The 112,383-nt window shown below is 59.6% G+C and carries 105 protein-coding genes, 4 tRNA genes, 3 pseudogenes and 1 riboswitch (1 of these 113 only partly in view); of the genes and pseudogenes, 37 read left to right on the forward strand and 75 right to left on the reverse strand.

The features are described from left to right. Positions 1-375: 375 nt before the first annotated feature. Positions 376-452 (reverse strand) — tRNA-Arg (locus tag TX24_RS26180). Positions 453-776: 324 nt separating this feature from the next. Between TX24_RS26180 and TX24_RS26185 the strand changes: the two genes are divergently transcribed. From TX24_RS26185 to TX24_RS26190, 3 genes are all read left to right on the forward strand, one after another. Next, a complete protein-coding gene (locus TX24_RS26185; RefSeq protein ID WP_014719587.1) occupies positions 777-1,004 on the forward strand; it encodes a hypothetical protein in 228 nt (75 codons plus the stop codon). An 11-nt stretch (positions 1,005-1,015) separates the two neighbouring features. Further along, positions 1,016-1,195: a PA3371 family protein gene (locus tag TX24_RS32665; protein ID WP_003193590.1), complete on the forward strand. Its 180-nt coding sequence runs from the start codon at positions 1,016-1,018 to the stop codon at positions 1,193-1,195. Between the two features lie 390 nt (positions 1,196-1,585). Further along, positions 1,586-1,912: an Arc family DNA-binding protein gene (locus TX24_RS26190; protein ID WP_003193592.1), complete on the forward strand. Its 327-nt coding sequence runs from the start codon at positions 1,586-1,588 to the stop codon at positions 1,910-1,912. 101 nt (positions 1,913-2,013) lie between these two features. Here the strand turns inward: TX24_RS26190 and mgtE are convergent, their stop codons facing one another. The 8 genes from mgtE to ltaE form a co-directional block, all read right to left on the reverse strand. After that, positions 2,014-3,456, reverse strand: coding sequence for a magnesium transporter (mgtE, locus tag TX24_RS26195; protein ID WP_003193593.1), 1,443 nt, complete (start codon positions 3,454-3,456; stop codon positions 2,014-2,016). 348 nt (positions 3,457-3,804) lie between these two features. Continuing rightward, a tRNA-Arg gene (locus TX24_RS26200) sits at positions 3,805-3,881 on the reverse strand. Between the two features lie 72 nt (positions 3,882-3,953). Further along, positions 3,954-4,030, reverse strand: a tRNA-Arg gene (locus tag TX24_RS26205). Between the two features lie 108 nt (positions 4,031-4,138). Beyond that, positions 4,139-4,229: transfer RNA gene (locus TX24_RS26210), tRNA-Ser, on the reverse strand. A gap of 62 nt (positions 4,230-4,291) precedes the next feature. Continuing rightward, positions 4,292-4,480, reverse strand: coding sequence for a carbon storage regulator CsrA (gene csrA / locus TX24_RS26215; protein WP_003175645.1), 189 nt, complete (start codon positions 4,478-4,480; stop codon positions 4,292-4,294). Positions 4,481-4,654: 174 nt separating this feature from the next. Beyond that, the gene (locus TX24_RS26220; protein WP_003193595.1) at positions 4,655-5,896 is read right to left on the reverse strand and encodes an aspartate kinase; all 1,242 of its coding nucleotides are present in this window, start codon (positions 5,894-5,896) and stop codon (positions 4,655-4,657) included. Between the two features lie 94 nt (positions 5,897-5,990). Beyond that, a complete protein-coding gene (gene alaS / locus TX24_RS26225) occupies positions 5,991-8,609 on the reverse strand; it encodes an alanine--tRNA ligase (RefSeq protein ID WP_003193596.1) in 2,619 nt (872 codons plus the stop codon). A 146-nt stretch (positions 8,610-8,755) separates the two neighbouring features. Next, on the reverse strand, positions 8,756-9,760 hold the full coding sequence (gene ltaE / locus TX24_RS26230) for a low-specificity L-threonine aldolase (protein ID WP_057711721.1): 1,005 nt from the start codon (positions 9,758-9,760) through the stop codon (positions 8,756-8,758). Between the two features lie 190 nt (positions 9,761-9,950). Beyond that, positions 9,951-10,120: riboswitch (FMN riboswitch) on the forward strand. Positions 10,121-10,217: 97 nt separating this feature from the next. Here ltaE and TX24_RS26235 point away from each other — a divergent pair. Continuing rightward, positions 10,218-10,727, forward strand: a complete 510-nt coding sequence (locus TX24_RS26235) for a 6,7-dimethyl-8-ribityllumazine synthase (protein ID WP_003193604.1) — start codon at positions 10,218-10,220, stop codon at positions 10,725-10,727. 116 nt (positions 10,728-10,843) lie between these two features. On the opposite strand, the gene astE is transcribed toward TX24_RS26235, so the two are convergent. The 7 genes from astE to TX24_RS26270 form a co-directional block, all read right to left on the reverse strand. After that, positions 10,844-11,848, reverse strand: a complete 1,005-nt coding sequence (gene astE, locus TX24_RS26240; RefSeq protein ID WP_003193606.1) for a succinylglutamate desuccinylase — start codon at positions 11,846-11,848, stop codon at positions 10,844-10,846. Positions 11,849-11,859: 11 nt separating this feature from the next. Continuing rightward, a complete protein-coding gene (locus TX24_RS26245; protein WP_003175651.1) occupies positions 11,860-12,147 on the reverse strand; it encodes a hypothetical protein in 288 nt (95 codons plus the stop codon). 26 nt (positions 12,148-12,173) lie between these two features. Beyond that, a complete protein-coding gene (gene astB, locus TX24_RS26250) occupies positions 12,174-13,520 on the reverse strand; it encodes an N-succinylarginine dihydrolase (protein WP_003193608.1) in 1,347 nt (448 codons plus the stop codon). Between the two features lie 189 nt (positions 13,521-13,709). Beyond that, on the reverse strand, positions 13,710-15,179 hold the full coding sequence (gene astD, locus TX24_RS26255; RefSeq protein WP_167348433.1) for a succinylglutamate-semialdehyde dehydrogenase: 1,470 nt from the start codon (positions 15,177-15,179) through the stop codon (positions 13,710-13,712). Then, entirely contained in the window at positions 15,176-16,201 is a 1,026-nt protein-coding gene (astA, locus tag TX24_RS26260) for an arginine N-succinyltransferase (protein WP_003193612.1), read from the reverse strand. The genes astD and astA overlap by 4 nt, the downstream gene beginning before the upstream one ends. A gap of 51 nt (positions 16,202-16,252) precedes the next feature. Then, positions 16,253-17,272 (reverse strand): arginine/ornithine succinyltransferase subunit alpha, encoded by a 1,020-nt coding sequence (gene aruF / locus TX24_RS26265; protein WP_003175655.1) that lies wholly within the window; start codon positions 17,270-17,272, stop codon positions 16,253-16,255. 212 nt (positions 17,273-17,484) lie between these two features. Next, the gene (locus TX24_RS26270; protein ID WP_034133577.1) at positions 17,485-18,705 is read right to left on the reverse strand and encodes an aspartate aminotransferase family protein; all 1,221 of its coding nucleotides are present in this window, start codon (positions 18,703-18,705) and stop codon (positions 17,485-17,487) included. A 301-nt stretch (positions 18,706-19,006) separates the two neighbouring features. On the opposite strand from TX24_RS26270, the gene TX24_RS26275 reads away from it, so the two are divergent. Next, a complete protein-coding gene (locus tag TX24_RS26275; protein WP_057711723.1) occupies positions 19,007-24,055 on the forward strand; it encodes a leucine-rich repeat domain-containing protein in 5,049 nt (1,682 codons plus the stop codon). A gap of 7 nt (positions 24,056-24,062) precedes the next feature. Here the strand turns inward: TX24_RS26275 and argR are convergent, their stop codons facing one another. The 7 genes from argR to acs all read right to left on the reverse strand — a co-directional run bounded on the left by argR (position 24,063) and on the right by acs (position 32,107). Next, positions 24,063-25,043: a transcriptional regulator ArgR gene (gene argR / locus TX24_RS26280; RefSeq protein WP_003193618.1), complete on the reverse strand. Its 981-nt coding sequence runs from the start codon at positions 25,041-25,043 to the stop codon at positions 24,063-24,065. Positions 25,044-25,288: 245 nt separating this feature from the next. Further along, positions 25,289-26,053, reverse strand: coding sequence for an ABC transporter ATP-binding protein (locus tag TX24_RS26285; RefSeq protein WP_003193620.1), 765 nt, complete (start codon positions 26,051-26,053; stop codon positions 25,289-25,291). Between the two features lie 27 nt (positions 26,054-26,080). Further along, entirely contained in the window at positions 26,081-27,193 is a 1,113-nt protein-coding gene (locus TX24_RS26290; RefSeq protein WP_057711726.1) for a succinylglutamate desuccinylase/aspartoacylase family protein, read from the reverse strand. A 1-nt stretch (position 27,194) separates the two neighbouring features. Beyond that, a complete protein-coding gene (locus TX24_RS26295) occupies positions 27,195-27,893 on the reverse strand; it encodes an ABC transporter permease (RefSeq protein WP_003193625.1) in 699 nt (232 codons plus the stop codon). Continuing rightward, positions 27,890-28,579 (reverse strand): ABC transporter permease, encoded by a 690-nt coding sequence (locus TX24_RS26300; RefSeq protein WP_003193627.1) that lies wholly within the window; start codon positions 28,577-28,579, stop codon positions 27,890-27,892. The genes TX24_RS26295 and TX24_RS26300 overlap by 4 nt, the downstream gene beginning before the upstream one ends. A gap of 91 nt (positions 28,580-28,670) precedes the next feature. Next, positions 28,671-29,456: an ABC transporter substrate-binding protein gene (locus tag TX24_RS26305; protein ID WP_003193630.1), complete on the reverse strand. Its 786-nt coding sequence runs from the start codon at positions 29,454-29,456 to the stop codon at positions 28,671-28,673. A gap of 695 nt (positions 29,457-30,151) precedes the next feature. Further along, on the reverse strand, positions 30,152-32,107 hold the full coding sequence (gene acs, locus TX24_RS26310; RefSeq protein WP_003193632.1) for an acetate--CoA ligase: 1,956 nt from the start codon (positions 32,105-32,107) through the stop codon (positions 30,152-30,154). Positions 32,108-32,504: 397 nt separating this feature from the next. Between acs and TX24_RS26315 the strand changes: the two genes are divergently transcribed. Further along, complete coding sequence (locus TX24_RS26315; RefSeq protein WP_003193635.1) at positions 32,505-32,774, forward strand: DUF2790 domain-containing protein; 270 nt, start codon at positions 32,505-32,507, stop codon at positions 32,772-32,774. Between the two features lie 137 nt (positions 32,775-32,911). Here the strand turns inward: TX24_RS26315 and TX24_RS26320 are convergent, their stop codons facing one another. Both TX24_RS26320 and vapB (TX24_RS26325) read right to left on the reverse strand, forming a co-directional pair. Beyond that, positions 32,912-33,325: a type II toxin-antitoxin system VapC family toxin gene (locus tag TX24_RS26320; RefSeq protein ID WP_057711728.1), complete on the reverse strand. Its 414-nt coding sequence runs from the start codon at positions 33,323-33,325 to the stop codon at positions 32,912-32,914. Next, positions 33,322-33,552: a type II toxin-antitoxin system VapB family antitoxin gene (gene vapB, locus TX24_RS26325; protein ID WP_003193638.1), complete on the reverse strand. Its 231-nt coding sequence runs from the start codon at positions 33,550-33,552 to the stop codon at positions 33,322-33,324. The genes TX24_RS26320 and vapB (TX24_RS26325) overlap by 4 nt, the downstream gene beginning before the upstream one ends. 479 nt (positions 33,553-34,031) lie before the next feature. On the opposite strand from vapB (TX24_RS26325), the gene TX24_RS26330 reads away from it, so the two are divergent. The 3 genes and pseudogenes from TX24_RS26330 (at position 34,032) to TX24_RS26335 (ending at position 36,242) form a co-directional block, all read left to right on the forward strand. After that, positions 34,032-35,282 carry a ribonucleotide-diphosphate reductase subunit beta gene (locus TX24_RS26330; RefSeq protein ID WP_032895630.1) on the forward strand — a complete coding sequence of 417 codons (1,251 nt, stop codon included), beginning with the start codon at positions 34,032-34,034 and terminating at the stop codon, positions 35,280-35,282. Between the two features lie 66 nt (positions 35,283-35,348). Then, positions 35,349-35,567: pseudogene (locus TX24_RS31410) on the forward strand (HNH endonuclease); the annotation flags it as partial. A gap of 27 nt (positions 35,568-35,594) precedes the next feature. Then, positions 35,595-36,242, forward strand: coding sequence for an HAD-IB family hydrolase (locus TX24_RS26335; protein WP_047711613.1), 648 nt, complete (start codon positions 35,595-35,597; stop codon positions 36,240-36,242). 132 nt (positions 36,243-36,374) lie between these two features. Here TX24_RS26335 and vapC read toward each other — a convergent pair whose 3' ends face one another. The 3 genes from vapC to TX24_RS26350 all read right to left on the reverse strand — a co-directional run bounded on the left by vapC (position 36,375) and on the right by TX24_RS26350 (position 38,285). Continuing rightward, a complete protein-coding gene (gene vapC / locus TX24_RS26340; protein ID WP_047711614.1) occupies positions 36,375-36,773 on the reverse strand; it encodes a type II toxin-antitoxin system tRNA(fMet)-specific endonuclease VapC in 399 nt (132 codons plus the stop codon). Further along, positions 36,773-37,003, reverse strand: a complete 231-nt coding sequence (vapB, locus tag TX24_RS26345; protein ID WP_034135537.1) for a type II toxin-antitoxin system VapB family antitoxin — start codon at positions 37,001-37,003, stop codon at positions 36,773-36,775. The genes vapC and vapB (TX24_RS26345) overlap by 1 nt, the downstream gene beginning before the upstream one ends. Positions 37,004-37,325: 322 nt before the next feature. After that, entirely contained in the window at positions 37,326-38,285 is a 960-nt protein-coding gene (locus TX24_RS26350) for a LysR family transcriptional regulator (RefSeq protein ID WP_057711730.1), read from the reverse strand. Between the two features lie 193 nt (positions 38,286-38,478). Here TX24_RS26350 and argH point away from each other — a divergent pair, with 193 nt between their 5' ends. The 7 genes from argH (at position 38,479) to TX24_RS26385 (ending at position 45,334) form a co-directional block, all read left to right on the forward strand. Next, positions 38,479-39,906 carry an argininosuccinate lyase gene (argH, locus tag TX24_RS26355; protein ID WP_057711732.1) on the forward strand — a complete coding sequence of 476 codons (1,428 nt, stop codon included), beginning with the start codon at positions 38,479-38,481 and terminating at the stop codon, positions 39,904-39,906. Positions 39,907-40,029: 123 nt separating this feature from the next. Then, positions 40,030-40,908, forward strand: a complete 879-nt coding sequence (locus TX24_RS26360) for an amino acid ABC transporter permease (RefSeq protein WP_057711734.1) — start codon at positions 40,030-40,032, stop codon at positions 40,906-40,908. Between the two features lie 24 nt (positions 40,909-40,932). Then, the gene (locus TX24_RS26365; protein ID WP_003193648.1) at positions 40,933-41,697 is read left to right on the forward strand and encodes an amino acid ABC transporter ATP-binding protein; all 765 of its coding nucleotides are present in this window, start codon (positions 40,933-40,935) and stop codon (positions 41,695-41,697) included. 25 nt (positions 41,698-41,722) lie between these two features. Next, entirely contained in the window at positions 41,723-42,544 is an 822-nt protein-coding gene (locus TX24_RS26370; protein ID WP_003193649.1) for an ABC transporter substrate-binding protein, read from the forward strand. Between the two features lie 168 nt (positions 42,545-42,712). Further along, a complete protein-coding gene (locus tag TX24_RS26375) occupies positions 42,713-43,882 on the forward strand; it encodes an MFS transporter (protein ID WP_003193651.1) in 1,170 nt (389 codons plus the stop codon). Between the two features lie 54 nt (positions 43,883-43,936). Further along, positions 43,937-44,887: a hypothetical protein gene (locus TX24_RS26380; protein WP_057711735.1), complete on the forward strand. Its 951-nt coding sequence runs from the start codon at positions 43,937-43,939 to the stop codon at positions 44,885-44,887. 90 nt (positions 44,888-44,977) lie between these two features. Further along, entirely contained in the window at positions 44,978-45,334 is a 357-nt protein-coding gene (locus tag TX24_RS26385; protein WP_003193655.1) for a helix-turn-helix transcriptional regulator, read from the forward strand. A 7-nt stretch (positions 45,335-45,341) separates the two neighbouring features. On the opposite strand, the gene TX24_RS26390 is transcribed toward TX24_RS26385, so the two are convergent. The 3 genes from TX24_RS26390 to TX24_RS26400 form a co-directional block, all read right to left on the reverse strand. After that, complete coding sequence (locus TX24_RS26390; RefSeq protein WP_034135657.1) at positions 45,342-46,787, reverse strand: amidase family protein; 1,446 nt, start codon at positions 46,785-46,787, stop codon at positions 45,342-45,344. Positions 46,788-47,021: 234 nt separating this feature from the next. Continuing rightward, on the reverse strand, positions 47,022-47,684 hold the full coding sequence (locus TX24_RS26395; RefSeq protein WP_244175935.1) for a hypothetical protein: 663 nt from the start codon (positions 47,682-47,684) through the stop codon (positions 47,022-47,024). 140 nt (positions 47,685-47,824) lie between these two features. Continuing rightward, positions 47,825-48,883, reverse strand: coding sequence for an MBL fold metallo-hydrolase (locus TX24_RS26400; RefSeq protein WP_057711737.1), 1,059 nt, complete (start codon positions 48,881-48,883; stop codon positions 47,825-47,827). A 122-nt stretch (positions 48,884-49,005) separates the two neighbouring features. On the opposite strand from TX24_RS26400, the gene TX24_RS26405 reads away from it, so the two are divergent. The 3 genes from TX24_RS26405 (at position 49,006) to TX24_RS26415 (ending at position 52,463) form a co-directional block, all read left to right on the forward strand. Next, the gene (locus TX24_RS26405; protein WP_003193662.1) at positions 49,006-49,635 is read left to right on the forward strand and encodes a TetR/AcrR family transcriptional regulator; all 630 of its coding nucleotides are present in this window, start codon (positions 49,006-49,008) and stop codon (positions 49,633-49,635) included. Positions 49,636-49,822: 187 nt separating this feature from the next. Then, positions 49,823-50,890 (forward strand): diguanylate cyclase, encoded by a 1,068-nt coding sequence (locus TX24_RS26410; protein ID WP_003193663.1) that lies wholly within the window; start codon positions 49,823-49,825, stop codon positions 50,888-50,890. Positions 50,891-51,143: 253 nt separating this feature from the next. Next, complete coding sequence (locus tag TX24_RS26415) at positions 51,144-52,463, forward strand: methyl-accepting chemotaxis protein (RefSeq protein ID WP_003193665.1); 1,320 nt, start codon at positions 51,144-51,146, stop codon at positions 52,461-52,463. Positions 52,464-52,488: 25 nt separating this feature from the next. On the opposite strand, the gene TX24_RS26420 is transcribed toward TX24_RS26415, so the two are convergent. Further along, positions 52,489-53,373 (reverse strand): LysR family transcriptional regulator, encoded by an 885-nt coding sequence (locus TX24_RS26420; protein WP_057711739.1) that lies wholly within the window; start codon positions 53,371-53,373, stop codon positions 52,489-52,491. 80 nt (positions 53,374-53,453) lie between these two features. Here TX24_RS26420 and TX24_RS26425 point away from each other — a divergent pair, with 80 nt between their 5' ends. Both TX24_RS26425 and TX24_RS26430 read left to right on the forward strand, forming a co-directional pair. After that, on the forward strand, positions 53,454-54,161 hold the full coding sequence (locus tag TX24_RS26425) for a CTP synthase C-terminal region-related (seleno)protein (protein ID WP_057711741.1): 708 nt from the start codon (positions 53,454-53,456) through the stop codon (positions 54,159-54,161). Continuing rightward, a complete protein-coding gene (locus TX24_RS26430) occupies positions 54,158-54,478 on the forward strand; it encodes an antibiotic biosynthesis monooxygenase family protein (protein ID WP_003193670.1) in 321 nt (106 codons plus the stop codon). Before TX24_RS26425 ends, TX24_RS26430 begins: the two co-directional genes overlap by 4 nt. A 564-nt stretch (positions 54,479-55,042) precedes the next feature. Here TX24_RS26430 and TX24_RS26435 read toward each other — a convergent pair. After that, on the reverse strand, positions 55,043-55,366 hold the full coding sequence (locus tag TX24_RS26435) for a DUF2025 family protein (RefSeq protein ID WP_057711743.1): 324 nt from the start codon (positions 55,364-55,366) through the stop codon (positions 55,043-55,045). Positions 55,367-55,598: 232 nt separating this feature from the next. On the opposite strand from TX24_RS26435, the gene TX24_RS26440 reads away from it, so the two are divergent. The 3 genes from TX24_RS26440 to TX24_RS26450 all read left to right on the forward strand — a co-directional run bounded on the left by TX24_RS26440 (position 55,599) and on the right by TX24_RS26450 (position 58,300). Beyond that, on the forward strand, positions 55,599-56,726 hold the full coding sequence (locus TX24_RS26440; protein WP_003193673.1) for a glycerophosphodiester phosphodiesterase: 1,128 nt from the start codon (positions 55,599-55,601) through the stop codon (positions 56,724-56,726). A gap of 94 nt (positions 56,727-56,820) precedes the next feature. Beyond that, the gene (locus TX24_RS26445) at positions 56,821-57,135 is read left to right on the forward strand and encodes a PepSY domain-containing protein (RefSeq protein ID WP_003193676.1); all 315 of its coding nucleotides are present in this window, start codon (positions 56,821-56,823) and stop codon (positions 57,133-57,135) included. Between the two features lie 145 nt (positions 57,136-57,280). Further along, on the forward strand, positions 57,281-58,300 hold the full coding sequence (locus TX24_RS26450; RefSeq protein ID WP_003193678.1) for a transporter: 1,020 nt from the start codon (positions 57,281-57,283) through the stop codon (positions 58,298-58,300). A gap of 118 nt (positions 58,301-58,418) precedes the next feature. On the opposite strand, the gene TX24_RS26455 is transcribed toward TX24_RS26450, so the two are convergent. From TX24_RS26455 to TX24_RS26465, 3 genes are read right to left on the reverse strand one after another with little or no spacing between them, the layout of a single operon-like run. Further along, entirely contained in the window at positions 58,419-59,393 is a 975-nt protein-coding gene (locus tag TX24_RS26455) for a 5-oxoprolinase subunit C family protein (protein WP_057711745.1), read from the reverse strand. Next, complete coding sequence (locus TX24_RS26460; RefSeq protein WP_057711755.1) at positions 59,390-60,268, reverse strand: 5-oxoprolinase subunit B family protein; 879 nt, start codon at positions 60,266-60,268, stop codon at positions 59,390-59,392. Before TX24_RS26460 ends, TX24_RS26455 begins: the two co-directional genes overlap by 4 nt. 56 nt (positions 60,269-60,324) lie before the next feature. Continuing rightward, on the reverse strand, positions 60,325-61,083 hold the full coding sequence (locus TX24_RS26465; protein ID WP_003193683.1) for a 5-oxoprolinase subunit PxpA: 759 nt from the start codon (positions 61,081-61,083) through the stop codon (positions 60,325-60,327). A gap of 249 nt (positions 61,084-61,332) precedes the next feature. On the opposite strand from TX24_RS26465, the gene TX24_RS26470 reads away from it, so the two are divergent. Beyond that, positions 61,333-62,250: a LysR family transcriptional regulator gene (locus TX24_RS26470; RefSeq protein ID WP_057711757.1), complete on the forward strand. Its 918-nt coding sequence runs from the start codon at positions 61,333-61,335 to the stop codon at positions 62,248-62,250. On the opposite strand, the gene TX24_RS26475 is transcribed toward TX24_RS26470, so the two are convergent. Beyond that, positions 62,247-63,143, reverse strand: coding sequence for a LysR family transcriptional regulator (locus tag TX24_RS26475; protein ID WP_034134336.1), 897 nt, complete (start codon positions 63,141-63,143; stop codon positions 62,247-62,249). The two genes, TX24_RS26470 and TX24_RS26475, sit on opposite strands and share 4 nt — an antisense overlap. A gap of 106 nt (positions 63,144-63,249) precedes the next feature. Between TX24_RS26475 and TX24_RS26480 the strand changes: the two genes are divergently transcribed. Further along, a complete protein-coding gene (locus TX24_RS26480) occupies positions 63,250-64,008 on the forward strand; it encodes an SDR family NAD(P)-dependent oxidoreductase (protein WP_057711758.1) in 759 nt (252 codons plus the stop codon). A gap of 79 nt (positions 64,009-64,087) precedes the next feature. Here TX24_RS26480 and TX24_RS26485 read toward each other — a convergent pair whose 3' ends face one another. Further along, positions 64,088-64,552, reverse strand: a complete 465-nt coding sequence (locus TX24_RS26485) for a multidrug/biocide efflux PACE transporter (protein WP_034134337.1) — start codon at positions 64,550-64,552, stop codon at positions 64,088-64,090. A gap of 88 nt (positions 64,553-64,640) precedes the next feature. Between TX24_RS26485 and TX24_RS26490 the strand changes: the two genes are divergently transcribed. After that, positions 64,641-65,495 carry a LysR family transcriptional regulator gene (locus TX24_RS26490; protein ID WP_057711759.1) on the forward strand — a complete coding sequence of 285 codons (855 nt, stop codon included), beginning with the start codon at positions 64,641-64,643 and terminating at the stop codon, positions 65,493-65,495. A 137-nt stretch (positions 65,496-65,632) separates the two neighbouring features. Here the strand turns inward: TX24_RS26490 and TX24_RS26495 are convergent. The 4 genes and pseudogenes from TX24_RS26495 to TX24_RS26510 form a co-directional block, all read right to left on the reverse strand. Beyond that, positions 65,633-66,856 (reverse strand): annotated as a pseudogene (locus tag TX24_RS26495) (RNA polymerase sigma factor). Continuing rightward, positions 66,853-67,329, reverse strand: a complete 477-nt coding sequence (locus TX24_RS26500) for an SRPBCC family protein (protein WP_034134338.1) — start codon at positions 67,327-67,329, stop codon at positions 66,853-66,855. Before TX24_RS26500 ends, TX24_RS26495 begins: the two are co-directional and overlap by 4 nt. Before the next feature lie 25 nt (positions 67,330-67,354). Then, positions 67,355-67,708 carry a YciI family protein gene (locus TX24_RS26505; RefSeq protein WP_003193695.1) on the reverse strand — a complete coding sequence of 118 codons (354 nt, stop codon included), beginning with the start codon at positions 67,706-67,708 and terminating at the stop codon, positions 67,355-67,357. 42 nt (positions 67,709-67,750) lie between these two features. Further along, entirely contained in the window at positions 67,751-68,170 is a 420-nt protein-coding gene (locus TX24_RS26510; RefSeq protein ID WP_003193697.1) for a YybH family protein, read from the reverse strand. Positions 68,171-68,315: 145 nt separating this feature from the next. On the opposite strand from TX24_RS26510, the gene TX24_RS26515 reads away from it, so the two are divergent. Then, positions 68,316-68,807: a GNAT family N-acetyltransferase gene (locus TX24_RS26515; RefSeq protein WP_003193698.1), complete on the forward strand. Its 492-nt coding sequence runs from the start codon at positions 68,316-68,318 to the stop codon at positions 68,805-68,807. Between the two features lie 66 nt (positions 68,808-68,873). On the opposite strand, the gene TX24_RS26520 is transcribed toward TX24_RS26515, so the two are convergent. Next, complete coding sequence (locus TX24_RS26520; RefSeq protein WP_003193700.1) at positions 68,874-69,356, reverse strand: GyrI-like domain-containing protein; 483 nt, start codon at positions 69,354-69,356, stop codon at positions 68,874-68,876. 195 nt (positions 69,357-69,551) lie between these two features. Between TX24_RS26520 and alaC the strand changes: the two genes are divergently transcribed. Next, positions 69,552-70,763, forward strand: a complete 1,212-nt coding sequence (alaC, locus tag TX24_RS26525) for an alanine transaminase (RefSeq protein ID WP_034134341.1) — start codon at positions 69,552-69,554, stop codon at positions 70,761-70,763. Between the two features lie 133 nt (positions 70,764-70,896). On the opposite strand, the gene TX24_RS26530 is transcribed toward alaC, so the two are convergent. Continuing rightward, complete coding sequence (locus TX24_RS26530) at positions 70,897-72,249, reverse strand: GntP family permease (RefSeq protein WP_003193703.1); 1,353 nt, start codon at positions 72,247-72,249, stop codon at positions 70,897-70,899. Positions 72,250-72,333: 84 nt separating this feature from the next. Then, positions 72,334-72,867, reverse strand: a complete 534-nt coding sequence (locus TX24_RS26535; protein WP_003193705.1) for a gluconokinase — start codon at positions 72,865-72,867, stop codon at positions 72,334-72,336. A 212-nt stretch (positions 72,868-73,079) separates the two neighbouring features. Between TX24_RS26535 and gntR the strand changes: the two genes are divergently transcribed. The 5 genes from gntR to TX24_RS26560 all read left to right on the forward strand — a co-directional run bounded on the left by gntR (position 73,080) and on the right by TX24_RS26560 (position 78,274). Then, the gene (gene gntR / locus TX24_RS26540) at positions 73,080-74,111 is read left to right on the forward strand and encodes an HTH-type transcriptional regulator GntR (protein WP_167348434.1); all 1,032 of its coding nucleotides are present in this window, start codon (positions 73,080-73,082) and stop codon (positions 74,109-74,111) included. Between the two features lie 485 nt (positions 74,112-74,596). Then, the gene (locus TX24_RS26545) at positions 74,597-74,836 is read left to right on the forward strand and encodes a DUF6124 family protein (RefSeq protein WP_003193708.1); all 240 of its coding nucleotides are present in this window, start codon (positions 74,597-74,599) and stop codon (positions 74,834-74,836) included. A 716-nt stretch (positions 74,837-75,552) separates the two neighbouring features. Continuing rightward, positions 75,553-76,185 (forward strand): glutathione S-transferase family protein, encoded by a 633-nt coding sequence (locus TX24_RS26550; RefSeq protein ID WP_003193711.1) that lies wholly within the window; start codon positions 75,553-75,555, stop codon positions 76,183-76,185. An 88-nt stretch (positions 76,186-76,273) separates the two neighbouring features. Further along, entirely contained in the window at positions 76,274-77,680 is a 1,407-nt protein-coding gene (locus TX24_RS26555; protein WP_057711761.1) for an MFS transporter, read from the forward strand. 132 nt (positions 77,681-77,812) lie between these two features. Beyond that, on the forward strand, positions 77,813-78,274 hold the full coding sequence (locus TX24_RS26560) for a hypothetical protein (protein ID WP_034134344.1): 462 nt from the start codon (positions 77,813-77,815) through the stop codon (positions 78,272-78,274). 99 nt (positions 78,275-78,373) lie between these two features. On the opposite strand, the gene TX24_RS26565 is transcribed toward TX24_RS26560, so the two are convergent. From TX24_RS26565 to TX24_RS26580, 4 genes and pseudogenes are all read right to left on the reverse strand, one after another. Then, a complete protein-coding gene (locus TX24_RS26565) occupies positions 78,374-79,327 on the reverse strand; it encodes an aliphatic sulfonate ABC transporter substrate-binding protein (protein ID WP_057711762.1) in 954 nt (317 codons plus the stop codon). Positions 79,328-79,437: 110 nt separating this feature from the next. Next, positions 79,438-79,959: a sigma-70 family RNA polymerase sigma factor gene (locus TX24_RS26570; protein WP_057711763.1), complete on the reverse strand. Its 522-nt coding sequence runs from the start codon at positions 79,957-79,959 to the stop codon at positions 79,438-79,440. 108 nt (positions 79,960-80,067) lie between these two features. Further along, on the reverse strand, positions 80,068-80,859 hold the full coding sequence (locus tag TX24_RS26575; RefSeq protein ID WP_057711764.1) for a phosphate/phosphite/phosphonate ABC transporter substrate-binding protein: 792 nt from the start codon (positions 80,857-80,859) through the stop codon (positions 80,068-80,070). Positions 80,860-80,868: 9 nt separating this feature from the next. Beyond that, a pseudogene (locus TX24_RS26580) lies at positions 80,869-81,797 on the reverse strand (fatty acid desaturase). 302 nt (positions 81,798-82,099) lie between these two features. Here TX24_RS26580 and TX24_RS26585 point away from each other — a divergent pair. Beyond that, positions 82,100-82,522 (forward strand): GNAT family N-acetyltransferase, encoded by a 423-nt coding sequence (locus TX24_RS26585; protein ID WP_057711765.1) that lies wholly within the window; start codon positions 82,100-82,102, stop codon positions 82,520-82,522. Positions 82,523-82,642: 120 nt separating this feature from the next. Here the strand turns inward: TX24_RS26585 and def are convergent, their stop codons facing one another. From def to TX24_RS26600, 3 genes are all read right to left on the reverse strand, one after another. Then, complete coding sequence (gene def / locus TX24_RS26590; protein WP_003193731.1) at positions 82,643-83,182, reverse strand: peptide deformylase; 540 nt, start codon at positions 83,180-83,182, stop codon at positions 82,643-82,645. Beyond that, complete coding sequence (locus tag TX24_RS26595; RefSeq protein ID WP_003193733.1) at positions 83,179-84,132, reverse strand: YihY/virulence factor BrkB family protein; 954 nt, start codon at positions 84,130-84,132, stop codon at positions 83,179-83,181. Before TX24_RS26595 ends, def begins: the two co-directional genes overlap by 4 nt. A 180-nt stretch (positions 84,133-84,312) precedes the next feature. After that, positions 84,313-84,498: a CsbD family protein gene (locus TX24_RS26600; protein ID WP_003193737.1), complete on the reverse strand. Its 186-nt coding sequence runs from the start codon at positions 84,496-84,498 to the stop codon at positions 84,313-84,315. Positions 84,499-84,699: 201 nt separating this feature from the next. Between TX24_RS26600 and TX24_RS26605 the strand changes: the two genes are divergently transcribed. Continuing rightward, complete coding sequence (locus tag TX24_RS26605) at positions 84,700-85,077, forward strand: hypothetical protein (RefSeq protein ID WP_003193739.1); 378 nt, start codon at positions 84,700-84,702, stop codon at positions 85,075-85,077. 402 nt (positions 85,078-85,479) lie between these two features. Here the strand turns inward: TX24_RS26605 and TX24_RS26610 are convergent, their stop codons facing one another. From TX24_RS26610 to TX24_RS26705, 20 genes are all read right to left on the reverse strand, one after another. Continuing rightward, the gene (locus tag TX24_RS26610) at positions 85,480-87,276 is read right to left on the reverse strand and encodes a UvrD-helicase domain-containing protein (protein WP_034071744.1); all 1,797 of its coding nucleotides are present in this window, start codon (positions 87,274-87,276) and stop codon (positions 85,480-85,482) included. A 2-nt stretch (positions 87,277-87,278) separates the two neighbouring features. Then, positions 87,279-89,417 carry an AAA family ATPase gene (locus TX24_RS26615; RefSeq protein ID WP_034071745.1) on the reverse strand — a complete coding sequence of 713 codons (2,139 nt, stop codon included), beginning with the start codon at positions 89,415-89,417 and terminating at the stop codon, positions 87,279-87,281. A 108-nt stretch (positions 89,418-89,525) separates the two neighbouring features. After that, positions 89,526-89,750, reverse strand: coding sequence for a DUF2274 domain-containing protein (locus TX24_RS26620; RefSeq protein WP_034071747.1), 225 nt, complete (start codon positions 89,748-89,750; stop codon positions 89,526-89,528). After that, on the reverse strand, positions 89,747-91,042 hold the full coding sequence (locus tag TX24_RS26625) for a TraB/TrbI/VirB10 family type IV secretion system protein (protein ID WP_034071748.1): 1,296 nt from the start codon (positions 91,040-91,042) through the stop codon (positions 89,747-89,749). Before TX24_RS26625 ends, TX24_RS26620 begins: the two co-directional genes overlap by 4 nt. 2 nt (positions 91,043-91,044) lie before the next feature. Next, on the reverse strand, positions 91,045-92,046 hold the full coding sequence (trbG, locus tag TX24_RS26630) for a P-type conjugative transfer protein TrbG (RefSeq protein WP_034071750.1): 1,002 nt from the start codon (positions 92,044-92,046) through the stop codon (positions 91,045-91,047). Continuing rightward, entirely contained in the window at positions 92,043-92,747 is a 705-nt protein-coding gene (gene trbF / locus TX24_RS26635; RefSeq protein ID WP_034071752.1) for a conjugal transfer protein TrbF, read from the reverse strand. Before trbF ends, trbG begins: the two co-directional genes overlap by 4 nt. Before the next feature lie 12 nt (positions 92,748-92,759). Then, complete coding sequence (gene trbL / locus TX24_RS26640; protein ID WP_034071754.1) at positions 92,760-94,151, reverse strand: P-type conjugative transfer protein TrbL; 1,392 nt, start codon at positions 94,149-94,151, stop codon at positions 92,760-92,762. A 12-nt stretch (positions 94,152-94,163) separates the two neighbouring features. Then, positions 94,164-94,907 carry a P-type conjugative transfer protein TrbJ gene (gene trbJ / locus TX24_RS26645; RefSeq protein WP_057711766.1) on the reverse strand — a complete coding sequence of 248 codons (744 nt, stop codon included), beginning with the start codon at positions 94,905-94,907 and terminating at the stop codon, positions 94,164-94,166. After that, the gene (gene trbE, locus TX24_RS26650; protein WP_034071758.1) at positions 94,904-97,357 is read right to left on the reverse strand and encodes a conjugal transfer protein TrbE; all 2,454 of its coding nucleotides are present in this window, start codon (positions 97,355-97,357) and stop codon (positions 94,904-94,906) included. Before trbE ends, trbJ begins: the two co-directional genes overlap by 4 nt. Before the next feature lie 10 nt (positions 97,358-97,367). Next, positions 97,368-97,640 (reverse strand): VirB3 family type IV secretion system protein, encoded by a 273-nt coding sequence (locus TX24_RS26655; RefSeq protein ID WP_034071760.1) that lies wholly within the window; start codon positions 97,638-97,640, stop codon positions 97,368-97,370. Continuing rightward, a complete protein-coding gene (locus TX24_RS26660) occupies positions 97,637-98,014 on the reverse strand; it encodes a TrbC/VirB2 family type IV secretion system protein (protein ID WP_034071761.1) in 378 nt (125 codons plus the stop codon). Before TX24_RS26660 ends, TX24_RS26655 begins: the two co-directional genes overlap by 4 nt. Beyond that, positions 98,011-99,057 (reverse strand): P-type conjugative transfer ATPase TrbB, encoded by a 1,047-nt coding sequence (gene trbB, locus TX24_RS26665; RefSeq protein ID WP_034071763.1) that lies wholly within the window; start codon positions 99,055-99,057, stop codon positions 98,011-98,013. The genes TX24_RS26660 and trbB overlap by 4 nt, the downstream gene beginning before the upstream one ends. Continuing rightward, entirely contained in the window at positions 99,054-99,518 is a 465-nt protein-coding gene (locus tag TX24_RS26670; RefSeq protein WP_034071765.1) for a CopG family transcriptional regulator, read from the reverse strand. Before TX24_RS26670 ends, trbB begins: the two co-directional genes overlap by 4 nt. Further along, positions 99,515-101,518, reverse strand: a complete 2,004-nt coding sequence (locus tag TX24_RS26675; protein WP_034071766.1) for a conjugal transfer protein TraG — start codon at positions 101,516-101,518, stop codon at positions 99,515-99,517. The genes TX24_RS26670 and TX24_RS26675 overlap by 4 nt, the downstream gene beginning before the upstream one ends. 233 nt (positions 101,519-101,751) lie before the next feature. After that, entirely contained in the window at positions 101,752-102,003 is a 252-nt protein-coding gene (locus TX24_RS26680; RefSeq protein WP_034071768.1) for an EexN family lipoprotein, read from the reverse strand. Next, entirely contained in the window at positions 102,000-102,944 is a 945-nt protein-coding gene (locus TX24_RS26685; RefSeq protein WP_034071770.1) for a LysR family transcriptional regulator, read from the reverse strand. Before TX24_RS26685 ends, TX24_RS26680 begins: the two co-directional genes overlap by 4 nt. Positions 102,945-103,192: 248 nt before the next feature. Further along, entirely contained in the window at positions 103,193-103,978 is a 786-nt protein-coding gene (locus TX24_RS26690) for an SDR family oxidoreductase (RefSeq protein ID WP_079382939.1), read from the reverse strand. 95 nt (positions 103,979-104,073) lie between these two features. Next, positions 104,074-105,126 (reverse strand): HlyD family secretion protein, encoded by a 1,053-nt coding sequence (locus tag TX24_RS26695; RefSeq protein ID WP_034071772.1) that lies wholly within the window; start codon positions 105,124-105,126, stop codon positions 104,074-104,076. Positions 105,127-105,150: 24 nt separating this feature from the next. Continuing rightward, a complete protein-coding gene (locus TX24_RS26700) occupies positions 105,151-106,746 on the reverse strand; it encodes an MFS transporter (RefSeq protein ID WP_034071775.1) in 1,596 nt (531 codons plus the stop codon). Further along, positions 106,743-108,236 carry an efflux transporter outer membrane subunit gene (locus TX24_RS26705; RefSeq protein WP_057711768.1) on the reverse strand — a complete coding sequence of 498 codons (1,494 nt, stop codon included), beginning with the start codon at positions 108,234-108,236 and terminating at the stop codon, positions 106,743-106,745. The genes TX24_RS26700 and TX24_RS26705 overlap by 4 nt, the downstream gene beginning before the upstream one ends. Before the next feature lie 213 nt (positions 108,237-108,449). On the opposite strand from TX24_RS26705, the gene TX24_RS26710 reads away from it, so the two are divergent. Continuing rightward, positions 108,450-109,079, forward strand: coding sequence for a TetR/AcrR family transcriptional regulator (locus tag TX24_RS26710; protein ID WP_034071777.1), 630 nt, complete (start codon positions 108,450-108,452; stop codon positions 109,077-109,079). A gap of 130 nt (positions 109,080-109,209) precedes the next feature. On the opposite strand, the gene TX24_RS26715 is transcribed toward TX24_RS26710, so the two are convergent. From TX24_RS26715 to TX24_RS26725, 3 genes are all read right to left on the reverse strand, one after another. After that, on the reverse strand, positions 109,210-111,156 hold the full coding sequence (locus tag TX24_RS26715; RefSeq protein ID WP_034071778.1) for a relaxase/mobilization nuclease and DUF3363 domain-containing protein: 1,947 nt from the start codon (positions 111,154-111,156) through the stop codon (positions 109,210-109,212). 481 nt (positions 111,157-111,637) lie between these two features. Continuing rightward, positions 111,638-112,177 carry a S26 family signal peptidase gene (locus tag TX24_RS26720; RefSeq protein WP_034071780.1) on the reverse strand — a complete coding sequence of 180 codons (540 nt, stop codon included), beginning with the start codon at positions 112,175-112,177 and terminating at the stop codon, positions 111,638-111,640. Continuing rightward, a protein-coding gene (locus TX24_RS26725) for a DUF2840 domain-containing protein (protein ID WP_052156427.1) crosses the window boundary here: on the reverse strand, positions 112,174-112,383 show its 3' end. Its footprint extends 333 nt past the window's final position; only the last 210 of its 543 coding nucleotides appear in the window; its start codon lies off the right edge, out of view; the stop codon is at positions 112,174-112,176. Before TX24_RS26725 ends, TX24_RS26720 begins: the two co-directional genes overlap by 4 nt.

Below are 112,383 nucleotides of genomic sequence, written 5' to 3' on the forward strand. Positions count from 1 at the left end.
AGGCGCGCATTCTACAGCAGCCTCATTTGCTGTCAAGTGGTTATTTTCAGAAGTTTTCGAAGATTTCTTCAACAACTTCAACCACTTGCGCTTGCGATCTCTCGTAAGCGGGAGGCGAATTCTACAGGGATCGCCATGAACGTCAACCCCCTTATCTTAAAAAAAGCGAAACACTTACTCGCCTATAAAAACCAGGGTACCCACCGCCTCTCTATATAGAAGGAGCGCACAACCTAGGGACGCGAATTATCCCCACCCACGCCAATGCATCTGGATCACAACCGAAAGAAGCGCGGCGGGATCCCGCACAAGCGAGGAACAAGGATGACTGTTGTTGAGACCGACAAATACCAGGAGGGGATAGCTTTACAGAGATGGTGTCCCAGGGCCGGTTCGAACGGCCAACCTTCCCCTTAGGAGGGGGATGCTCTATCCAATTGAGCTACTGGGACAAATGCCAAACGCTTACCCTGAAGGGCTTGCGACAGACGGCGTGCATCTTAACGGCCGAGGCTGGTTTTGTCATGTCGTCCGTTGGCATTTTGACTGTAGGCCAATCCTTGCGCGTACGTTCATAGCCTCATTCAGCATGCCACGACTTTCACCGTCATCGTGCAAATTGCACTGCACCAATATGCCATCATTGCAAACTGCAACCCTGCGCCCTCAAAAAACAAACTTAACTCGTTGTTTTTATTGGAATAATAGATTGGCACGACATCTGCAAAGTCATAAACACAAAACCAATCGTTCCAGGCACCGTGGAGACTATGATGATGAACAGCGCCCTTCTACTAGCACTGAACGCTGTGGCACTGGCTACGGTGGTGACGTTTCATTTTCAGCCGACCAGTACTGAAGACGGCGCGCAAATCAGCCAAGCCATTCCCCACCACCTGCAACAGCGCCCTCAGTTGGCACTGATGACTGCAAACCCCCAGTCTCCCATCCGCCTGACCCAAGATACACAATCAGCGCCAGCGGCCGAGCACTGGGTTTTCTGAGAACACTATTCATGTCGAAATCTGCCTGGTTGTTTCTGTGCCTGACGCTCCTATCTGTTGCGCTAGGCCTGGGAGCTACATCACAACAAACTCAAACCCTAGCCTTCGTCGCCAGCGCCGTGCTGGGCAGCCTACTGGTACTGACGCTCATCAAGGGTCGCCGAATCAAATTCGATCCGCTCCTGCGCTAATCCCCCCATCTCCCTCCCCTACCTTATGTCGCCTGGCACTCGTAAATAGGCGAACAGCTACTAACCTTCAGCTTGAGGGCAAAAGGCCATATCGCTGTAGGACAGGCGCCCTTCAACCCAGATGCCGTATAGGCTTGAGCGAAGATTGACGAGCTTCGCTGCAGTCACAGGATTTTTTCTAACCAGTCCGCAAAAACGCAAATCAGTACTGGCATAAAGCCTGTAGGCGGTTCAATATTTGTCACAGAATTGACGCCAATGAAATGTCAAATCTGAGGCATGATGCGGCCTCTTTGCAATTCGGGTTGAACTTTGGTCGTGAGCCTTGTCTTAACACTCATCTTGCGGCCAATTCCAGAAACCGCTCCCCTGAACTAACCGGTTAAATATATGCGCCCATTGAAACAGGCAATTTATTCCAGCCGTACGGCTGACAAATTCGTCGTACGTCTGCCAGACGGAATGCGGGAACGCATTGCCGAGGTGGCTCGCAATCATCACCGCAGCATGAACTCCGAAATCATCGCACGCCTGGAACAAAGCCTTATTCAGGAAGGTGCCTTGGGTGAAGAGTTGAGCATGCGCCTGGACAGCCCCGAGCTGTCACTGCACGAACGCGAACTGCTGCAGCGTTTTCGTCAGCTCTCCCACCGCCAGCAAAATGCTCTCGTCTCGCTTATCGCGCATGACGTGGAGGCGGCCGCAGAAGCCAATTGATTGACACCTGAAAGCCGAAGCCAGCCATGTGCTGGCTTTTTTTTGCCTGGAATTTGGGAATAAGAAGCAAAGCGAGGGCAGGTTTGCCCCCGCTGGAAGGGTCAGAGCAGAAAGATCGTTGCCAGGCCCAGGAAGATAAAGAAACCACCACTGTCAGTCATGGCCGTGATCATCACACTGGCACCCATGGCGGGATCGCGACCTAGACGCGCCAAGGTCATGGGAATCAATACCCCCATCAAGGCCGCCAGCAACAGGTTAAGGGTCATGGCCGCAGTCATTACCACGCCCAGGGACCAACTGCCGTAGAGCAAGTAGGCCACCACGCCAATCACGCCGCCCCACACCAATCCGTTGATGAGGCCAACAGCCAGCTCCTTGCGCAACAGCCGCGAGGAATTGGCCGTACTGACCTGGTCCAGCGCCATTGCGCGCACGATCATGGTGATGGTCTGGTTCCCGGAGTTCCCGCCAATGCCCGCCACAATCGGCATCAACGCCGCCAAGGCCACCAGCTTCTCGATGGAGCCTTCAAACAACCCGATCACGCGAGAAGCGATAAACGCGGTAATCAGATTAATAGCCAGCCAGGCCCAGCGGTTATGCAGTGAACGCCAGACCGACGCGAAAATATCTTCCTCTTCACGCAAACCCGCCATGTTGAGGACTTCGGTTTCACTTTCCTCACGGATCAAGTCGACGATTTCATCGATGGTCAGACGACCGATCAACTTGCCGTTCTTATCCACCACCGGAGCCGAGATCAAGTCGTAACGCTCGAACGCCTGGGCCGCGTCGTAGGCATCTTCGTCCGGATGGAAGCTCACGGTATCGCTGGCCATCAGGTCAGCAACTTTCTTCTCCGGATCATTGACCAGCAGGCGCTTGATCGGCAAAACGCCCTTGAGGATCCCCTCATAGTCGACCACAAACAATTTGTCGGTGTGGCCGGGCAATTCTTTTAGACGGCGCAGGTAACGCAACACCACTTCCAGGCTGACGTCTTCGCGAATGGTGACCATCTCGAAGTCCATCAGGGCGCCGACCTGATCCTCGTCGTACGACAGCGCGGAACGCACACGCTCACGCTGCTGCGTATCGAGCGCCTCCATCAACTCATGGACAACATCACGGGGCAGCTCAGGTGCCAGGTCAGCAAGCTCGTCCGCATCCATCTCCTTGGCGGCAGCCAGGAGCTCGTGGTCATCCATGTCGGCGATGAGCGTTTCACGCACCGAGTCCGATACTTCCAGCAGGATGTCACCGTCGCGATCAGCCTTGACCAACTGCCACAGGGTCAGTCGATCATCCAGCGGCAAGGCTTCAAGAATATAGGCGACGTCGGCGGAGTGCAGGTCATCGAGCTTGCGTTGCAACTCGACGAGGTTTTGCCGGTGAACCAGGTTTTCGACGCGGTCGTGGTTCGGACCTTCCTGGCGGTGCGTGAGGTCTTCGACCACGCGCTGGCGCTGCAGCAGCTCGATAACTTGAGCCAGACGATCCTGCAGGCTTTCTTGTGTTTTCTTTACTTCTACTTCGGTCATAGGCGAACTCCACTCCCAGCAGCGGGGCACGCCGGAAGGATCAATCAGTCAATTCATGATTGGTAAAACGGGGTACTGAGTAACTACTGGGTAAGTCCATGGAGGTATTCCACAAGCCCCGGCGGGGCTGACGGGCGCATGATACACCGCCCGGACGTTTTAAACGTTAAAAAACTGGAAAGAACAAGCGCTTGCACGCCAAAGCTCAGTATTGGCTGCATCTATGAACTGCGACGACGCAGGCGCAGGGGAAAACACATGAGGAGGGAGAAAAAGGAGAACGCCGGATAAAAGCTACACAAACCCCAGACGGCAAAAAGCCCGCACTAGGCGGGCTTTTTGTTTGTATGGTGCACTCGACAGGATTCGAACCTGTGACCGCTCGGTTCGTAGCCGAGTACTCTATCCAGCTGAGCTACGAGTGCAGATTGTGTTTTTAGACCAGATCACAACTGGTTGGAGCCAAGCTACCTGCATCGCTGCAACTAACTCTTAAATGGTGCACTCGACAGGATTCGAACCTGTGACCGCTCGGTTCGTAGCCGAGTACTCTATCCAGCTGAGCTACGAGTGCATTTGTTGCCGCGCATTATAGGCCGTTCAATCTCTATGTAAAGCTATTTTTTCGAGTATTTTCAACAACTTACCGAAAAAACCAGATTGCAACGTACTAAGCAAATAATGGCGGAGAACGGGGGATTCGAACCCCCGACACCCTTTTGAGGTGTACTCCCTTAGCAGGGGAGCGCCTTCGGCCACTCGGCCAGCTCTCCGCAACACGGGGCGTATATTAACCACGTTCCTCCCCGTTTGCAAACATAAAAAACGATAAAAATTAAAGGCTTGGTTCTTCGTCCTTCTCTTTCTTGATCCGCAGGTAGATTTCCTCGCGGTGGACCGCCACCTCTTTCGGAGCATTAACCCCAATACGTACTTGATTGCCTTTGACGCCGAGCACGGTCACGGTGATTTCGCCATCACCGATAATCAGGCTTTCTGCGCAACGACGAGTCAGAATCAGCATACCTTTCACCTCACGCATTTCAGTTCAGGAACAACAGTCTGCAAAAAAAAAGCATTCAACCTACAACCAAAAGGTCGTAGCCCTACTCGCTAAGTATTGTCGAGCCCATGCAAAAGACCATGTACCCCACAAAAAAATGAAAGGCGCGGTAAACCGCGCCTTCCTGGCAACGCATTACTCGCCCTGTCGGGCCGGAGCATCCAGCTCAAAAGCTGTGTGCAGCGCGCGTACAGCCAGTTCCAGGTACTTCTCTTCGAGCACTACCGAGACTTTGATTTCCGAGGTGGAAATCATCTGGATGTTGATACCCTCCTTGGCAAGGGCCCCGAACATACGGCTGGCAACCCCAGCATGGGAACGCATGCCCACCCCTACGATCGACACCTTGGCAATCTTGGTATCGCCGACCACTTCACGGGCGCCAATCTCGCTCGCCGTGTTCTGCAGGATTTTCAATGCCGCATCGTATTCGTTGCGGTGCACAGTGAAGGTGAAATCGGTGGTGTTATCGTGCGAAACGTTCTGCACGATCATGTCGACTTCAACATTCGCATCGCTGACAGGGCCCAGAATCTTGAAAGCCACGCCCGGGGTGTCTGGCACGCCACGGATCGTCAGCTTGGCTTCATCGCGATTGAAAGCGATGCCGGAAATGATCGGCTGTTCCATGGATTCCTCTTCATCAATAGTAATGAGGGTGCCCGGACCCTCCTTGAAGCTGTGCAATACGCGCAGCGGAACGTTGTACTTGCCGGCGAACTCCACCGCGCGAATCTGCAACACCTTGGAACCAAGGCTGGCCATTTCCAGCATTTCTTCAAAGGTGATCTTGTCCAGGCGCTGGGCCACTGGCACCACGCGTGGATCAGTGGTGTAGACGCCATCCACATCGGTATAGATCTGGCATTCGTCAGCCTTGAGCGCTGCCGCCAGGGCCACACCGGTGGTGTCCGAACCGCCACGACCGAGCGTGGTGATGTTGCCGTGTTCATCCACGCCCTGGAAACCCGCTACAACTACCACGCGCCCTGCTTTCAGATCAGTACGAATTTTCTGATCATCAATTTGCAGGATCCGCGCCTTGGTATGTGCGCTGTCTGTAAGGATGCGCACCTGGCTACCAGTGTAGGACACCGCTGGCACGCCACGCTTGTTCAGCGCCATGGCCAACAGCGCAATGGTCACCTGCTCGCCCGTGGAGACGATCACATCCAGCTCACGCGGCAGCGGCTGTTGATCACCACTGATGGCCTTGGCCAGATCGATCAGGCGATTAGTCTCGCCACTCATGGCCGACAGCACCACTACCAGGTCATCACCGGCATCGCGGAACTTCTTAACCTTGTCGGCGACCTGCTCGATTCTTTCGACAGAACCGACCGAGGTGCCTCCAAATTTCTGTACGATCAAAGCCATTTCCAAGCCGCCTCAGCCCGTAAAGGGGCGCCTAATATCAATCCACCCGCACTGAACAAGCCCGTGACTAGACCACGGGCCGGTTAACAGTGCCTTAAATACCTGCCTCGACAAATGGCACGGTCAAGGCCAGCGCCGCGTCCAGGGCTGCGGCATCGACACCACCGCCTTGCGCCATGTCCGGACGACCACCGCCCTTGCCGCCTACTGTCGCAGCGGCCTGTTTCATCAAATCACCGGCTTTGAGTTGGCCAGTCAGGTCCTTGGTTACACCAGCAACCAGAACGACCTTATCCTCATGGACACTGCCGAGCAGGATCACTGCGCGGCCGAGCTTGTTCTTCAACTGATCGACCAAGGCCAACAGCGCCTTGCCATCCTGGCCGTCCAGGCGCGCTGCCAGGACTTTTACGTCCTTGACGTCCACCGCCGCGGCCGACAGGTCATCGCCCGCAGCGCTGGCCGCCTTGGCCTGCAACTGCTCCAGCTGTTTCTCCAGCGCACGGTTGCGCTCCAGCACGGCGGACAGCTTGTCGATCAGGTTGTCGCGGCTGCCCTTGACCAGGCCGGCTGCTTCCTTGAGTTGTTCTTCGGCTGCATTGAGGTAAGCCAGGGCCGCAGCACCGGTCACCGCCTCAATACGACGCACGCCCGAGGCCACACCGCCTTCGCTGATGATCTTCAGCAGGCCGATATCGCCGGTGCGGTTGGCGTGGATGCCACCACACAGCTCTACCGAGAAGCTGCCGCCCATGCTCAGCACGCGGACTTCGTCGCCGTACTTCTCGCCAAACAGCGCCATGGCGCCTTTGTTCCTGGCGGTCTCGATATCGGTTTCTTCGGTTTCAACCGGGGTGTTCTTGCGAATCTCGGCGTTGACGATGTCTTCCAGAGCCTTGATCTGCTCAGGCTTGATCGCTTCAAAGTGGCTGAAGTCAAAACGCAGGCGCTGGCTGTCCACCAACGAACCTTTTTGCTGCACGTGCTCGCCCAGTACCTGGCGCAGCGCGGCATGCAGCAAGTGAGTCGCCGAGTGGTTCAACGCGGTGGCATGCCTTACGTCAGCGTCGACCTGGGTGTCTACCGGCGCACCCACGGTCAAGTTGCCCAGCACCAGCACACCGTGATGCAGGAAAGCCCCGCCGGTCTTGGTGGTGTCGCGCACATCAAAACGACCGGATGTCGAGCTCAGGAAACCGCAATCGCCAATCTGGCCACCCGACTCGGCATAGAACGGCGTCTGGTCCAGCACCACAACCGCCTCTTCACCTTCGCTCAACACGTCGACCGACTTGCCGTCTTTATAGATGGCGATGATCTTGGCCGAGCCCGCAGTGGCCTTGTAGCCGGTGAACTCGGTCGGTACGTCGACCTTGACCAGGGTGTTGTAGTCCAGGCCAAAGGAGCTGGCCGAACGTGCACGCACGCGCTGGGCTTCCATTTCACGCTCGAAACCGGCTTCGTCGACGGTCAACTCACGCTCGCGGGCGATGTCGGCGGTCAGGTCCATCGGGAAACCATAGGTGTCGTACAGCTTGAACACCACATCACCCGGCACCACGGTGCCTTTGAGCTCAGCCAGGTCCTGTTCCAGAATCTTCAGGCCGTGCTCCAGGGTCTTGGAGAATTGCTCTTCTTCAGCCTTGAGCACACGCTCGATGTTGCTTTGCTGTTGCTTGAGTTCCGGGAAGGCATCGCCCATCTCGGCAACCAGTGCGGCCACGATCTTGTAGAAGAAGCTGCCGGTAGCGCCCAGCTTGTTACCGTGGCGGCACGCGCGACGGATGATGCGACGCAGCACGTAGCCACGGCCTTCGTTGGACGGCAGCACGCCGTCGGCGATCAGGAAACCGCAGGAACGGATGTGGTCCGACACGACCTTGAGCGAAGACTGGCCTTCATTGGCACAGCCAATGGCCGCCGCCGAAGCGCTCAGCAGGTTGGTGAACAGGTCGATTTCGTAGTTGGAGTGAACGTGCTGCATCACCGCACTGATCCGCTCCAGGCCCATGCCGGTGTCCACCGACGGTGCCGGCAGCGGATGCAACACACCATCGGCGGTGCGGTTGAACTGCATGAACACGTTGTTCCAGATCTCGATGTAACGGTCGCCGTCTTCTTCTGGCGAGCCTGGCGGGCCACCCCAGATATCGTCGCCGTGATCGTAGAAAATCTCGGTGCACGGGCCGCAAGGGCCGGTATCGCCCATGGTCCAGAAGTTATCGGAGGCGTAAGGCGCACCTTTGTTGTCGCCGATACGGATCATGCGTTCGGCAGGTACACCGATTTGCTGGGTCCAGATGTCATACGCTTCATCGTCCGTCGCGTACACGGTGACCCAGAGTTTTTCCTTGGGCAGCTTCAGCACGCCGGTGAGGAAGGTCCAGGCGAACGTGATCGCGTCTTTCTTGAAATAGTCGCCGAAGCTGAAGTTACCCAGCATCTCGAAAAAGGTGTGGTGACGGGCGGTGTAGCCGACGTTTTCCAGGTCGCTGTTCTTGCCGCCGGCGCGTACGCACTTCTGGCTGCTGGTGGCGCGGGTGTAGGCGCGCTTTTCCTGGCCCAGGAAGCAGTCCTTGAACTGGTTCATCCCCGCGTTAGTGAACAGCAGGGTTGGGTCATTGCCTGGGATCAAGGAGCTGGAGGCTACACGGGTGTGACCTTGCTCTTCGAAGAAGCGAAGGAAGGCTTCACGGATTTCTGCGCTTTTCATTAGGTTCTTCCACGGAGGCTGCGGCCAAAGGCCAGTGCGCAACATCATCAGACGGAGCGACGGCAAAGGGCCGCATTATATCGGCCCTTTGCCGGTGGTACAGCGTGTTTATGTGATAGAAACAGTCAATTAGACGGCCTGCACTGTCATTTCTGCGAAAACGCGACGAATGTCTGCAGCACTTGCTCGATCTGCGCCCGGCTCACATCCAGATGGGTGACCATGCGCAAGCGCGGCGCGGCGCTCAACTTGACCCCACGCTCGGCCGCAAAGGCCTTCAGCGCCTGCGCCTGATCGCCTACCTGCACATACACCATATTGGTCTGCACCGGCTCGACGCTGTAGCCGGCCTTGCGTAACTCATCACCCAGCCATTGGGCGTTGGCATGGTCGTCAGCCAGGCGCTGCACTTGATGATCCAGCGCATACAGCCCCGCTGCCGCCAGGGAGCCGGCCTGGCGCATGCCGCCGCCGACCATCTTGCGCAAGCGCCGAGCCTTGGCGATCAGCGCCGTCGAGCCACACAGCACCGAGCCGACCGGCGCGCCGAGGCCCTTGGACAGGCACACCGACACCGAATCGAAATGCTGGGCGATTTCTCGCGCATCCACGCCCTGCTTGACCGCCGCGTTGTAGAGGCGCGCACCATCCAGGTGCAGGGCCAGGCCATGCTCGTGGGTAAATGCACGGGCCTTGGCCAGGTAATCCAGCGGCAGCACTTTGCCCTGCATGGTGTTTTCCAGCGCCAGCAGGCGTGTGCGGGCGAAGTGGAAGTCGTCGGGCTTGATGGCTTCAAGCACCTGGTTCAGATCAAGGGAGCCATCGGCTTGGACTTCCAGGGGCTGCGGCTGGATCGACCCCAGCACCGCCGCGCCGCCGCCTTCGTATTTGTAGGTGTGGGCCTGCTGGCCGACGATGTATTCCTCGCCGCGCTCACAGTGAGCCATCAACGCCAGCAGGTTGCTCATGGTGCCGGTGGGTACGAACAGCGCCGCGGCAAAGCCCAGGCGCTGGGCCAGTTCGGCCTCCAGGCGATTAACGCTGGGATCTTCGCCGTAAACATCATCGCCACTGACGGCGCTGGCCATCGCGTCGAGCATGCCGGGGGTGGGTTGGGTCACGGTGTCGCTGCGCAGGTCGATCACGGTCATCAAGGGGGCCTCTAACGGAATGGATAAGTCCTTTTGTGTGTGATTACTGCGGGCAAAGCCACGGAATATCAAGCCCCAATTACATTCATTCGAATACCAACCAAACAAACCGATATAAGTTATCGAGACGGCAACCGTGCAGTTTTTGAAAAACCATGTTAAAAACTCTGCGCCGCCAGGGTTCTGGCGGCAACGTTCTCAGGGCGGGGTGCAATTCCCCACCGGCGGTAATTGCACGCAATGTGCATAGCCCGCGAGCGCTTGGCGCCTCGAACTGCTCAGGCAGGACGGCGACAAGGTCAGCAGACCCGGTGTGATCCCGGGGCCGACGGTCATAGTCCGGATGAAGAGAGAACGGGATTGGCACCTAAGGGCCGCGCGCCTGTTTGCGCATGCGTACCCTTAAATCCCATTCGATTCATAACGCCCTGTTTTTTTCTTAAACAGGAGTCAGAACATGCAACCCACCGCAATCGACAGCAAAAGCAAAAACCATCACGGCGAGCGCGTCGCGTTTATCCAGGCCTGCTGGCACAAGGATATTGTCGACCAATCGCGCAAAGGCTTCCTCGCCGAAATGATCGCTCAGGGCTATCAGGAATCGGACATCGACTTCTTCGAAGTCGGCGGCGCCTTTGAAATGCCCCTGCACGCCAAGCTGCTGGCCAAGACCGGCCGCTACGCCGGCATCGTCGCTGCCGCGCTGGTGGTGGACGGTGGTATCTACCGCCACGAATTCGTCGCGCAATCGGTGGTCAGCGGCCTGATGCAAGTGCAGTTGGAGACTGAAGTGCCGGTGTTCTCGGTGTCCCTGACGCCGCATCACTTCCATGCCGGTAGCGAGCACACCACGTTCTTCTACGAGCACTTCGTGCACAAGGGCCAGGAAGCGGCGCGCACCTGCGCCGATACGCTGCACAAGGTGCGCGCGATCCGTCGTAGCGAGCCGCGTGCGGTAGCGGTCTAAATTCAGTGTGGGAGCTGGCTTGCCTGCGATGCAGACACCTGGGTGTATCAGTGATACCTAGGTGATGCTATCGCAGGCAAGCCAGCTCCCACATTGGACCGAGCCAGACTTGGCTCTCAGGCCAGGCCGGCATCCGTGGTGGGCACGATCAGTATCCCGGCGCGCAAGCCGTTCCTCACCTTAGGGTTGGGGAAGATAATGCGGGCGCCCTCCTCCTCGATCACCCAACGGGTCTTGGCCACGTCTTCGGCCAGCAGGTAGCCCTTTTCCAATTCTGAAAAGTTTTCCACATCTGCGGGCAGGTGCATCAGGAAGGCGTCGCTGTGCTTGATCACTTCCCGCGCAACGGCGAAGAGTTGCAGGCCGTCGAGGTTGCCGGTCTCAGGCTCGTTACCCTCGATGATCTGCTTCAGACGCGCTTCCAGGCGCGACACGTTTACACCGTCGTTCTGCCCGAACGGGCGCGCCTTGCCCAACTCCAGGGTGAACGCCTCGGCGCCGAGTTGCTCATAGGTAAACGCGGTGAAGGTAATCGAGGTTTTGTTCTGCAGCAGCACCGCCTGCATGCCGGCCGCGTTCAAGCGCTCCAGCTCACGGCGCGAATGCTGTCGGTCTTGCTTCCACGGGTACAACGCGAACTGCTCGATTTTCGAACCACGAATCGCGGTATGCAGGTCGTAATGCAGGCGCGAGCGGCCAGGCTGGCTGAAAAAGCTGCGGGCCAATTGCTCAAGCTCAGCGGCGCGCATCGCTTCGGGGCCGATGTTTTGTTCATGACGGCCGTTGAACAGCCGGTTGACGTCCAGTTCGAGGTAACGCTCACCGCGGCGCATGGCCTCGGTATTACCGAACAGGAACAGAATACGGGTGCGGGGCTTGATCTCCCCACGGGCGATGCCATGCAACAGACGGTCGAGCAGTTCGATCGGCGCGGTTTCGTTGCCATGGATGCCGGACGACAGCAGCAAGTCGCTGCCGTTGTCCAAAGCTTCAGGAGGACGCACTTCAAGCGCGCCTTCGCTGAGCCAGCGCATCTGCACGCCGTCGACAGTCAGTTGAATTTTTTGCGCCGGTTCACGACCGGCGAGGGTCAGTTCAAGCAGTTTGCCGAGGGCGAGCATAAGCAGCTTCCTTAGTGGTTGCAGCCTGGGCCGTGGACGTGATCGTCGTCGTCACCTTCAACGTCGGCCGGTTCCATTTCCAGTTGCAGGCTCATCAGGTTGGTGGCCAATGGGCGCATCAGCAGGTTGGCGTACTCGGCGTCGCCTTCTTCTACGTCCACGCCAATCAGCAGTTGGCCGCGGCCATCGTGCTGGATCCAGATCTCCTTGCCCTGCCAGACCACGGCGACGCGGGTGCAGGAGGTTTCCAGCTGGGTGCCGTCGGTGTCTTCAAGGATGAGTTTCAGGGTGTCGGTCATAAATAAAATATCTCAGCCGTGTGGCATTAATTGATCTGGAAAGGATAAACCGAGCCCAGTTTAAGGATTTGCGTCAGTTCATCCAGTGCCGTCCGGCACTCAAGCAGTAACTGCGGGTCAGCCAGGTCGGTTTCGCGCAGGCTGTCGCGGTAGTGCTTGCCCACCCACTGGGTCAGGGTTTCGTACAACGGCGCGGTCATGATAACCCCTGGGTTCACGGCCGCCAGCTCGGTTTCGTTCAACGCCACACGCAGGCGCAGGCACGCCGGCCCGCCGCCGTTCTGCATGCTTTGCTTGAGGTCGAAGACCTTGACTTCGCGGATCAACCCGCCGGCAGCGGTCAAACCTTGCAGGTACTGCCACACACGCTCATTGGCGCGGCACTCTTCCGGCACGATCAGCAGCATCGAACCGTCAGGACGAGTCAGTAACTGGCTGTTGAACAGGTAGGAACGCACCGCGTCCTCGACACTGACCAACGCGCGGGGCACACACACCGATTGGAAGTTGCCGCCCAACTTGCCCAGCTTGCCGTGCAGTTCGGCGAGCATCTGTTCGGTGTTGAGGAACGCATCCTCGTGATAGAACAGCACTTCACCGTTGCCCACCGCGATCACATCGTTGTGGAACACACCCGCATCGATCACCGCCGGGTTCTGCTGGGCGTAGACCACACCGTCATCCTTCAAGCCATGCAGGCGCGCAACGGCCTGGGAGGCTTCGAGGGTCTGGCGCGCCGGGTACTTCTGCGGGGCCGGGTAACGAGGGTCGAAAGCACTACGGCCGAACACGAAAAACTCGACGCCCGCCTCGCCGTACTCACGGCAGAAACGCGTGTGGTTGGCCGCGCCTTCATCGCCAAATTGCGCGACGGCCGGCAAGGCGGCGTGGTGAGCGAAGTGCTTGCCATCGGCGAACATCGCCCCCAGCACGCGGCTGGTGGTGGGGTGTTCGATGCTGCGGTGGTATTTGCAATTGAGGTTGGCGGCAGTGAAATGCACGCGGCCGTCTGCGGTGTCGGCGCTTGGGCTGACGGTGGCGGCGTTGGCTACCCACATGCTGGAAGCCGAGCAGCTCGCTACCAGCAACGGCATGGCCTGCTTGGCCGCCTGCTCGATCACCTGGGCGTCGGTGCCGCTGAAACCCAAGCTGCGCAAGGCGGCCACATCCGGGCGTTCCTGGGGCGCCAATACACCTTGCACAAAACCCATGTCCATCAGGGCTTTCATTTTCTGCAGGCCCTGCAACGCCGCTTCCTTCGGGTTGGAAGACTGCTGGCTGTTGCTTTGGGACGCGACGTTGCCGAAGGACAAACCGCCGTAGTTATGGGTCGGCCCCACTAGACCGTCAAAATTGACTTCACAGGATTTCATCGGCGAGGCTCCACGAACATCTGTTTTTATAGGCATCAACTGCAGGTCTATATCTGTTAACCCGACCCAGTGTGGGAGCTGGCTTGCCTGCGATGCAGTCGACTCGGTCTTTCAGCCAAACCGAGGTGATGCCATCGCAGCGATGCGGCGATCCGACAAGCCAGCTCCCACATTAGATCGGTGTCACCCTTACTTCAGCGTTATGCCGGGGGTCAGCGTGGCTGGCACGACCAAGCTCGGCGTCTCCAGCGACGCCACCGGGTACGCGCAATAATCCGCCGCGTAATAGGCACTGGCGCGATGATTACCCGACGCCCCGACACCACCGAACGGCGCGGTACTGGCGGCGCCGGTCAGCTGTTTGTTCCAGTTGACGATACCGGCGCGGCTTTCCAGCCAGAACTGCTGGTAACGCGCTTCGGAATCCGACAACAGGCCAGCGGCCAGGCCGTACTGGGTGTTGTTGGCCTCAGCGATGGCGCCGGCAAAATCCGCGTAGCGGATCACCTGCAGCAACGGGCCAAACAGCTCTTCGTCTTCACGTTCCGTCACAGCGGTTACGTCGATGATGCCAGGGGTCAGCAATGCCGCCTGAGCCTGAGGCTGGGTCATCTCCAGCAGCGCCACGGCGCCATTGGCCAACATCAGTTCCTGGGCTTGCATCAGGGATTTGGCCGCAGCAAGGGAGATCACCGAGCCCATGAACGGCGCCGGTTGCTGGTCGAAAGCACCCACTTCAATGCTCGCACTCACCGCCACCAGGCGCGCCAGCAAGGCATCGCCCCAGGCGCCTTCAGGCACCAGCAAGCGGCGGGCACAGGTGCAACGCTGGCCTGCCGAGATAAACGCCGACTGGATGATGGTGTACACCGCCGCATCCACGTCGGCGACTTCGTCCACGACCAGCGGGTTATTACCGCCCATTTCCAGGGCCAGGATCTTGTCCGGGCGCCCTGAGAATTGCTGGTGCAAGTGGTTGCCGGTGCGGCTGGAACCAGTGAAGAACAGGCCATCGATGCCTGGGTTGGCCGCCAGGGCGATGCCGGTTTCCCGCGCGCCTTGCAGCAGGTTCAGCACGCCCGCCGGCAACCCGGCTTCGACCCAGCACTGTACGGTCAGCTCGGCGACCTTGGGGGTCAGTTCGCTCGGCTTGAACAGCACGGTGTTACCCGCCAGCAACGCCGGGACGATGTGCCCATTGGGCAAGTGCCCAGGGAAATTGTAAGGGCCGAACACCGCCACCACACCGTGGGGTTTGTGGCGCAACACAGCGGTGGCGTCGCCCAGGGGGCCGCTCTTCTCGCCGGTACGTTCGCGGTAGCTTTGTACCGAGATCGCGATCTTGTTGGCCATGCTGGTAACTTCAGTGGCCGACTCCCACAGGGGCTTGCCGGTTTCTTCGCCAATGCAGCGGGCGATTTCATCGGCACGGCTTTTAAGCGTGGCGGCGAAGGTCTCCAGCACGCTGATGCGTTCTTCGAGCGGGCGCTTGGCCCACCCCGGGAATGCCTGGCGCGCAGCCTGCACGGCGGATTCGACCTGTTCGGCGCTGGCGCCATTGCCGGCCCACAGCACTTGCTGGGTCACCGGGTTGCGCGATTCAAACAGTTCACCCTGGCCAGCCAGCCAGCTACCTGCGATATACAGCGAATTCATTATTTCGACTCCCGAGCAGCAGACAACGCAACAGCACGCACTTGATCACCCACCACCAGTTGCAGGCGCTTGGCAGTCTGTGGATCGACCACCAGGGTGCCTGCCGCCAGCCGGGCCGGAGCGGCGGTGATACGGCATTCCTCGCGCTTGCGGTTATGGATCAGGAACGGCGTGGCATCGTCCCCCGGCGTGCCGATGGCCAACACCAGTGACTGGCTGTCGCGCACCGCACGGATCTTGCTGGTTTCACATTCCACCGCCGGGCCTGCGTCGAAAATATCCACATAGCCCTGGTAGCTGAAGCCTTCGCTCTTGAGCATGCTCAGGGCCGGCTCGGTGTCCGGGTGGACCTTGCCGATCACATTGCGCGCGTCTTCGGAGAGAAAGCAGCTGTACAGCGGAAACTTGGGCATCAGCTCAGCGATAAATGCCTTGTTGCCCACGCCGGTGAGGTAGTCGGCCTGGCTGAACTCCATCTTGAAGAAGTGCCGGCCCAGGCTTTCCCAAAACGGCGAACGCCCGGCGTCGTTGGACACCCCGCGCATTTCGGCAATGATCTTGTTGCCGAACAGTTGCGGGAACTCGGCGATAAACAACATGCGCGCCTTGGCCAGCATGCGACCGTTAAGGCCGTTGCGGTAATCGGCGTGGAGGAACAACGAGCACAATTCGGAATTACCGGTGAGGTCGTTAGCCAGGAACAGCGTCGGAATCTCACGGTAGATATTCAGTTCCTGGGACGCGCTGACGGTCAGCCCCACCCGGAAGTTGTACCACGGCTCGCGCAGGCCAACGGCGCCAGCGATGGCAGAAATTCCCACCACGCGGCCTTCGTCGTTTTCCAGCACGAACAGGTAGTCGGCATCGCCGCGCCCGGCTTCGCCGCGAAAGGTTTTTTCTGCCCAGCCCACCCGGTGGGTCAGGCGCTCTTCGTTGGCCGGCAAGGTGGTAAGGCCGGTGCCAGTGCTGCGCGCCAGATCAATCAGGGCCGGTAAATCGCTGCTGCGTACGGGACGAACGATCATGCTATCTCCTCGAACGGGCCGCTGTTGTCAGCCACCCGCGAAACTCTCTTTTTAAACCGCAACCAGGCGCACGCTGGCGCCTTCGCCAACACCCAGCGCTTCGGCGGCCGCCAGGTCCAGGGTCACCGGTTTGCCGGGCGCGTAGTCCAGCTCCAGCATCACCGCACGGTAATCCTGCAACTGCGCGTTGCTCACCAGGTACTGGCGGCCAACGCCCTTGACCATCTCACCGATCTTCACCGGCACTACGCGGCTCTGGGCGATCGAGCGAATGCCCGAGACCCGGGCGTGCAGCGTCGGGCCACCGTCGAAGATGTCGATGTAATGGTCAGTTTCGAAGCCTTCACGCATGAGGATGTCGAAGGTGATTTGCGCACGCGGGTGCACCTGGCCCATGGCCTCTTGCGCTTCGTCCGGCAGCAGCGGCACGTAGATCGGATAGTGCGGCATCAGCTCGGCGAGGAAGGTACGGCTTTTCAGCCCGCACAGGCGCTCGGCGGCGGCGTAGTTGAGGTCGAAGAAGTTGCGGCCGATGGCATCCCAGAACGGCGAGTCACCGTTCTCGTCGCTGTAGCCGACAATCTCGGTCACCACCGAGTCGGCAAAGCGCTCGGGATGGCTGGCAACAAAAAGCAGGCGGCCACGGGAATTGAGTTCCGACCACGGCGAACCGACCAGTTCCGGCACCACATAGAAGCTGGTGAGCAGGCTGTTGCCGGTAAGGTCGTGGCACTGGGAAAGCACATGGATCTTGTTGTGGATCTTCAGCTCGCGGGAGGCGTGCACGAAGGTTTCGTTACGAAAGCTATAGAACGGCTCGGAGTAACCGGCCGAGGCCACGATGGCCGAGCAGCCGGCGAGCTTGCCGGTCTCGGTGTCTTCCAGCACGAAGAAATAGCTCTCTTCACCGTTGAAACTCACCTCGGCGGCGAAGGACGCTTCGCTGGCCGCGATCTTGTCGCTCAGGCGTTCCACATCATCCGGCAAGGAGGTGACACCAATCGGGCTGTCCGCAGCCAGACGCTGTACCTCGCCCAGATCAGCCATTTGCGCGGGGCGCATCACCAGCATGGTGTCACTCCTTAACTCGAAAACTCACAGAGGAAAAAATGCCGGACACGGGCCCTGGATACACATCGGTCTCAATGTGTCAGCAGATCCATGTGGGAGCTGGCTTGCCTGCGATACAGGCAACTCGGTCTATCAACGGCACCGAGGTGATGCTATCGCAGGCAAGCCAGCTCCCACATTTGTTCAGGTCCGGCCAATAAAATGTGTCGCTATCAGGCTTGCGTCAACGTCTTCACAGCACGCTCAAAACGATCCAGGCCTTCGTTGATGTCCGCCTCTTCCACCACCAGGCTCGGTGCAAAACGCACCACGTCGGGGCCGGCTTGCAGGATCATCAAGTTCTCTTTCTCGGCCGCGTTGAACACGTCCTTGGCCTTGCCTTTGAACGCATCGCTCAACACGCAACCGATCAGCAGGCCCATGCCACGCACTTGGGTGAAGATGCCGTACTGCTTACCGATCTGCTCCAGGCGCGCCTTGAACAGGTCGTGCTTGGCATTCACACCCGCCAGCACTTCTGGGGTGTTGATCACGTCGATCACCGCTTCAGCTACCGCACACGCCAGCGGGTTGCCGCCGTAGGTGGTGCCGTGGGTGCCGACCACCAAGTGCTTGGCCAAGTCTTCACGGGTGAGCATCGCCGCAATCGGGAAGCCGCCGCCCAGGCTTTTGGCGCTGGTGAGGATGTCTGGCGTCACACCGTAATGCTGGTAGGCAAACAGGTGGCCGGTGCGGCCCATGCCGGTTTGCACTTCGTCGAATACCAGCAGCGCGTCGTGGGCGTCGCACAGCTCACGGGCGCCTTGCAGGTAAGCCAGCTCAGCCGGCAGTACACCGCCTTCGCCCTGGATAGGCTCCAGCACCACCGCGCAGGTCTTATCCGACACAGCGGCCTTCAGCGCAGCCAGGTCGTTATAAGGAACGTGGGTGATGCCGGTAATTTTAGGCCCGAAACCATCGGAGTACTTCGACTGGCCACCGACGTTGACGGTGAACAGGGTACGGCCATGGAAGCTGTTCAGCGCGGCGATGATCTCGTACTTCTCGCTGCCAAAACGGTCGAACGCCACGCGACGGGCCAGCTTGAAGGCGGCCTCGTTGGCTTCGGCGCCAGAGTTGCAGAAGAACACGCGCTCGGCAAAGGTGGCGTCGATCAGCTTGTGAGCCAGGCGCAGGGCCGGCTCATTGGTGAACACGTTGGAGACGTGCCACAGCGTGTTGGCCTGTTCGGTCAGTGCACCGACCAGCGCCGGGTGCGCGTGGCCCAATACGTTGACCGCGATGCCGCCGGCAAAGTCGATCAGCTCGCGACCGGCCTGGTCCCATACGCGCGAACCTGCGCCACGCACGGGGATAAAGGCAGCAGGTGCGTAGTTGGGCACCATCACTTGGTCGAAATCGGCGCGTTGCACCGGGGCTTGCTCAACGGACATCGGAGTCTCCTGAAGAGGAACGCCTGCCTGGAACTGGCAAGCGATGCAGGGATTGTAAGGACAGTTTTCAGCGCCACCTTGTCGCCAAGCGACAACTTCTTATAGCGCCAACCCCGGTTTTAGGCGGGTTTACGGCAATGCGACATATTGCGTCGCAATGGCGCAGTGTAAACGCTGCGCTCAGTGAGAGGCAGAGGCACGGCCCGCTGATTTTCGCCTAATGCCTTAACTATCTGCTGCCCGCGAACCCATCAGGCTTGCTGTGATGACAGTGACTCGCCCCCACTGAAGGATCAGCCCCGTGCCCACGCCCTACCCCACGACAATCAGCCAACGCCTCGCAGTCGCCGCCACCCAAGTACCTGCTGGGTTTCACACACGCCTGCCGGCCTGGCTGGCAAGCGCCTCGGATGACAAGCGCCAAGCCTTGAAGAATGCACCACTGGACATTGCCAACTGGCAGGCCGACGCCAGCCGCCAGCAACACGCGCCCCTCAAGCAGGCGGTGGAGCAGAGTTGGACCGCGCAAAGCAAAGTGGACACGGCACTGGCCGACCTCAAGACACCGCAAGCCTTCGCCGCACCGCTTTTGCAACAGGCGCTCAAGACCCGCTGGGGCGTGGACATCGATGTCAGCACCACCCATCTGCGCCTGTATGCGCCCCTGACGATCCCGCTGTTTCCCATAGAAACTGGCGGCGTCAAAGTCTGGACCGTGTCGTTGGTGGACGCCGCACTGCATAACTTCGACGCAGCAGAGAGCGAGAAAGCTGCCTTCACCGCAGACTCCAGCTTCATTACCCAACCCACCGCCACCGGGCAATTCGACACCCTGCCCTCAGTGAACAGCAAAGTCAGCATCCAGACCTTCGTCAGGCTGTGCCGTGAACTGGACATCGGTGCGCAATACCAGAACTACCTCAAGACATTTTTCGGCTTCAAAGATGCCAAACGCAAGGCTTCGCTGCGCAGCACTGTCATCGAGAGTCTCAAAGCCGAGGCCCAAACTGCCGTACACCTGGCGCGCCTGAAAAAGGACGGCAGCGAGCGGGTGTTACGCACGCTCCAGGCCCAACTCAAAGGCATCAGCGGCCTGACGCTCGACGGCAAGACGCTGCTCAGCCACGAGCTGAGCCTGATGGGCGCACCACTGGCCGGCATTGTGCTGTTCGCCGCAGACCTGGAACTGCACCACAGCGCAGTGCCCGTGGTGGCGTACATTCCCGGCGACCCACAGGCACCGCTCAAGTATTACCGCGATGGCATCGCATTCATTCAAGACCTGACCGGCAAATTGCGCGATGCCGATTACCAGGCATTCTTTAGCCGCTTTATAAGCCACGAGCACCGCGCCAATTTCTTTGCCAACCTGCATAACCGCTTGTCCCAGATTACCTGGCATCACCCCCTCCCCGGCGACCCCAGGCCGACCTGGCGCGCCGAACCTGTGGCCAATCCCAAGCTGCAGTTGCACGCGACGAAAATCACGGGCGAGCTGTACGAACACCTCTATGAAAGCAAACTCAACAGGCTGCTCAATGACGCGCACAACATTGCCGTGTCCACCGCCGACGCCGACAGTAAGGCACGCTGGCAACGTTGGGACATCGTGGCAAAAATCGGCAAAACCCTGCTCGAAATCGCCGCTTTCATCGCCACGCCGTTCATTCCCCCCCTCGGCCTGCTGATGCTCGGCTACACCGCCTATCAACTGCTCGACGACGTGTTCGAAGGCATCATTGATTGGGCCGAGGGCCTCAAGCGCCAAGCGTTCGGGCACCTGATGTCGATCCTGGAGCAAATGGTGCAATTGGGTATGTTCGCGGTCGGCGCACCGATTGCCGAAGGGCTGCTACGCCAGGCACTGCCTCGGGAAGTCTGGGCGTTTTTCGAGCGCCTGCATCCGGTCACCTCGGACGACGGCAAAACGCGCCTGTGGAACCCGGACCTGAGCCCCTACGCCCACGACCTTCAGTTGCCCGCCGCCTCACGCCCCAAAGCCGATGGATTGCATGCCTATGGGGACAAACAGATCCTACCCCTTGAAGGGCAACACTTTGCCGTCAAGCAACAAGCGGGCAACGCCGTGCTGGCGCACCCAAGCCACGTGAATGCCTACCAACCGCCCGTTATCGGCAATGGCAAAGGCGCCTGGATAACCCCACTGGATCACCCGCTGACATGGCATCGCAGCACCTTGTTGCGCAGACTCGGCGAGCCCGCCAACGCACTCAGCGAAACCGGCCTGGAACAGGCGCAACGCATCAGCAGCACAGACGATGGCGCCTTGCGCAAACTCTACATGGACCGCCAACCGCCACCGCCCTTGCTGGCCGACAGCCTCAAGCGCATCCATATCGACCAGCAACTTCAAGACTTCATCGACCAGATGAACAGCGACGACCCGCAGGTTTATTCAAAGGCCGACACGCAGACCCAACTCTGGCTGCTCAGCCAGACCGGCCTGTGGCCAGAATCCAAGACCCTGCGCTTTCTGAATGCCAAAGGCGAAACCGTATGGGAACACCCAGGCTGGGAAAATGCGGCGGTGGCGCAAATTCATGAAGCACAGATGAACAACGGCGACCTGCTCAAGACCCTGCTGGAAACCCTCGACGAGTCAGAGCGCAAGACTTTGCTGGAGGAAGACTTCGGCACCCCGATCACCCAACTGCATGTGCGTGCCGCCAAGCTGCGCAAACAGCTGGCACGCAGGGCCGAGGATAAACGCGCTTCGATGTTCGACGCGCGCTATCGAGGCCTGGAACTGACCACCGATGCACGCGTGCAAAAGGTCATCGACAGCACACCGGGCCTGCCCGTCAGCGCGGCCGAAGAAGTCCTGCTCAGTGCCAACGGCCAGGACCTGCTCGACATCGACCAGGGCACGCTGCCTTCGCACCTGGTCGAACGCGCACGCTGGGCGGCCCATCAGGTCAGAATCAGCCGGGCCTATGAAGGCCTGTACATGGCCGCGCTGGAGAGCGGCGACACCCATCGACTCGCCCTGCACTCCCTGGAAAAACTGCCGGGCTGGTCGCCACAGGTGCGCCTGGAAGTTCGCGACTTCAAGCGCGACGGCCACCTGCGCGACGCCATCGGCCCCGCCCAGGCGCCCATCCAACGCCTGCTGCTACGCACCATCGAAGGCGCTTACATTCCCGAAGACAGTACGGGCTCCCTGCTTGGCGAAACCGATTTCTACACCGCCGTGCTCCAGGCACTCCCCGATGCACAGCGCGACGCACTGGCTATGCAGATAGGCCAAGGCCCACACCTGAGAGAAACCTTGCGCCAACACACATTGGCACGTGACGAACTTGGCGTTCTGCTGGCCGAAGTTCCGCTGCTCAAACCGCCCTATGACCCGACATTCATGCGCCTGCCCGGCGGCATGGAAGGCTACGACGCCAACCCGGTCACCGCTGGCAGCAGCGATGATGCCTCGCTGGAGACTCGGTTGCATGAGCTGTACCCGCAACTGAGCACCGGCGAGTTGACGGCCGTACTCGCCGCCATGCATAACGATCCCGGCACGCCTTTGGGTACCCTTCGATTTCTGAAGAATGAGTTCTCACAACTGGAAACCAACCTGCGGACATGGCAGCAGAACGTGCCGCAGACCTTTGTGGGTACAGACCTGCCACTGAACCGCTCGCAGATTGCTGCAGAACAGCAAAATCGCTTTCTCTGGTCACAAAAACTGATCGGCGCCTGGCGCCACAACACCCCCATGGACCCCGCTTATGACAACGGTCACCTGCTGCAACTCAATCAGCCCATTTACGGCGAACTGCCAGCACTCGATACCCGCCTTGGGCACATCACCACCCTGGAATTCCAGGGCTACTTGACCACCCGCGGCACGCCGGGCTTCCTGGCACACTTCCCCGGATTGCGCCGACTGGCCATCAGCGACATTACCCTCAGCACACTGCCCGGGGAAATCAGTGCATTGACCCACCTTAACGCGCTGGCACTGCGCGGCTGCGCACTCAACCTGACCACCCCAACCCGTGCAGCCCTGGCCAACCTGACCGAACTGCATACCCTTGACCTGTCCAACAACCCGCTGGTGCTGGCGCCCAATTTCGAAAACATGGCCAACCTGCGGACACTCAACCTGAGCCACTGCAGTATTTCCGTCTTTCCCACAGGCCTGCTCAATCGGCCTCGGCTGGCCAACGCCAATCTCAGCCACAATAACCTGCGCAGGCTGCCAGAAGCCCTGTATTCGTTGCCCGCCAGCGCTGCCAAGGCCTACGATCTTTCCGGCAACCCGTTGACGCGCGCAACCCTGGAACGGATAAAAACCTACTGTCAGAGCACCGGGGAACATTTTGGCGTCCAAGCCAATCCAGAGGAGGTTCGCCTGGTCCAGGCGCTTTACCCGACCTACAACGCTCCCGAGGCCAATCAATTTATCTTCAGGCTGCCGGGCGGGCTGGATGATTCGATGGCAATTCTCGTGCGCCTCAAGGCCGACTACGAACGCTTGCAAGCCGACCTGCAGGAATGGGTCGTGGATGTGCCTGAACGCTACCCCTTCACGGACCTGCCCATGGACGAACAGGCTCGCGTACAGCAGCAACTTATCCGAGGGGAAGTCAGCGGCCTGCTGGAGCAAGGCTGGCGACGTGAAACCAGCCTGGATTTGAGCCATGACCCGCTGACACAATCTCATCAAATGGCGTTGGCGTCGCCGCTGTTGGGCGACCTGCCCAAACTGAATGTGGATTTCAAGCATATTTCCAAGCTGGACCTAAGGGCCCAGGAAACCACCTCGATACCCGACGGTTTTCTTGAACGCTTCCCCAATCTGGAAAGCCTGCTGATCCACCGCTATGCCCTGCAAGACATTCCCGCCGGCGTCTTCAAGCTGCCCAAGTTGACCACACTCAGCCTGACCCAATGCAATCTGCGCCTGACCGCCGACAGTGTCGCCGCCTTGAGCGACCTGCACACCCTGGAATACCTGGACCTGAGCGATAACCCGCTGGCGCTGACGCCCGACGTCAGCAAAATGTCCAGCCTGGAGACCCTGATGATGGAGAACGCAGGGCTTACCGAAGTGCCGCACGGGGTGTTCAATCTGACGTCACTCACCCAACTGAATCTGAGCGATAACCGCATCACCGAACTGCCTACGGATCTGCTTGAAGTGGACCCGGACTCAGCGGCTGGTTTTGACCTGAGCGACAACGCATTCTCACCTGCGGCGCTTGCTCTCCTGCGTCGCTATTACAACCGCATGGCAGTGGATTTCGATGTAGCCCAAGCTCGACAGCCCGCGCCAGACGACTCCGGCTCAAGCTCCCCGACTTCATCCGAAACAGACAACGAACCCTGAGCGCAGCTCAACCGCGCTCGGAGGGCACCGACGACAACTCGAACGGGCTGCTGCTGCGCCGCTGGTTACGGTCTTCGCGAGGGGTGGCGCCGAAGAAATTGCGGTAGGCGCTGGAGAAGTGCGGCCCCGAGGAGAAGCCGCACGACAAGCCGATCTGGATGATCGACTTGCTGGTTTGCATCAGCATCTGGCGCGCCTTGTTCAGGCGCAACTCCAGGTAGTACTGGCTGGGAACGCGGTTGAGGTATTGCTTGAAAATCCGTTCAAGCTGTCGTCGCGATACGCACACATGTTGGGCGATTTCGTCAGTGGTCAGCGGCTCTTCGATATTGGCCTCCATCAGCAAAACCGCCTGGGTCAGCTTCGGGTGGCTGGAACCCAGGCGGTTTTGCAACGGGATGCGCTGGCGCTCGCCGCCTTCACGGATGCGCTCCACCACCAGCTCTTCGGACACCGCACCGGCCAGCTCGGCGCCGTGATCACGGGCCAATACCGCCAACAGCAGGTCGAGTACCGACATGCCGCCGCAGGCGGTGAGCCGATCGCGGTCCCAGTCAAATAGATGGCTGGTGGCAATGACCTTGGGGAAACGCTCGGCGAAATCGTCCTGCCAGCGCCAGTGCACGGCGGCGCGGTAGCCATCGAGCAGGCCCAACTGGGCCAGCGGGTACACACCCGCCGACAAGCCGCCGATTACACACCCCGCCCGAACAAGCTGCTTGAGCGCGGAACTCAGTGGCGAAGCGATGACCGTCGGCGGTTCGTCGGCCAACAGGAACAGCTTCTGAAAGCCCTCCAGCTTACCGGCCCACGGCTCACCCGGCAGTTGCCAGGCACCTTCGATGGCGGGCTCTGCGAGCAAAAACGACAGCTCGTAGATCACATCCGGATGCACCCGCTGGGCAACGCGCAAGGCCTCCTCAGCCAGCGCAAGCGTAAGGGCTTTTGTGCTGGGCCAAATCAGGAAACCAATTTTGTGGGCGGTCATGGAGTGCTATCCAAAGCGAAAACAGTGATGAAGGCATGGGCCAATGCTAGCCCGTAATCAACTACAAATCCCAAAACAAACTGAGATCAAAAGTGGGAGCTGGCTTGCCTGCGATAGCGGTAGGTCAGTTAACACATCATTGACTGATGCATCGCTATCGCAGGCAAGCCAGCTCCCACAGGAGATCGGGGCTCACCTCAAGACTGCGGAGCATGCACTATCGCGGTGCACAAAAGCAGTCTTGATTATTTCAAACTGCCAGAGAGGAACTGCTGCAAACGTTCCGACTGCGGGTTCACCAGCACTTCCCGCGGGTTGCCGCGTTCTTCAACCACGCCTTTGTGCAAAAACACCAACTGGTTCGACACTTCGCGGGCAAAGCCCATTTCGTGAGTCACCACCACCATGGTGCGGCCTTCCTGGGCCAGGTCCTGCATCACCTTGAGGACTTCGCCTACCAGCTCTGGGTCGAGCGCCGAGGTCGGTTCGTCGAACAGCATCACCTCCGGTTCCATCGCCAGGGCGCGGGCAATCGCCACGCGTTGCTGCTCACCACCGGACATATGGCCGGGGAACGCATCCTTACGATGACCCACACCGACTTTAGCCAGGTAGTGCTCGGCCTTTTCACGGGCTTCTTTCTTCGACACGCCCAGCACATGCACCGGAGCTTCCATCACGTTTTCAAGCGCGGTCATGTGCGACCACAGGTTGAAATGCTGGAACACCATGGACAGGCGCGAACGCATGCGCTGCAACTGCTTGGGGTCGGCGGCCTTCATGGCGCCGTCTTTGTTGGCGACCAGTTTGAGCTCTTCGTTATTGAGCAGAATCTTGCCGGCGTGGGGTTGCTCGAGCAGGTTGATGCAGCGCAAAAAGGTACTTTTGCCCGAACCACTGGAGCCGATGATGCTGATCACATCACCGGCGGCAGCTGCCAGGGATACACCCTTGAGCACTTCATGACTGCCATAGCGTTTATGCAGGTCTTGGACTTCAAGCTTGTACATGCGGTCGGTTCTCACAAAAACAGGTGGTCAGTCGTTGAGCAAGCGCCCGCAGCGCAGCGCTTCGCGCCCCGCCACCTTGGCCAGCCAGAAACCCGCTTGGGCATAACGTAGCCGTTCAACGGCAAACAACACCCCCGAGGTGCCCGCGCAAATGGTGCTTACGCGGTCGGTCAGGGGGTCAATCACTTCAAAAATCTCATCGCCGGTTTCTACCCAGTCGCCCGCTTTACGCAGGTAGCTGATCACCCCGGCGTGGGGCGCGAACAACAGCTCGGTGCCTTCGAATGGCACGCCTTCGCACGGCTCGTGTTGCGGCGCGGGCCATTGCCCCTTGATCAAGCCTTGTTCGGCAAGGAATGCGAGGATGCCTTCGGCGTGGAAGATCGCCTCATCACGGCCGGTATCGGCCTGGCCACCCAGCTCCAGGGTGGTCGCCAGGCACGCCAGCGGAATCTGCGCATCCGGGAACGCGCGTGACAAACGCAGCCAGGGCAGCGAACAGGCTTCATCAAACGAACTGCCGCCGGAGTCTTCCGCCAGCAGGCCGACCCTCACATTCAAATGCGCCGACAACGAACGCCACTGCGGCCAGTGCTGGGGCAGCGCGTACATATGCAGCGCGGCTTCAGCGTCGCAATGCAGGTCCAGCACCACATCGGCGGTGCAGGCGTGGCTCAGCAGGATGCGTTGCATGCCTTGCAACTGGCTGCTCGGCTCGGGCAAGGCGTTGAGCGCATCGCTCATGGCCTGGCGGATCAGGCGCACATTGGCGTGCGGGTCGTCCCCCAACTTGCCTTGCAGCAACTCGGCCACCGGCTCGCTCAGCTCAACAAAATCGCGATTGAAATTCTTGCCGCTGCCCACCTCGAAACGCCCCTGGTGGCTGCCTTGCAACAGCTGGCCAAGGCCCATCGGGTTGGCGACCGGCACCAGCTCGATCACACCGTTGAGGGCGCCCTGCTGTTCCAGCTCCACAAGGCGTTTTTTCAGTTCCCAGGCGGCACGCATGCCAGGCAATTCATCGGCGTGCAGGCTGGCCTGGATATAGGCCTTGCGCTCGCCACTGCCGAAACGAAACACGCTCAGCTGGCGCTCACAGCCCAGGTGCCCCCAGGGCAGCAGATGGTCGATACGTTCCATATCAGTGCTTCCGTGGAGCCAGGTAGCTCAGCCAGCGGCGCTCGGCCAACTTGAACAGGCGTACCAGGATGAAGGTCAGGCACAGGTAGAACACGCCGGCGGTGATATAGGCTTCGAACGGCAGGTAATACTGGGCGTTCACCGTGCGCGCGGCACCGGTGATGTCGATCAGCGTGACGATGGAGGCCAGGCTGGTGGTCTGCAGCATCATGATCACTTCGTTGCTGTACTGCGGCAGCGCGCGGCGCAGGGCCGACGGCAACAGGATGCGGCGGTACAGCTTGTAGCGCGACATGCCCATGGCCTTGGCCGCTTCGATCTCACCGTTGGGCGTGGCCTTGAGGCTGCCGGCGATGATCTCGGCGGTGTAGGCGCTGGTGTTGATGGCAAACGCCAGGCACGCACAGAACGTGGCACTGGACAGCAGCGGCCACAGGAAGCTCTCGCGCACCACTTCGAACTGCGCCAGGCCGTAGTAGATCAAAAACAACTGCACCAGCATCGGCGTGCCACGGATTACGTAGGTGTAGAGCCAGGCCACGCCGTTGACGATCGGCTGCTTGGACACGCGCATCAAGCCCAGGGGCAAGGCCGCGAGCAGGCCGAAAAACAGCGAGATAGCGAGCAGTTTCAGGGTGGTCAGCAAGCCGCCAAGGTACAGCGGCATGGCCTCCCAGATGACGTTGTAGTCGAAGATCATAGATCAGCCGCCCTTACGCCTACCGAGTAGCGCTTCTCAAGGTAACGCAAGGCCAGCAACGACACGCTGGTGATCACCAGGTACATCGCCGCCACTGCGAGGAAGAAGGTAAAAGGCTCGCGGGTGGCGTCTGCCGCCTGCTTGGCCTTGAACATCATGTCTTGTAGACCCACCACCGAAATCAGCGCGGTGGCCTTGGTCAATACCAGCCAGTTGTTGGTAAAACCAGGGATCGCCAGCCGAATCATCTGCGGCACCATCACCCGGAAAAACACCTGAAAACTGCTCATGCCATACGCCAGGCCGGCTTCAGCCTGCCCCTTGGGAATGGCCATGAAGGCGCCGCGGAAGGTTTCCGAGAGGTAAGCGCCAAAGATGAAACCCAGGGTGCCGATACCGGCGGCCAGGGGGTTCAAGTCGATATAGTCGTCAAAGCCCAGCAACGGCGCGACGCGGTTGAGCAAGTCCTGGCCGCCGTAGAAAATCAGCAGGATAAGCACCAGGTCGGGGATCCCGCGGATCACCGTGGAGTACAGGTCGCCCAGCCAAGCCAGCCAGCGTACCGGCGATAGGCGTAGCGCGACCCCGATCAGACCCAGAACAATGGCCAAGGCCATGGACGACAAGGCGAGCTGAAGCGTCAACCAAGCGCCATCGAGGATAACGGCCCCGTAGCCTTTCAACATGATTCAGGTCCTCGAAAAGGGGGATGAAAAAATGGCGCAAACTTCAGGATGACTGTTGCTTGCGCCATTTCGGACAGACAGCTGCGATGAGTTACTTGGCGTCAGCGCCGTAAATATCGAAGTCGAAGTACTTGTCCTGGATTTTCTTGTATTCGCCGTTGGCACGGATTGCAGCGATGGCCGCATTGATGCGCTCAAGGTTTTCTTTGTCGCCTTTGCGCACTGCGATGCCGATACCGTCGCCGAAGTATTTGGCTTCGGTGAACGATGGGCCTACAAACGCGTAGCCTTTGCCGGCGTCGGTTTTCAGGAAACCGTCTTGCAGCAGGGTGGCGTCAGCCACGGTACCGTCGAGACGACCGGCGGCCACATCCAGGTAGATTTCGTTCTGGGTACTGTAGCCCTTGATATTCGCACCTTTTGGCGCCAGGACTTCACGGGCGAAACGGTCGTGGATCGAACCGCGCTGCACACCGATCGTCTTGCCTTTGAGCTCATCCAGGCCGTCGCTGACGTTGGTGCCTTCCTTCATCACCAGGCGCGCCGGGCTCAGGTAGTAACGGGTGGTGAAGTCCACGGATTTCTTGCGGTCGTCAGTGATGGACATGGACGACAGGATCGCGTCGATCTTACGCACTTTGAGTGCCGGGATCAGACCATCGAATTCCTGCTCGACCCAAGTGCACTTGACGTCCATCTGCTTGCACAGCGCATTGCCGATGTCGTAGTCAAAACCGACGATGCTGCCATCCGGCGCCTTCGAGGCAAACGGAGGGTAAGCCGCTTCGATACCAATTTTCAGCGGCTTGCCTTCGGCGAAAGCCTGCATGGACAGCACGGACAGCGCCAGGGCGCCCAACAGCACGAGTTTCTTCATCTTGGGACTCCATCGGTATAGGGCAAAAACAGCAGTATGAGCCATGGCCCACGATGCGGCGAAGGTGTAACCGAATAGCGTGCTGCGTCCTGCGCGGGCGACACCTGCGACGACGAGCGAGTGATCGGCATTCTAACGACAGGCCGGAAGCCGATATTTCCTCAATGCGACAACAATTTACAGAAGCACTGAGAAAGCGGTTCCAGCTCATTGACAGCCCCTGAATTTTATGCAGAGACAAAAGATATTAAACCTGATGATGCTGCAAGTTGCGGGCCTATTATTCGCAAACCCTTCTAGCACGGCAAGTCTGGCGTTTAATCTTATTTTTGGGGGTGTCTAGAATGCGGTTTTTCGGGGCGTAGGCGTGGTCCATTGCCCCAGGTTTGTGCGGGCGGTTACACATTTGAGCGAGGCGGTAACATTCAGAAACGTCCTACTGGAAAAACCGATATTTATTGGCTTGGTGGATATGCAGGTCTGTCAGACCGCCATCCATACCCTCCTATGAAATGCGATCTTAACTGTGGGAGCTGGCTTGCCTGCGATAGCGGTGTGTCAGCCAGCCAACCGTTGCCTGACACACCCTCATCGCAGGCAAGCCAGCTCCCACACTGAATCTGGGCGGTCTTGAGGCCCTACAAAAAAGCCCCACCCGGCTTGCGCCGAATGGGGCTCTGTCCCACCTACCCCGCTTACGCGACGTTCATGGTCTTGTGCGTTTCAATCAAATGCGCCACCACGCTCGGATCTGCCAGGGTAGAGATATCCCCCAACCCATCGTATTCAGCCGTGGCGATCTTGCGCAAAATGCGCCGCATGATTTTCCCCGAGCGCGTTTTCGGCAGCCCCGGTGCCCACTGGATGACATCCGGCGAGGCAATCGGCCCGATTTCCTTGCGCACCCAGTTCTTCAGCTCCAGGCGCAACGCTTCATTGGGTTCTTCGCCATTTTTCAGGGTGACGTACACATAGATGCCCTGCCCCTTGATGTCGTGGGGTACGCCCACCACTGCCGCCTCGGCGACTTTCGGGTGAGCAACCATGGCGCTTTCGATTTCGGCGGTGCCCATGCGGTGGCCGGACACGTTCAGCACGTCATCCACACGGCCAGTAATCCACCAGTAACCGTCCTCATCGCGACGCGCACCGTCACCGGTGAAGTACATGCCACGGAAGGTCTTGAAGTAGGTGTCGACAAAACGGTCATGGTCGCCGTACAGGGTACGCGCCTGGCCTGGCCAGGAATCCAGAATCACCAGGTTGCCCTCGGCGGCGCCTTCGATGATGTTGCCCAGGTTGTCTACCAGCGCCGGCACCACACCGAAGAACGGCCGTGCCGCCGAACCCGGCTTCAGCGCATGGGCGCCCGGCAGCGGGCTCATCAGCGTGGCGCCGGTTTCGGTCTGCCACCAAGTGTCGACGATCGGGCAACGGGATTGGCCGACGTTCTTGTAGTACCAGTCCCAGGCTTCCGGGTTGATCGGCTCGCCCACCGAACCGAGCAGGCGCAGGCTACTGCCGTCGGCGCCTTCGCAGGCTGCGGTGCCGGAAGCCATCATGGCGCGGATCGCGGTCGGTGCGGTGTAGAGAATGTTGACCTTGTGCTTGTCGACAATCTTCGCCACGCGGGTGATGTCCGGGTAGTTCGGCACGCCCTCGAACAGCACCGTGGTCGCGCCATTGGCCAGCGGGCCGTAGACGATGTAGGTGTGGCCGGTGACCCAGCCAACGTCGGCGGTGCACCAGTAGATTTCGCCCGGGCGATAGTCGAATACGCGCTCGTGGGTCAGGGCTGCATAGAGCAAGTAGCCACCGGTGGTGTGCTGCACGCCCTTAGGCTTGCCGGTGGAACCGGAGGTATAAAGGATGAACAGTGCTTCTTCGGCGCCCATCTCTTTTGGCGCGCAGACGGTGCCCGCCACTTTCATCAGGTCTTCGTACCAGATGTCGCGATGCTGGTTCCACTTGATCGCACCATTGGTGCGCTTGCACACGATCACCTTCTGGATGCTGCTGGTTTCCGGGTTGGTCAGTGCGTCATCGACGTTAGCTTTCAGCGGAATCTTCTTACCGGCACGGATGCCTTCGTCAGCGGTAATCACCACTTTCGACTTACAGTCGATGATGCGACCGGCCAAGGCTTCCGGAGAGAAACCGCCAAACACCACCGAATGGATCGCGCCAATGCGGGTACAGGCCAGCATAGCGACCACGGCTTCGGGGATCATCGGCATATAGATAGTCACCACATCGCCGCGATGCACATCCTGGCCGCGCAGGGCGTTGGCGAACTTGCAGACTTCTTCATGCAGCTCGCGGTAGGTGATGTTGCGGCTCTCGGCAGGGTCATCGCCCTCCCAGATGATCGCGATCTGGTCGCCACGCTCGGCGAGGTGACGGTCCAGGCAATTGTAGGAAACGTTCAGGGTGCCATCGGCAAACCATTTGATGTCGACATGGTGGTCGTCGAAAGAGGTTTGCTTGACCGCGGTGAAAGGCTTGACCCAGTCAAGGCGCTTGGCTTGCTCACGCCAGAAGCCATCGGGGTTGACCACCGACTGCTGGTACATGGCCTTGTAGGTCGCCTCGTCGGTGAGCGTGTTGGCTGCTACTTCGGGGCGAACGGGGTACAGGGAAGCCGCACTCATCTTTCTTACCTCGGTGACATAGTTGTTGTTGTATGGCCCCTGTTGTAGCCGGGGTGGGCCTATAGAACCATTCGACGATGGTAGTAACAAGACCCTACAAATTGCCCTGCTATGCCGTTTCACCGCTCTGGCCCGCGTGCTGCGGCGCCTGGCAGGTTTCTGAAAAAATCTTGATCGAGGGATTGTTACAAAAACCGCCAAAAGTGTTTATCAAAAGCACGGGTATATGAATATAACGCGCAAGCCTAGAATCAACTCCGCCAACAAGGCACCGAGATTAACAACGCAACAGCCCCCACGAAGGCACCGTTAATCCGAACTTCCCAACTTTTAAGTGACACACGCGGCCTCACAAGGGCCCCGTGCCCCCTTTCGCCCTGAAGAAGGTAATGAAGCAATGAAAGCGTTATTAGTGATGGCCCTGAGCAGCCTGTGCGCCACCGCCGCCCTGGCTGACGAAGCCCCGACTGAACTGGCCGGCCAGAACGCCCCGATCGTTGAGGACTACACCTACAGCACACACTTGGACGTGGCCAAAGTCTTGTCCATGAGCAGCATTCCAGAAGTCTGCGAAGTTGTACCGGCGAAGATGGAATATGAAGATTCGCAAGGCCAGCGGCATATTCTTAACTATCAAGTGATGGGCAATGGTTGCTCTAACGGCTAACAACTTCTGAAGTTGGATTCTTAATTGCCGCAAGAAATCGTTCTTGCGGCCAAGAACCCGCCCTTGAATACACCGCACATCAACTGTGGGAGCTGGCTTGCCTGCGATGGCGATTTCAGCCATAACACCCGCTACGGTTAGTGGACCCAATCCTCGTAAGACAACCCCGCTACGCGACTGAATTCCCGAATATTGTTGGTCACCAACGTACACCCCGAAGCAATTGCATGCCCTGCAATAGCAGTATCATTTTGGCCGATGATCGACCCTTGCTCGGTCAGGCTTCGCTTCACCTCAACCGTCGCGTCCACCGCCGCCAGGCCCCACGGCAACACTTCATCGAGTCGCTTCACAAACTCATCGACTAACGTATTGTGTTTGGGCGATGCCTTTTTCCCAATCTGCCCATATCGCATTTCGGCATAGGTTATGGCCGAAATCACGATTCGATTGCTCCTCGCCACCTCCGATGCCAGTCGCTCAAGCACACACTCGGGCCGCTCACGCATGATGAATGAGCAAATGCAGGTATCCAGCATGTATGTCGTCACAGATTGAACCTGCCTTCATCGCCAATAACGTCCTCACGCTCCTGAAGAAAATCTTCGTCCGCCTTGGGCAGCTCACTCAACGACCCCCAGCTAGGTCGTATAGGTCGCAACGTAATCGTATCTCCGTTGCGGGTGATTTCGAGCTCGCCGACTCCCTCATAAGCCATTTCGTTTGGAATTCGAATAGCCTGGTTCTTTCCGTTTTTAAAAATTGAGACTGTGCGCATGATTCAGCTCCTACCTATGCCTGACATATGCAATGTAGAGATACGTGGAAGCCTATGCAAGACATATGGCAATTTGCCGACGATCGGAGATCGTGTGCCAGTTGCTAAAAAACTTGCGGCAGTAACCCCCCGTAAACTCTCACCCCGGCTTCAAAAGCGTCCTTTTTGTCTCTAATCAGTGACCATCCGTCACAACACAAACCCGATTTTTTCCCTATAATGCGCGGGTAAATCGGGCCTGCAATATCCCTTTACACTGGGATGAAGAGCCAGACCTGAGGCATCCCGCGCGAGCTTGCACCTACCGCTGCGCCCCTCAAGCCTCACGCAGAGCCCCCGTAGCCCTATTCCGTTTAATGCGTGCGCTAGCTGCAACAAACGATTCCTTAAGATCCACCGCGGCCCTAGGGCCGTGTGAACACCCAACCATCCGGTTTCACACGGGCACCTTTGAGCCCTCACGCAGGAGACGACACGTCATGCTGAGCTGGGACGAATTCGACAAAGAAGAAGAAGGCGAAGTAGCCGCTAAAGGCGCCAACGCCGGCCACGCCACCGAAGCCAACATGGACCGCCTCGACGGTGCCGGCGCCGCTGCCGCCGTGGAAGCCCGCGCCGTCACCGCCAATGACTCCGCCGCCATCGTGCGCGCCAAGGCCGCCCTGGACAAACTCGACGTCGCCGAAGGCCTCGCCGAGCTGGAAGGCGCCTCCGCCCGCGTCGCCGTTGACGAAAAGCGCATGATCAACTGCCGCGCCGACCTCAACCAACTTGTGCCCTTCAAGTACGACTGGGCCTGGCAGAAGTACCTCGACGGCTGCGCCAACCACTGGATGCCGCAAGAGGTCAACATGACCGCCGACATCGCGCTGTGGAAAAACCCCGAAGGCCTGACCGACGACGAACGCCGCATCGTCATGCGCAACCTGGGCTTCTTCTCCACCGCCGACTCCCTGGTGGCCAACAACCTGGTACTGGCCGTGTACCGCCTGATCACCAACCCGGAGTGCCGCCAGTACATCCTGCGCCAGGCCTTCGAAGAAGCGATCCACACCCACGCCTACCAGTACTGCATCGAATCGCTGGCCATGGATGAAGGCGAGATCTTCAACATGTACCACGAGATTCCATCGGTGGCCAAAAAGGCCGCCTGGGGCCTGAAATACACCCGCTCGATCTCCGATCCAAAGTTCGAAACCGGCACCGTCGACACCGACAAAGAACTGCTGCGCAACCTGGTCGCTTACTACTGCGTACTGGAAGGCATCTTCTTCTACTGCGGCTTCACCCAGATCCTGTCCATGGGCCGCCGCAACAAAATGACCGGCGTGGCCGAGCAGTTCCAGTACATCCTGCGCGATGAGTCGATGCACCTGAACTTTGGTATCGATGTGATCAACCAGATCAAAATCGAAAACCCGCACCTGTGGGACGCCGAGATGAAGGAAGAAGCGACCCAGATGATCCTGCAGGGTACGCAGCTGGAGATCGAATATGCGCGCGACACCATGCCTCGTGGGGTGTTGGGTATGAATGCGGCGATGATGGAAGACTATCTGAAGTTTATCGCTAACCGTCGTTTGACGCAGATTGGTTTGAAGGAAGAGTACCCAGGCACCACCAACCCGTTCCCGTGGATGAGCGAGATCATGGACTTGAAGAAAGAGAAAAACTTCTTCGAAACCCGTGTGATCGAGTACCAGACCGGCGGCGCGCTGAGCTGGGATTGATCCGGACTAAGCACTAAAGGAAGCCCTGGCATGTTCAGGGCTTTTTTTCGTCGGTAAAAAAGGAATTTGCCATTTCTTGAAGTACATCACCTCAAGCACCTGGCCCGGAAGGGTTCGGATCGCCCCCCCAATGCTGTAGCCTTGTGCCCCAATTGCCATCAGCGTTGTCACAGGTCAAGTGCTCGGGAAGCTCTTACCGAAGCGCTTTACGCCAAGATCGGAAGATTGGCACGGGAGCAGACTCCTGCTGTCACAGCTGATGCTCGCTTAAAAACTATTAGATAGGACCGAGGCCAACCCGTGAACCCAGACATGCTCGAAGCCGGCCCCGCAGACGCCAAAGTACTTTCCGTCTTTGACTTCGACGGCACCCTCACCCACCACGATAGTTTCGTGCCCTTCCTCAAGTTTGCCTTCGGCACCGGCGAGTTTTATGGCCGGATGGTCAAGCTGGCGGTGCCGGGGCTGCGGTTTTTGGTGCGGCAGATCAGCCGGGATGAGTTGAAGGCGCAGTTGATTCGCACCTTTATGACCGGGGTGAAGAAGACTTGGGTTGAGCAGCAAGCGCAGGCATATTGTCAGGCGCGCTGGAGCAAGCTGATGCGCCCGAGCGGGTTGCAGTCGGTGGCGGATGAGGTGAAGTCCGGGGCGGTGGTGACGCTGTGTTCAGCGTCGCCGGCGTTGGTGTTGCAGCCGTTTGCCGATCGGCTTGGCATTCGTTTGATCGGCACTGAGCTTGAGGTGGTGGATGGGGTGCTGACCGGCAAGCTCACCGGGAATAATTGCCGTTGTGAGAACAAGGTGCTGCGGCTTGAGGCGGTGTACGGGGACCTGGGGGAGTATCGGCTCAGGGCCTGGGGCGATACGCGTGGAGACCGGGAGTTGCTGGCGGCGGCGCAGGATGCGCATTTTCGGCATTTTCATGCGAAGAAGAAAAAGCGGGCTCGAGTGCAGCGGTGATGCGGGTGGGCGGGCGGGGTTGGCGGGTGAACCGAGGCGATCCCATCGCAGCCTCGCTGGGGCTCGACAGCTCCCACATTTGGATCGGCGTGGTGCGTAAACCGTATTCGGTACGGCATTTTACCTCGCCGCTTACACCCAATCTTCTACCCGCAAACCTGGCACGCGGTCGAACTCGCGCCGGTTGTTAGTGACCATAATCAGGCCCTGCGAACGGGCATGCCCAGCGATCATCTGGTCGTATGAACCTATCGGAGTACCAGCTCTCGCTAGCTCAGCGCGAAGTTGGCCTGTGTGCATAGCGGCATTCTGGTCGTATTTCAAAACTTCCAGACGTGCTGCAAAGCCTTCGACATCAGCCAAGTTTCGCTCTGGGTTAGGTGATTTTTCCGCGCCGTAAATCAGCTCCATCAGGGTTACTGTACTGATAGCTAGTTGGCCATAGTGCTTTTTGAAGGTTTCGCGCACCTGCTGAGGTCTGTTTTTGATTGTGAAGATACAGATGTTGGTATCGAGCATGAACTTGAGCATTAAAAAGATTCCCGCTCTTGGTCAGCAGGCTGATCTCGGTCGTTCATGAAATCCGGCGTGACACCCTCGCCATCGAACCAGCTGTCCCATGACTCACCGGCTGGGGTGATGATTCGGGCCCTACCGATTGAGACGACATCTACACGTTTTACGTCATCCGGCAGCGCAGCTGCCTTTGGCAAACGTACAGCTTGGCTGCGGTTGCTTTGAAATACAGAACCTTGATCCATATTGGCCTACCTCCAGTGGTCGTGTGATTACGCAACGCTACACCACGAAATGGATATGTCAATGGGATATACATTTCGTTACTGGTTGAACGTTGATTTTCGGCAAGCCAAGCATGAAGGCGCTCACGGCCTTCATGAAACAGACCTATCATCCTCTGCGGTCGCGAAAAATAGTAATGAGTATTGAAATTCGTTAAAAAATCCACTTCTCGCTTCGAAAAAGCTAGCGATACGGGTTTGTAGATCGACGGGCGACCGAGGTGCTCCCCCATCGCAGCCTCGCTGGGGCTCGACAGCTCCCACATTTGAGCTTTGTTGAGGCTTAGGCCGGCGTCTTCAGGTGTACACCCAGCGCTGTGGCGAAGGCTTTTACCATCGGGCTTCTCGGGGCGTTGTGGCGCAGGATCAAGTTGAACGCGGTGCTCAGCTGTACCTGCTCCGGGCACAGTGCGCGCAGGCGCCCTTCCCTTACCAGTGGCGTGGCGTAGTGTTCTGGCAGAAAGCCCAGGAAGCGGCCAGTCAGAATCAGAATGGCGACAGCTTCCACTTGTGAGGCCGACGCGGACTGGCTGTCGTGGTTGACGAAGTTGGCCTTGTCGCGATGGATCGCATACCGATGGTTCACCACTTCGTATTGGCGAAGGGCATCGGGGGTGATGTCGCTGGCGGTGAACAGTGGATGCCCTACGGCGCAGTAGGCGTGGGCCTTTTCTTCGTAGAGCGAGAAGTAGTCGAACTCTTCACGGCGTTGGTACACCGGGACGATGCCGGCGACTAGGCGCCCTTCCACGACGCCGCGTTCAACTTCGTCCAATTGCGAGGCCTGTAGGCGCAATCTTATTTTTGGCGATTGGCGATGTAAGTTGCCCAGGGCGGTAATCAGTGGGGAATTAACGTCGGAGACGGTGTTATCAATAACGCCCACACTCAGGTCGCCGATGAGTTCATTCTGCGCCGAACTAAGCTTGTCGCGAAAACTGTCCACCGAGGTGAATAACTCGATGGACGCTTGATACACCAACTTGCCTTCTTCGGTCAGCCCGAACCCTTCGCGGCCCCGTGTACACAGGCGCATGCCGATGCGAATCTCGAGGTCAGAGATCTGTTTGCTGATGGCCGCCAGGCCCACGTTCAACTCGTTTTGCGCAGCACTGAAGCCGCCGGCTTCGACCACGGCCATAAATACCCGCAGCAATTTGAAGTCCAACCCGCTCAATTGCAGCGGTGCTCGGGTGCCGGGTTTTGGCGGCAGGTTTCCAGAAGTGGAAAGTGGGGTTTCCATAATGCGCGTTGACCTCGAGTGCCATATTCAACAGGCTTGAACCCAATCCTTGAACATAGCCAGGCGGCGATAATGAACATAAACATCCGCCCTTGGCAACCTTGAATACGGCGCGTCAGATGCCGGTTCTACACCGATAAACTTCTGTTGAAACTGCCTCCGACTCTTCTAAAAACAAGCGTGAGGAATACCCATGTCCCAGCCCACCGACCGCCTTTGGGGCGCTCGTTTCAAGACCGGTCCGTCTGCGGCGTTGGCCGCGTTGTCGCGTTGCCCTGAGCGTTATTTTCGCCTGACGCCCTACGACCTGGCCGGTTCCCGTGCCCATGCCCGAGAGTTGCAGCGCGCCGGTTTGCTGGATGAGTCAGAAACCCTGCGCACCCTCGAAGCCCTGGACCGTATCGGTGAGGATTTCGCCGCCGGCCGCCTGCATCCCTCCCTGGATGACGAGGACGTGCACACCTTTATCGAACGCGTATTGACCGAGCGCCTGGGCGCCCTTGGCGGCAAGTTGCGCGCCGGGCGCTCGCGCAATGACCAGACGGCCAACGATCTGCGCCTGTTCCTGCGTGACCATGCGCGCACCATCGCCACCGAGGTGTTGGGCTTGCAGCAGGCGTTGGTTGAACAGGCCGAGCAACATGTGCAGAGCATCTGCCCAGGCTTTACCCATTTGCAGCAGGCGCAACCCATTGTGTTCGCCCATCACTTGCTGGCTCACGCGCAGTCGATGCTGCGCGATGTGCAGCGCCTGGTGGATTGGGATGCGCGTACGGCGCTGTCGCCATTGGGCGCGGCAGCGATGGCAGGTTCGGCGATAGCACGTCAGCCGCAGCACTCGGCTAAGGAAATGGGCTACACCGGGCCGTGTGAAAACTCCATCGACGCTGTCGCCAGCCGTGACCATGTGGCGGAGTTCCTGTTTGTAGCGGGCATGCTCGGGGTGAATATTTCGCGGCTGTCGGAGGAGTTTTGCCTGTGGTCGTCGCGCCAGTTTCGCTGGGTGCTGTTGGACGATGCCTACGCCACCGGCAGTTCGATCATGCCGCAGAAAAAGAACCCGGACATTGCCGAACTGGCGCGGGGCAAGGCCGGGCGTTTGATCGGCAACCTGACCGGGTTGATGTCGACGCTCAAGTCGTTGCCGCTGTCGTACAACCGCGATTTGAGTGAAGACAAGCACAGCGTGTTGGATAGCGTGGACACCTTGCTGCTGGTGTTGCCGGCGATGGCCGGCATGGTGGCGACCATGAAGGTGCAGGTCGACGAGCTGCGGCGTCAGGCGCCGATGGGTTTTACCTTGGCGACGGAGGTGGCGGATTGGTTGGCAACGCGTGGCGTGCCATTCAAGGAGGCCCATGAGATTACCGGCGCGTTGGTACAGGCCTGTGAGAAACATGAAATTGAGTTGTGGGAAGCCTCACCGGCGATGTTGGCGGAGGTGGATGGGCGGCTCACCCCGGACGTGCGTGATTGCCTGACCCTGGAGGCGGCGATTGCGGCGCGCAGTGGCTGGGGTGGGACTGCGCCGGAGCGGGTGAAGGAGCAGATTGGGCGGTTGAAGACTGCTTTGGCTGAACAGCAGAAGTGGGCTGAGAGTTATCAGGGGTTTCGGATTTAAGCCTTGGTAGGTGTGGTGAGCTCACCGGCGCTTTCGCAGGCAAGCCAGCTCCCACATTTGACCGGGTTTCAACCGTAACACCGTGTACATCGGTTAGAGCGTCATTAGTTTTGGAGTAGCAACATGAATCAAACCCCGGCCGAGCGCTTGGAAGCCGAGCGCAAGTTGTCTGAAAACCAGTTCGATATCACGCAGTACGAGCATGTGCCGCGGCGGTATTACGGGCGGATGTTTTTTGCCACGTTGATCGTGATTGTGTTGGCTGCGCTGTTGCGCGCGTTTGCCAATGGCCAGATCGAATGGTGCTACATTGGCCAGTTCCTCACGTCGCAAGCCATCCTCTGGGGCCTGGTGAACACCATCGTCATGTCGATCCTGGCGATGGCGCTGGGCGTGGTGATCGGGGTGATCACCGCGATCATGCGCATGTCGGCCAACCCGATCCTGCGTTACGTGGCCATCACCTACACCTGGTTGTTTCGCGGTACACCGCTGATTTTGCAACTGCTGCTGTGGTTCAACCTGGCGTTGATCTTCCCGGTGATCGCGATTCCGGGCCTGTTCAGCATCGACACCGTCGACCTGATGACGCCCTTTGTGGCCGCCTTGCTCGGCTTGAGCATCAACCAGGGCGCCTATACCGCTGAGGTGGTGCGCGCCGGCTTGCTGTCGGTGGACACCGGTCAATATGAGGCGGCCAAGTCCATCGGCATGCCGAGCCTGCAAGCGCTGCGTAGGATCATTCTGCCGCAGGCCATGCGCGTGATCATCCCGCCCGTGGGCAACGAGTTCATCAGCATGGTGAAAATGACCAGCCTGGCCAGTGTGATCCAGTACTCCGAGCTGCTGCACAACGCGCAAAACATCTACTACGCCAACGCCCGGGTGATGGAGCTGCTGATTGTGGCGGGCATCTGGTACCTGGCGGTGGTGACTGTTCTTTCATTTGGTCAAAGCCGCCTCGAGCGTCGTTTTGCCCGCGGCGCCGGCAAGCGTTCGTAAGCCTGGGTTGAGGAGATTTGCCCCATGAGAAGCATCGTCAAGGCCGTCAACCTGAACAAGTATTACGACCAGTATCACGCCCTGCGTGACATCAATATCGAGGTCGAGCAAGGCGAGGTGATGTGCATCATTGGCCCGTCCGGCTCGGGTAAAAGTACGTTGCTGCGTTGCGTCAACCAGCTGGAAAAAATCGACAAGGGCGGCCTGTGGGTCGATGGCGAATTGGTCGGTTATCGGGTGGTCGGCAACAAGCTGCACGAGATGAACGAAGCGCAGATCGCCCGCCAGCGCCTGGCCACCGGCATGGTGTTCCAGCGATTCAATTTGTTCCCGCACATGACCGTGTTGCAAAACATCATCGAAGGCCCGTGCCAAGTGCTCAAGCGCTCGCCCAAGGAAGCCATCGAAGATGCATTGGAACTGCTGGCCCGCGTTGGCCTGGCAGACAAGCGCAATGCCTACCCAGTGGAATTGTCCGGTGGCCAGCAACAGCGCGTGGCAATCGCCCGTGCCTTGGCCATGCGCCCCAAGTTGATGCTGTTTGACGAACCCACGTCAGCCCTCGACCCGGAGCTGGTAGGCGAAGTGCTGTCGGTGATGCGCGATTTGGCCACCACCGGCATGACCATGATCGTGGTCACCCATGAGTTGGGCTTCGCTCGCGAAGTGTCCAACCGCATGGTGTTTATGGACGCCGGCCAGATTGTGGAAGCCGGCAGCCCGGAAGACATTCTAATAAGCCCACAAAATCCACGTACCCAAAGCTTTATTTCTGCCGTTCGCACTTAACTAAAAAACTAACGAGAACGCCCCCATGAAAAAGATGTTTATCCCTTCCTTGCTTGCCGGCCTGATGGCCTCCTCGTGTGTATTGGCGGCCTTGCCGCAAGCCATCAAGGACAAGGGTGAGATCAGCGCGGCCATCGTGCCGAACTACCCGCCGATGGACTTCAAGGACCCGGCCACCAACAAGCTCACTGGTTTTGACTTCGACCTGGGCAACGCCCTGGCCGAGCGCCTGGGCGTGAAGATCAAATGGCAGGAAACCGGCTTCGAACAAATGCTCAGCGGCCTGACCACCAAGCGCGTCGATATCGTGCTGTCGGGCATGAGCGACACCGCCGAGCGCCAGAAGGCCGTGACCTTCGTCGACTACTTCACCAGCGGCCCACAGTTGTACACCCTGGCCAAGCGCGAAGAGATCAAGGAATTGACCGACTTGTGCGGTAAAAAAGTCGGCACCAGCCGCCGCACCACCTGGCCGTCGGAAATTACCGCCTGGAGCAAGGCAAACTGCGAAGCGGCCGGTAAGCCGGCAATCGTGGTGATCGGCACCGAAGGTTCGGCGGATGCCCGGGCGCAGTTGCAGCAGAACCGCCTGGATGCGGCGATGCAGGGCAGCGAGACGATTCCTTATTTGATGGCGCTGGACAAGGGCAAGTACAAGCCGGTGGGGCTGGCGATTTCCAAGCAGTTCACCGGGCTTGGGATTGAGAAGAGCAATACCGAGTTGGTCACGGCGATCAGTGAAGCGTTGCAGGGCATGATTGATGACGGGACCTACGGCAAGATCCTGAAGAAGTGGGATCTGGAGCAAGGTGCGGTCGAGAAGATCAGCATAAACGCAGGCCAGTAAACACCGCAAAACCTGTGGGAGCTGGCTTGCCTGCGATAGCGGTAGATCAGCCAATGACGATGCAAACTGGCCTACCGCTATCGCAGGCAAGCCAGCTCCCACACTGGTTCGGTGTTCACATTTAAGTTGTGTTGTCGTGAAAATATAACAAGGACGCTCGCCCCCACCGTGGCCACCTACTCCCTGGTAATCCGTCGCCTGATGATCTGCTCGGTGACCATCGTGGTCAGCCGCGCCATGACCAGCCCGTTGCTGGCCCTGTGGCTGAGCACACGCCTGGGCCTCAACCAGCAGGACATCGGCCTGCTGATGGGGATCGCGGTGTTCATCGCCACGCTCCTGGGGTTGTACGGCGGCTACATCATCGACCGCCTGGAAAAGCGCAAGCTGCTGATCCTGGCCATGCTTTCAAGCTCCATCGGTTTTTTATTGCTGACCTTTGCCAGCAACCTCTACCTCACCACCTTGACCCTGGTCATCACTGAAGCCGCGTCGGCGTTGTTCCTGATCGGCTCCAAGGCGATCATCAGCGAGAACCTACCGGTGGGCGAGCGCGCCAAGGTGTTTTCCCTGCGCTATACCCTGACCAATGTGGGCTATGCGACCGGCCCGATGTTGGGCGTATTGATTGCTGGCCAACTGCCGTGGGCGCCGTTCCTGATTGCCAGTGCCATTGCCTTTGGCAGCCTGTTCCTGATGATCGGTATTGCGCCGACTCAACGGGACGACCGTCATAAACCCCAGAGTTTTCTCAGCACCCTGCGCACCTTGCGCAACGACCGCACGTTGATCCTGTTCACCAGCGGCAGCCTGTTGAGCACCATAGTCCATGGGCGCTACACCCTGTATCTGTCGCAGTTTTTGCTAGTGGCCTACACACCCGACCAGGCACTGAAAATTCTGTCGGCGGTGCTGGCCTGTAACGCGATCACCGTGATTTTGATGCAGTACCAAATCGGTCGATTCCTCAAGCGCGAGCAACTGCGCCATTGGATCGTGCTGGGCACCTTATTGTTTATTGCCGGGTTGGTCGGCTTCAGCCAGGCGAACAGTCTGCTGAGCTGGTGCCTGGCGATGTTCGTGTTCACCTTGGGCGAGATGATCATTTACCCCTCGGAATTTCTGTTTATCGACACCATTGCGCCGGATGCACTACGGGGCAGTTACTACGGTGCCCAGAACCTGGCCGCGTTTGGCGGAGCCATGAGTCCGGTGATTTGTGGCTACCTGCTGATCAACGCGGCACCCACCAGCATGTTCTTTGCCCTGGCCGCACTTACTGCCATAGGCGGCACGCTGTGTTTCTTGAGCGGGCGACGCGTGGCAGGTTCTTGCTGATATTTATGCAAGATCCGGCTATTAATAGCCAAACCTCTGACGGACCCGAGCCCCATGAAATTCGATACGGCCTACAGCGTGAGTCTCGACGACAAAGTGTCGATCTACGACGTACGAGACCTGAATTTCGACGAAAGCACCGGCTTCGATTCCGACAAGGACAGCTTCCTGTGCCCCAACGACGCCTGCCGCGCGGCCTTCGATAGCACCAATGCGTTGAGCACTTTCAACGCCAAGAACGTCAACTACCAGCGCACGCCGCACTTCAAGAACAAACCCGGCACTCGGCATATCGATGGCTGCCGCTATGCCGGCAGCCATAAATCGGCGACGGGTGAAAGTGATGACGAGCGTGAGGAAAATTTCCCATCGGAATTTGTGCTGACGCGGCGACTGTATGAGCCTAAAACGCCGGTAGTCGGCAACGATGCAAGCGCCCTGCAGGAACCGACGAAAGCGCCTGCAAACCGCACTACGACATCCTCTGGCAGTAATGACACAACCCCGGACAAAACCAGCGTATTCGCACACCCGGTGGAGTGCTACGTGTCCAACATCGATGACAAGGACAAGCTCAAGGCAATGCCCCTGAAGATCGGTGAGCACACGGCGACCTACTGGGCATTCTTCAAGAAGATCGAATACCTGCAAGACAACCAGGGTTTGATTTACTGGGGCAAGATCAAGGCCATCAAGGACTACACCAGCAGCTTTCGCATCGACTTCGAGAAGAAGGTGTGGCTCGACAAAAAGCCTTATTCGGTGAACGTCTACCTGAGCAAAAAGCTCATCGAAAACTACCGCAAACGCACGGCATTCCTGGAGCAGATCAAGGCGGCGGCCAGCAGTGAACGGCCGCTGTATTGCTTTTTCTATGGCGTCACACCGCAGCTTATGCAGGTGCCCAGTAAGAAAAACCCCGAGCAAACGTTCGGGGTATTCAGCGCCAGGATCGAGAACCTGGACCACCTGATTATTCGTGAGGCGCCAGGGCTGGAATCATAAGGGGCTGCAATGCCAATGGATGAGCGGTAGAAACAACTGTACAAAAAAACAGTATAGTTGCACCTCCCCTGTCGAACCTGGAGAAACCCCATGTCCTCTCTGGCAATGAGTTCTTTCGTAGAACAACAGATCGTCCTGCATCAATTCACCGCCAAACACTGCGCGCAGGCGCGCGTCATGCTGGGCTGGAGCCGCGAAGAGCTGGCTCGCCAGGCTGGCGTGGCGGTGCAAACAATTGAGCAATTGGAAGGCCACGGTGACGTGGACGATGAAACCCGTTTGATCCTGGCGTTTCGCCTGGAGGCCGAAGGGCTGGTGTTTTTCCCGGGGTTCGCACCGGGGTGGGGAATGAGTGCGCGCCGGTTTGATACCCCGGCGGCGCAACCTTCTGTGCAAGGCCTCATTTCTCAATTGATGGGTTCAACAGTGGCAACCAGCAGAGGCTGACTCAAATTCAGCCGTTGGTGGCCTCAACCGTTTTATCTGGACTGGCTGGTGTTTGCGTAGAAGGAATACCCGGGAGAAAAGCCGGTTTTTGAATGGCCTGCGAGGCTTGTTCATAACCATAGGCAACTGCCAGCAAAGTGGCTTCACTGTTGCCGCAGCCATATAAGTAAAGTGCCGTGGGCATGCCTTCCTCGTCCATGCCTGACGGAACGGATATACCTGGGTACCCGGCCGCCGCACTGTAAAAATAATTGTGGGACAGAAAGTTCGACACCATGGCGTCGAGCTTGTGCTCCTTTATGGGGTCATCAATGGTTTTCTGAAATACAGGAAGAATCGCTTCCCACAACGCTTCGCGTTTTTCCGGGGTGGTCTCCAGGTCATTGATCATTTCCAGCAGTTTCTGGTCAGGCTCACCAGATTTCTGTGTGCGTTTGATAAAAGCAACCAGCTCAGAAAGTGACTTGACCGGCAAACCTTCTCGCCCAGCCAAATAGTCTTCCAGTTGTTGCTTGACCTCCGAGAACATCGCCTCGTTATAGCCCTCATAGGCTTCGTCGGGGACACCGGCGTCCAACCGCTCTAAGGGCACCAGAATCGCCCCTTGGGCCTTCATCACTTCGAGCGCCGCCTCATAGTGCTTGCGGTCTGCAAGCTTGGCCGGGTCCTTGGCCTCCTCTGCGGACAACTCAGGCAAAGGGGTGTAGCCAATTCGCTTGCCCTTCAAGGCATCAGCGTGCAGGCCCTCGGTGTAGACGTTGGTCTCGGTCATTGCGTTAAGCGCTTCTGCCGCATCACAGATATTGCGGGTGAAGGTCCCCACCGCATCCATGCGGGTGCTGGTCATGACGCCTTCGGTGCTGACCAGGCCCGTCGTGGTTTTCAGGCCAAACACACCGTTGTAGGCTGCGGGGCTGATGATCGATCCGTTGGTTTCCAGCCCTAACGCCACCGGCACATGCCCCTGGGCCACCGCCACCGCCGAGCCTGAACTCGAGCCCGCCACCGGCCCTCCGAGTCGATGAGGGTTCAACGTCTGGCCACCTCGGGAACTCCAGCCATCGGCCGGTGATAGTGAGCGAAAGTTGGACAGCTCACTCATATTGGTTTTGCCTACAATCACCACTCCGGCTTTCAGCAAATTGTCGACGACCTTGGCGTTTTTACTGGCCGGCGCGCCCACCAAGGCCTTTGAGCCTGCGCTGGTCTGCATGCGGTCGTTGGTTTCAAAGACATCCTTCAGCGCTATCGGCACGCCATGCAAATGCCCGCGAACACGGCCATCGGCACGTTCCTGATCGCGGGCTTTCGCCTCTCGCATGGCATCCGGGTTGGTTTCCAAAAACGCATTGCCGCCCTGTAGTCCACGATCAATATTGGCAATTTGCTTGAGCGAGTCCTTCAACAGTGACTCTGAGGTGACACCACCTCCTTGGGCCATCTCCACTGACATCTGGCAGGCACTTTTGAAACCTTGCACAGGGTTTGAAAGCTCCTGAAGCAGGCCTGTCGCCCATCCACCTGCCGAAACTGGTCCGATCATGAAGTGCCCCTCTGTTTGACTGAGTGTGATCGCTATCTGCCGATAACGCCGCACCAGTCTAAGAGCCGATACCCCACTGTTATTTCAGGCGAATCTTGTCACCGCGTCCTACCCTTCCCAGCCCGGTGTAGGCATCTATACCATCTATGGCCGCAGCACGCGGTAAGCGCGCGCCAGTGCCGCCAAACGATCACCTGCCCAGCGCGCACCGTAAAACCAGACTCGGGAGCCATCCTCCAGGGTTTCACACACAGAGGGGTATCCGCCTCTTATGGCATGATGAAAGGCGGCGTGGGGATCCTCCGACACCAGGGCATCCAGGCGAAGACCTGCCACCAGTTCATCGATTTCACGACAGGCCTGCTGACTGTCGCCACTGCGCTGCATGTCCACCGCTACCCATTGCACACCGACGTGACGCAGGGTGTCGAAGACCCGATGCAAAGCCGCGCTGCGCTCAACCAGCTCAACCTGATTGCCCTGCACATAGCGCTCTGCATAGCCGATCCGATAGCCCGTCAACGCCTGCGTGGCGGTGAACGTGGTGTTATTCAATACTAGCGGTACTTCGACCATCACCGGTTCAGTAGGGTCCACACCGCTGATGGCGACAAGTGATAGCGCGGGGTCACGCACTGGCCGTATATGGGGCGCCAGGGCGCTATAACCAGGGACGAGCGTGACGCCCGCAGCCTGTTCGGCGCCAAAGACAATAGAAGTGGGTGCTGCATGGGGTGGTGAAGCGGGCAAGTCGGCGGCGTTTATTGGCGCGGGCAGTGGCTGGGCTGGGGCACAAGGCAACCCCATTCTCCAAAGCTTCTTACAGTGGCTGTCCATCGAAACGTCCTCCCGGAGATAAAATTCCCGCGGGATCATCGCACTCTCATTTGGCGTTTGTCGCAGAGCTGAAATCCGCTGAAAAACTCTTTTCCAAGCGGGTTTTCGGCTCAGCCTGCTGCGTGTTCGTTGACCGATTGAGGTTCCACTTCCAGCCACCAGGCATGCCCACGCTCAGGCTGGTTCAAGCGAAAAGCCTGGCCCATCGCCGGAGTGGTGATCGAAACATTGCGCTCCCAGGCCAGGGCCATGATGCGGTCGAAGGGCTCATGCCAGGCGTGGAAGGCCAGGTCGAAGGTGCCATTGTGAATCGGCAACAGCCAGCGCCCTTTCAGATCGATATGCGCCTGCAGTGTTTGCTCCGGCTGCATGTGCACATGAGGCCACTCGACATTGTAAGCGCCGGTTTCCATCAGGGTCAGGTCAAACGGCCCGTACTGCTCGCCGATGCGTTTGAAACCGTCGAAATAGCCGGTGTCGCCGCTGAAGAAGATACGTCGCGTGTCGTCGATCATCACCCAGGAGCACCATAGGGTCTGGTTGCCATCAAACAGGCCGCGCCCGGAAAAGTGCTGGGCCGGCGTGCAGACAAAACGAACACCATCGACCTCGGTGCCCTTCCACCACTCCAACTGGCGGACTTTGCTGGCGTCTACGCCCCATTTGACCAGCGTGTCGCCCACGCCCAGGGGCGCCAGGAAGTAGCGGGTCTTTTCGGCCAATTGGACCACCGCTTTGCGGTCGAGATGGTCGTAATGATTGTGGGAAAGGATCACCGCTTCCAGCGCTGGCAGCTCTTCAAGGCTGATCGGCGGCTGATGAAAACGCTTGGGGCCGGCCCAACGCAATGGCGAGGCGCGTTCGGCAAACACCGGGTCAGTGACCCAGAATTTACCGCGCATTTTCAGCAGCACGGTTGAATGGCCCAGGCGATACACGCTGTGATCAGGTGCGGCCAATAACTGCTCGCGAGTCAGTGGCTGTACCGGAATCTGCCCCACCGGCCGGGTGGTGCGCGGTTTGTTGAACAGCATGTTCCAGAAAATACGCAGGGTCTTGCCCAAGCCACCGTGTTGCACCGGGGCGTCGTTGCTGAAGTGCCCCAAGTCCTGCTCGGCAGGCTTGGGCGCCGAGGGCGCAGGGTCGAGACGGGTTGAAATAGTGGCCATGACGAAGTGACTCCTGCGGTCCGCTCAAGTATTACACTGCACAGTGTAGTTTCTAGATTGCAACAAAATCCGGAGCAAGTAAACTGCCCGGTGTAATTTCATTGTTGAGTCGAATGCCTTCCATGACTGCCCCCAAACGCCTCACCGAGCGTAAACGCGAAGCCATCGTGGCGGCGGCGATTGCCGAATTTCGCGAGAACGGCTTCGAGGTCACCAGCATGGACAAAATCGCCGCCACTGCGGGCGTTTCCAAGCGCACGGTGTACAACCACTTTCCTAGTAAAGAAGAACTGTTCGCCGAGATCCTCCACCAGTTGTGGGCCAGCAGCGTTGCCCAACTGGACGTGATCTACACCAGCGACCGCCCGCTGCGCGACCAACTGCGCACGTTGCTGGAAGCGAAAATGCAGATGATGTCGGACGCCAACTTCCTCGACCTGGCACGCGTGGCCATTGCTGCCACCATCCATTCGCCGGAGCGCGCGCAAGACATGGTCAACCGCCTCAGTGCGCGGGAAGAAGGCTTTACCCAATGGGTACGCGCCGCTCAGGAAGACGGCCGCCTCACCTGCACCGACCCGGCGTTCGCCGCCCATCAGATCCAAAGCCTGCTCAAGGCCTTTGCGTTCTGGCCGCAAATCACCCTCGGCCAGCCCACCCTCGACCTTGCCGCACAGGCCCACGTCATCGAATCGGCCATCGACCTGTTCCTCGCCGGTTACGAAGTCAGCACGCAGCGCCCGCCCCAGTAACCCCTGTTGCAGGCGCGACATTTAAGGTCGTTTCTGGCGCTTTTACCCGCTGTTTTGCGCAAATGGCCTGGAAGGACACTGATTATTCCCACGCGAATAATCGACAATTCACCTTTCTTATCCGACCACCGGCTCTGCCCGTTGACGCGTGCTGTTGCACCCGCAAAAAAAGTTGACCCAGGACACTATGGAAAACAGACGAGGCAAAGGGCTTTCATTTGCCAGGCGAATCTACACGCCAAGGATTATCGGCCTGGGTATCGGCAGCATCAGCGTGATCGGGGCGTTGTATCCCTTGTCGATGCCCGGTTGGGTCTGGGCGTTGCTGTTGTTCAACGGCATTGCCTGGCCGCACGTGGCGTACCTGATTTCCACCCGCTCGCCGTTTCCCTACCAGGCCGAACAACGCAACCTGCTGTATGACTCATTGCTGGGCGGATTCTGGGCCGCAGCCACTCAGTTTTCGCCACTGACAGCGGTGACCATTCTGTCGATGATGGCCATGAACAACGTCGCAGCCGGTGGCAAACGCCTGTTCCTGCGCGGGTTGCTGGCACAGGCGGCCGGTATCGCGGTGGCCTGGGGCCTGTTCGACGTCAAGTTCGACCCCAGCGTCAGCCTCACCGAGGTCTACACCTGCCTGCCGATGCTGACGCTCTACCCGATGGCCATCGGCATGGTCTGTTACCAGTTAGCGATCAAACTGTCGGAACACAAACGCGCCCTCAGCGCCCTGAGCCGCGTCGACAGCCTTACCGGCCTGCTCAACCATGGTTCGTGGAAAGACCTGCTGAACATCAAGTTTCACAAGTGCCAGCAGCAACAAGGCCAAGCGACCATTGCCTTGATCGATATCGACCACTTCAAGCACATCAATGACGTACATGGCCACACCGTCGGTGACGCGGTTCTGCTCCAGTTGAGCCAGGCGCTGCGCGAACACTTGCGCGAAGAAGACCTGGCCGGCCGCTACGGCGGCGATGAATTCAGTGTGATTCTGCCGAAAATGCCGCTGCACGCCGCTGCGCAGGTGATGGAACATCTACGCGAAACCTTCAGCGGCTATCGTCATGCGCAGATCCCGGACCTGCGCGTGAGCCTGAGCATTGGCCTGGCGGATTTCCACCCGTCGTTCAAGGACGCGGTCATGTGGCTCGATGCGGCGGATCGCGCGTTGTACACCGCCAAAAACAGCGGCCGCAACCGCGTCAAGATCAGCGAATGCACGGCCGTTCATTCAGCCTCAGTTGTCTGATGACACCTCGTCCGAATCTTGCTCCGCCCACCTGCTGCAATAGCATAATGCCGCCATTGGTCGCCTGGCCAAAATAGTCCTGCCTGATGGGCGAACTTCCAGGCCGATTGATCACTCTGAGACCGTTGTTCCACCCCCTCTGTCAGCATCAGGAAGCTGGCAATGAGCAAGTCAACCGTAAGGCCAGGGGCCCTACGGGGTCAGGCGCAAATACATGGACCCCGCATACGCTTGCATGCCCGAGCCCTCCACCATGCTATTTCACGCTCACAAGAAAACCATCAGTACCCTGCAACACAGCCTTGCCCAACAGACCAGCCTGCTGGACGCCATCGAGCGCTCCATGGCCGTGATCGAATTCGACCTGCAAGGCACCGTGCTGCGCGCCAATGACAACTTCTTCAAGACCATGGGCTACCGCGCCGAACAGATCCTGGGCCAGCCCCATCGGATGTTCTGTACCCCGGCGTTCGCCCGCAGCGCGGATTACAACCAGCTGTGGACACACCTGCGCAACGGCCAATTCCAGTCGGGCACCTTTGAACGAGTAGGCGCCAACGGTGCCTCGGTGTGGCTGGAAGCCAGCTATAACCCGGTACGGGATGAAGCGGGGAACGTGATCAAAGTGGTGAAATACGCCATGGACGTCACCCCGCGCCTGCAGGCCGAAAGTGAAGCCAACGCCAAGCTCGAAGCCATCGACCGCGCCATGGCGATGATCGAGTTCAACCTCGACGGCACCATCATCACCGCCAACAGCAATTTCCTGCAGCGCATGGGCTACAGCCTGGCGCAGATTCAGGGCAAGCATCACCGCCTGTTCTGCACACCGGAGCTGGCCAATAGTGCAGCCTACAGCGAGTTCTGGAAGCGCTTGAATCAGGGCGAGCTGTTCAATGGCCAGTTCGAGCGGGTGGATAAACACGGCCAGGTGGTGTGGCTGGAAGCCAACTACAACCCGGTGTACGACGCCAGCGGGCGCCTGTGCAAAGTGGTGAAGTTCGCCTCGGACGTCACCGCCCGCGTGCTACAGCATGCCGCTGACGCACAGAGCGCCGCCCAGGCTTATCACCTGTCGTTGAACACCCAGGAGATGGCTGAAAAAGGCGCCGAGGTGATTCAGAAAACCGCCACCGGCATGCGCGACATTGCCGTGGATATCGACGCCTCTTCGCAACTGATCGCCAAGCTGGGCGAGCGCTCGCAACAGATCACCGCCATCGTCAACACCATTCGCGGCATCGCCGACCAGACCAACCTGCTGGCCCTCAACGCCGCCATCGAAGCCGCCCGCGCCGGCGAGCAGGGCCGTGGCTTTGCCGTGGTGGCCGATGAAGTGCGGCAACTGGCGGCGCGCACCAGCGGCTCCACCGCCGAAATCTCCGGCATGATCGCCATGATCCAGGACGAAACCCGCCAAGCCATCGACAGCATGGACGCCACCCGCGACCGCGCCGCCCAGGGTGTGGAACTGGCCAACCAGGCCGGCACGGTGATCCTGCAAATTCGCGAAGGCACCGGCGAGGCGGTACAGGCGGTGAGCGCGTTTGCAAACGAGCGAGGTAATCGCTGACCCATTGGCGCTGGCTGTCTGCAGGTTAACTTCGCAGCCAGCGCACATGCCGCCCCAGCTCATCAAACAGCGTCACCACCGAGCGCAACGCCCGGCAATCAGGCCGCGTCAACAACCACAGCGCCGTATCGTGCCCTGCCAGCGCAGGGCCCAGCGGTTGCAGGCCATCGCCCATGAGAAAATCCGGCAGTGCCGCCACGCCCAATCCAGCCCTTACCAATTCGGTCACCGACTGCATGCTGTTGCACCGATAACGGGGACGCACGCCCGGCAAATGTTCACGACGCCAGATGACGGTGGGGTGATCGGGTAAAAAGTCATCTGGCGCGATCCAGGCCAGGTTGGCCCAGTCATGGCCTGGGTGCTGGCGCACATAGTCGGCACTGGCACACACCTGATAGGTCACCGCCCCCAGGCAGCGTCCGACAAGATGCGCTGGCGGCGCCTTCGTCAGGCGCAGGGCGATATCCGCATCGCGGCGGCTGAGGTTGGCGAAGTCATTGGAGGTGCTCAGTTCCAGGGTCAACGCCGGGTAGGCCGGCATGAACTGCGCGAGGGCCGGCAACAGCAAGCCTTGCAACACCGAGTCGGTGCAGGTCAGGCGCACGGTACCGCTGATCACTTCACCGCCCTGCTCCACGCCAATACGCGCCGCCTCCAGCGCCTGCTCGGCACGCTCGGCTTGTTGTGCCAGGTTGCTCGCCAGGCCGGTGGGCAAATAACCGGCACGGCTTTTTTCAAACAGGGTCTGGCCCAGCGCCGCCTCCAGCCGCCGCACCGCACGGAACACCGTGGACACATCCACGCGCAGCAGCGCAGCCGCCCGCGCCAGGGTACCGCCGCGCACCAGGGCCAGAATCAATGACAGGTCGGCGTAGTCGATTTGATAGTGCGTGGCTGCATTGAACATATGGGCAAACGCCAATACTGATTGCGTAAGCGCCAATCTATAGTGGGTATCAACCCACCACAAGCCATGGGACGTACACGATGCCAACCCCCGCGCTGCACCTTGCCCTGATCGGTGACTACAACCCCGATGTGACCGCCCACCAGGCCATTCCCGTGGCCCTGCAACAGGCCGCCGACGCTCTGGGCCTGAGCGTCCAAGTGCAATGGCTGGCCACCGACACCCTCACCTGCACCTCTGCCCTGCACGATTTTGACGGCTTCTGGTGCGTGCCCGGCAGCCCCTATCGCGATATCGACGGCGCCCTGCGGACGATACGTTTTGCCCGCGAACAAGGTCGTCCTTTCCTCGGCACCTGCGGCGGTTTTCAACATGCCGTGCTGGAATATGCCCGCAACGTGCTCGGTTGGGCCGATGCCCAGCACGGCGAATTAATGCCGGATGCTGAGCGCGCCGTCATCACGCCGCTGGACTGCTCCCTGGTGGAAGTGAGCGACACCGTGCGCCTGGCCCCATACACGCGCATTGCCCAGGCCTACGGCAGCCTGGATATCCACGAAGGATACCGCTGCCGCTACGGCATCAACCCCACCTTCGCCGACGCCCTGCTGCAAGCCAACCTGATCCCCACCGGCCACGATTCGGCGGGCGATCTGCGCGCGGTGGAACTGCTCGACCACCCGTTCTTCGTCGCCACCCTGTTCCAGCCCGAACGCGCCGTGCTCAAGGGCATCACGCCGCCGCTGGCGATTGCGCTGCTCAAAGCCTGCCAGGAGGTATCGGCATGATCGCCAAGACACCCGCCCCACCGTATTACGCGGTGATTTTCAGCTCGCTGCGTACCGACGCCGACCTGGGTTATGGCGAGGCCGCCACACGCATGCTGGAACTGGCCAGGCAACAACCGGGGTTTCTGGGGGTGGAATCAGCGCGGGAGGATGGGCTGGGGATCACTGTGTCCTACTGGACCAGCGAGGCGGCGATCCTGGCCTGGAAACAGCAGGCCGAGCATCGGCAGGTGCGCGAGCAAGGGCGGGCCACTTGGTATGCGGCGTTTCACACGCGGGTGTGCAAGGTAGAGCGGGCCTACACCTTCCCCACTTGAAATATTGCCCCTTGTAGGAGCTGGCTTGCCTGCGATGGCCATAGGTATCTACACAACTTTGTGGGCTGTAGCAGCAGACGGTAACCACGATGCGAAGCGAGCCGCTCTTGATCCTGCTCTTGATCTGCTTGTGATCTTGATCTCAGGCGCCCCGTTAAACCACGCTGGCCGAACGCAGGCTTGAATTCGTGGGTAACCCGGCAGGACGCCGGGTTAGCCGCCCCGCGCCATGGATGGCGCGTGGCGGCGGCCCACGGATTCAAGCCTGCGTTCGGGCACACCGAGCCTAAGCGAGGTGCCAAGTGGTGGGGCAAGAGCGCTTTGCTTACTTTCGCGCTTTCGAAAGTGAGCCGCCGTCAGGGCGGAACCCTAAGTGGCCGTTACCGCAGCAATGGATATGTACACAGTCCAACTGTGTTGACTGTCAGGCCGCCTTCGCGAGCAAGCCCGCTCCCACAGTTTTGACCGCGGGGTGTCAGGTAGATAAGTGTCGGCTGGCAGGCCGCCATCGCAGGCAAGCCAGCTCCCACCTTTGCTCGTCATCGTTTGCAAAATGACGGACGACTAACTCACCAAACTACGCAACGCGCTGATCTGCGGGATCTCTACCCGGTGCATATACACGCGTAGCGGCTCGGTGACGTTGATGCGCTCGTCGATATTCTGGTCGAGCAACAACTGCAGGCGCGCTCGGCACAGGGTCATGGTGTGGTCGGCGGCCGGCAGCCAGACGAACTCGGCTGTGGGGATGATGCCGTCATCGGCCACGTCCATGCCGAATGAGTCTTCGCTGAAACGCACGATGTACTGGTCGGTCTTGCGGTTGAGGCCGACAAAACCCTGGAGTTGGTCGGCGGCCTGGCAGATAAGCTCGGAAGTGATGCGCATGGTAAACCTCACTGAAAAGTCCCACAGGGACTGGAAAGATGGTTTACACGCGTGGCAGAAATTACCGCCCTCTGACGGGGCAGCTACCCGTAAGAATACTGCAACGCCCTGCAAAAAAGTCCACAAAATTGGCCGGTGCGCACGTTAATGTCGGTTTGGTGATAGCGCCGTTCGCAATCAATTGTTAAAAAGGACACCTTCTCAAAGTTACCTCCACGAAAGGACTTCGCATATGCCTGTCACGTTTTCCAAAAGCGCCTTGCTGCTGGCGTTGATGCTCGGCCTTGGCCAGGCACAGGCTGCCGAGCCGGTCAGCCCGGCCGAATTGGCGACAAACGAAGGCATCCCCTACCCTGCCGTGATCGCTCACCGTGGCGCTTCCTATGACGCGCCTGAATCCACCGCCGCGGCCTACAAGGTTGCACGCGACCTGGGCGCCGACTACCTGGAACTGGACCTGCAACGTAGCAAGGACGGCGTGTTGTTCGCCCTGCACGACAACAACCTGCAGCGCACCACCGACGTCGCCACCAAGTTTCCCGAGCGCAAAGACGCACCCGCCAACGAGTTCACCTGGAAAGAGCTGCAAACCCTCGACGCCGGCAGTTGGTTCAACGCCGCCTACCCGGACCGCGCGCGCCCTGGTTTCGTTGGCCTGAAGATCCTGAGCCTGGACGACATCATCAAGATCGCCGAAGGCAACCCCTCGCACAAACCCGGCCTGTACATCGAGACCAAGGAGCCCAAGCAGTTCCCCGGTATCGAAGCCGACCTGAAAAACAAGCTGCTGGACAAAGGCTGGCTGAGCTCCGCCGGTTCCAAGCTGGGCAAGAGCAACACCGGTGTCGGCCAAGGCAAGGGCCGCGTGGTGCTGCAAACCTTCGAAACCGCCAGCCTCAAAGAGCTGCAGAAGGAAATGCCCAATACCCCGAAAATCCTGCTGTTGTGGGTGGGTGAAGGCAGTATCGAGCCCAAATCCAAAGTGACCTTCGCCGAGTCTGGCGAAACCACCAAGGCCGCCTACTACGCCAAGCAAGAGCCCAAAGACGCCGCCGAATTCGAAAAGTGGGTCGATGAAGCCAAAAGCCTCGGCGCCATCGGCACCGGCCCGTCGGCTGAGCTGACCGACCACGGCGACCAGAGCTATACCGACCTGGTGAAGCCTGAAATGAACAAGCTGACCCACGACAAGGGCCTGCTGGTGCATGTGTATACCGTGGATGAGCCGGTGGACTTCGAGAAAGTCATGAAAGCCGGCGTCGACGGCATCTTCACCAACCGCGCCGCCGAACTGCTGAAGTTCTACAAACGCTGGCCGTCGTCCAGCGTGCAAGACCTGCTCAACGACCATAAGTACTAAAAGCATTGGTGTCAGTGAGCCATTAAGGATGAGTTAAGTTGCGCCGGTTAATCTGGCGCCACTTAAACAGCTCAACCTAAGAAGGACACACACCATGAAAACTTTGACTGCCCTGTTCGCTGCCACCGCCCTGACCCTGACTGCCGGCCTGGCACAGGCGGATGTTCGTCCGGATCATATCGAGGGCCTGCTCAAGTCCGGCGCCGTGATGCCTTTCGACAAACTCAACGCAGCAGCCGTGGCAACTCACCCTGGTGCTTCGATCACTGACACTGAGCTGGACACCAAACACGGTGTCGCCAACCAGTACGTCTACGAAGTGGACCTGACCGATACCACCGGCAAGCGCTTTGAAGTGAAGCTCGACGCCAAGACCGGTGCCGTGCTGGAAAACAAGCAAGACACCTGAGTTGAACCTTGAAAAAACGCGCCACCTTCGGGTGGCGCGTTTTTTTATGCGCGCCTCAAACCGTCACATAACCGTCATACCGCCTTGCAATGATTCGCCTAGGAACCTGTGAAACGTCCTACAGGCCCTTTCTCTGCGAGTCGCCATGAACCACAGCATCGACCATGCCCACCAGGATTCCGATCTGTTTGGCCTGCTTTACGGTTTCCGCTTTCGCCCCGGCGAAAAAGGCCAACAAATTGATTCCGCCACAGCCCTCGCCGCCTTGCAGCAACCCCCAGACCCGGAAGAATTCCTGTGGCTGCACCTGAACCTGGCCCACGCCGCCTGCGAGCGCTGGATGCAGGCGCACTTGTCGCTGCCGGAAGAGTTTTTTGAAGCCCTGCACGAGGGGTCGCGCTCCACGCGCATCGAGCATGTGGACTCGGCCTTGCTGGCGGTGGTCAACGACGTGGTGTTCAACTTCAGCAGCATGGTGTCGTCGGATATTTCCACGCTGTGGGTGTGCGCCCGCAGCCGCTTGCTGGTGAGTGCGCGCCTGCAGCCGTTGCACTCGGTGGATAAATTGCGCTCGTCGGTGAAGGCCGGTGAACACTTTCGCTCGCCGTTGGAACTGCTGGTGCACCTGCTGCGCGACCAGGGCGAAGTGCTGACGCAGATCGTGCGCAAGACCAGTATCAGCGTCGACCATATCGAAGATCAGCTGTTGTCTTCGCGCCTGTCCACCAACCGTGCTGAACTGGGTGCGGCCCGCCGCGTGCTGGTGCGCCTGCAACGCCTGCTGGCGCTGGAACCGGGCTCGCTGCTGCGCCTGCTCAATCGCCCGCCGCAATGGCTGCAAAAGGAAGACGTGAAGGAGTTACGCAAATCCACCGAGGAGTTTGCGCTGATCATCAACGACCTGACCGCCCTGGGCGAGCGCATCAAGCTGTTGCAGGAAGAGATCGCCGCCAACCTTAATGAACAGAGCAACCGCACGCTGTTCACCCTCACGGTGGTGACAGTGCTGGCGCTGCCGATCAACATCATTGCCGGCTTTTTTGGCATGAATGTGGGTGGGGTGCCCCTGTCTCAAGACCCGGAAGGCTTCTGGATATTGGTGGCCTTGGTCGCAACCTTTACCCTGATCGCCGGGCGTTGGGCCTTTCGCAAATTCTCAAATTGAAATAAGCCCCAACTGTGGGAGCTGGCTTGCCTGCGATTGCGGTGGATCAACCAACACAATGCAAGCTGACTCACCGCTATCGCAGGCAAGCCAGCTCCCACAGGGGTTATGCGTCGGGTCAGTGACTGAAGAGTCCAGCCATCGCTTTGAGCCGCTTCTTGTACACCCGCCGCGCCTCCAAAGCCTCCTCGAGACTTACCGCCACAAACCCCGCCCGCTGGTTGGGCTGCATCTGCCCGATCAAGTCCAGGTCGGCGCTGATCACCGTGCCAATCATCGCGTAGCCACCGCCCGACACCGCATCGCGGTGCAGCACAATCGGTTCGAGCCCTGCCGGTACCTGAATCGAGCCAATCGGGTAGCAACTGTCGACGATGTTGGAAGGATCGGAGCCCGCGCCAAACGGCTGTTCCCGTGGCTGGAAGCTCAACGCGCTGCCGCCCTTGAAGCGATAGCCGATGCGATCGGCCTCGGAGCCCACCGTCCATGGCTCGGCAAAAAAGCTGCTTTTGGCCTCGTCAGTCAAACGCTCGTAATACAGCCCCGGCACCACTCGCAATGTCACATCACCACCGACCGAACGCCGCAACGCCATCGGCAAGCTGTTGCCCGCACGCCCGGTACCGCTGGCGGTACCGATCGGCAATTGATCGCCCTCCTGCAAGCGCCGGCCATTAAACCCGCCGAGGGCGCCGAGGGTGTAGGTGGAGCGACTGCCGAGCACCAACGGCACGTCGATACCACCCGCAACGGCGAGGTAGGTGCGTGCGCCGGCCTTGGGAAATTCGAACCGCAGCACCTGCCCGGCGCGCACGGCAAAGGCGGTGTCCTGGTGCACCACTTCACCGTCCAGGCGCGGCGACATCAAGGCGCCGCTCAGGGCCACCAGCGCGTCCTGCTGGAACTCCAGCTCTGGCCCGATCAGCGTGCATTCCAGGCCCGCCGCGCCCACGGGGTTGCCCACCAAGTGGTTGGCCGCACTCAACGCGTATTGGTCCAGCGCCCCCGACGGCGGGATGCCCAAGTGGTAATAACCTTCGCGGCCCAGGTCCTGCACGGAGGTGGCGAGGCCAGGTTTGAGGACCTTGATCATGCCAGCGCCTCCTGCAGGGTTTTCGGATAGCCGATGGGGTCGGCGAGAAAGGCATCCAGGGAAAATTCCACCGGGCGAATGCGTAAATCGAAATGCCCGGCGTCCACCTCGGCGACGGCCCGGTCATAAGCCTCGCGGTCTATCGGCTTGAACTGCACGATATCGCCAGGGCGGAAGAACACCATGTGCGCCTTGAGGTACGCCAACTGCTGCGCCGGGTCGTAGATCGGTGCCGGGGTAACGCCGAACATCTGATAACCGCCCGCCCCTCGCACTGAGTAGATACAGCCAAAGCAGCCGCCATGGCCCAGGGTCAGTTTCGGTGTGTCGGTGCGTGGCCGCAGGTATTTGGGTACCTGCAATTGCCGCTCGCGTTCGACCATCTGGAACATGAACGGCAAGCCCGCGACAAAGCCGACCATCGACACAAACCACGGCGCGCCACTGTGGGCGGCGATGAACGCGTTTACGTCGGCCAAGCCATTGATGCGTGCGGCGTATTCCAGGTCTGTGCCGCTGGGGTCTTGGTGGCGGTCACGAAAGCGCATCAGGGTTTCGTGAGTCCAGGGGTCGTTATAGAGCACCGGGATTTCGATGATGCGCGTGCGCAAGGTGCGCTCGGCCACGGCCTGGGCTTCGGCGCTTTGCACGGCGTCGAGCAGCGCGTGAGGGGCGATGCGGTCGGGGTCGAAGCGAATCTGGAACGATGCATTGGCCAGGCAGACATCCAGTACGCCTTCCAGCGCCAGGCGCTCCACGGCGCGGGTCACCGCCATGCCCTTGAAAAAAGCCTCCAGGGACATGCTGTCGCTGACCTCGGCAAACAGGTGTTCATCACCGCCGAAGCTGTAGCGGATGGGGGACGTTTCAGCCATGTCTGTTCCTCTTGGAATCATTGTAGAAAGGCAGGCAAAAAAGTAAGGGTTGGATCTTATTGGGGTGTTCTGACGTCGATGCCCGCCTGGTCCAGGGCTGCACGGGTGGCCTCCACCAGTTCCAGGGCGCCGGGGGTGTCGCTGTGCAGGCAGATGGAATCGAATTCAATCGCCAGGTCTTCGCCTTCGACGGTACGCACCAGGCCGGCCTGACACGCACGCAAGACCCGCGCGGCCACTGTGGCGGGGTCCAGCGCCCGCACATTGCGGGTAAACACGATGGAGCCGCTCCGGTCGTATTCACGGTCGGCATAGAACTCGCGCACCACCGGTTGCCCCAGTTCCTTGGCAATGCGCCAGATCACCGAGTTGGGCATGCAATACAGCATCAGCGTGGGCTCGATGACTTGCAGGTTTTGCACCAACAGCCGGGCGGCCTCTTCATCGCGGGCCAGGTGCATGTACAGCGCGCCGTGAGGCTTGATGTGTTGCAGGGTCATGCCTTGGGCGCGGGCCATTTCACGCAGGGCACCGAGCTGGTAGAGCATGTCGTCCACCAGTTCCTGAGCCGGTGCGTTGATATGCCGGCGACCGAAACCCACCAGGTCATGGAAGCCTGGGTGCGCGCCAATCGCCACACCCAGTTGCTTGGCGCGCTCGACGGTGCGGCGCATGGTGCCGGGGTCGCCGGCGTGAAAGCCGGTGGCGATATTGGCCGAGCTGATGTAGGCCATCAGCTCTGCGTCGACGCCGTCGCCGATGGTCCAGGGGCCAAAGCTTTCGCCCATGTCTGAATTGAAATCCACTGCCTGCATCGAGGTCGCTCCGCCAAAGGTGATGCCCGCAAAGTAGGCTGGGGCTTGACCCCTTGGGAAGATCTATTATCAGATGGCCCATCTTCTGAAAATCAGATAGCTTTTTATCCTCGCCCCCCGATCGTTCCCACGCTCTGCGTGGGAATGCAGCCATGGACGCTCTGCGTCCGCACTTGAGACCGTGACGCGGAGCGTCACAAGAGGCATTCCCACGCAGAGCGTGGGAACGATCAATAAGCAGAGTGCGATATGTCTTTAACCTTGCGCCAGGTTCGCTATTTCGTCGCCACCGCCGAGATCGGCCAGATATCCCAGGCGGCGATTCACTTGAATATTTCCCAATCGGCGGTGACCACGGCGATCAAGGAGCTGGAAGCCATGCTCGGCGTGCAGTTGTTCGTGCGCTCGGCCCAGGGCATGAACCTCACCGATGCCGGGCGGCATTTTCTCAACCGTGCCTACGTGATTGTGCGCAGCGTGGAGGACGCCCTCAACAGCCCGTTGCCGGACTACCGCGCCAGCGGCGTGCTGCGGGTGGCGGCCAGTTACACGGTGCTGGGTTATTTCCTGCCGCACCATTTGCAGCGCATGGAGCATTGGCATCCGGACGTGACCATCGAGGTGTTCGAACAGGAACGCCAGACCATCGAACAGGGCCTGCTCGACGGCCAGTTCGACATGGCCGTGGTGCTGACCGCCAACCTCACCCACGCGGATATCGTCTCGGAAATTCTGTTCAACTCCGAACGCCGCCTGTGGCTGCCCAGCCATCACCCGTTGTGCGAACGCGGCGCCGTGAGCCTGGCGGACGTGGCCCAAGAACCCTACATTTTGCTCACCGTCGATGAAGCCGAACACAGCGCCATGCGCTACTGGGAACAGGCCGGGCAAACGCCCAAGGTGCGGCTGCGCACCAGCTCAGTGGAGGCGGTGCGCAGCATGGTTGCCAACGGCAGCGGCGTGGCGATCCTGTCAGACCTGGTGCACCGGCCCTGGTCCCTGGAAGGCAAGCGCATCGAAACCCTGACCGTCACCGACCCGGTCACGCCCATGAGCGTCGGCCTGGCCTGGCACCGCGAGCGTGCGTTTACCCCAGCGATGCAAGCGTTCCGGGATTACTTCCACGACGCGTTCCTGGCGCCCCAGCAGCTGTCGGCACGCCGTTAAAGATGAGCTTGCAGGGTGGCGGTCAACCAGTCCATGAACACCCGCACCCGCAACGGCAGATGCCGCTGACCGGCGTACAGCAACGACACATCCAAGGGCGGCGCCTGGTAATCGGGCAGCACCGCCACCAACTCGCCGCTGGCCAACAAGTCGCGTATCCCGAGCTGAGGCACCTGCGTGATGCCAAACCCGCCCAGGCACGCCGACTGATAGGCGTCGGTGCTGTTGACCGTCACCCGGCCTGCCATCGGTAACCGCTGCACCTTGTTGCCCACCAAGTACTCGAACCCGGCCGAGCGTGCGCCCAGTGGCCGCACGTAATGCACCAACTGGTGATGCGCCAGGTCTGCCAGGGTTTCGGGCACGCCATACCGTTGCAGGTACGCCGCGCTCGCGCAGTTGACCATCGGCATGCTGCACACCCGCCGCGCTACCACGGTTTGATCGGGCTGGGCGCCGACGCGCACCACGCAATCAAAACCTTCGGCGATCAGGTCCACCTGGCGGTCCGAACCGCTGATCTCCATGTCGATCAGAGGATGGCGCGCCATGAACGTGGGCAAGTTCGGCAAGATCAAGCCCCGCGCCATGACATTGGGCATGTCCACCCGTATGCGCCCGGCCAATTGGGTTTCGTCCTGACGGAACAACCCTTCCAGCTCCTCCATATGCGCCAGCAGATCCTTGCTGCGCTCATACAACACCCGACCATCCTGGGTCGCCTGCACCTTGCGCGTGGTGCGTTGCAACAGCCGTGCGCCCAGCAACTCCTCCAACGCCTGCACATGCTCGGATACCGTAGAGCGCGGCAAGCCCAGGCTTTGGCCGGCCTGGGTAAAGCTCGACAACTCAGTGACGCGTACGAAGGTGCGCAGCAGCTCAAGCTTGTTCATGTGATTGTTCGCCCTATCCGGCCAGTGATTCCGATATCAGCCTGTTTATCACGTTATGGCCGGACAAATACACTCAATCCCACTAACCCCATTTGAGGACTGCACCATGACCCGTAAAATCGCACTCATCACCGGCGCCAGTCGTGGCCTTGGAAAAAGCGCCGCCCTGCACCTGGCTGCGCAAGGCATCGACATCATCGGCACTTACCACAGCGCAGCGACCGAAGCCCAAGCCGTGATAGCCCAAGTAGAGGCCTTGGGCGGTCGCGCCGCCATGCTGCAACTGGACGTCAGCCAGAGTGAAACCTTCGATGCATTCGTTGGCCAGATCGGCACCCTGCTCAAGGATGTGTTCGCCCAGGATCATTTCAACTTCCTGATCAACAACGCCGGGGTTGGCACCTACGCAAGCTTTGCCGAAACCACCGAAGCCCAGTTCGACCAACTGGTGGCGATCCATGTGAAGGCACCGTTTTTCCTCACGCAAAAACTGCTGCCGCTGATCCGCGATGGCGGGCGCATCATCAATATCTCCAGCGGCTTGGCGCGCTTCAGCCTGCCGGGTTATGCGGCCTACGCGTCCATGAAAGGCGCGGTGGAAGTGTTGTCGCGCTACCAGGCTAAAGAGCTGGGCCCACGGGGTATCACCGTGAACACCCTGGCACCGGGCGCGATTGCCACTGACTTCGGCGGTGGCGAGGTACGCGATAACAATGATGTGAATGCGATGGTGGCCAATAACACTGCTCTTGGCCGAGCCGGCTTGCCGGACGATATTGGCGGCGCGATTTCGATCTTGCTGGCCGATGGCAGCCACTGGATCACCGGCCAGCGGATCGAGGCGTCGGGCGGGATGTTCCTCTAAACGGCGGCCCCCTGTAGGAGCGAGCTTGCTCGCGAAAAACTCAAGAGCGCCGCGTATTTACAGAGGCCCCGCGTTATCGTTAGCGATCTTCGCGAGCAAGCTCGCTCCTACAGTGGGTAGCATTTTTTTCGCTGATTTTTTCCCGAATGACGTCGTAACCCCAGTGGTACACGTAGGTGTAGGGCAGGAAGAACAACAACACGCCAATGTCGAGGATGAAGGCTTCCAACAGGCTGATCTTCATCAAGGCAGCAATCAATGGCACCGCCAGCAGAATCAGGCCGCCTTCAAACAGCAGCGCGTGCAGCACACGGGTCCAACCACCGTTGGCCAGTTGCAGGCGAGCTTTAAGGCGGTCGAACAGGCTGTTGAACACCACGTTCCAGCTCAGTGCCAACAGGCTGATGCCCAAGGTCACTGCGCCCATCTCCAGCGCCGGCCGGCCAGTGACCCACACCAGCAGTGGCGTGCAGATCAATAGGGCCAGCCCTTCGAAACCAAGGGCTTGAAAAACGCGTTCAGTAAGGGATTTGGTAGGGGTCATGACCCGGCTCCGTGAGTGACGATGGTTGCCATGATCAGGCTTTGTCTCGATACTTCATAACCAATAACCATCGATCAAGGCGATAGTCATGGCCTCCCATGAAGTGCTCCAGGCGTTTGTCCAGGCGGCCACCCAAGGCTCGTTTTCCGCGGCGGCGCGCAAGCTGGGCAAGAGCCAGTCCACCGTGAGCGCGGCGGTGGCCAGCCTTGAGATCGACCTGGATGTGGTGCTGTTTGACCGCAGCAGCCGCAAACCGACCCTCACGCCCGCAGGGCAGGTTTTGCTGCAACGGGCTGAGCAAGTGCTGGAAGCCAGTAGCCGCCTGGAGCTGGCGGCCAGTCAGTTATCTCAAGGCCTGGAGCCGAAGTTGAGTATCGCCATGTCCGATACTTATCAGTCTGATCGATTCGAGATCGCCCTCACCGCCTTCGAACGACGCTACCCGGACCTTGAGCTGGAATGCCTGATCGCGGAATGCGAAGACCTGATCGCGCTGGTGCAAAGTGGCCGGGCGCAGATCGCATTTATTGAGAAACAGGAAGTTTACCCGCCCGATCTGACCTTCTCTGCGGTGGAAGAGCGCACGGAGATCGCGCTGTTCGTCTCGCCTAAACACCCGTTGGCGAGCCTGGGCAAGGTTCACCCGCACACGCTGCAACAACACCGGGAGTTGCGCTTGGCGAGCATCATCAGCCCCAATGAAAACCGCGGTAAGCAACGCGTCTGGTCGGCGCCGAGTTACCTGATGCTGATGGAAATGGCGCAGCTGGGGTTTGGCTGGGCACCGATTCCACGCTGGCTGGTGGAGCGCTTTGGCGGCAACCAGTTGGTTGAACTCAAGGTGCGCAGTTGGCCGCGTTCGGTGGCGGTGGATGCGCTGTGGTCGCGGCAACAGCCGCCGGGGCCTGCGGGGAGCTGGTTGCTGGGCAAGATGCTGGAATGAGCCTGTAGGAGCGAGCTTGCTCGCGAAGAACGTCAACGATAACGCGTGCTTCCTGAAGAAACGCGGCGTCGGTGAGTTTTTCGCGAGCAAGCTCGCTCCTACAGGTATTAGGCTTACGCCCTCCTACATTTGGATCGTCACTGTCTGGGGGAATTGAGTTCGGCGAGGCGTCGCGTGATGAAGCGTTTTTCTGGCGCTTGTTGGGTCAGGGACAAAGCTTTTTCGTACGCCCTGCGGGCTTCGTCAAACCGCCCCAACTGCCGGCAAAACTCCCCACGCGCCGAATGCGCCAAGTGGTAGTCCTGCAACTCACCGCGCTGCAAAAGGTTGTCTACCAGCGCCAACCCCGCCAACGGCCCCTGCTCCATCGCCACCGCTACCGCACGGTTCAACTCGATCACCGGCGACGGCACAGCCCTGAGCAACACATCGTAGAGCCCGACAATCTGCCGCCAATCGGTGTGCCCCGCGCTGGGCGCCTCGGCGTGTACGGCGGCAATCGCCGCCTGCAGGCAATACGGTCCAAAGCGCCGCGAGGTAAGCGCCTGCTCCACCAGTGCGCAGCCTTCAGCGATCAAGACCCTGTCCCAAAGCGTACGATCCTGCGCGTCCAACAGCACCAGTTCGCCGCTGGCAGAAGTACGGGCAGGCCGACGCGACTCGTGCAGCAACATCAACGCCAGCAAGCCCATGACTTCCGGCTCGGGCAGCAACTCCAACAGCAAGCGCCCCAGACGAATGGCCTCCAGGGTCAGGTCTTCACGGGTGAGGTCGGCACCCGCCGAGGCCGAATAGCCCTCGTTGAACACCAGGTAAATCACCCGCAGCACACTGTCCAACCGCTCGGGCAATTCGGCCCGGGACGGCACTTGATAGGGAATTTTCGCCTCACGGATCTTGCCCTTGGCGCGCACGATGCGTTGGGCAATGGTGGTGGGCGTGGCAAGAAAAGCGTGAGCGATGGCCTCGGTGCTCAGGTCGCAGATCTCGCGCAGGGTCAGCGCAACCTGGGCATCGGCTGCCAACGCTGGGTGGCAGCAGGTAAACATCAGGCGCAGGCGGTCGTCTTCCACGTCTTCATCACTCCACGGCGCGGCCTCCAGCGCGTTGGCCTGCTCCTCCAATAACGGGGTAAACCGCGACTGCCGCCGCAGGCGGTCGATGGCCTTGAAGCGGCCGGTGGACACCAGCCACGCCCGAGGATTATCCGGCACGCCATCCTAGGGCCAGCGCTGCACGGCGACAAAAAACGCCTCATGCAGCGCCTCCTCGGCCAGGTCGAAATCCCCCAGCACGCGAATCAACGTCGCGAGCACGCGGCGTGATTCGCTGCGGTAAATGGCGTCGATCTGCGCGGTCAATCGGCCATGTCCTCGGTCACCAACTTCACCAGGCGGTCCAGGCTCTGGCCCCAACCGTCATGAAAGCCCATGGCTTCGTGGGCCTGTTTGTCCTCGGCACTCCAGTGCATGGCACGGGCGGTGTAGAGGGTCTTTCCCCCGACCTCCTCAAAGGTGACTTCGGCGCTCATGAACGGCTTGCCCGAAGGCACCCAGCCCGGCATGAACGCGTCGGTAAACACCAGGCGGTTGGGCGCGTCGATCTCCAGGAATACGCCCTGGGTCGGGTATTCGCTGCCATCCGGCGCGCGCATCAAGGTGCGGAACAAGCCGCCGACCCACAGGTTCATCTCGCATTCAGGGGTGGTCATGCCGTGGGGGCCCCACCATTGTTGCAGCAGGGTTGGCTCGGTCCAGGCGCGAAACACCCGGCGGCGCGGCGCATCGATCAAGCGGCTGATGGACAGTTCAAATTGAGCGGGTTGAGTGTTCACGGGGAAACCTCCTCAAGGCTTTTGATTATTGTGTTGAGAGATCCAATTGGCGCACAGGGCGCACTTCCACACTGCCGACCCGGGCCGCCGGAATGCCGCCCGCCACCTGGAGCGCTTCATTGAGGTCCTTGGCGTCGATCAGGTAGAACCCGGCGAGCTGCTCCTTGGTTTCGGCAAACGGCCCATCGGTGATCGACAGCTTGCCGTTGCGCATGCGCACGGTGGTGGCGGTGGTCACCGACTCCAGCGGCTCGGCAGCGAGCATGCGCCCGCTGGCCTGGATGGACTCGGCGTAGGCCAGACATTCCGAGTCATGGGGGCTGTCGGGTGAGGTGTGCAACACCTGTTCGTCGCTGTAGATAAGGCACAGGTATTTCATGGCGTTCTCCGTTTTCGGACTACTGACTATAGTTCGCGGTGCTCAAGGTTTCAGGTCGAACAACGCCGTGCCGCTGTGCATATCAAACGGCGCCGACCAGTGCTCATGCACCACCTTCCATTGGCCATTGATACGCTGGTAGCCGGCGGTTACGCGCATCCAGCAGGCCTTCACCTCACCGTCCGGCCCGGCGCCGCCGCAGTGGGCCAGCCAATGGGCGAATGCGCTGTCTGGCGCTTCGACGACATGCAGTTCATGAAACTCGAAGATGCCGGGCCCGGGGCAGTGCTCCATGCACGCTTCCCAGTGCGCGCGGTAGGCCGCCTTGCCTTTGAATTGCAGGGCGGTTACAGCGTCGAACGAGACGATATCGTCGGCGTAAAAGCTGACAATCTGGTCGATATCACGGCTGACGACGGCGTGTTTCCATTGCTCGATCAAGCTCTTGATTGCAGTGCTCATGGCGATGACTCCTTGGGGTGGACAATCACGGAAGACACCCTTAGTCGAATGGCCTCGAGGGAAATCGACATCCCCCTGAAAAATAATTTCCCGTGGCCCAAACCCGATAAACTGCCCCCTCCCTTGCAGCCGTTCGGATAGCCCGATGCAAACCCGCCTCGTCGCCTACGAGGCGCTGAATGCTGTGCAACAACAGCAAGTCGGCGCCATCGAAGTTCACCCTGAACAACTGCCGTTTTGCGGTGATATGTATTGCGCGCTCAACACTCTGCTCGCCAAGCCAAGCCCTGGGGTCAAGGGCTTTGCGTTGTTGGCCGATGACCTTCCGGTGGCGTTCCTGCTGCTCAAGCGCCCGCCGTGCCTGCCTCATTGGGCCGATGAACACAGCGCCACACTCCACGCGCTACAGGTAGACCGGCATCAGCAGGGGCGTGGATACGGCAAGGCATGTTTGCAGGCACTGCCCGCCCTGGCGCGTGAGGCGTGGCCGCACATCAAGGGGTTGGAGCTATCAGTGGACACCCACAATCGGGCGGCGATGGGGTTGTATCTGGGGGCGGGATGGGTGGATCGCGGCGAGGCGTACAAGGGCCGGGTGGGGTATGAGCGCCGTTTGAGCTTCAGGCTTAATCCATAGCGGCAATGTCACGTAAACATGACTTCCATTCGTGCATGTCCTGTTTACGTGACATCAGGTGCAGTGTCAGCCCCGCTCCCCGATCGGCAACCAGATTTCCACCGTGCCCGTACCCTTCCTGGCATCGAAATCCGCGCTGTAGCGCTCAAAATCCGCGCCCATGACCTTGTAGCCCGAGTGCGGCAGCCATTCGAACATGATGCGTTCGTAGGTTTGCTCAAGCGCCTGCACCGGCCCGTAGTGGGGGAACACGGCATAGTTGAGTGGCGGAATTTCGATCACCTCGAAATTGCTCGGCACGTCCTTCTTGGCCGGGACTTCAACACCTGCCAGGTAATCGAATTCGCCGTGATGCGGGTTATGGCACACCCCGTAGGTCACACCGCCGACGCGCTTCTTGAGGTCCTTGATGCAGGTATCGAACAACTCCCACAGCCGTGGGATATCGCCCACGGTGGCCTTCGAATATCGCCCTTGCACCCCGGCGATCACCAGGGCCTTGCCAGCTTCCAGGCGTAGCTCCAACGGTTTTTTTGTCTGCTGATCCATACGAACAGTCTCCTTCTTATGAGGGAACAAACCCGCATCGAGTATAGGGGCATATCCACCTCGTACTCCATGTAGAAAAATTTTCGACGCATCTGGACAACTGGCCATCATCGCCCGTATTGTCTGCCCCGCAGGCCACCGCAGTGGCCGACGTCGCTCGGACGGTTCCGGGCGCTTACGTACCTCGAGGCAACAATGGCAGACCAAGGTTCGCCGCGCCGCTTTGCGCGCATAGATCGACTCCCCCCCTATGTTTTCAATATCACTGCCGAGCTGAAGATGGCTGCGCGTCGGCGCGGCGAAGACATCATCGACTTGAGCATGGGTAATCCTGACGGCGCCACGCCTCCCCACATCGTGGAGAAAATGGTCACCGTCGCCCAACGTGACGACACCCACGGCTACTCCACCTCCAAAGGTATCCCGCGCCTGCGCCGGGCAATCTCGCGCTGGTACAAGGATCGTTACGCGGTGGATATCGACCCCGAGTCCGAAGCCATCGTGACCATCGGTTCCAAGGAAGGCCTGGCGCACTTGATGCTAGCCACCCTGGACCAGGGCGATACTGTGCTGGTGCCCAACCCCAGCTACCCGATTCATATCTACGGCGCAGTGATCGCCGGCGCCCAGGTACGTTCGGTGCCACTGATACCCGGCGTGGATTTCTTCGCTGAGCTGGAGCGCGCGATTCGCGGCTCGATCCCCAAGCCGAAGATGATGATCCTGGGCTTTCCGTCCAACCCCACCGCGCAGTGCGTGGAACTGGACTTCTTCGAACGGGTGATCGCCCTGGCCAAGCAGTACGACGTACTGGTGGTGCACGACCTGGCCTACGCCGACATCGTCTACGACGGCTGGAAAGCCCCCTCGATCATGCAAGTGCCCGGCGCCAAGGACATTGCGGTGGAGTTTTTCACCCTGTCCAAGAGCTACAACATGGCCGGCTGGCGCATCGGCTTCATGGTGGGCAACCCGGAACTGGTCAACGCCCTGGCGCGCATCAAGAGCTACCACGACTACGGCACCTTCACCCCGCTGCAAGTGGCGGCAATTGCGGCGCTGGAAGGCGACCAACAGTGCGTCAAAGACATCGCCGAGCAGTACCGCCAGCGCCGCAATGTGCTGGTCAAGGGCCTGCATGAGCTGGGCTGGATGGTGGAGAACCCGAAGGCGTCGATGTACGTCTGGGCCAAGATTCCCGAGCAATATGCCGCCATGGGCTCGCTGGAGTTTGCTAAAAAACTGCTATTGGAAGCGAAGGTGTGTGTGTCGCCGGGGATCGGCTTTGGTGAGTATGGCGACGATCATGTGCGCTTTGCGCTGATCGAAAACCAGGACCGGATTCGCCAGGCCGTGCGTGGGATACGCGGCATGTTCAGGGCGGATGGGTTGGTCAGCAAAGCCTGACCTGATCCACCTGAAGAAACCCAATCAATGTGGGAGCTGGCTTGCCTGCGATGCAGACACCTCGGTGTTTCAGATGTACCGAGGTGATGCTATCGCAGGCAAGCCAGCTCCCACATTTGTTTTGCGGTGCCTGTTACACCACCAACGACAGCAACATGATGAAGATCAGCGCCACGATCGACAGAATGGTCTCCATCGCCGTCCAGGTCTTGAACGTCTCGGCCACGGTCATGTTGAAGTACTGCTTGACCAGCCAGAACCCCGCATCGTTGACGTGAGACAGGATCAACGAACCTGCGCCCGTCGCCAGCACCAGCAACTCGCGGTTAACCCCAGGGATCATGCCCACCACCGGCACCACAATGCCCGCACCGGTAATGGTCGCAACCGTCGCTGAACCGGTAGCAATCCGAATCACCGCCGCCACCAGCCACGCCAGCAGGATCGGGTTGATCTGCGCGTTCACCGCCATATGGCCGATCACGTCACCCACACCGCTGGTGACCAGCATCTGCTTGAAGCCACCACCGGCACCGATGATCAGGATGATCGCGGCGGTCGGCGCAAGGCTGGCGTCGAGCAACTTGAGGATCTGCTTGGAGTGGATGCCCTGGCGATGGCCAAAGGTGTACAGCGACAGCAGCAACGCCAGCAGCAAGGCGGTGATCGGGTGACCGATCATGTCCATCCAGTTGCGCACCACGTTGCCTTCGGCAAAGGCGATGTCGGCGAAGGTTTTGAGCAGCATCAGGAACACCGGCAGCAGCACGGTGATCAGGGTGATGCTGAAGCTCGGCAGGTCTTTGTTCTCCGGCTCGCGGGCCAGTTGGTCCACCAGTTCCTGGGACGGGTTGCCCGGGATGTACTTGGCGATGAACGTACCGAAGATCGGGCCGGCGATGATGGCGGTCGGCAGAGCAACGATCAGGCCGTACAGGATGGTCTTGCCGATATCGGCGCCGAACACGCCGATGGCTAGCAGCGGGCCTGGATGCGGTGGCACCAGGCCGTGCACTGCCGACAGACCGGCCAGCAGCGGGATGCCGATCTTGATCAGCGATACACCGGTACGCCGGGCGACGATAAACACCAGCGGGATCAGCAACACAAAGCCGATCTCGAAGAACAGCGGGATGCCCACCAGGAACGCGGCGAACATCATGGCCCACTGGACCTTTTCCTTGCCGAAGGCGCGGATCAGGGTCTGGGCGATCTGATCGGCACCGCCAGACTCGGCCATCATCTTGCCGAGCATCGTGCCCAGCGCGAGGATGATGCCGACAAAGCCGAGCACCCCGCCGAAACCGTCCTGGAACGCCTTGATGATCTTGTCCACGGGCATGCCCGAGGTCAGGCCGAGGAAACCGGCCGCGATGATCAGTGCAATGAACGGGTGCACCTTGAACTTGGTGATCAGTACGATCAACCCGATGATAGTGACTACTGCATCTAGCAGCAGGTAAGACTCGTGGGACATGCCAAACATGGGGGGTCTCTCCTGTTTGTTGTTGTTATTAAAGCGGGTGTTGAACTTCCTGCCGGGGATAGCGCTATCTTTTCCGGCAAAAAATTAATGAGTAGGTTCAAAGCCGTGCTTGTGCCACCAGGTATTGGTCTGCTCGGCCAGTTCCTCGACGCTGTCTTCACTGGCGTTGAGCGCCAGGGTCAGCGGCTCGCCCTTGGGCGATTCAAGGGTGGCGAACTGGCTGTCGATCAGGCTGGCCGGCATGAAATGGCCGGGGCGGTGAGACACGCGGTCGGCGGCGACTTCGCGGGTCAGCTCCAGGAAGACAAAACCCAGGCCCGGCGCGGCTTCGCGCAGGTGGTCACGGTATTTTTTCTTCAGGGCCGAACAGGTCAGTACAGGATGCTCGCCCGCTTTCAACGCGCGGCGCAGTTCATCGCACAGGATATCGAGCCAGCCGGCGCGGTCGTCGTCGTTGAGGGGGTGGCCGGCGCTCATCTTTTCGATGTTCGCGGCAGGGTGAAAGCTGTCGCCTTCAATGGCAGTGGCGCCGTTAAGGGCGCACAGGGCTTGGCTGACGCTGGACTTGCCACAGCCGGAAACACCCATGATGACCAGGGCGGTAACAGGTTGACTCATGAAACACCTCAGGACGCAGATAGCGCTACCTTTGCATAGCGTAAGGCTAGTGCAAAAACAGGCTTTTCCCGCGCCGACTTGTCATTTTTATGGAGTGACGCGTGCATCCGCTCCAATCATTCGAACCGGATCAGGCAACCCTAGGTTCAATAATTTGCAGCCCTTTGGAGACAGCGCTACCTTAGTGCCTCGATTTTTGTTTGGCAAGCCGCCTGATGACCTCCAAGAACGATAAAAATACCCGCACAACGGGCCGCCCTACCCTCAATGAAGTGGCGCGCCTTGCTGGCGTCAGCCCGATCACCGCCTCCCGCGCCCTGCGCGGCATCAGCACGGTGGCCACCGAACTGGTGGAAAAAGTGCAACAGGCCGCCGCCGAACTGAGCTACGTGGTCAACCCCGCCGCCCGCGCCCTGGCCTCGGCGCAAAGCCATTCGGTGGTGGTACTGGTGCCGTCACTCTCCAACCTGCTGTTTATCGAAACCCTGGAAGCCATCCATCAGGTACTGCGGCCCAAGGGCTTTGAAGTACTGATCGGCAACTCCCATTATTCGCGCGATGAAGAAGAAGACCTGCTGCGCAACTACATGGCCTACCAGCCGCGGGGTTTGTTGCTGACCGGCTTTGACCGCACCGAAAGCGCGCGACGAATGGTCGAGGCCAGCAATGTGCCCTGCGTGTACATGATGGATCTGGACCCCAATGCAGGGGTGAACTGCGTGGGCTTCTCGCAACTGGCCGCCGGCCAGACCGCGGCCGCGCACTTGCTGTCCCGGGGTCGCAAGCGCCTGGCCTATATCGGCGCCCAACTGGACCAACGCACCTTGCTGCGTGGCGAAGGCTTTCGCCGCGCCTTGCAACAGGCCGGCCTGTACGACCCGGCGCTGGAATTGCTGACGCCACGCCCGTCCTCCGTGGGCCTGGGTGGCGAACTGTTTTTGCAACTGCTGGCCGCCCACCCGGAGGTGGACGCGATCTTTTTCGGCAACGACGACCTGGCCCAGGGCGCCCTGCTCGAAGCCCTGCGCCACGGCATCAAGGTGCCGGAACGTGTAGCCGTGCTGGGTTTCAACGACCTGCCCGCCTCGTCCTTCATGGTGCCGCGCCTGAGCAGCATCAGCACGCCACGGGAAGCCATCGGGCGCCGAGCGGCGGAGCATCTGCTGACGATCATGGCGGGCAACAAGGTGGCCAAGCCGGTGGTGGATATGGGGTTTGAGTTGCAGGTGCGCGAGAGCACCTGAGCGTCGAGCCGAACACAATCAATGTGGTGCCCACAGAATCAGCGCCTGGCACAGATCCCCTGTGGGAGCGGGCTTGCTCGCGAAGGCGGTGGGTCAATCAATAAATTTTTAACTGAACCACCTGAAACTCAGATTTCCTACGTAATCGTGTAAGAGCAGTCAGAGCGCTGTGGGACGCCTGTAGGAAGTGCCTGACATTGCAGTAAGCGCCTTGCTCCGCTGCCTACGCTTACGTCAGAATCCGCCGGCTTGTGCGCCTCGGTGGCGGTCTCTAAGGTTTGACGGTCGCTGAATTTCTCGGTGATCGGGTTTAGTAGCCCGAGTTCGGTCACTCTAAGTGCATAAGTCTGCCCGCGTTAATGGCGGCTGTGCGTAGGGCACTTTCGGGTGCGCCGGCTTTGAGTGTCCACCGGTCTACTAACCTGCGTACAGTTGCCACCCTCGTTTAGTAGCGATACGGCGGCAGCCCATTCCAGGATGCTCTAATGATCAAACAAATCGATACGCCGCCAACCACCCTCTTCACCCTCATCCCCGATATCTCCACCGAAACCCTACTGGCCAACAGCTACGAAACCGTCTGCTCCGTCAGTACCCTCCTGCTCGACCTGTCCGATGACCTCACCGGCAAACATCGCGATATAGCCCTGGCCATTCATCAATTGAGCGAACTGAGCGTATTGCTGGTGGGCAAGGCCATGGACCAGCACACACCACGCTGCTGAGGCAAAACGCGATCCCTGTGGGAGCTGGCTTGCCTGCGATAGCCATAGGTATCTACACAACTTTGTGGGTTGTAACAGCAGACGGTAACCACGATGCGAAGCGAGTCGCTCTTGATCTTGATCTGCTTTTGATCTTAGGCGCCCCGTTAAACCACGCTGGCCGGAATTCGACAGTGATTTGGGGGGTAACCCGACAGGGATGCCGGTTTAGCCGCCCCGCGCCATGGATGGCGCGTGGCGGCGGCCCCCCAAATCACTGGCGAATTACGGGCACACCGAGCCTAAGCGAGGTGCCGAGTGGTGGGGCAAGAGCGTTTTGCTTACTTTTGCGCTTTTTTTCAAAAGTGAGCCGCCGTTGGGCGGAACCCTAAGTGGCCGTTACCTAAATAATGGATATGTACGCGGTCGAATCCAACATCCTGGTCGGCCGTCAGGCCGTCTTCGCAGGCAAGCCAGCTCCCACATTTGGATCGCGGTGCGTCAGTTAGAACAGCGTCGGCTATCCGGTCGTCACGGGAGCAAGCGCCCTCGCCACAGGTCCAGCGTCGCACCAAAGTTGTGTAGATAGCGGTGTATCAGGCAACATCTTCATTGACTGACACAACGCTATCCCAGGCAAGCCAGCTCCCACATTTTCGACAGTGCCCGCTTCACACCCTCGCGGCCGTGCCCGGCTCCTGTTAGATTGGTCATTCTCCAAATGCCAGGGAAGCACCATGGGTCATTCACTGAAAATCCTGGGCCGTACCTCCTCCATCAACGTGCGCAAAGTACTGTGGACCTGCCAGGAACTGGGCATCGACTATGTGCGCGAAGACTGGGGCATCGGTTTCAAGCCTACCCAATCCCCCGATTTCCTCGCCTTGAACCCCAACGCGCAGGTGCCTGTACTGATCGACGACCATGGCGTGCTATGGGAGTCCAATACCATCTGTCGCTACCTTGTCGGCCTCTATCAGCGCCATGACTTGCTACCCGTTGAGCCTGCCTTGCGTGCACGGGTCGAACAGTGGATGGACTGGCAAGCCACCGAACTCAACCCTTCGTGGGGCTATGCGTTCCACGCACTGGTGCGTCAAAACCCGGACTATCAGGACCCGCAACGCATCCAGGCGGGTGTGCAGGCCTGGAACGACAAGATGGCCTTGCTGGAACAACAGTTGAGCAAGACCGGCGCCTACGTCGCCGGCCAAGAGTTCACCCTCGCTGACATCTTGATCGGCCTTTCGGTACATCGGTGGCAGATGACACCCATGGAGCGGCCACCCTACCCCGCCATCGCGGCGTATTACCAACGCCTCAGCCAGCACGCTGGCTTCAAGACGTTCGCGCTCGACGGCCACAATTAGAGAAGCAGTTGCGCGCTTTAAGCTCCAAGCCCAATAGCGCTTTGGCTTAAAGCTCGAAGCTTCCAACTCGCCTAACTCAAGGTTATTCATGCCCACACTCGCCGCCTGCGTCTCAGACCCCACCCGCGCCGCCCACATCAGCGCCCGCATCGACCGCCTGCCCGCCGTCGCCACTATTTGGCGCCTGGTGGCGTTGCTTTCCATCGGCGGCTTTTTCGAGCTGTATGACCTGTTCCAAACCGCCTATATCAGCCCTGGCCTGATCAGCGACGGGATTTTTCATACCGGCAGCGAAGGTGTTTTCGGCTTCTCGGACCAAGCCGCTTTCGCCTCGGCCACGTTCCTGGGCCTGTTCCTCGGCGCCAGCCTGCTCAGCCCCATCGCCGACCGCTTCGGGCGACGCGCGATTTTTACCTTTGCGCTGGTCTGGTACACGGTGGCCACGGTGCTGATGGGCATCCAGACCTCGGCCGTGGGCATCATCTGCATGCGCTTTCTGGTGGGCATTGGCCTTGGCATCGAACTGGTGACCATCGACGCCTACCTTTCGGAACTGGTGCCCAAGCGCATGCGCAGTTCGGCGTTTGCCTTTGCGTTTTTTATCCAGTTTCTGTCCGTACCGGCCGTGGCGTTGATGTCGTGGTGGCTGGTGCCACAGGCGCCGTTCGGTATCGCCGGGTGGCGCTGGGTGGTGTTGAGCAGTGCAGTGTTTGCATTGTTTATCTGGCAACTGCGCAAGCGCCTGCCGGAGTCACCGCGCTGGCTTGCACAAAAGGGACGCTTCGAAGAAGCCGACACGATCCTGAACAACCTGGAGGCACGCTGCCAAAAGGATCACGGCAAGCCGCTGGACATGCCGGAGCCCGAAGCGATCAGCGTGCAAGGCAGTGGCCGTTTCGCCGATATCTGGCAGCCGCCCTACCGCCGCCGCGCCTTGATGCTGATCGTGTTTCATGTATTCCAGGCCATCGGCTTCTTCGGCTTTGGCAACTGGCTGCCGGCCTTGCTCTCGGGCCAGGGGGTCAGCGTGACCCACAGCCTGCTCTACGCCTTCATCATCACCCTCGCCTACCCGCTGGGCCCGCTGTTGTTCGTCAAAGTGGCCAACCGCTTTGAGAACAAATGGCAGATTGTCGGCTCGGCCATGGGGGCGGTGATCTTCGGCAGCCTGTTTGCCCTGCAAACCACCGCGTTAGGGCTGATTTTCTGCGGGGTGATGATCACCTTCTGCAACGCCTGGCTGAGCTTCAGTTATCACTCCTACCAGAGCGAATTGTTCCCCACCAATATCCGTGCACGGGCGGTGGGGTTCTGTTATTCGTTCAGCCGTTTATCCACGGTGTTCAGCAGTTTGTTGATCGGTTTTATCCTCGAACACCTGGGTACGCCGGGTGTGTTGGCGTTTATCGCCAGCAGCATGTTGATCGTGATGATTACCATCAGTTGGTTCGGGCCACGCACGCGCAACCTGGCGCTGGAGAACATCGCTCACTGACGGCAACGGTTGGCCGCACAAGGAGAAGGCTTGCCACGCCGACGACTTCCGCCCCAGTAAACACTGGGGTCTGGCACCCGGCACAGTATTTGCTCCAGCTGTCGCACCGTCTGTTTTCATAGGTGACCGATCATGCTGGTTAACAACACTCAAGCGGCGTCGAACGTGCAACAGATCACGCGACCCGACATGGACCCCGCCAACGCCGCCGCCAGTGCGCTGTACAGCGGCGCTTTGCAGGCTGCGCAACACAGCGTCACAGTGCCGGCCGCGCAGAGGGAATTGGACAAGGCCAGCGATCGCATCGACGAAGCCTTCGCCAAGACCCGCGTGCAGTTACAGGCCACGACTAACGGGGCACGTACCGAGTTCACCGAATACATGAGCAAATCCCCGGCCGAACGTATTCGTGAACAGTTGCTCAAGGAACAAGGGCTGACCGAAGAGCAAGTGCAGGCGCTGCCCCAGGAAAAACAAGACGCCATCGCCAAACAAGTGGCCGAGCGCTTGAAGGAGCAACAACAGCAGCAGGTAGCGGCGAAGGCCACGGCTTCGCCAACCCAGACACTGAAGGAAACCCTGGCCGCTATCTAAACAGGTGGGAGCTGGCTTGCCTGCGATAGCATCACCTCAGCCCAACTGATACACCGAGGTGTCTGCATCGCAGGCAAGCCAGCTCCCACATTGTTCGGTTTAGCGGTCTGACTCAATGGGCTTGAAGACCACCTGCTGCACATCGACCTTTTTCGGGATCAGGCCGTTGGCAAAAAACAGGTCGGCGGTGCGTTGCTGGTTGGCGATGTCGATGGCCGCCAAGGGGCGGATCGGTTCAGGCGAGCGATGTTCGAAGTAGCTTTTGACCACCGCCGATGGCAGCCCTAGGGTGCCGGCCATCAGCGCGATGCTCGCGTCGGGCTGATCCAGCGACAGGCGCTGTGCTTTACCAAGCGTCTGGATAATCGTGGCGATGGCCTCGGGGTGCTGCTTGGCAAACGGGTGGTTGACCACGAAGAAACTGCCCGCAGGGTTCAGCCCTTGCCCATCCCCCAGCACGCGCGCCGAGCCGTCGATCACAGCGGCCGAGTAGTACGGGTCCCACACCACCCAGGCGTCCACCTTGCCTTGTTCAAACGCGGCACGGCCGTCGGAAGGCGACAGGTACACCACGTTCACATCCTTCCACTGCAACCCGGCGCGCAGCAGGCTCTTGAGAAACAGGTTGTGCGCACTGGAGCCCTTGAGCAACGCCACGCGCTTGCCCTTGAGTTCAGCCACGGTCTGCACCGTACTGGCCTTGGGCACCAGCACCGCTTCGGCCTTGCCCTCATTAGGCTCGACGGCGAAGTATTGCAAGTCTATCCCGGCCGCCTGGGCGAAGATCGGCGGGATGTCGCCAATATTGCCGATGTCCAGGCTGCCGGCGTTAAGCGCTTCGATCAGCGGCGGGCCGCCGAGAAATTCGGTCCACTGCACCTGTGTACCGGGCAGCGCCGCTTCGAAGAGTTTGTGCTCACGGGCGAGCACCATGCTGACCGAGCTTTTCTGGTAGCCGATGCGCAGCGTGGAAGGTTCGGCCGCTGAGGTGGGCTGCGCCAATACCGCCAATGCCAGCAGCGAACTGCCCAGCAGGTGTTTGATTGCTTTCATAAGTTGCCTCTTGGTGGTTCGATCAGATTCAAAGTGAGCACAGTAAGCGTGGAAGCTGGCGTGCCTGCGATGGCGGCCTGTCAGGGTCAGAGGTGTTGGCTGGCTCACCGCTATCGCAGGCAAGCCAGCTCCCACATTTGATCGGTGTGGGATTCAAGGCCGGTAACAGCGCGGGCCATATAGTCACTGACCGAGCGCTGGGAAATCCCCAGTTCGGCGGCGATCTGGGGGTACGTCAGGCCGTTGACGCGGGACAACAGGAACGTCGTCTTGACCTTGGCCGGCAAGCGCTCGAGCAATAGATCGATGGCTTGCAGGGCTTCGAGTACCTGGGCGCGGTCCTCGGCGCAGGCTGCATCGTCATCCAGCGCAGCGAAGTAGGTACGCTCCAGATCACGCCGACGCCACACCTGGTACACCAGGCGCTGGGCAATGGTGGTAAGCAATGCGCGGGGCTGTCGTATCGGCGCTATCTGAGGTGCACTCAGGAGCTGGACAAAGGCGTCGACGGCGATGTCTTCGGCGTGGGCACGGGAGTTGAGGTAGCGGTGCAAGCGGCTGCACAGCCAAGGGTAATGAATGCGAAACAGTGAGCCCACGTAATCGCTGTGAGCACTATCGGCGCCGGACATAGTGGCTCCTTCTGAGTAGGTTGCGCGGTATGTCCGGTGTTCCGGTGGAGCGATCCTAGCAAGGCTGCTTATGCTTTAATAATATTTAAAATGCATTTTTATATAACTCTATTGAAGTTTCGGGTAGCCGGCGCTGGCGGCCTGCCGTTGGTAATCCAACACCACCTGATAGTCGTCTTCGCTGGCAGGGAGCACGGTTTGCACACCCAAGGTTTGCGTCACCTGCGGCAGGTCCTGCAACGCCAGGTTCATCGCCTCACGAATCTGCGCCACCTGCACGTCGCTCAAGCCCAGCGCGCCTATGTAGGGCAAAGTCGGGCTCGGCGCGCTGCGGGTGATGACGCGCAGGCCCGCCACCTCTTCGGGGGCGAATCGGGCGAGGTAGTCGTAGGTGACGCTGTCGATGGCAGCGAGGTCGGCGCGGTCTTCACGCAGCCAGCGCAAGCTCTCGCGGTGGGCGCCGCTGATGCCGACGCTGGCGAAGAACCGCCCGTAGTGCTGCAACGGCGCCACGCAGTGACGCAGCAGGTTCATGCCGCTGTTGGAGTCGTGACCGTTGATCACGCCGCGGCTCTGGTAGAACTGCGCCAGGCGGTTACGCGGGTTGTCAGCGCGGGTCAACAGCAGGCTGCAATGTTCGCCGTGGCTGCTGTGGACCAACTCGTAACGGGGGCGCCCAATGATGCGTACCTGGCCGCGCAATTGGGTCATCAGCGGGTAGCCGCAGGTTTGGCTGACGAGCAATTGCGGCGAAAGCCACAGGCCGGGCAAGTCGAGGTGGTCGGCGTCAAGACGATGCAGCTTCAAGCGCTCAAGGATGCGCGCCAGCCAGCGTTGATTGGCCTGCTGGATGGGCTGGGGCGCAACGTACATGCGCAGGTCGGCGTAATGCTCACTCATGGTCGCCTCTCAGGCAAACGGGTGCCGGGGGCTGTCGATGGCCTTGAGGCCGTGGCGGCTGATCAACTGGCCGTAACCCTGCACCAGGAAACCGCCGCTGCGCGCCAGCCACTGCTCGCGCCGGGCACGGTACACCCTGGGCAGCAGGTACCACGGCAACTTTGGCAGATCGTGGTGTACCAGATGCAGATTGTTGTTGAGAAACAGCCAGGCCCAAGGCCAAGACGCTTCGTTAAGCACTGTGCGCTGTTCCGGCCGGAGATGGGGGCGGTGCTCATAGTAGGAACGGATCGAGGCCAGGGACAAGGCTGGCACGCTGACCAGCAGCAGGTAATGCCACACCGCAAGCGCGCTGTAGTAGGCGATGAAAATCAGCATCAGCACAGTGACGGCGCCGTGGGCCAGCCACATCGGCCATACCTGAGGCAGACGTTGAAACTCGTGACGTGCCAACTGGCCAATCGCCAACGGCGCAGCCAGCAGGAAGCGGCCAAGCACGGTCTTGGTCAGCCAATGCACGCCACGTTCGAACAGTGAGCTGTTGTTCCATTGCTGCTGATTGAGGTAGCGGCTTTCCGGGTCGATGCCCGGTAGGGTCAGGTCGTGGTCGTTATGGTGCAACAGGTGGCTGTCGCGGTACAGCGTGTAGGGTACCACACCGCGAACGGGGCATAGCCGAGGAGTTTATTCAGCCATAACGAACGAGTCGGGTGGCCGTGGAGCAATTCGTGCTGCACCGATAGCCACAGGGTCACCAGCGGAATCAGCAGCAACATGCTCAGCCACAGGCCCAGCCACCAGCTGCCAAGGATCACCGCGAACCAGCCGGCATATACGCCGATCAACAGCAGCCAGGTCGGCCACTCGGTTCTTGCCACAAAGGTCATCGCCAGGGCTTCGATTTCCCGGCGGTGGGTCGGATCAAGGTAATTGGCCATCGGCAGCTCAGAGCAGGTGTTTCCTGCTCTGTGCAATGAGGCGGGAAAATCTTGCAGATCGTTTGGTTCTAAGCGTGTAACTCAGTGACCGAACAGGCCTGCTTCGGATTTTTTGGTCTTCTTGTCCGCGCGTTTTTCATCCGCGGTCTTTGCCGGTTTTTTCTTCGCGGCTTTCTTTGAATCCATACCTTTGGCCATGATGCGTGCTCCACTAACAGGGGATGTAGCACTGGGTATACCACCTATTGCCCGGCAGAAGGCGCTTATAATCCCCTGCCCTGGATAACGCTTGTCTGAACCCCATGCCCCCATTGCACATCGAACCGCTGGCCGAGCCTCTGTGGCCACTGCTGAACAAGTTTTACCGCAGCCACAATTCATCGATGAAGGCGCTCAAGGGCGGCCGTTTGTGGGTAGTGCGAGATGGCGAGATCGTGGCCGGCTTGTGCTTGAGCCCGGTGGTGGGCGGGCAGTGGCTGACGGGGGTGTTTGTGGCGCCGACTCATCGTGGCCAGGGGCTGGCGGCTCGATTGATCGGCGAGGCCGTGGCGGGTATTGAGGGGACGGTTTGGTTGCTGTGCCATCCGGACCTGGAACGGTTGTATCAGAGGATGGGGTTCAGCCAGGACACGGTTTTGCCGCAATCGCTGAGTGAACGGCTGGTGCGTTACAAGCGCAATAAGCCGATGATTGCGATGGGGCTCAATGTCCAGGATAAACACTGAACCCATGTGGGAGCTGGCTTGCCTGCGATGGCGGTGGGCCAGCCAATCTATCTGTGACAGATACACCGCTATCGCAGGCAAGCCAGCTCCCACAGTTGAACTGTGGGTGTGTCAGAAGGGCTATTCGTCAGCCGTTGGGTCCAGCTCCGGGAACATCACTTCAATAAACCCGAATTTGCTGAAATCGGTAATCCGCGACGGGTACAGCCGGCCGATCAAATGGTCGCACTCATGCTGCACCACCCGCGCATGGAAACCGTCGGCAAAGCGTACGATCGGCTCGCCTTTGGGGTCGAACCCTTCGTAGCGAATCTGCTGGTAACGGTTCACGGCGCCGCGCAGGCCTGGCACCGACAGGCAACCTTCATAGCCCTCTTCCAGTACCGGGCTGAGCGGTGTGATCAGCGGGTTGATCAGGATGGTCTGCGGCACCGGCGGCGCGTCCGGGTAGCGTTCGCTGGCTTCGAAACCGAAGATCACCAGTTGCAGGTCCACCCCAATCTGCGGCGCGGCCAGGCCAACGCCGCCCACGTGCTCCATGGTCTGGAACATATCGTCGATCAGTTGCCACAGCTCCGGGCTGTCGAACATTTCCGGCGGTACCGGCGGGGCGATACGCAGCAGGCGCTCGTCGCCCATTTTCAGGATTTCACGGATCATTGTTCAGGCTCGGTCATGGGCTTGGAGTGGTCCCGGCCGAGGCCAGAGACGTGTTGTTTTTCATCGGTGTGGCCCGGCTCGCCTATTTCTTTCTCACCGGGGTCCTTGCCCTCGGCAGACATATGCTCGATGACCGCGTTCATCTCCGCGCCCAGCAGCAATACGGCGGCAGAGATGTAGAAATACAGGAGCAAGACAATGATCGCGCCGATGCTGCCATACATGGCGTTGTAGTCCGCGAAGGTCTTGACGTAGTAGCCAAAGCCCAGGGAGGCGACGATCCATACCACCACGGCCAAGACGGAGCCGGGGGTGATAAAGCGAAACTCCTGCTCAACGTCCGGCATCACGTAATACATGAGGGCCACGGCGAACATCAGCAAGATCACAATCAGCGGCCAGCGCAGGATGGTCCACAGCGTGACCACGAATTCCTGCATGCCGATCTGCCCGGCCAGCCACTCCATGACCTGTGGGCCCAGCACCATCAGCGCGGCGGCGGCCAGCAGCATGCCAGCGATGCCCACGGTGTAGAAAATCGACAGCGGGAAACGCTTCCAGATCGGCCGCCCTTCCACCACGTCGTAGGCGGCGTTCATGGCGCTCATCATCAGGCGCACGCCCGCAGAGGCCGTCCACAGTGCGATGACGATACCCACCGAGAGCAAGCCGCCCTTGGACTGCTGCAACTGATCGATCACCGGGTTGACCTGTTCCAGCGCCTGGGGAGGCAACACCAACTCCGATTGCAGGCGCAGCCAGGTGAAGAAGTCAGGCAGGTGCAGGAAACCGATCAGGGCAATGAGAAACAGCAGGAACGGAAACAAAGAGAACAGCATCTGGTAGGCCAGTGCCGAGGCGTAGGTAGGCATCTCGTCATCGACGAATTCCTTGACGGTGCGTACCAGCACCTTGTGCAGCTTGAGACCATCGAGTACCGGAAAAAGCATAGCGTCTCCTTTCGCCGCAAAGAGGTTGAGTTCGTGGGCGACTCAGGGGCCGTTTTCTACATCAAAGTAGCCCATTTGGCGACTTTGAAACAATTTCGAAAGTTTAGTTGCACCTTCAGATACAAAAACGGCCATCCGTGGATGGCCGTCGGGCTGCTGGGGGCTGCCCGCCAGGACGTGTTACTCAGTGGCTTTTTTCACTGCGTCCTTGGTCTTGCCCACTGCTTGCTGCGCTTCGCCTTTTTTCTCTTGGATCACGCCTTCAGCACGCAGTTTGTCGTTGTCTGTGACTTTACCGACGCCTTGCTTGATGTTACCCACAGCTTCGTTCGCCAAGCCCTTTACCTTATCGGAAGTGCTGCTCATGGTATTACTCCTGATAACAATCAAATGGTTTTTGGTCACTACGTAGCGGTTGACCTGAAGCGCAACGGCAGAGTTTCAATTATTTTTGCGCAAGCATTTCATCGAAAGCGGCAGGTTTGGCTTTATGTTTTGCAGCCAACCCACGAGAATGCCCGGCACATTCAGGCTGCAACGCTGAATAACAGATCCCGTAGGAAGGTTATGAAACTCAATAAAGCACAGGCCATTGCCCGCAGAAACCAGGAACTGGGCGGTGCCGTACTCGGCGTCAACAACTGCCACTTCACCGACCTGGACCGCAAACGCAACATCTGGTGGTTCGACCTGCCGGTGGGGCGCATTGCCGTGGGCCAGTACGAGTGGATCCACCTGTTGATGCACAACGCCGACACCGACCAGTTGCTGCACCTGAAGGTGCCGACCGTGTTCCTGCGTGAAAAACTCGAAGGGCTGGTGGTACGCAATGCGGGCAAGCGCAAGCCGGAGATTACCCTGGAGCTAAGCGCGGATAAGGACTCGTTCTTGAAAGATGTTCGCCCCGCCGGTGCGGGTGTGAGCTTCGCGCAGTTCGCCCTGTAAAAACCGTGCGGGCTGCCCTGACAGGCTCTTTGTAGGAGCGAGCTTGCTCGCGAAAAACTCACAGGCACCGCGTTTATCCAGCAAGCACGCGTTACCGTTGACGTTTTTCGCGAGCAAGCTCGCTCCTACAGCAGGTGATAACCGCGCCCCCCCATAAAAAATGACAGATGTCAAGTTCTGGGTGTAGAGGAATATCGGATCAGAAAGCTATGCAGAGCAACGGGTTAGGCTGGATTGAGGCCTCTTCTCACGCTGGCCACTTTGAAGGCTAGGAGCCATATGAGAGCGTCGAGGTAGCAAGCCCCAGCATGCCATAGCAGGCAGTTACAGAGCGCACAATTCGTTGTCATACTCCAGCAACGTCTGGATGCGCTCTCTGCCGCGCCGATCTGCCCTATGCAACTAAACTTGGTCGTATGAAAACTTGCAGGATACGAGTTGCCGAGTCGCTTGATATTCTTCGCCAGAGTACTGACGAATTCGCCCCCGTTCTGAAATCAGGTGCAAGTTCTTCCTTGCGCGTGATCCGATGACATACAGCAGTTTCAGCGCACTTTCTTGGCCGTTCGGGTCATTAAAGTGCGGCACCATGTCTTCCAACAAGGCATAGGCGATCACTGCATCAAATTCCGCCCCCTTCACGCCGTGGATCGTTGAAATAGTTATGCCTGTCCGGGTCTGAAATACCTTTCTAAACGTCTCGATGTCTCCAATGAATTCGCTGCCCTCGCTCTTCAGACGGTCAACTCTAGCTTGCGAGCTACCAAAGAACGCTGTGTGATGCTCTTGAAGCAGCGAGAAAAGACGAAAGTCGATCGCCAAGTTGGCAAATAGAATTTCAAAGAATTTGCGGAGATAGCTGAGTCCGTCAGTTTCATCTATCTTGATCGCATTGCATTCCCTTAACAGGGATTTTCGCGTGAATCTGGACACGCTCGCTCCGGCCGCTTCTAGGTCATTCAGGACATCGCCGGCCCATCGAAGTCTGCGCACATACATTGTCGGCGACGCCTGCGTAAGTGCAATCTTCGAGAGCTTGTACCAAAAATTCTCTGTATCACGTGCGAAGGGAACCATACCGGGCCCATCGAACGAATACTCAGGCATGTTCGCGACTAAGCGGCGTGTCATGCTTGCAAGATGCGTCCACTGTGGCGCGAGCACACAGACCTCATGGGGTGCGATTCCGGTGGTCTCGATGTTGAACCGGATAAGTCGGATCAACTCAGTCTCCAAGCCCGCCTTGCTTACTGTTTCGTCGAAAGAAACAAGACTCTGATAAGTCTTATCGCTGGATGCTGCCTCGATGCGAGTTGCATGAACGTTGAAGTTTCCGAAGTAGTCGATGATGCGCTCAGAAGAGCGATAGTTTCTCGACAGTTCGCGTTCTTCAATGTCGATGCCGGCCATTGACTTGAAATCACCGAAAGCTATCGGGTATCCACCGAGTGACTGATAAATCGCCTGATTGGGATCGCCGACAATGAAAGCCTTGGTCGCGCCTTGGCCAGCTTTCAAAATAGCAGTGATGATTGAATACTGAATTCGCTTGGTGTCCTGATACTCATCGACCAATAAGAAAGAAAACAGCTGTCCCAAGAGAGTGCTGATCGCAGGATGACGGGAAATCAGTTGGTAAGCATAGAAGAGGATGAGTTCAAAGTCGATTTGCCGATTTTCTCGTAGAATTTCGAAGTATCTACCCAGTATCTCGTGCAGACCGTTGTGTTTCCAAGCCTGTGGGCAGGAAATCACATAATCGGCTTCAGTAAAATAGAACTCGCAATCCCAGAACGTGATCTTTGGCTTCTGATAAGGTTTGCACAGGGCTTCGAGAATTTTCTCACGTTCATGCTGATCGATCACGCGGAAACCTCGATCTAATGCTTCGTGATAGATACCGTATGGTTTCAATATCCATTCAAGGCAAAACGAGTGGATTGTTCCTATCCATAGTCGTGATGTGTCCACCCCAAGACTCTCGATACGCTCATGGATCTCGTCGGCGGCACGGTGCGTATAGGTGATCGCAACAACAAATTGCTTATTCGACTGCAACCTTGACAACTCATAGGCGATTTTGTAAGTCAGCGTTCGAGTTTTCCCGCTACCGGGACAGGCAATGAGAAATGCACTCCCAGGCTGCAAGATGGCAGCTTCCTGCTCCGGGTTAAGGTCGCCTGTGTTCCAAGTAAACATGGTTAAAAGGCCTTAAGAACGTCGTTGATACGATCATCTGGGAAGGTGGCCAGCACTTCGTTTCGGATGCCAACGAAATCGATTTCACCTCTTCTAAAGGCTAGAAGCTTTTCCCTGAACTCGGTGAAAACCGCCGGTGCAGTGAAGATATCGTTTTCGTCAATGTAGTTCACGCGATAGCTAAGTATGTTGAACCAGACTTCCTTTGTGACCACCGGATGGGCGAAAGCGATAGCGTCCAAAATGTACTCAGGGATCGCCGTCTCTGGATCGATCTTTTTTCCCAGCAAAATGGCAAACCATCCCTTCCCATAGCTGTCCGCCATAGTCAGGGCTCTTTGGCCATATCGCGCGCTGTCAGCAGACTCTAGGTCTGCCTTCGCTTTCGCGATGGTTGGAGCATCTATGTAGACATCAGGAAGAATTCCTACTACCTTGCGAGCGTTACCGGCAGAGACAAAATCGACCTCGAAAGTGTGGGGAGAAAAAAACGGGGAAACCCATGGGTTATCTTTGAAGGACTCATCCAAGAGAGCCTTTCTGGCGATGCCTTTTTCTTGTGAGGCTTGATACTTTCTCTTGCGCCGGGCCATGCTTTCAGAGTCGCCAGCGACGGGCGCTGTGTCAATGATGGATTTGTCGAGGTCGGTTACGATGCTGCACCGCTTTCGGATTCGATCATCGTGGAATAGAACGGCGAGATTTTGAAAGCCAGTGCTTCGGATGTTGACCAAGCTGATGCCGAGTTCATCCAGACTGACACCAAGCACTTTCTTGATCAAAATCGGGATCAGGATTTCTTCAGCATCGCCCTCTACAAGAACGACGCTTTTGGCGAATAGCAGGTTGCTACGTACGGCATCCAAGTAGCGCTGGATGTTACCAACTTCCTTCGTGGTTAAACCGGTAGCAGGCTGATAGGCCACGCATTGACCCTGCTCTCTGCCGAGAATGTTCACATTCTGAACATTGCTTACCTCTGAGATCTGGGTCGAATGGGTCGAGTAAACAATCTGAGTGTCGTCGTATTGAAGCTTATCGAAGAGCGTCTTCTGGATGTGTGTATGAATGTGAGCCTCTGGCTCTTCAATCAGCAAGAAGTTGGCGATCGATTGCTTAGATTTCTGATATTTGAATTCCAACAGTTTCAATGTGAGGAAAATCAGGTTCGCACCACCCAAACTCAATTCGTGGATAGGCCCTTCGTGCCCCTCGTCCGATTCGCCGACAAACAGCTTAAGCGACTGGAACAGTTTGTCCGCTTCGTCTGGCAAATCAGACTTAATTGAAAGAGAAGATGGCGAGTAAGCCTCGCCCGCTGCGTCTTTAATGGTGTCTCGTATGTCCGTCCGGACTACTTGTACGTCTGGTAATGCCTCAATCGAGTCATTCAGTACTTTCACTCCATCGGTAATCGCTTGAAATGCCACAGGATCAATATCACCGCTCTTACCCTTCAAAAGGGACAATAGTGGATTGGTCCTGTTGTTGTGAAATTCCGACACAACATCTCGCAGTGCTTGAACGAAAGTGAAAGAAATTTCTTTGGAAACTGATAGTACACTTGGGATCTTGGCACCGATGGTAGGGAATTCGATTTCTTCGTTGAATCGGGCATTTTCAAAGTCACCGACCACCTCATTGTAAAAGGCCTCATCGTTGAAGTCAGCGTCGCTTCGGCCCGTGAAGATGGTTTCGTAGTCGTCCAAAGTGACAGCACTTAGGATCGCGTCGAGACCAGTGTGGTCGCCATCGTCTAACTGGGAGAGGCGCAGCCTGATCTCTTTCTTTGGGCGGAAGATGAGAGTATAGGTGGCCTTGCCGATTGCCTCATCATCGATGCCGACCGCCCCATGCAAGAACAAGGCTTGGATGGCTTCATCCTCCGAAATCTCCTCGAACTCAAGGCTGATGATGATCCAATGCCCTTGCCATCGTCCCAAACCGCGATGAAAGTCAGTTGAATCCAGTCGGTAGGCGGAGCGGATCATATTGTCATCAAGTAGTAGCCTGATCGCTCGAAAAAGGTTGGTTTTCCCTGATCCGTTTTCGCCAATGATTGTGTTGATGCCCTTTTGGAACAGCAGCTTGGTATTGGCAAAGTTTCTGTAGTTGACCAAGCTGAGTTTGGATATGTGCATAGGTTCCTCGTTCTGTTGACGAGGCACCCAAAATTCATGCATGGACGATCCTCGTGGATATAGCCCATGTTACAAGATGTTCACCGCTACTCAATGGAACTTTCAACCTTACCGGCAATTGCGTCGCTTAAAGCCTCGGTCGCCCGCCATGAACGCCTCCAGCATGTGCGGGATCAGCGTCACGATATCGACCGCTTCGCCGTAGGTCTGCGCATGCAGCGCGGCGTAATGTTCCAGGTCGGCCTTCAGGCTGGCTGGGCATGCGAAAGTCAACTTGACGGTCTCGGTCTTGGGTAGCGGCCCCAGCCGCAATTTCTTGGTCGGTGTGTTCATCGTGATGTGCCTCGATTGAAAAATAAGGGCTGGTACGGACGCAACACTAAATCCTTGTTAACAATGATCCGTACCGGCAGCCCGGGCCGACTGGTCAGTGTGGGCTGGATGTTGAGGTTGCGCCGGGTCATCTCCTGCCCGACCTGATTGATACTGTCCTGCGCACTGTCGCGACCGGCGATGATGACGCGATCCCCATCCTGTCGGTTCTCCGGGGCAGCCAATTCAGCGCCGACACCCAGCAAGGTCGTCAGCACGGCACCGGCGAAGATACGATCCCAGTGCCAATCGACCTCATCCTCCAGACCGGCGTAGCCAGCGGCATCGGTGCCGACCAGGTTGTCGAGCGTCAGCGAGGACGTATCGGGCAGGATGATGCGGTTCCACATTACCTGCACTCGGCTCTGGCCGTAGCTCACCTGACTGTTGTACTTGCCCAGAATGCGCGAGCCTTGTGGGATCAGCAGGAGTTTACCGGTGGCGGTGTCATAGACCGGCTCCGTCACCGTGGCGATCACATCGCCCGGTAGATCGGACTTGATGCCGGTCACCAACGCCCCAGCGATTACCGTTCCGGCCATGACCTGGTACGGCGAGACTGGCATTTGTAGATTGCCGGAATGTCGGGTATCCGTGGAGTCGCCATTCAGGAAAGCCTCTTTCTGCGCCTGCCGGTTCTGTACGGCAGTCGGGTCAGTTGGCTGGGCCGCCGTCGAGGCCGGGCCTGCGGCCAAGGGGTCGAAGGCTGCATTGGTGGCAAAGCCCGGTGCGGATGCGACCTGTGACTGTGCGACCGGCGCGGCGGTTTGCGTACCGGTGCGGAAGAACACTGACGACGCTGCCGCTTCCTCGGCTTCCTTCAGGCGCGCCAGGCGTTCCGCCTCGGCTGGGTCATGGCCTGGAGCAGCATAAGCGGCCATGGCTGGCTGCTGTGACCTCACGATGGCTGGCCCCAAGTCGCCCGGCAGCGGTGGCCCCAGTTCAGGCACATTGAGAGGCACAGCTGGCGGCAGCTTGGAATAATCAGCCGGAAGCTGGTTGAGCCCTTCGGAGCGCGATACCCGATCCACGTTGTAAAGCTCGGTCGATTCGTTCGCTCCACGCCGCTGCGGTTGCAGCGACCACATCAATGCACCCAGTACGGCGACTGCCAAGCCGCCGCACAGCGCGGCGAGCATGCGCCGATTCAGGCGTGTAACCGAACGCGGCTGAGCGCGTAGCGCGACAGTGTCCGGGGCCGCCTTGGGCGGCATGTCCGGCACCGGAACATCAGCGGGATTATCCTGGTTCATGGTCAATTCCTCCGCGCTACGCCATCGGTGCGCTCGATACGCACCACGTCGCCCTTGTCGGCCCCGAGGCGTAATTCAGCCGCGCCAAACAAGCGATCCACGATGTAATACGGCGAGCGAAAGCGGTAGTTCACCAGTTGGCCATCACCCTGCGCGCCGATCACGAACAGTGGTGGCAGCTCGCCTTGGGCAATCCCACTGGGGAACTGGATATAGACCTTCTCGCCATCATCAAACGCCCGCACCGGCTTCCACGGCGGATTGCTGCCGCTGATCGCGTAGCGGAAGCGAATATTTTCCAGCGACAAGCCGGTATCGACCGGCGCGGCGGCGCTGGCCGCGTGCGCCTGGCGCTGCAAGGCCAGCATCCGATCCTTCGGATAGTCCCAGGACACCGAGGCCATCCACGCCTTTTCGGTCGAGGTCAGTTCCAGAAGATAGGTGCGGCGGCTGGTGGTGATGACCAAATTGGTCTTCAGCCCGGATCGGATCGGTTTGACCAGCACATTGACGCGCAGATCAGCACCGCTGCCGCTGGACGTGTCGCCGACGATCCAGCGCACGGTATCGCCAGCGGCCACCGTCACCAGTTCCTCGCCAGGCTGGAGCGCGATCACGGTCACGCGGCCCACGGACGCATAGACCTGATACAACGCGCCATCGGTGTACGGCCAGACCTGGATGGCATTGACGTAGCCTTCTCGCGTAGGGGCGATGCGCGCTTCCTGATTGGCCCACGACACCCGCACCCTTTCATCTGCTGGTTCTGGCACGGGTTTCACATCCTCCAGTCCCGGCAGTGGTTTCAGCTGCGCGGGCAAAGGCAAGGGTTCGGGAACCGCCGCCACCTCAATGGGTGCGGGCGGCTCTGGTAGCGCCTGTGCCTGAACCGGCTCATCCAGCGAAATGGCGGGCGGCGGTTTGCCCTGTGTGGCGCAGCCCGACAGGGCAAACAAAATCAACAGGATCTGCGGTACGTCGTATTGTCGGAAACCCATATTCATGGTCTTGCTCCTTCAGAAGAATCCAGTTCACGACTCCACGCCAGACCATTGACGTAGATGCCCAGCGGGTTACGGCGCAGACGCTCTTCGCTGCGCGGGGTTTGCAGGACGATGGACACCACCGCCGTCCACCGCTCCAGTCCGGCGGCAGCGCCATTGGTGTAGCGGCGTTCCGTCCAGCGCACGTTGAATGACGTGTCGCTGGCGCGGACTACGCTGGTGATCTGCACCGTCACCGACTCCTTGCCGATACGGGTGAATGGATCGTTGGTACGGGCGTAATCGTTGAGCACCGCCGCGCCCTTGTCGGTGGTGTAGTCATAGGCATCCAGCCAGTTCTGCCGCACCACGATGGGGTCGATCGACAGCGAACGCACCAGCCCGATAAAGCGCGCCAGATGGTGCGCGGCCTGGGCATCGTTGGGCTTGTAGGGTGTGGCGGCTTCGCCCACGGCGCGCACCTGGCCTGCCTGATCCACCTCGATAACGTAGGGCGTGACGATGGACTGCGCCGAGCGCCAGACCAGGCCGCCCGCCATCAACAAGGCCAGCACCAGACAACCGAAGGCCATCAAGCGCCAGTTCTTCGCCTGCACGCGGGCTGAGCCAATCCGCTCATCCCAGACCTGGGCGGCGGATTGGTACGGGGTGGCAGGTTGCGGTGTATCGGCATAGCGCACCTGCGGTCGTTTGAATCGCATGATCTTCTCTCCTTATGAATCTGAATCGCGCAGACTCGGGCCGGAACCCGAACCGCCGCCGTCGCCACCGCGCAGCGTGTGTGCGGCTGTCGTAGCGGCCTGAGTCATCTGCTGGCGACGATGCAGGCGCTTGGCCCAAGCGGGTTGTTCCTGCTTGACGGGTGCCGCTTCGCTATCCTGTGCGGCAGAATCGCTGCCAGATGCCGCACCAGCACCAGCACCAGCACCGGTACTGACGCCGGATGCCTGTGGAGCAGGCGCAATGGCGGCGGCAGCCCGCTCTTTGAGCGAGTGCGCCCCGGCGGCAACCTTTTGGCTGGCCGCATGGGCACCGCTCCTGGCCACATTGCCCACGCCAGAGGCAGCGCCTTTGAAACCCCCTCCGGCACCTGCTAAACCCGCCTGAAATGCGGATGTGGCGCTGCTGGCGGTGGACGCCATCGAGCGCGCACCGCTGACTGCCATGCGAGCCGCGCCGGGGGCCATCCGCGCTCCAGCGGCTACCGCAGCCCCGGCACCGGTGGCCGCAGCGCCGATAGCCACGGCTGTACCGGCTGCACCGACAGCCGCACCGGCCATGGCTCCGGCTCCAAGCTGCGGCCCGCCAGAAATCAGCCCCGTAGCAATGCCCGGCCCAAAGATGCCGAGCGCGAGCAAGGCAAGCGAGGCCAGCATCACCACCAATGCATGGTCAACGGAGGGTTCATCCGGTACGGTCTGAAATTCGGCGAACAGGCCCGAGCCGATGCCGACAATCACCGCCAGCACCAACACCTTGACACCCGACGACACCACATTGCCCAGTACCTTTTCGGCGAGGAACGAGGTCTTGTTCCACAGCGCAAACGGCACCAGCACGAAACCGGCGAGCGTGGTCAGCTTGAACTCGATCAGCGTGATAAAAAGCTGCACCGCCAACACGAAGAAACACAGAATCACCACCAGCCAGGCAAGGAACAGCACCACGATGGGATCAAGGTTGGTGAATACCTCGGGAAACCCCGCCAGATCACCGATCTGCTCCAGAATCGGCGCGCCCGCGTCAATGCCGACCTTGGCCAGTCTTCCCGGTTGCAGAAAGTTCTCCATGCTCAAGGTTGAGCCGGTAGCCATCAGGCCCAGACCGGCAAATGACCGGAACACAATGCCCGCCAGCCAGTTGAAGTTACCGATGATGTAGGCGAAGGCGCCGACATAGAGCACCTTGCGCAGCAGCTTGGCAATCACGTCATCACCCTGGCCGGTCGCGTGGCTCATGGCCCAGTACAGCCCGGCGATGGTCATGTCGATGACGATCAACGTGGCGGTGAGAAACGCGACTTCACCTTGCAGCAACCCAAAACCCGAGTCGATGTAGCGCGAAAACGTATCGAGGAAGCGGTCAATGACCGTCACGTCATTCATGGCCGATCTCCATCAGTTGCCGTAGAACCGCACGGGATGTGGTGTGTACGGCGTGCCGTCCCCGTGGAAGCGCCGCCGTACCTCACGGGAACGCTCGGTCGCCGCCGCCTGCCGCGCCAGTTCCAGCGACGCCGCGCGGTCCTGCGTGATCTGGAGTTGCTGCGCCTGGATGGACTGTTTCGCCTGCAAGGCCAGGAGCTGGTTGGTAGCCTGGGTCGCTTGCAGTGCGCCCGTAGCGGATTGACTCTGGCTGACCAGATCGGTCAAAGCGCTTTCGTCTTGCGCCAGGTTCTGCGACACCTGCGCTTGCATACGCATGGCGGTGTGCAGGCCGTCGAGGGTGTTCTTCCAACGTTCGCGGGCATCAACAGCCATCTGATCGCCGCTGACGGTGGCGGCGTATTGCTCGGGATAGAGCCGTGCAAACTCCCGATCCATGGCCGTCACGTCATAGGCCAGCCCTTGCGCCTCGGCAATCAGCCGTTCGGTGGTGGCCAGTGTCAAGCGCAGGCGGTTGACGATATTGAAATCAAGATGGGTCAGGTTGCGTGCCTGATTCACCAACATCTGTGCTTCGTTCTGAAGCTGATTGATCTGGTTGTTGATCTGCTCCAGCGTGCGGATCGCGGTCAACGTGTTCTGTATCAGGTTGGTCGGATCAATCACGGTGAAGGCCGTTGCGGGCGGCGCGGACAGCAGCGACACCGACAGCACGGCGGCAAGTGAAACGGACAGCAAACGGGGCTTGGTCTTCATGGCAGATTCTCCTGGGAAAGGAAGGAGGAAGTGGACGGCGTGAGTCCGGGGTATGTGGGCAGCAGATCAGCCGCCCAATCTAGGCCGCGATGGCGCAGCCAAGCGCCCACGAAATTAGGTAGGCTGGCGTCGGCCAGCACGCGGTCCATATCGCGTTGCGCTTGCGGCGAGGACGCGCCCGCAAAGGCCAACGCGGCTGGCCCCAGGTCGAGGTCGAACAGGCGATTTCCCAGCCGCGACTGGTAGTAGTAATCGCGCTTGGGCGCTGCTTCGGCAACGATGCGGATCTGGCGGCTGTTCAAGCCAAAGCCCTGGTAGATTGAACGGATCTGCGGTTCGGTCGCCTGCGGATTGGGCAGAAAGATGCGGCTGGCGCAGCTCTCCACGATGGCCGGGGCGATGCTGGAGTTCTGGATGTCAGCCAGGCTCTGCGTGGCGAAGATCACCGACACGTTTTTCTTGCGCAGTGTCTTGAGCCACTGGCGGATGCGCGCGGCGAACACCGGGTCATCGAGAAACAGCCAGGCCTCATCGAGAATCAGCAGCGTGGGCGCGCCGTCGAAGCGTTCATCAAAGCGTGCGAACAGATAGCCCAACACGGCCAGCACGGCGGCCTTGCTGTGCATCAGTTCTTCCATCTCAAAGCACTGCACGGAACCGGAACCCAGGCGATCCGAATCCGCATCAAGCAGCTTGCCGTGTGCACCGCCCAGCACATAGGGCGAAAGCCCCTGACGTAACGCGTTGGATTGCAGTAGCACCGACAGGCCGGTGAGTGTGCGCTGTTCCACCGGCGCACCAGCGAGGCTGCCCAGCGCCGACCAGATAACCGCCTTCTCGTCCGGGCCAATCGCCATACCTTCATGCAGCAGCCGTCCTTCGACCCACTCGGCAGCCCAGGTGCGATAGCCCTCCTGGTCAATGCGCGCCAGTGGCTGGAAGGCGATGTCGCCGTCATTGCCCAGGTCGTAATGCTCGCCGCCCAGGCCCAGGATGGTGGCGCGCATGGAGCGGCCCATATCGAAGGCGAAAATGCGCGAACCGGGATAGCGACGGAACTGCAAGGCCAGCGTCGCCAGCAGTACCGACTTGCCCATACCGGTCGGGCCGGCCACCAAGGTATGGCCCACGTCGCCGATGTGCGTGACCAGCCGGAACGGCGTCGCGCCATCGGTACGGGTCACGATCAAGGGCGGCCCATCCAGATGCTCATTGCGCTGCGGTCCTGCCCACACCGCCGACACCGGCATGAGATGCGCCAGGTTCAAGGTCGAGATGATGGGCTGGCGCACGTTGGCGTAGGCATTGCCCGGAATCGACGACAGCCAGGCATCGACGGCATTCAGCGTCTCGGGAATCGTGACAAACCCCCGACCCTGAATAACGCGCTCGATCAGGCGCAGCTTTTCATCGGCGCGGGCCGCATCGTCATCAAGCACGGTCACCGTCGCCGTGACATAACCAAACGCCACTTGGTCGCTGCCCAGCTCCTGCAAGGCAGCATCCGCGTCGGCGGCCTTGTTGTCGGCATCGGTATCGACCAGCGGGCTTTCCTGTTGGAAGATGGTTTCACGCAACAGCGCGACCACGTTCTTTCTTTTTGCGAACCACTGGCGGCGCAGCCGGACCAGTTCCTTTTCCGCCTCGGCCTTGTCCATGCACAGGAACCGGGTTGACCAGCGGTACGCAAAGCCAAGGCGGTTCAGGTCGTCCAGCAGCCCTGGCCAGGTCGACGTCGGAAAGCCTCGCACCGACACCACGCGCAGGTGCTGGTCGCCCAGCATGGGTGCCAGACCACCGACCAGCGCCGAATCGGCCAGCAGTGCGTCGAGATGGAACGGCACTTCTGGTACACCAATGGGGTAACGCCGTGTTGAGATGGTCGCGTGCAGATAGGTCAGTGTCTGGCTGTCATCCAACCAGGCAATCTCCGGCATCACGCCATCGAGCAGGTCAAAGACCCGATCCGTTTCCGCGATAAAAGCAGCCAGGCGTTCGCGCCAATCCACACCCGCGCTCGGCGTGTTCTCATACAACAGCTTGGCCGCACGGGCACGGGATTCCTCCGGCGGCAGGAACACCATCGTCAGGTGATAGGCGCTTTCAAAGTGGCTACTCGACTCTTCAAACGCCGCGCGGCGTTCCTCATCCACCAGCCAGGACAGCGGTTCGGGAAAGTCCGAGTGCGGATAGTCCGCCGCTGTTCGGCGCTCGGCTTCAATGAACAACGCCCAACCCGACCCCAAACGGCGCAGCGCATTGTTGAGCCGCGCCGATGTGGCAATCAGTTCGCTGTGTGTCGCGCTGTCCAGGTCTGGCCCACGGAAACGGGCCGTTCTCTGGAACGAACCATCCTTGTTCAGAACAATGCCTGGCGCGACCAGCCCGGCCCAGGGCAGCCAGTCGGCCAGCAGCGCGGGACGTTGGCGGTATTCGGCGAGATTCAACATGGCACTCCCCTCACACGTCCAGCAACGCTTTATGCTTGATGTGCCGGGCGAACACGGCCATGAACTGCGGATCAAGCCGCGCGCCCCAGACCGCCAGCGAATGGCCGACGATCCATAGCACTAATCCGGGAATCCACAATTGCAGGCCCAGCCCGACAGCGGCGGCCAGCGTACCGTTGGCAATCGCCACAGTGCGTGGCGCACCGCCCAGCAGGATCGGTTCAGTCAGCGAGCGATGCAGCGGTACTTCAAAGCCAAGCGCAAACTCCTCGGGCGTACTCATACGATGGCCCCGCCGGAGAAGCTGAAGAACGACAGGAAAAACGAGGACGCAGCGAAGGCGATGGACAGGCCGAAGACGATCTGGATCAACTTGCGAAAGCCGCCGCTGGTGTCGCCGAAGGCCAGCGCCAAGCCCGTGGCGATAATGATGATGACCGCGACAATGCGCGCCACCGGCCCCTGAATGGAGTCGAGGATAGATTCCAACGGCCCTTCCCAGGGCATTGATGACCCGGCAGCCTGCGCCGTGCCGGCTACCAGCAGCATCAAAGCGGCGAGCAGCAGTCCCTGTCCGGCAGGACGGGCCAAACGGCGCAGCCGTGCCAAGTTAAAAAGCGGATTGTCAGAAAGACGGAAAGCATCAACAGGCGTCATGGCCGTTCTCCAGAGTGTTTGAGGATTGAGGAAGGAATATCTGAAACAGGCGGTAGCTCGGGAAGCGACGCTTCCAACGCATCCGTCAGGTGATAGCCCATGCCGTCGAAGCCAACGACGCGGGCAATGGTGTCGATGCGGCGCTTGCGGCCACGACCGGCGATATAAACGACGACATTGACCGCCTCGGCGATCAGCGCACGCGGCGGATTCACCGCGACTTCGAGAATCAGTTGCTCCATGCGCAGCAACGCGCCCAGCGCGGAACTGGCATGGATGGTGGCAATGCCGCCGGGGTGCCCTGTGCCCCAGACCTTGATGAGATCCAGTGCCTCGCCGCCGCGCACCTCGCCAACGATCACCCGATCAGGTCGCAGGCGCATCGTGGCGCGCACCAGCTCCTGCATGGTCACGACCCCGGCACGGGTACGCAGCGGCACATGATCGCGAGCGGTGCATTGCAGCTCGATGGTGTCTTCAAGCACCAGCACCCGGTCGCCGGTGGCGGCGATTTCGGCCAACAAGGCATTCGCCAGTGTGGTCTTGCCGGTACTGGTGCCGCCGGCGATCAGAATGTTCTGCCGCTCATGCACGGCCCGCACCAGAAAGTCCACGTGCGCGGCGGTCATCATGCCGTCGCTGACGTAGCGCTCCAGCGGAATCACGCCCACGGCGCGCTTGCGCAGCGCAAAGGCGGGACCGGGAGCCGCCGGTGGCAGGATGCCCTCGAAGCGCTCGCCGGTTTCCGGTAATTCGGCGGTCAGCAGTGGCTGACCACGATGGACTTCTGCGCCAACGTGGGCAGCTACCAGCCGGATGATGCGTTCGCCATCGGCTTCTGACAGCTCCACGCCTAGCGGTGCGCGGCCCGATGACAGACGATCCACCCAGAGCGTGCGGTCGGGATTGAGCATGATCTCCACCACATCCGGGTCTTCCAGTGCGGCGGCGATCAGCGGCCCCATCGCGGTGCGCAGCATCTGGATACGGCGATCCAGTGAGGTGGATAGAGAGGATGGCGAAGACTGCGGCGCGGCGTTCATGAGACACGCTCCCGCTCGTCAAACGGCGCTGTCGCGTCATCCATTCGTACCGGTTCGGGGTGCAGTTCCTCCACCACGTCACGCACCAGGCTGCGACCACGCAGCAGGTGGCGGCCCAGCTGTTCGACAAACTGCTCGAACCTGGCCTTGCCCTGGGCGCGGACGGCATCCTGATGGGCTTCGGGAACCGGCGTACTTACCGTCAGGTAGTAGCGGACAAACAGTGCCAGTGTCTCAATCTGGATATTCTGGTCGCGCTCCAGACGCTCGAACTGGCGCGACAGCCGATCCAGCCGCTTGGCGATGGCCGCCTCGCGCTGGTCGCCTGCGTCCGGCGACAGCCAGGACGCCAGCGCGGCGGCGACGATGGACGACTTGGAGACGCCTTTCTTGGCGGCCAGTGCGTTCAGGCGCTTGGCGTGGTCGGGGTGGATGAAGAGATTCAGGCGGGCTTGGCTCATAGCTGGATTCCATCGTCAGGATCAAGAGATGCCAGCCGCGCCGTGCGTTGCAAGGTCGGATCAAGCTGGCTTGGAAGAGAGGTCGAGAGAGGCAACGGAAAATCGTCGTCATCGAGCAGCGAGAGGTCGCTGGTCGGATATTCCGGTTCGGGGCTGTAGGTGGTGACGTCGGACAGCTCCGGTTGCTGGCGTGGGCCGCCGTCATCGGCCGAGTCACCCGACCCAGCCGTTGCAGCAACATCCGGCATGGCAGGGACGGCTAACGCACTCCAATCGTCGGCGCGTGCCGACGGGACATCGGCATAACCACCGTCCGTCAGTGTCGGCGGCGGCAACACACGGCGCTTGAAATTGGCGTCGGCGTAGTAACGCAGCTTCTTCGCCTTGATCGGCGCATGACCTGCCACCATCACCACCGACTCGTCGGTGGGCAGTTGCATCACTTCACCCGGCGTCAGTAGTGGCCGCGCCGTTTCCTGCCGCGACACCATCAGGTGGCCCAGCCACGGTGCAAGCCGATGGCCTGCGTAGTTGCGCTGGGCGCGTAGCTCGGTTGCTGTGCCCAGCGTTTCGGAAATGCGCTTGGCGGTGCGCTCGTCGTTGGTGGCGAACGTCACCCGCACATGGCAGTTATCCAGGATGGAATGGTTTTGCCCATAGGCTTTGTCGATCTGGTTAAGCGACTGCGAAATCAGGAAAGCACGCAGGCCATAGCCCGCCATGAAGGCCAGCGCCGACTCGAAAAAATCCAGCCGCCCCAGCGCCGGGAACTCGTCAAGCATCAGCAGCAGCTTGTGGCGGCGCTCCACGCCATCGCTGCCATCCAACGATTCGGTCAAGCGCCGGCCGATCTGATTGAGGATCAGCCGGATCAACGGTTTGGTACGGCTGATATCCGACGGTGGCACCACCAGGTACAGCGACACAGGATGCTCGGCAGAGATCAGGTCGGCGATACGCCAGTCGCATCGGGAAGTGACTTCGGCCACCGTGGGATCGCGGTACAGGCCAAGGAACGACATCGCCGTAGACAGCACGCCCGACCGTTCGTTGTCGCTCTTGTTCAGCACTTCACGGGCGGCTGATGCCACGACGGGGTGTGGCACCTCGCCCATGTGCCGTGTGGTCATCATCCGGTGCAATGTCAGTTCAAACGGGCACGCCGGATCGGACATGAAGTTGGCAACGCCGCGCAGCGTCTTGTCTTCACCCGCATAGAGCACATGCAGGATCGCGCCGACCAGCAGTGCATGGCTGGTTTTCTCCCAGTGGTTGCGCTTCTCCAGCGCCCCTTCGGGATCAACCAGAATGTCGGCGATGTTCTGCACGTCGCGCACTTCATGCGTGCCGCGACGGACTTCCAGCAGTGGGTTGTAGGCAGCGGACTGAGGATCAGTGGGATTGAACAGCAGGCAATGCGAGAAGCGTGAGCGCCAGCCAGCGGTGATCTGCCAGTTCTCACCCTTGATATCGTGGATAACGGCAGAGGCTGGCCATGACAACAGCGTGGGCACCACCAACCCGACGCCTTTGCCGGATCGGGTCGGTGCGAAGGTCAAGACATGCTCGGGGCCTTCGTGGCGCAGGTACTGGTCATCATGCAAGCCGAGAAAGACACCCGCTGGATTGGTCAGTCCGGCTTTACGGATCTCTGCCGCATCCGCCCAGCGGGCGGAACCATAGGTTGTGACCTGGCGGGATTGGCGAGAACGCCAGATCGACATACCGATGGCAACCACCACGGCCAATAGACCGCTGCCACCGGCAATGGCACCACCGATGTCAAACACATGCGATGCATAGGCATCAAAGAAGAACCACCACTCAAATAACTTCCAGGGGTGATAGATCGGCGTACCGAAGAAATCGAACCAGGGCGTGCCAAGGCGTACTTGATAGCCCAAGGCGGCGGCTGTCCATTGTGTGGCACTCCACACACCGGCGATCACGATGCCGAACACAACGGCAACCTGCCCGAACAGCACGTTCGTCCCCTGCATGGCCTGGCCTCCGATTCTCCTGTGCAACCTTGCGCTGAAAGGCGACACAACAACGTGCCGCAATCACGAGGATCGGTGCCGGGTCAGTGCCGGTCAAAGACCGTTATCGGGACAAAGGTCGAGAAAAAAGCATGAGTTCGTGCAGGGGGAAAAGCAGGAAAAACGCCGCAAGCGAAGGCGCGTTGCGGCGTGTTGAGCAGAAAAGCAGAAAATAGGAGGCAAACTGCCAACAATCAGAACTTCGGTGGATTCTCCGGTGGTGTGTACGGCACTCCATCGCCATAGAACCGCTTGCGTGTGGCCTCGGCCACTCGGTTGCACAGAGCGTCGCCCATCTTGGCGCGATCCAACTTGCACTGCTGGCGTAATTCCTTCAGCCGCACGGGGTCGTCCGCCAGTGACTCTACCGTTTCGGTGGCGGCAGGTTCGGATGGGCCACAGCCCGCCAGCACAGCAACAAACAACAACGACATGATCTTGTTCATGGCTCGATTTCCTCTGGGGTATCAGGTTTGCCAGATATGGCGTGTTTGCTGTCGGCGGGTGAATCGATAACACCCACCCGCTCGATGAAGCGTGACAGCGTTTGTGAAGGCTCACCATTCCGGCACAGTAAGTAGGTTGTGAGAACCGGCGAACGCCCAGCAAGAGGCCGTGCCACAACACCAGGCTCACGGCTGGCGATGATTTGCGAAGCGCCGGCCAGCCCCAGCGCAAAACCCGCCGACACCAGCGCCATCATCAAGTCCAATGAAGTGACCTGCTCAGCCACCAACGGCTCTGTATCCGCAGCGCGTAACACACGGGCGATCTGGCGCGCATGACCTTCGCACACCACCGGATCGCACATCACCAGCGGATAGCGCAGCACCTCGTCCAGTGGAATGCGCTTGTGACTCAGGATGGGATGCCGTGCAGGCACTGCGACCATCAGCGGGTCAGACCAGACCGGCTCGGCGAGGATGCTATCGCCTACTTCGTCAGACTGCGCAAAGCCCACGTCGTACATATCATCAATCAGTCCCTTGATCTGTTGCGCCAGCGGCACCTCAAACAAACGAATATCAACCTCCGGCTCATCCAAGCGGCATTGTGCCAACAAAGCGGGCAATCGCGACGGTGTAATGCCATCAGACAAGGCAATGCGTAACTGACCATGAAAACCATTGGCTGCTGCCCTTACGCTGTCACGCGCCTGCTCAAGTGCTGCAAAAACACGGGTCACATGCTCCAGGAACAGCTTTCCCGCGCGGGTCAGCCGCGTGCTGCGCGTGGTTCTGGCAAACAGCACCACGCCCAGTTCTTCTTCCAGTTCCTTAATGGCTCTGGATAGCGGCGATTGCTCTATGTGCAAACGCTCCGCGGCGCGAGCAAAATGAAGCTCCTCTGCCACCGCCATGAAACAGCGGAGATGTCGTAACTCCATTTCCTCTCCTTAATTTTATGACGCCTTCAGTCGAACGGTGCATTCCCCATCGCGATCTGGCCATCTTTCTGCGTCGCTCAGTTGCCGGTAAGTTCAGCAATCACTTGGCTGGCTCGCGTCAGCGTGGCGCCTCTTATTTCCATTCGACGAAGGGCAATGCCGTCACTAAATTTGGTGGGCGCGCGCATCATTCCAAGAATCACTTTAAGATTGCTATGTTCTTATTCGGACGACTCCTGCCCCCAAACTCAAGACTTGACGAAGGCATTAGAGAAATCATTGGCGAAGTCGGCAAGGGTTCGCGGTGGTTTTCCTAATACACGTTGAAAATCATCCGTAACTAGGTCACCCCAGTTCGTACTGTAGGCCGAGAAATAATCACAGAGCAGGTTCACAGTCCACTCATCCATCCCCTCATTTACTATTGCTTTCCAGGCGTCTTCTAAAGTAATGGGTACATATTTCACTTCTTTTTTGATAGCCCTGCCGATCACTTCTGCTACCTCGTGCATCGTTATGGAGACTGGCCCGGTTATCGTATAAGTCTTGCCTTCATGGCCAGGCGTGGTCAGAACTTTGGCAGCAAATTCGGCTATGTCACGGGAATCAATGAGGCCCATCCGGCTGTCTCCCAGCGGGAGATATATTGCCCCTTGTTCGGCGATGCTTTGAGCGGCCATCAGCAGGTTTTGCATGAAGAAGTGTGGCTTCACGATGGTGTAAGGTATTCCCGACCCTATTAACTCCGTATCGGATAACCCATGCAGCCGTCCGTTAATGGTGGGGGCCGTATGGGATGCACCGATGGCAGACAGTCGAACAACGTGACTGACGCCCGCATTTCTCGCTGCCCATAGTGCATTCGAAGATTGCTCTGGCGCACGTGGCCCGGGCGGGGTCAATAGCCAGGCGGTATCCGCCCCCTCAAATGCCGCTCCAAGCGTCCAGGGTTTCTCCAGATCGCCAACGCGCAGCTCAACGCCCAAACGCTCCAGGTTTTTCGCTTTAGCGGGGTTTCGCACCAAGGCTTTCAGGCGATGCCCGGAATTTTAAGTGCTCAATGACGCCTGATGAAATATCACTGGTGGCGCCTATAATTAGAATGTTCTTTGACATGGTTTGACTCCTGTTAAGTTTTTGGTTGGGGTTTGGCCTCTACATTGATGCTGGGGCGCACCGACATGCCGACACGCAAACGGTGGGCATCTTCCTGCCCCGGTTCCAGGTAAATACGCACCGGAAGGCGCTGCACAATTTTGGTGAAGTTGCCGGTGGCATTGTGTGGCGGTACGGGGGAGAAGCTGACGCCGCTGGCCGGCCCGAGGCTTTCGACGCGTCCTTTAAGCTGCACACCGGGCAAGGCATCGACCGTGATGCTTACCGGGTGACCAACCTGTACACGGGCCAGTTGTGTTTCGCGGTAGTTGGCTTGCACATAGACTGCTTCCAGCGGCACAAGCGTCAACAGTGGTTCTCCCACACGGGCATAGCCGCCGACTCTGGCCTTGCGCTGGGCGACGACGCCACTAATGGGGGAAACAACGTTGGCATAGGACAGGTTTAAGTCTGCAGTGGCTTTCTCTGCTTCTGCTCCAAGCAGTGCAGCACGTGCCTTTTCCAGTTCAGCACGAAGGATCACTGTCTGTTGTTCGGCCGATTCCAGACCGGCGAGATCGCGTTCATGGGCAGCTTGTTGAATGTTCCATTGCGCGTCGGCTTGCTGGCGGGCCTGCACGGTGCCGGAACCGTCGCGCGCCAGATTCGCGTAGCGGTTGCGGTTGATCTCGGCGAGCTGGAGGCTGGCGCTGGAGGCGGCAAGTGCTGCACGCGCCTGCGCGATGGTGCTTTGCTGGCGATCGATTTGGGCTTGCAGGCTGGCAATGGTGGCTTGTGCGCTATTGATGTGCGCCTCGGCCATGCTCACTGCAATGCGCAAGTCACGCTCATCAATACCTACCAGCTGCGCACCGGCTTGTACTTGCTGGTTCTCGTCAACGTCCACGCGGGTGATGACACCGGCCACCTGTGGAACGATGACCGTGAAGTCAGCCTGCACATAGGCGTCGTCAGTACTCTGGGTAACGGCGCTGGATTCAGAGCGGTTGAGGATCAGGAAGGCCGCCACGAGGGCGAGGGCGGCAACCAGACCGGAAATGATACGAAAACGAAGCGTCTTGGACATAAAAACCGTTCCTCGATAAAGTGGTTAAGCAGCCACAGACGCTGCTGTGGCAGGTGTGGCAGAAGGCGTGACGGGCGGTGTGCTGGTCATCGCGGGCGCTGGGATACGCTGCATCATCAGGGCGAGGGGAATCATGAGCAGCGCTACCACGGCGAAGACGCGATAGATGTCCGCTGCCGCCAGGACATTGGCTTGCTGCGCGACTGTACTGCTTAGTGCAACCCAGCCCGGATCATCCGACGGCAGGCGGGCCATCAGTTGCCCGGCGTTATCGAGTAGCATTTCCGAGTGGAAGCGACTGCGTACGGCCGTGAGTTGCCCGATGATGGCGCCGCCTATCGTGGCGCTGAAGACGCGCACGATATGGACCTGGCCCGCCACGAGCGGCCCCTCCATGGGCTGCACCACACTGGTGATCAGGAACAACAGCGAAACCATGGTTAGGGGCTGCCCGAGCATGTGCAGCACTTGCACCCATAAAAACTGCTGCACCATCCATTCGCTGGTAATACCGGATGCCAGCCAATTGGCCGCCGCCATGCACAGCAAACCCGCTACGAATACATAGCGGGCATCGGCCCAGCGCTGGTATAGCAACAGCGCCACGCATGAGCCGAGCAGCAGTTGTGGAAAGCCGACGATCAGACCCAGGGGTGCGCTCTGTGCCAGACGGAACCCCTGAAAATTCGCCAGCAGATTGGCTGGCAGCGTGACGGCGGTAGCCATCGTCATCAGCAGAAACCCGAAGAGGGTGATGCCGATCCAGATATTGCGTCGCGCCAACATCCTCAGGCTGACAAAGGGCGCCGGATGGAACCACTCCCCGATCAGAAACAAGACAAACAGTGCGCCACCGGCTACGAACGAAGCAACGATCAGTGGCGAATGGAACCAGTCCAGCCGTACACCTTGATCCACGCCGACCACCAGTAGCATCAGACCTGGTACGCCCAGGAGCATGCCGAACCAATTGGCTTGTTTCATACGCGGCAGGGCCAGTGGCATCTTCGGGATGCCCCAGCCGACCAGCGTGGCCGCCAGTAGACCGATGGGGATCACATGCCAGTAAACCCAGCGCCAGTCTTCCAGCTGGTCAACCCATTGAGAGGCGATCCACAAGGCGATATTGGGCGAAAAGGTGGCGACCAGCGCAAAGACGGCCAAGCCATGCAGTCGTATGGGTAACGGTAAGAAACGCAGACAAGCGACCATCAGCAAGGGGATCATCGCGCCCCCGAGCAAGCCCTGAAAAACACGCAAGGTCAGCAATAGAGGCAGGTCTTGTACATAGGGCATGAGCCATGTCAGCAGCAATGTGCTGAACAGCATGGCCAGATGGAAACGGCGCATTGAGAAGGTGATGGCAAACCAGGTGGCAAAAGGCATGGCGGCCAGTTCACCAGCGGAATACGCCGTGAGCAGCCAAGACGCCTCGTCTATGCCGATCCCGAGGGCGCCCCGCAGATCGGGCAGTACCAGACTGGGAATCCTGCCGTTAAGACCGGCAACGACCGCAGCCAGAAAAATACCCAGCAGACCGATAGCCATACGCAGGTTGAATACCGGTTGTGGCGGTGGGCCAGCGGGTGCAGCAGGACTGGCAGGGGTTGGACCGGTCATGTCTGTTCGCCTGCCGATTCGGCCACGGGCTGCAGTTCCGTCGACCAGCCACCGCCCAGAGAACGGTAGAGCGAGACGACGGACAGCGCGGAAGCCGTGGCGCAGTCGGCCAGCGCAGACTGGCTGGATAACAGCGAGCGTTGAGCGACCAGCACCGAAGTGAAGTCAACCGTGCCTTGCTCGTAAGCGCGTTGCGCCACCTGCAAGGCCGTCTGGTTCTGGGTCAGTGCATGTTCTAGCTGTGCATGCCGTTTCAGTTCGGTCGCGTAGGCATTCAGCGCGTCATCAACTTCATGCCAGGCGCTCAGTACGGTTTGCTGGTAGGCAATGGCCGCTGACCGGTGACGTGCCTCGGTCAGCGCCAGATTACTCTTGAGCCGTCCCCCCTGAAAGATCGGCAGGTGCAACGTTGGGCCGATGGAGAAGTACCGGGAACCCCAGCTTCCCAGATCAGAGAAATCAATCGACTGGATACCGACGCCGCCGGTCAGGCTGATGCGCGGGTAAAAGTCGGCTTGCGCAGCGCCGATATCGGATATAGCAGCGCGCAACTGGGCGTCAGCCTGCAAGATGTCGGGCCGCTTTTGTGCCAGTTCAGACGGGATGCCTAGCGGCAGGCGTTGAGGCATAGCCGGTAATTCGGCGGCAACCAGTCGGTCATTCAGTTCGCGTGGCGATTTACCCAACAATAATGCCAATGCGTTCATCAGTACATCGCGCTGCTGATGCAGCTGGGTCAGGCGTGCCTCAATACTCGCTACGTCCGCACGGGCAGACGCCGCATCAAAACGCGTTGCGACGCCATGGCGTTCCCGGCTTTCCGCCAAGCGCACTAGGTTTGCCGCGATCTGCCGGTTGTCTTCCATGATGGTTTCTTGTGCCTGCACGCCGCGTAGCAGCAGATAGGTACGTGCCACACCGCCGGCGAGCGAAACCCTGACGGCATCCATCTCGAAGTGGCTGGCTTGCAGCGTCGCCTCGGCGGAGTCGCCGAGATGTTGCAAGTAGCCCCACACGTCCAGTTCCCAGCCTGCTTGCACGCCTAACGACCACAGGTCGGTGGAATCGGTAGGTGCGCCGAGCATCGCCATGGGCGCGTTCTCGCTGAGGGATGACCGTGCGTAACTGGCGTCTGCCGAGACCTGTGGCCGACGCGCAGCCTGTGCCAGCCCCAGTCTTGCGTGGCTTTCCTCGATACGTGCGGCAGCAGCCAGGAGATCCAGATTGGATTGAGCAGCTTCAGTCTGCAATGCAGTCAATGTGGCATCGTTGAACAATTGCCACCATTCAGACGGAATCGCTTCCTCAGTGAGTGCGACTTCTGTTGCCATAGTTGCCGCACGCGCTTGCAATGCCGCATGAGGTGTTGCCAGGCGCGGCCTCTCAACGTCCGGCATGGTCATGCAACCGGCAAGTGCCAGGACGGCAAGGAGTGGCGGAGCTACACGGGCGATGTAACGGCAGTCACGATCCCAAAGTATGCGTTTCATGGAGGTCCTTGTAGTGTTCCAGGGCGGTGCAATGCAATCGAGGAGCTGATCAATTTTACCAGTACCGATCGGTACTCTAGTGCTTTTTCATCTTTAGGTCAAGAAGATACAGCCTTATAAGACTTTATGTGAGATGGGTTTCATCACTTTTGCTATTATAAGAACCGATCGGCATAGTCTGGGTTTGTAATCTTCACTTTGCGGAGTAACCCAATGCTTGCAACACCCACCGCTGACAGAAGCGAAAAGGAGCTGGTGGTATTAAATGCGGCCACCTTGCTGTTTCTGACGCACGGATTCAGTGCCACTACCACAGACATGATTCAACGTGAGGCCGGGGTGTCGAAGGCGACCATGTATGCTTGTTTTCCCAATAAGGAGGCGTTGTTTGCGGCAGTGATAGAGCGACAGTGCGCTTTTATGTCTTCTTCAATTCAGGCCATAGAAGCGTCGCCGGAGGATGTCGTCAAGATGTTGACCGATGTAGGCAGGACCTACATCCAGACAGTGCTTTCACCGGCTGGGCTGGCGCTTTACCGTGTGGTGACGGCAGAGGCTCCCCGTTTTCCTGATTTGGGACGCCGGTTCTATCTGGCCGGCCCAAAGGCGGTCACCTCGCTGGTGGCTGCTCGCTTGAAAAATGCAGCCGAAGCTGGAGAAATCAATGTCCAGGCTATTGGCGTCGATGCCGCTGCCGGCTTGTTCATCAGCATGGTTCGCGGCGAAGGCCAGCTCGAAGCAATGACCCACCCTGGCTCGCAGTCTTCGGTCGCACAGATGTATCATTGGGTGCAGGTTGCCGTGACGACTTTTCTCGGGGCATTTGCGACAAAACAGCGATAAGGGTTTGATCAGCATCGCTCGCCATCTTCACTGCACGGTTTCAGGCACCTTCACACGGCCGTCCTTGGCCTGGTGAGTTGGAATGCAGATTGTTCGAATGACGTTCTTGATGCAGTTGACGAAGCTAACACTAGGTTATTCCAAAACCCCGCTGCCTCCCAATCTCCCACGACACTCCAGCACCGCGCACCGTCGCGGCGATCTGTTGACCCAACCGCTGTTCAATCACTGGCTTCCACGGCACCAGGCTAAACCCTATTCCGTCATCCAGTATGGCGTAGCGTCCGCTGGCGAGCATGATGTTGCGACGGTAGGTGCCTGCGACGCGTTGGCCGTCAGCTACCGGTCGATGCTTCAGTCCGGTTTCAGCGGCAATGTCCTGTGCGGTGCGTGCCAGCTCTCGGTTGCGCAGCGTCGCCAGTAGATTGCGCGCCAAAATCACACGCTGCCCGCGCTTCTCGGCCAGTCCCTGTTCCGCGAGGAAGTCGCCGCGCTGTTGCAGCGCGTCCTTAACCTCGCTGCCAAAACCCGTATCCCCCAGCCCCTTACCGCCGCCGATCAACTGTTGATCCAGCCAGGTCGCGCCGATTACGCGGGCCTGTCGCTCTATCGGCAAGTGCGATTTCAGTTCCACCGCCACGCCGCCCAGGCGCTGCGCGTCGTACTGACGGCCCCGCTCGGGCAGGTCTTGCGGCACATGCCAGACGCCTTCGGCCTGCCGTTCCACCAGGCCAGCGCGGCGCAGGGCTTCCAGTCGTCGCACATGAGCTTTAACCACCTCGCTTGGATCACGTTCGGGGTGCGGTTGAGCCATCGCAACGGCCAGATGGTGATCGGTTCGGTAGATGCCATTGACGGCCATTGCGGTGATGGTCTTGTCTGCGGTGCGTGGGGCGGTTGAGCCCTTGATTTCCACCACGGCGCCAGTCGGGTACTGCGCCAGTTCCGTGCGCGGCGGCAGCGCGACATAGTGTGCTTTGCCATCGGTGCCATCCACGACCAGATAGCCCTTGTCGTAGAGTTCGTCGGCCAATCCTTTGCCAGCTACGCGGCCCATGATGGAACGGCCATTCTCGCCGGGCTGAAACACCGTCAGGTCGCGCTGCTTACCCCTCATGGCCCGCTGCATGGTGCGGATAATGTCGCCACGCTCGCCCATCGCCCGCAACGTGGGTTCAGCATCGGCATGGACAGTCCAGACCCCGGTCTGCAATTCGCTCGCCAGCCCCATACGCTGCAAGTGTTGCAGGCGGCCCACCAGCAACAGGCGCTGGCGTTTCAGCCGGGGTACTGCCTCCAGCCGTTCGGATCGCACCAGGCCATTCACGGCCTCGCGCTGCAAGGTACGATCCAGTCCCGTCCATCGTTCCTGATCGACTTCGCGGGCCATGCTGCGCTGGATCTCCAGTTCAGTGCGCGGCCCCAGCCAGTCAGTCGCCAGTTCCGAGGCCCGTTCGCGCATACCCTGGCTGATGTAGTCGCGGGAAATGATCAGGTCTTTTCCGGTGTCATCCTTTCCACGCAGGACGATGTGGGTATGCGGGTTGTCGGTGTTCCAGTGATCGACGGCCACCCATTCCAACCGGGTGCCCAGGTCGGCTTCCATACGATCCATCAGGTGACGGGTGTAAGTGCGCAGGTCATCGAGCTGTTCGGCATCCTCGGGCGAGACAATGAAGCGGAACTGGTGCCGATCCTCCCGGCCCCGTTCCTCAAAGGCAGACAGGTCAGCATCATCGGTCATGGGGTCGTAGGCTCTACCCGGTTCGCCATCGCGCCCCACGCCTTCGCGCTCGATATAACGCAGATGCGTGGCGGTCGAGCGCGCGCCCGCCTTGGCGAGATTGACCAGCCGGGTCTTGATGGTGACGCGCCGGGAACCCGCCGTCAGTGATGCGCCGGTAAAGCGCGCCGCAACGTGGCCACGCCCCAGCCGAGCGCCAGGACGATTGCCTGCCTTGGCGACCTTTGCGCCCGCCTTGCTCGTTTGGCGAAGCACCTGATTGATGAAGGCATCGCCACGCTGCTTGGGCGCGCCCGGACGGAGGCGGAAGCGGTCATCGTCGTGGCGGCTCATATTGCGGCTCCATCCAAGACCAGCGTAGCCAAACGGGAAAAGCACGCACTTGGCTCAAGGCTGACAAGGCTTTGGCTAACCACGCGGCACGGTGCCGCTATCAGGTGCGTGCCGCGCCACCCCCACGTGCAGACAGACATTTCGCGCAACGTAGTGCCGCGACCTTTTATCTTGCCCTGCATCTTTTCCCGGCCTGACAGCACGGGAATGCGATGCCCCGGCGGCGCTGCGCAGGGCGCAGCCTGCCGACCGGCGAACGCCCACCATGCCGCAGGCGTGGCGCGTTCGGGGCAAGCTATCTGCACAGGGGGAAGCACTCGGGAGTGCAGCGCGGCTGCGCTCCCACGGCGCGCATGGCGACACGGCGAGCGCATGGCCATCGGTACGCCTGATAGCACGTCAACGACAAGCGGCAGCGCGTCGAATGTGCTGCATGAAAGACGAAGGCCAATGCGCCAGCGAGGTCGGAAGTCGTTCAGGGTCATGGTTGCTTCTCCAGGAAGATGGGCTGCGCGGTACCGATCACAGCGGATGCCTGGATCGGCCCGAAGTAGCGGCTGTCGAACGACGCCGGATTGGTTGTGCTCAACAGGAACAGTTCACCGTCGGCCAGCGGGCGGCATTGCGGCCAGAATGGCAGCGACCGGCCCATGCGGTCGGCAGGCAGTACCGCCGTCACCGGCACGCCGTCGATGCGTACCTGGCCGTCCACGATGCAGACATGTTGTGGCGCGACCGCGCCCACACGTTTGAGCAGCGGGATGTGCGATGGTAGGTAGCCGCGCTGCGCAGCGAGTGCGGCCACGTCTGCCGGAAGCTGGGCCAGCACGATGCTGCCAATGTGCGTCGGGGCTGTCGGTCGGATGCGATACCAGCCGACCGGAACACTGTCTGATGGGTTGTAGATGATGTGCGCCGCAGGCTGCACGAAGGACACCCAGGCCAGCGCAGCGAGGCCGCAGGCGGACAGGACGGCCAGTACGATGCGAACACGCGGGCGTGAGCGAGACTTGGCTGTCATTGCAATTCCCTCCCGGCCAGCCAGGCGGCATGTCGCTCGGCGGTGTACTCCGGCAGTGGCAGGCGGGCCGCCAGACGGTTGCCCAGCGTGCGCCAGTACGCGGGCGACGCGTCGATGGCGGCAATACCCAGCGACTCAATGGCATCAATCGTTGCCAGCGTGGCGCGTATCCTCTTTTCGCCTTCCACATGCAGCAGCAGACGTGC

The sequence above is a fragment of the Pseudomonas lactis genome (assembly GCF_001439845.1).
Taxonomy (GTDB): Bacteria; Pseudomonadota; Gammaproteobacteria; order Pseudomonadales; family Pseudomonadaceae; genus Aquipseudomonas; species Aquipseudomonas lactis.

What these genes read in the sequence shown, in the direction of transcription:
- TX24_RS26585 (WP_057711765.1), top strand. Translation starts at nt 82,100, where the DNA reads ATGCCCCCATTGCACATCGAACCGCTGGCCGAGCCTCTGTGGCCACTG.
- TX24_RS26235 (WP_003193604.1), top strand. Translation starts at nt 10,218, where the DNA reads ATGCAACCCACCGCAATCGACAGCAAAAGCAAAAACCATCACGGCGAG.
- TX24_RS26675 (WP_034071766.1), bottom strand. Translation starts at nt 101,518, where the DNA reads ATGCAGGGGACGAACGTGCTGTTCGGGCAGGTTGCCGTTGTGTTCGGC.
- TX24_RS26420 (WP_057711739.1), bottom strand. Translation starts at nt 53,373, where the DNA reads ATGTTCAATGCAGCCACGCACTATCAAATCGACTACGCCGACCTGTCA.
- TX24_RS26415 (WP_003193665.1), top strand. Translation starts at nt 51,144, where the DNA reads ATGCTATTTCACGCTCACAAGAAAACCATCAGTACCCTGCAACACAGC.
- alaC (WP_034134341.1), top strand. Translation starts at nt 69,552, where the DNA reads ATGGCAGACCAAGGTTCGCCGCGCCGCTTTGCGCGCATAGATCGACTC.
- TX24_RS26455 (WP_057711745.1), bottom strand. Translation starts at nt 59,393, where the DNA reads ATGATCAAGGTCCTCAAACCTGGCCTCGCCACCTCCGTGCAGGACCTG.
- argR (WP_003193618.1), bottom strand. Translation starts at nt 25,043, where the DNA reads ATGACCGCCCACAAAATTGGTTTCCTGATTTGGCCCAGCACAAAAGCC.
- TX24_RS26285 (WP_003193620.1), bottom strand. Translation starts at nt 26,053, where the DNA reads ATGTACAAGCTTGAAGTCCAAGACCTGCATAAACGCTATGGCAGTCAT.
- TX24_RS26505 (WP_003193695.1), bottom strand. Translation starts at nt 67,708, where the DNA reads ATGAAATACCTGTGCCTTATCTACAGCGACGAACAGGTGTTGCACACC.
- TX24_RS26490 (WP_057711759.1), top strand. Translation starts at nt 64,641, where the DNA reads ATGGCCTCCCATGAAGTGCTCCAGGCGTTTGTCCAGGCGGCCACCCAA.
- TX24_RS26460 (WP_057711755.1), bottom strand. Translation starts at nt 60,268, where the DNA reads ATGGCTGAAACGTCCCCCATCCGCTACAGCTTCGGCGGTGATGAACAC.
- astA (WP_003193612.1), bottom strand. Translation starts at nt 16,201, where the DNA reads ATGATCGTTCGTCCCGTACGCAGCAGCGATTTACCGGCCCTGATTGAT.
- TX24_RS26380 (WP_057711735.1), top strand. Translation starts at nt 43,937, where the DNA reads ATGAAATTCGATACGGCCTACAGCGTGAGTCTCGACGACAAAGTGTCG.
- TX24_RS26410 (WP_003193663.1), top strand. Translation starts at nt 49,823, where the DNA reads ATGGAAAACAGACGAGGCAAAGGGCTTTCATTTGCCAGGCGAATCTAC.
- TX24_RS26535 (WP_003193705.1), bottom strand. Translation starts at nt 72,867, where the DNA reads ATGAGTCAACCTGTTACCGCCCTGGTCATCATGGGTGTTTCCGGCTGT.
- TX24_RS26545 (WP_003193708.1), top strand. Translation starts at nt 74,597, where the DNA reads ATGATCAAACAAATCGATACGCCGCCAACCACCCTCTTCACCCTCATC.
- TX24_RS26520 (WP_003193700.1), bottom strand. Translation starts at nt 69,356, where the DNA reads ATGGATCAGCAGACAAAAAAACCGTTGGAGCTACGCCTGGAAGCTGGC.
- TX24_RS26445 (WP_003193676.1), top strand. Translation starts at nt 56,821, where the DNA reads ATGAAAACTTTGACTGCCCTGTTCGCTGCCACCGCCCTGACCCTGACT.
- TX24_RS26430 (WP_003193670.1), top strand. Translation starts at nt 54,158, where the DNA reads ATGATCGCCAAGACACCCGCCCCACCGTATTACGCGGTGATTTTCAGC.
- aruF (WP_003175655.1), bottom strand. Translation starts at nt 17,272, where the DNA reads ATGCTGGTGATGCGCCCCGCGCAAATGGCTGATCTGGGCGAGGTACAG.
- TX24_RS26385 (WP_003193655.1), top strand. Translation starts at nt 44,978, where the DNA reads ATGTCCTCTCTGGCAATGAGTTCTTTCGTAGAACAACAGATCGTCCTG.
- trbJ (WP_057711766.1), bottom strand. Translation starts at nt 94,907, where the DNA reads ATGAAGACCAAGCCCCGTTTGCTGTCCGTTTCACTTGCCGCCGTGCTG.
- TX24_RS26360 (WP_057711734.1), top strand. Translation starts at nt 40,030, where the DNA reads ATGAATCAAACCCCGGCCGAGCGCTTGGAAGCCGAGCGCAAGTTGTCT.
- TX24_RS26710 (WP_034071777.1), top strand. Translation starts at nt 108,450, where the DNA reads ATGCTTGCAACACCCACCGCTGACAGAAGCGAAAAGGAGCTGGTGGTA.
- astE (WP_003193606.1), bottom strand. Translation starts at nt 11,848, where the DNA reads ATGCTCGCCCTCGGCAAACTGCTTGAACTGACCCTCGCCGGTCGTGAA.
- acs (WP_003193632.1), bottom strand. Translation starts at nt 32,107, where the DNA reads ATGAGTGCGGCTTCCCTGTACCCCGTTCGCCCCGAAGTAGCAGCCAAC.
- TX24_RS26480 (WP_057711758.1), top strand. Translation starts at nt 63,250, where the DNA reads ATGACCCGTAAAATCGCACTCATCACCGGCGCCAGTCGTGGCCTTGGA.
- TX24_RS26405 (WP_003193662.1), top strand. Translation starts at nt 49,006, where the DNA reads ATGACTGCCCCCAAACGCCTCACCGAGCGTAAACGCGAAGCCATCGTG.
- TX24_RS26530 (WP_003193703.1), bottom strand. Translation starts at nt 72,249, where the DNA reads ATGTTTGGCATGTCCCACGAGTCTTACCTGCTGCTAGATGCAGTAGTC.
- TX24_RS26610 (WP_034071744.1), bottom strand. Translation starts at nt 87,276, where the DNA reads ATGTTTACTTGGAACACAGGCGACCTTAACCCGGAGCAGGAAGCTGCC.
- TX24_RS26315 (WP_003193635.1), top strand. Translation starts at nt 32,505, where the DNA reads ATGAAAGCGTTATTAGTGATGGCCCTGAGCAGCCTGTGCGCCACCGCC.
- vapC (WP_047711614.1), bottom strand. Translation starts at nt 36,773, where the DNA reads ATGCTCAAGTTCATGCTCGATACCAACATCTGTATCTTCACAATCAAA.
- trbG (WP_034071750.1), bottom strand. Translation starts at nt 92,046, where the DNA reads ATGAATATGGGTTTCCGACAATACGACGTACCGCAGATCCTGTTGATT.
- csrA (WP_003175645.1), bottom strand. Translation starts at nt 4,480, where the DNA reads ATGCTGATTCTGACTCGTCGTTGCGCAGAAAGCCTGATTATCGGTGAT.
- TX24_RS26440 (WP_003193673.1), top strand. Translation starts at nt 55,599, where the DNA reads ATGCCTGTCACGTTTTCCAAAAGCGCCTTGCTGCTGGCGTTGATGCTC.
- TX24_RS26465 (WP_003193683.1), bottom strand. Translation starts at nt 61,083, where the DNA reads ATGCAGGCAGTGGATTTCAATTCAGACATGGGCGAAAGCTTTGGCCCC.
- TX24_RS26615 (WP_034071745.1), bottom strand. Translation starts at nt 89,417, where the DNA reads ATGCACATATCCAAACTCAGCTTGGTCAACTACAGAAACTTTGCCAAT.
- TX24_RS26600 (WP_003193737.1), bottom strand. Translation starts at nt 84,498, where the DNA reads ATGAGCAGCACTTCCGATAAGGTAAAGGGCTTGGCGAACGAAGCTGTG.
- TX24_RS26620 (WP_034071747.1), bottom strand. Translation starts at nt 89,750, where the DNA reads ATGAACACACCGACCAAGAAATTGCGGCTGGGGCCGCTACCCAAGACC.
- TX24_RS26300 (WP_003193627.1), bottom strand. Translation starts at nt 28,579, where the DNA reads ATGTTGAAAGGCTACGGGGCCGTTATCCTCGATGGCGCTTGGTTGACG.
- TX24_RS32665 (WP_003193590.1), top strand. Translation starts at nt 1,016, where the DNA reads ATGTCGAAATCTGCCTGGTTGTTTCTGTGCCTGACGCTCCTATCTGTT.
- TX24_RS26365 (WP_003193648.1), top strand. Translation starts at nt 40,933, where the DNA reads ATGAGAAGCATCGTCAAGGCCGTCAACCTGAACAAGTATTACGACCAG.
- TX24_RS26245 (WP_003175651.1), bottom strand. Translation starts at nt 12,147, where the DNA reads ATGACCGACACCCTGAAACTCATCCTTGAAGACACCGACGGCACCCAG.
- mgtE (WP_003193593.1), bottom strand. Translation starts at nt 3,456, where the DNA reads ATGACCGAAGTAGAAGTAAAGAAAACACAAGAAAGCCTGCAGGATCGT.
- TX24_RS26555 (WP_057711761.1), top strand. Translation starts at nt 76,274, where the DNA reads ATGCCCACACTCGCCGCCTGCGTCTCAGACCCCACCCGCGCCGCCCAC.
- trbB (WP_034071763.1), bottom strand. Translation starts at nt 99,057, where the DNA reads ATGAACGCCGCGCCGCAGTCTTCGCCATCCTCTCTATCCACCTCACTG.
- TX24_RS26485 (WP_034134337.1), bottom strand. Translation starts at nt 64,552, where the DNA reads ATGACCCCTACCAAATCCCTTACTGAACGCGTTTTTCAAGCCCTTGGT.
- TX24_RS26270 (WP_034133577.1), bottom strand. Translation starts at nt 18,705, where the DNA reads ATGTCCGTTGAGCAAGCCCCGGTGCAACGCGCCGATTTCGACCAAGTG.
- TX24_RS26565 (WP_057711762.1), bottom strand. Translation starts at nt 79,327, where the DNA reads ATGAAAGCAATCAAACACCTGCTGGGCAGTTCGCTGCTGGCATTGGCG.
- trbF (WP_034071752.1), bottom strand. Translation starts at nt 92,747, where the DNA reads ATGCGATTCAAACGACCGCAGGTGCGCTATGCCGATACACCGCAACCT.
- vapB (WP_034135537.1), bottom strand. Translation starts at nt 37,003, where the DNA reads ATGGATCAAGGTTCTGTATTTCAAAGCAACCGCAGCCAAGCTGTACGT.
- TX24_RS26400 (WP_057711737.1), bottom strand. Translation starts at nt 48,883, where the DNA reads ATGGCCACTATTTCAACCCGTCTCGACCCTGCGCCCTCGGCGCCCAAG.
- TX24_RS26435 (WP_057711743.1), bottom strand. Translation starts at nt 55,366, where the DNA reads ATGCGCATCACTTCCGAGCTTATCTGCCAGGCCGCCGACCAACTCCAG.
- TX24_RS26395 (WP_244175935.1), bottom strand. Translation starts at nt 47,684, where the DNA reads ATGGGGTTGCCTTGTGCCCCAGCCCAGCCACTGCCCGCGCCAATAAAC.
- TX24_RS26570 (WP_057711763.1), bottom strand. Translation starts at nt 79,959, where the DNA reads ATGTCCGGCGCCGATAGTGCTCACAGCGATTACGTGGGCTCACTGTTT.
- TX24_RS26390 (WP_034135657.1), bottom strand. Translation starts at nt 46,787, where the DNA reads ATGTCAGTGGAGATGGCCCAAGGAGGTGGTGTCACCTCAGAGTCACTG.
- TX24_RS26595 (WP_003193733.1), bottom strand. Translation starts at nt 84,132, where the DNA reads ATGCTTTTTCCGGTACTCGATGGTCTCAAGCTGCACAAGGTGCTGGTA.
- TX24_RS26470 (WP_057711757.1), top strand. Translation starts at nt 61,333, where the DNA reads ATGTCTTTAACCTTGCGCCAGGTTCGCTATTTCGTCGCCACCGCCGAG.
- TX24_RS26305 (WP_003193630.1), bottom strand. Translation starts at nt 29,456, where the DNA reads ATGAAGAAACTCGTGCTGTTGGGCGCCCTGGCGCTGTCCGTGCTGTCC.
- TX24_RS26330 (WP_032895630.1), top strand. Translation starts at nt 34,032, where the DNA reads ATGCTGAGCTGGGACGAATTCGACAAAGAAGAAGAAGGCGAAGTAGCC.
- TX24_RS26705 (WP_057711768.1), bottom strand. Translation starts at nt 108,236, where the DNA reads ATGAAACGCATACTTTGGGATCGTGACTGCCGTTACATCGCCCGTGTA.
- TX24_RS26450 (WP_003193678.1), top strand. Translation starts at nt 57,281, where the DNA reads ATGAACCACAGCATCGACCATGCCCACCAGGATTCCGATCTGTTTGGC.
- TX24_RS26190 (WP_003193592.1), top strand. Translation starts at nt 1,586, where the DNA reads ATGCGCCCATTGAAACAGGCAATTTATTCCAGCCGTACGGCTGACAAA.
- TX24_RS26425 (WP_057711741.1), top strand. Translation starts at nt 53,454, where the DNA reads ATGCCAACCCCCGCGCTGCACCTTGCCCTGATCGGTGACTACAACCCC.
- def (WP_003193731.1), bottom strand. Translation starts at nt 83,182, where the DNA reads ATGATCCGTGAAATCCTGAAAATGGGCGACGAGCGCCTGCTGCGTATC.
- TX24_RS26220 (WP_003193595.1), bottom strand. Translation starts at nt 5,896, where the DNA reads ATGGCTTTGATCGTACAGAAATTTGGAGGCACCTCGGTCGGTTCTGTC.
- TX24_RS26515 (WP_003193698.1), top strand. Translation starts at nt 68,316, where the DNA reads ATGCAAACCCGCCTCGTCGCCTACGAGGCGCTGAATGCTGTGCAACAA.
- TX24_RS26700 (WP_034071775.1), bottom strand. Translation starts at nt 106,746, where the DNA reads ATGACCGGTCCAACCCCTGCCAGTCCTGCTGCACCCGCTGGCCCACCG.
- TX24_RS26335 (WP_047711613.1), top strand. Translation starts at nt 35,595, where the DNA reads ATGCTCGAAGCCGGCCCCGCAGACGCCAAAGTACTTTCCGTCTTTGAC.
- alaS (WP_003193596.1), bottom strand. Translation starts at nt 8,609, where the DNA reads ATGAAAAGCGCAGAAATCCGTGAAGCCTTCCTTCGCTTCTTCGAAGAG.
- TX24_RS26575 (WP_057711764.1), bottom strand. Translation starts at nt 80,859, where the DNA reads ATGAGTGAGCATTACGCCGACCTGCGCATGTACGTTGCGCCCCAGCCC.
- trbL (WP_034071754.1), bottom strand. Translation starts at nt 94,151, where the DNA reads ATGAATGACGTGACGGTCATTGACCGCTTCCTCGATACGTTTTCGCGC.
- TX24_RS26550 (WP_003193711.1), top strand. Translation starts at nt 75,553, where the DNA reads ATGGGTCATTCACTGAAAATCCTGGGCCGTACCTCCTCCATCAACGTG.
- TX24_RS26695 (WP_034071772.1), bottom strand. Translation starts at nt 105,126, where the DNA reads ATGTCCAAGACGCTTCGTTTTCGTATCATTTCCGGTCTGGTTGCCGCC.
- TX24_RS26720 (WP_034071780.1), bottom strand. Translation starts at nt 112,177, where the DNA reads ATGACAGCCAAGTCTCGCTCACGCCCGCGTGTTCGCATCGTACTGGCC.
- vapB (WP_003193638.1), bottom strand. Translation starts at nt 33,552, where the DNA reads ATGCGCACAGTCTCAATTTTTAAAAACGGAAAGAACCAGGCTATTCGA.
- TX24_RS26660 (WP_034071761.1), bottom strand. Translation starts at nt 98,014, where the DNA reads ATGACGCCTGTTGATGCTTTCCGTCTTTCTGACAATCCGCTTTTTAAC.
- TX24_RS26350 (WP_057711730.1), bottom strand. Translation starts at nt 38,285, where the DNA reads ATGGAAACCCCACTTTCCACTTCTGGAAACCTGCCGCCAAAACCCGGC.
- TX24_RS26475 (WP_034134336.1), bottom strand. Translation starts at nt 63,143, where the DNA reads ATGAACAAGCTTGAGCTGCTGCGCACCTTCGTACGCGTCACTGAGTTG.
- argH (WP_057711732.1), top strand. Translation starts at nt 38,479, where the DNA reads ATGTCCCAGCCCACCGACCGCCTTTGGGGCGCTCGTTTCAAGACCGGT.
- TX24_RS26370 (WP_003193649.1), top strand. Translation starts at nt 41,723, where the DNA reads ATGAAAAAGATGTTTATCCCTTCCTTGCTTGCCGGCCTGATGGCCTCC.
- TX24_RS26670 (WP_034071765.1), bottom strand. Translation starts at nt 99,518, where the DNA reads ATGAGCCAAGCCCGCCTGAATCTCTTCATCCACCCCGACCACGCCAAG.
- TX24_RS26295 (WP_003193625.1), bottom strand. Translation starts at nt 27,893, where the DNA reads ATGATCTTCGACTACAACGTCATCTGGGAGGCCATGCCGCTGTACCTT.
- TX24_RS26680 (WP_034071768.1), bottom strand. Translation starts at nt 102,003, where the DNA reads ATGAACAAGATCATGTCGTTGTTGTTTGTTGCTGTGCTGGCGGGCTGT.
- TX24_RS26605 (WP_003193739.1), top strand. Translation starts at nt 84,700, where the DNA reads ATGAAACTCAATAAAGCACAGGCCATTGCCCGCAGAAACCAGGAACTG.
- trbE (WP_034071758.1), bottom strand. Translation starts at nt 97,357, where the DNA reads ATGTTGAATCTCGCCGAATACCGCCAACGTCCCGCGCTGCTGGCCGAC.
- TX24_RS26655 (WP_034071760.1), bottom strand. Translation starts at nt 97,640, where the DNA reads ATGAGTACGCCCGAGGAGTTTGCGCTTGGCTTTGAAGTACCGCTGCAT.
- TX24_RS26625 (WP_034071748.1), bottom strand. Translation starts at nt 91,042, where the DNA reads ATGAACCAGGATAATCCCGCTGATGTTCCGGTGCCGGACATGCCGCCC.
- ltaE (WP_057711721.1), bottom strand. Translation starts at nt 9,760, where the DNA reads ATGACCGTGATCGACCTGCGCAGCGACACCGTGACCCAACCCACCCCC.
- TX24_RS26685 (WP_034071770.1), bottom strand. Translation starts at nt 102,944, where the DNA reads ATGGAGTTACGACATCTCCGCTGTTTCATGGCGGTGGCAGAGGAGCTT.
- TX24_RS26185 (WP_014719587.1), top strand. Translation starts at nt 777, where the DNA reads ATGAACAGCGCCCTTCTACTAGCACTGAACGCTGTGGCACTGGCTACG.
- TX24_RS26290 (WP_057711726.1), bottom strand. Translation starts at nt 27,193, where the DNA reads ATGGAACGTATCGACCATCTGCTGCCCTGGGGGCACCTGGGCTGTGAG.
- TX24_RS26510 (WP_003193697.1), bottom strand. Translation starts at nt 68,170, where the DNA reads ATGAGCACTGCAATCAAGAGCTTGATCGAGCAATGGAAACACGCCGTC.
- TX24_RS26715 (WP_034071778.1), bottom strand. Translation starts at nt 111,156, where the DNA reads ATGAGCCGCCACGACGATGACCGCTTCCGCCTCCGTCCGGGCGCGCCC.
- astB (WP_003193608.1), bottom strand. Translation starts at nt 13,520, where the DNA reads ATGAAATCCTGTGAAGTCAATTTTGACGGTCTAGTGGGGCCGACCCAT.
- TX24_RS26560 (WP_034134344.1), top strand. Translation starts at nt 77,813, where the DNA reads ATGCTGGTTAACAACACTCAAGCGGCGTCGAACGTGCAACAGATCACG.